94 protein-coding genes, 1 tRNA gene and 2 pseudogenes (1 of these 97 cut by a window edge) are annotated in these 111,098 nt (G+C 66.7%); 49 read left to right on the top strand and 48 right to left on the bottom strand.

Annotated features, from left to right (window positions below; genetic code table 11):
* Window positions 1-101: 101 nt before the first annotated feature.
* The 10 genes from ACW4E8_RS10420 to ACW4E8_RS10375 all read right to left on the bottom strand — a co-directional run bounded on the left by ACW4E8_RS10420 (window position 102) and on the right by ACW4E8_RS10375 (window position 15,050).
* Complete coding sequence (locus ACW4E8_RS10420) at window positions 102-1,067, bottom strand: ABC transporter ATP-binding protein (RefSeq protein WP_456804419.1); 966 nt, start codon at window positions 1,065-1,067, stop codon at window positions 102-104.
* Window positions 1,068-1,090: 23 nt separating this feature from the next.
* The gene (locus tag ACW4E8_RS10415; protein WP_456804418.1) at window positions 1,091-2,137 is read right to left on the bottom strand and encodes an ABC transporter ATP-binding protein; all 1,047 of its coding nucleotides are present in this window, start codon (window positions 2,135-2,137) and stop codon (window positions 1,091-1,093) included.
* Window positions 2,138-2,172: 35 nt separating this feature from the next.
* Window positions 2,173-3,036, bottom strand: coding sequence for an ABC transporter permease (locus ACW4E8_RS10410; RefSeq protein ID WP_456804417.1), 864 nt, complete (start codon window positions 3,034-3,036; stop codon window positions 2,173-2,175).
* Window positions 3,029-3,940: an ABC transporter permease gene (locus ACW4E8_RS10405; RefSeq protein WP_456804416.1), complete on the bottom strand. Its 912-nt coding sequence runs from the start codon at window positions 3,938-3,940 to the stop codon at window positions 3,029-3,031. The genes ACW4E8_RS10410 and ACW4E8_RS10405 overlap by 8 nt, the downstream gene beginning before the upstream one ends.
* A 70-nt stretch (window positions 3,941-4,010) precedes the next feature.
* A complete protein-coding gene (locus tag ACW4E8_RS10400) occupies window positions 4,011-5,612 on the bottom strand; it encodes an ABC transporter substrate-binding protein (protein ID WP_456804415.1) in 1,602 nt (533 codons plus the stop codon).
* Between the two features lie 59 nt (window positions 5,613-5,671).
* Window positions 5,672-6,463 (bottom strand): IclR family transcriptional regulator, encoded by a 792-nt coding sequence (locus tag ACW4E8_RS10395; protein WP_456804414.1) that lies wholly within the window; start codon window positions 6,461-6,463, stop codon window positions 5,672-5,674.
* A 121-nt stretch (window positions 6,464-6,584) separates the two neighbouring features.
* Window positions 6,585-8,318, bottom strand: a complete 1,734-nt coding sequence (locus ACW4E8_RS10390; protein ID WP_456804413.1) for an AMP-binding protein — start codon at window positions 8,316-8,318, stop codon at window positions 6,585-6,587.
* Window positions 8,319-8,364: 46 nt separating this feature from the next.
* The gene (locus ACW4E8_RS10385; RefSeq protein WP_456804412.1) at window positions 8,365-11,706 is read right to left on the bottom strand and encodes a carboxyl transferase domain-containing protein; all 3,342 of its coding nucleotides are present in this window, start codon (window positions 11,704-11,706) and stop codon (window positions 8,365-8,367) included.
* Between the two features lie 355 nt (window positions 11,707-12,061).
* Window positions 12,062-14,122, bottom strand: a complete 2,061-nt coding sequence (gene metG, locus ACW4E8_RS10380) for a methionine--tRNA ligase (RefSeq protein WP_456804411.1) — start codon at window positions 14,120-14,122, stop codon at window positions 12,062-12,064.
* A 289-nt stretch (window positions 14,123-14,411) separates the two neighbouring features.
* Window positions 14,412-15,050 carry an OmpA family protein gene (locus ACW4E8_RS10375; RefSeq protein WP_456804410.1) on the bottom strand — a complete coding sequence of 213 codons (639 nt, stop codon included), beginning with the start codon at window positions 15,048-15,050 and terminating at the stop codon, window positions 14,412-14,414.
* 338 nt (window positions 15,051-15,388) lie between these two features.
* Between ACW4E8_RS10375 and apbC the strand changes: the two genes are divergently transcribed.
* From apbC to ACW4E8_RS10305, 14 genes are all read left to right on the top strand, one after another.
* Complete coding sequence (gene apbC, locus ACW4E8_RS10370) at window positions 15,389-16,477, top strand: iron-sulfur cluster carrier protein ApbC (protein ID WP_456804409.1); 1,089 nt, start codon at window positions 15,389-15,391, stop codon at window positions 16,475-16,477.
* 27 nt (window positions 16,478-16,504) lie between these two features.
* Entirely contained in the window at window positions 16,505-17,038 is a 534-nt protein-coding gene (locus tag ACW4E8_RS10365; protein ID WP_456804408.1) for a DUF3305 domain-containing protein, read from the top strand.
* A 27-nt stretch (window positions 17,039-17,065) separates the two neighbouring features.
* Window positions 17,066-17,656 (top strand): DUF3306 domain-containing protein, encoded by a 591-nt coding sequence (locus tag ACW4E8_RS10360; protein ID WP_456804407.1) that lies wholly within the window; start codon window positions 17,066-17,068, stop codon window positions 17,654-17,656.
* Between the two features lie 101 nt (window positions 17,657-17,757).
* On the top strand, window positions 17,758-19,923 hold the full coding sequence (locus tag ACW4E8_RS10355; protein WP_456804406.1) for a 4Fe-4S binding protein: 2,166 nt from the start codon (window positions 17,758-17,760) through the stop codon (window positions 19,921-19,923).
* A 35-nt stretch (window positions 19,924-19,958) separates the two neighbouring features.
* Window positions 19,959-20,591 carry a TorD/DmsD family molecular chaperone gene (locus ACW4E8_RS10350; protein ID WP_456804405.1) on the top strand — a complete coding sequence of 211 codons (633 nt, stop codon included), beginning with the start codon at window positions 19,959-19,961 and terminating at the stop codon, window positions 20,589-20,591.
* A gap of 198 nt (window positions 20,592-20,789) precedes the next feature.
* Window positions 20,790-21,005, top strand: a complete 216-nt coding sequence (locus ACW4E8_RS10345) for a hypothetical protein (protein ID WP_013957773.1) — start codon at window positions 20,790-20,792, stop codon at window positions 21,003-21,005.
* A 71-nt stretch (window positions 21,006-21,076) separates the two neighbouring features.
* Window positions 21,077-24,109, top strand: a complete 3,033-nt coding sequence (locus tag ACW4E8_RS10340; protein WP_456804404.1) for a molybdopterin-dependent oxidoreductase — start codon at window positions 21,077-21,079, stop codon at window positions 24,107-24,109.
* Between the two features lie 15 nt (window positions 24,110-24,124).
* Complete coding sequence (gene fdh3B, locus ACW4E8_RS10335; RefSeq protein ID WP_456804403.1) at window positions 24,125-24,802, top strand: formate dehydrogenase FDH3 subunit beta; 678 nt, start codon at window positions 24,125-24,127, stop codon at window positions 24,800-24,802.
* On the top strand, window positions 24,799-25,035 hold the full coding sequence (locus ACW4E8_RS10330; protein ID WP_456804402.1) for a hypothetical protein: 237 nt from the start codon (window positions 24,799-24,801) through the stop codon (window positions 25,033-25,035). Before fdh3B ends, ACW4E8_RS10330 begins: the two co-directional genes overlap by 4 nt.
* Window positions 25,036-25,099: 64 nt before the next feature.
* A complete protein-coding gene (locus tag ACW4E8_RS10325) occupies window positions 25,100-26,314 on the top strand; it encodes a formate dehydrogenase subunit gamma (protein WP_456804401.1) in 1,215 nt (404 codons plus the stop codon).
* A gap of 33 nt (window positions 26,315-26,347) precedes the next feature.
* Window positions 26,348-26,737 carry a hypothetical protein gene (locus ACW4E8_RS10320; RefSeq protein WP_456804400.1) on the top strand — a complete coding sequence of 130 codons (390 nt, stop codon included), beginning with the start codon at window positions 26,348-26,350 and terminating at the stop codon, window positions 26,735-26,737.
* A 63-nt stretch (window positions 26,738-26,800) separates the two neighbouring features.
* A complete protein-coding gene (locus tag ACW4E8_RS10315) occupies window positions 26,801-27,631 on the top strand; it encodes a formate dehydrogenase accessory sulfurtransferase FdhD (RefSeq protein WP_456804399.1) in 831 nt (276 codons plus the stop codon).
* A gap of 97 nt (window positions 27,632-27,728) precedes the next feature.
* Window positions 27,729-28,295 carry a dCTP deaminase gene (gene dcd, locus ACW4E8_RS10310; RefSeq protein WP_340530419.1) on the top strand — a complete coding sequence of 189 codons (567 nt, stop codon included), beginning with the start codon at window positions 27,729-27,731 and terminating at the stop codon, window positions 28,293-28,295.
* A gap of 151 nt (window positions 28,296-28,446) precedes the next feature.
* Window positions 28,447-30,717 carry an Orn/Lys/Arg family decarboxylase gene (locus ACW4E8_RS10305; protein ID WP_456804398.1) on the top strand — a complete coding sequence of 757 codons (2,271 nt, stop codon included), beginning with the start codon at window positions 28,447-28,449 and terminating at the stop codon, window positions 30,715-30,717.
* 66 nt (window positions 30,718-30,783) lie between these two features.
* On the opposite strand, the gene ACW4E8_RS10300 is transcribed toward ACW4E8_RS10305, so the two are convergent.
* From ACW4E8_RS10300 to ACW4E8_RS10265, 8 genes and pseudogenes are all read right to left on the bottom strand, one after another.
* Window positions 30,784-31,200, bottom strand: coding sequence for a PIN domain-containing protein (locus ACW4E8_RS10300; RefSeq protein WP_456804397.1), 417 nt, complete (start codon window positions 31,198-31,200; stop codon window positions 30,784-30,786).
* Window positions 31,187-31,423 (bottom strand): FitA-like ribbon-helix-helix domain-containing protein, encoded by a 237-nt coding sequence (locus tag ACW4E8_RS10295; RefSeq protein ID WP_456804396.1) that lies wholly within the window; start codon window positions 31,421-31,423, stop codon window positions 31,187-31,189. The genes ACW4E8_RS10300 and ACW4E8_RS10295 overlap by 14 nt, the downstream gene beginning before the upstream one ends.
* Before the next feature lie 282 nt (window positions 31,424-31,705).
* Window positions 31,706-33,439 carry a TRAP transporter large permease gene (locus ACW4E8_RS10290; protein WP_456804395.1) on the bottom strand — a complete coding sequence of 578 codons (1,734 nt, stop codon included), beginning with the start codon at window positions 33,437-33,439 and terminating at the stop codon, window positions 31,706-31,708.
* Window positions 33,436-33,846: pseudogene (locus ACW4E8_RS10285) on the bottom strand (TRAP transporter small permease subunit); the annotation flags it as partial. The pseudogene ACW4E8_RS10285 and the gene ACW4E8_RS10290, both read right to left, overlap by 4 nt.
* Window positions 33,847-33,864: 18 nt before the next feature.
* Window positions 33,865-34,170 (bottom strand): annotated as a pseudogene (locus ACW4E8_RS10280) (TRAP transporter small permease subunit); the annotation flags it as partial.
* Between the two features lie 191 nt (window positions 34,171-34,361).
* Window positions 34,362-35,774: an argininosuccinate lyase gene (gene argH, locus ACW4E8_RS10275; RefSeq protein ID WP_456804394.1), complete on the bottom strand. Its 1,413-nt coding sequence runs from the start codon at window positions 35,772-35,774 to the stop codon at window positions 34,362-34,364.
* A gap of 133 nt (window positions 35,775-35,907) precedes the next feature.
* Window positions 35,908-36,660, bottom strand: coding sequence for an anti-sigma factor (locus ACW4E8_RS10270; protein WP_456804393.1), 753 nt, complete (start codon window positions 36,658-36,660; stop codon window positions 35,908-35,910).
* Window positions 36,657-37,253: a sigma-70 family RNA polymerase sigma factor gene (locus tag ACW4E8_RS10265; protein ID WP_114132928.1), complete on the bottom strand. Its 597-nt coding sequence runs from the start codon at window positions 37,251-37,253 to the stop codon at window positions 36,657-36,659. The genes ACW4E8_RS10270 and ACW4E8_RS10265 overlap by 4 nt, the downstream gene beginning before the upstream one ends.
* 160 nt (window positions 37,254-37,413) lie before the next feature.
* Between ACW4E8_RS10265 and ACW4E8_RS10260 the strand changes: the two genes are divergently transcribed.
* On the top strand, window positions 37,414-38,040 hold the full coding sequence (locus ACW4E8_RS10260; RefSeq protein ID WP_456804392.1) for a ferritin-like domain-containing protein: 627 nt from the start codon (window positions 37,414-37,416) through the stop codon (window positions 38,038-38,040).
* A 102-nt stretch (window positions 38,041-38,142) separates the two neighbouring features.
* Here ACW4E8_RS10260 and ppc read toward each other — a convergent pair whose 3' ends face one another.
* The gene (gene ppc / locus ACW4E8_RS10255; protein ID WP_456804391.1) at window positions 38,143-41,181 is read right to left on the bottom strand and encodes a phosphoenolpyruvate carboxylase; all 3,039 of its coding nucleotides are present in this window, start codon (window positions 41,179-41,181) and stop codon (window positions 38,143-38,145) included.
* Between the two features lie 77 nt (window positions 41,182-41,258).
* On the opposite strand from ppc, the gene hemC reads away from it, so the two are divergent.
* The 10 genes from hemC to ACW4E8_RS10205 all read left to right on the top strand — a co-directional run bounded on the left by hemC (window position 41,259) and on the right by ACW4E8_RS10205 (window position 51,457).
* On the top strand, window positions 41,259-42,272 hold the full coding sequence (hemC, locus tag ACW4E8_RS10250; RefSeq protein WP_456804390.1) for a hydroxymethylbilane synthase: 1,014 nt from the start codon (window positions 41,259-41,261) through the stop codon (window positions 42,270-42,272).
* A 9-nt stretch (window positions 42,273-42,281) separates the two neighbouring features.
* Window positions 42,282-44,411, top strand: a complete 2,130-nt coding sequence (gene hemDX, locus ACW4E8_RS10245) for a fused uroporphyrinogen-III synthase HemD/membrane protein HemX (protein ID WP_456804389.1) — start codon at window positions 42,282-42,284, stop codon at window positions 44,409-44,411.
* A gap of 4 nt (window positions 44,412-44,415) precedes the next feature.
* The gene (locus tag ACW4E8_RS10240) at window positions 44,416-45,606 is read left to right on the top strand and encodes a heme biosynthesis HemY N-terminal domain-containing protein (protein ID WP_456804388.1); all 1,191 of its coding nucleotides are present in this window, start codon (window positions 44,416-44,418) and stop codon (window positions 45,604-45,606) included.
* A gap of 247 nt (window positions 45,607-45,853) precedes the next feature.
* Window positions 45,854-46,561 (top strand): pseudouridine synthase, encoded by a 708-nt coding sequence (locus ACW4E8_RS10235; protein ID WP_456804387.1) that lies wholly within the window; start codon window positions 45,854-45,856, stop codon window positions 46,559-46,561.
* 102 nt (window positions 46,562-46,663) lie between these two features.
* Window positions 46,664-47,236 (top strand): YqgE/AlgH family protein, encoded by a 573-nt coding sequence (locus tag ACW4E8_RS10230; protein WP_035816620.1) that lies wholly within the window; start codon window positions 46,664-46,666, stop codon window positions 47,234-47,236.
* On the top strand, window positions 47,229-47,654 hold the full coding sequence (gene ruvX / locus ACW4E8_RS10225; protein ID WP_010813827.1) for a Holliday junction resolvase RuvX: 426 nt from the start codon (window positions 47,229-47,231) through the stop codon (window positions 47,652-47,654). The genes ACW4E8_RS10230 and ruvX overlap by 8 nt, the downstream gene beginning before the upstream one ends.
* A complete protein-coding gene (pyrR, locus tag ACW4E8_RS10220) occupies window positions 47,651-48,187 on the top strand; it encodes a bifunctional pyr operon transcriptional regulator/uracil phosphoribosyltransferase PyrR (protein ID WP_456804386.1) in 537 nt (178 codons plus the stop codon). Before ruvX ends, pyrR begins: the two co-directional genes overlap by 4 nt.
* A 91-nt stretch (window positions 48,188-48,278) precedes the next feature.
* Window positions 48,279-49,253: an aspartate carbamoyltransferase catalytic subunit gene (locus ACW4E8_RS10215; RefSeq protein WP_456804385.1), complete on the top strand. Its 975-nt coding sequence runs from the start codon at window positions 48,279-48,281 to the stop codon at window positions 49,251-49,253.
* A gap of 90 nt (window positions 49,254-49,343) precedes the next feature.
* Window positions 49,344-50,627 carry a dihydroorotase gene (locus ACW4E8_RS10210; protein ID WP_456804384.1) on the top strand — a complete coding sequence of 428 codons (1,284 nt, stop codon included), beginning with the start codon at window positions 49,344-49,346 and terminating at the stop codon, window positions 50,625-50,627.
* Complete coding sequence (locus tag ACW4E8_RS10205) at window positions 50,624-51,457, top strand: lysophospholipid acyltransferase family protein (RefSeq protein ID WP_456804383.1); 834 nt, start codon at window positions 50,624-50,626, stop codon at window positions 51,455-51,457. Before ACW4E8_RS10210 ends, ACW4E8_RS10205 begins: the two co-directional genes overlap by 4 nt.
* A 35-nt stretch (window positions 51,458-51,492) precedes the next feature.
* Here the strand turns inward: ACW4E8_RS10205 and ACW4E8_RS10200 are convergent, their stop codons facing one another.
* Window positions 51,493-52,341 carry a symmetrical bis(5'-nucleosyl)-tetraphosphatase gene (locus tag ACW4E8_RS10200; RefSeq protein WP_456804382.1) on the bottom strand — a complete coding sequence of 283 codons (849 nt, stop codon included), beginning with the start codon at window positions 52,339-52,341 and terminating at the stop codon, window positions 51,493-51,495.
* 231 nt (window positions 52,342-52,572) lie between these two features.
* On the opposite strand from ACW4E8_RS10200, the gene rfbB reads away from it, so the two are divergent.
* The 11 genes from rfbB (at window position 52,573) to rfbC (ending at window position 64,503) form a co-directional block, all read left to right on the top strand.
* Window positions 52,573-53,637 carry a dTDP-glucose 4,6-dehydratase gene (gene rfbB / locus ACW4E8_RS10195; RefSeq protein WP_456804381.1) on the top strand — a complete coding sequence of 355 codons (1,065 nt, stop codon included), beginning with the start codon at window positions 52,573-52,575 and terminating at the stop codon, window positions 53,635-53,637.
* Window positions 53,627-54,544 carry a dTDP-4-dehydrorhamnose reductase gene (gene rfbD / locus ACW4E8_RS10190; protein ID WP_456804380.1) on the top strand — a complete coding sequence of 306 codons (918 nt, stop codon included), beginning with the start codon at window positions 53,627-53,629 and terminating at the stop codon, window positions 54,542-54,544. The genes rfbB and rfbD overlap by 11 nt, the downstream gene beginning before the upstream one ends.
* A gap of 371 nt (window positions 54,545-54,915) precedes the next feature.
* Window positions 54,916-56,010, top strand: a complete 1,095-nt coding sequence (locus ACW4E8_RS10185; protein WP_456804379.1) for an MraY family glycosyltransferase — start codon at window positions 54,916-54,918, stop codon at window positions 56,008-56,010.
* A gap of 53 nt (window positions 56,011-56,063) precedes the next feature.
* Entirely contained in the window at window positions 56,064-56,885 is an 822-nt protein-coding gene (locus ACW4E8_RS10180) for a hypothetical protein (RefSeq protein WP_456804378.1), read from the top strand.
* Window positions 56,886-56,903: 18 nt separating this feature from the next.
* Window positions 56,904-58,037 carry a glycosyltransferase gene (locus ACW4E8_RS10175; protein ID WP_456804377.1) on the top strand — a complete coding sequence of 378 codons (1,134 nt, stop codon included), beginning with the start codon at window positions 56,904-56,906 and terminating at the stop codon, window positions 58,035-58,037.
* 92 nt (window positions 58,038-58,129) lie between these two features.
* The gene (locus ACW4E8_RS10170) at window positions 58,130-59,572 is read left to right on the top strand and encodes a mannose-1-phosphate guanylyltransferase/mannose-6-phosphate isomerase (RefSeq protein ID WP_456804376.1); all 1,443 of its coding nucleotides are present in this window, start codon (window positions 58,130-58,132) and stop codon (window positions 59,570-59,572) included.
* 148 nt (window positions 59,573-59,720) lie between these two features.
* On the top strand, window positions 59,721-60,521 hold the full coding sequence (locus ACW4E8_RS10165) for a hypothetical protein (protein WP_456804375.1): 801 nt from the start codon (window positions 59,721-59,723) through the stop codon (window positions 60,519-60,521).
* Entirely contained in the window at window positions 60,518-61,774 is a 1,257-nt protein-coding gene (locus tag ACW4E8_RS10160; RefSeq protein WP_456804374.1) for a glycosyltransferase, read from the top strand. Before ACW4E8_RS10165 ends, ACW4E8_RS10160 begins: the two co-directional genes overlap by 4 nt.
* A gap of 1 nt (window position 61,775) precedes the next feature.
* A complete protein-coding gene (locus ACW4E8_RS10155; RefSeq protein WP_456804373.1) occupies window positions 61,776-63,068 on the top strand; it encodes a hypothetical protein in 1,293 nt (430 codons plus the stop codon).
* 2 nt (window positions 63,069-63,070) lie between these two features.
* Window positions 63,071-63,940: a glucose-1-phosphate thymidylyltransferase RfbA gene (gene rfbA / locus ACW4E8_RS10150; RefSeq protein WP_456804372.1), complete on the top strand. Its 870-nt coding sequence runs from the start codon at window positions 63,071-63,073 to the stop codon at window positions 63,938-63,940.
* An 11-nt stretch (window positions 63,941-63,951) separates the two neighbouring features.
* Window positions 63,952-64,503, top strand: a complete 552-nt coding sequence (gene rfbC / locus ACW4E8_RS10145; protein ID WP_456804371.1) for a dTDP-4-dehydrorhamnose 3,5-epimerase — start codon at window positions 63,952-63,954, stop codon at window positions 64,501-64,503.
* 52 nt (window positions 64,504-64,555) lie between these two features.
* Here rfbC and ACW4E8_RS10140 read toward each other — a convergent pair whose 3' ends face one another.
* Together ACW4E8_RS10140 and ACW4E8_RS10135 are read right to left on the bottom strand one after the other, a co-directional pair.
* A complete protein-coding gene (locus ACW4E8_RS10140) occupies window positions 64,556-65,824 on the bottom strand; it encodes an oligosaccharide flippase family protein (RefSeq protein WP_456804370.1) in 1,269 nt (422 codons plus the stop codon).
* A gap of 98 nt (window positions 65,825-65,922) precedes the next feature.
* Window positions 65,923-66,270, bottom strand: a complete 348-nt coding sequence (locus ACW4E8_RS10135; protein ID WP_456804369.1) for a GtrA family protein — start codon at window positions 66,268-66,270, stop codon at window positions 65,923-65,925.
* Window positions 66,271-66,421: 151 nt separating this feature from the next.
* On the opposite strand from ACW4E8_RS10135, the gene ACW4E8_RS10130 reads away from it, so the two are divergent.
* Window positions 66,422-67,294 (top strand): class I SAM-dependent methyltransferase, encoded by an 873-nt coding sequence (locus ACW4E8_RS10130; protein WP_456804368.1) that lies wholly within the window; start codon window positions 66,422-66,424, stop codon window positions 67,292-67,294.
* 16 nt (window positions 67,295-67,310) lie between these two features.
* Here the strand turns inward: ACW4E8_RS10130 and ACW4E8_RS10125 are convergent, their stop codons facing one another.
* From ACW4E8_RS10125 to ACW4E8_RS10095, 7 genes are read right to left on the bottom strand one after another with little or no spacing between them, the layout of a single operon-like run.
* Window positions 67,311-68,309, bottom strand: coding sequence for a glycosyltransferase family 2 protein (locus ACW4E8_RS10125; protein ID WP_456804367.1), 999 nt, complete (start codon window positions 68,307-68,309; stop codon window positions 67,311-67,313).
* Between the two features lie 11 nt (window positions 68,310-68,320).
* A complete protein-coding gene (locus tag ACW4E8_RS10120) occupies window positions 68,321-70,792 on the bottom strand; it encodes a hypothetical protein (RefSeq protein WP_456804366.1) in 2,472 nt (823 codons plus the stop codon).
* Window positions 70,777-71,283 (bottom strand): hypothetical protein, encoded by a 507-nt coding sequence (locus tag ACW4E8_RS10115; RefSeq protein WP_456804365.1) that lies wholly within the window; start codon window positions 71,281-71,283, stop codon window positions 70,777-70,779. Before ACW4E8_RS10115 ends, ACW4E8_RS10120 begins: the two co-directional genes overlap by 16 nt.
* A complete protein-coding gene (locus ACW4E8_RS10110; protein ID WP_456804429.1) occupies window positions 71,280-72,539 on the bottom strand; it encodes a lipopolysaccharide biosynthesis protein in 1,260 nt (419 codons plus the stop codon). The genes ACW4E8_RS10115 and ACW4E8_RS10110 overlap by 4 nt, the downstream gene beginning before the upstream one ends.
* Window positions 72,536-73,678, bottom strand: coding sequence for a glycosyltransferase (locus tag ACW4E8_RS10105; protein WP_456804364.1), 1,143 nt, complete (start codon window positions 73,676-73,678; stop codon window positions 72,536-72,538). The genes ACW4E8_RS10110 and ACW4E8_RS10105 overlap by 4 nt, the downstream gene beginning before the upstream one ends.
* A 35-nt stretch (window positions 73,679-73,713) precedes the next feature.
* Entirely contained in the window at window positions 73,714-75,033 is a 1,320-nt protein-coding gene (locus ACW4E8_RS10100; RefSeq protein WP_456804428.1) for a sugar transferase, read from the bottom strand.
* Complete coding sequence (locus ACW4E8_RS10095; protein WP_456804363.1) at window positions 75,033-76,208, bottom strand: glycosyltransferase family 4 protein; 1,176 nt, start codon at window positions 76,206-76,208, stop codon at window positions 75,033-75,035. Before ACW4E8_RS10095 ends, ACW4E8_RS10100 begins: the two co-directional genes overlap by 1 nt.
* A 273-nt stretch (window positions 76,209-76,481) precedes the next feature.
* On the opposite strand from ACW4E8_RS10095, the gene ACW4E8_RS10090 reads away from it, so the two are divergent.
* The 3 genes from ACW4E8_RS10090 to waaA are packed head-to-tail and all read left to right on the top strand — an operon-like array spanning window position 76,482 to window position 80,243.
* Complete coding sequence (locus ACW4E8_RS10090; protein ID WP_456804362.1) at window positions 76,482-77,867, top strand: phosphomannomutase/phosphoglucomutase; 1,386 nt, start codon at window positions 76,482-76,484, stop codon at window positions 77,865-77,867.
* Window positions 77,848-78,954 carry a lipopolysaccharide heptosyltransferase I gene (gene waaC / locus ACW4E8_RS10085; protein ID WP_456804361.1) on the top strand — a complete coding sequence of 369 codons (1,107 nt, stop codon included), beginning with the start codon at window positions 77,848-77,850 and terminating at the stop codon, window positions 78,952-78,954. The genes ACW4E8_RS10090 and waaC overlap by 20 nt, the downstream gene beginning before the upstream one ends.
* Window positions 78,954-80,243 carry a lipid IV(A) 3-deoxy-D-manno-octulosonic acid transferase gene (waaA, locus tag ACW4E8_RS10080; protein ID WP_456804360.1) on the top strand — a complete coding sequence of 430 codons (1,290 nt, stop codon included), beginning with the start codon at window positions 78,954-78,956 and terminating at the stop codon, window positions 80,241-80,243. Before waaC ends, waaA begins: the two co-directional genes overlap by 1 nt.
* Window positions 80,244-80,251: 8 nt before the next feature.
* Here waaA and ACW4E8_RS10075 read toward each other — a convergent pair whose 3' ends face one another.
* Together ACW4E8_RS10075 and ACW4E8_RS10070 are read right to left on the bottom strand one after the other, a co-directional pair.
* A complete protein-coding gene (locus ACW4E8_RS10075; RefSeq protein ID WP_456804359.1) occupies window positions 80,252-81,343 on the bottom strand; it encodes a glycosyltransferase family 4 protein in 1,092 nt (363 codons plus the stop codon).
* Window positions 81,340-82,629 (bottom strand): O-antigen ligase family protein, encoded by a 1,290-nt coding sequence (locus ACW4E8_RS10070; protein ID WP_456804358.1) that lies wholly within the window; start codon window positions 82,627-82,629, stop codon window positions 81,340-81,342. Before ACW4E8_RS10070 ends, ACW4E8_RS10075 begins: the two co-directional genes overlap by 4 nt.
* A 358-nt stretch (window positions 82,630-82,987) precedes the next feature.
* Between ACW4E8_RS10070 and ACW4E8_RS10065 the strand changes: the two genes are divergently transcribed.
* Entirely contained in the window at window positions 82,988-83,812 is an 825-nt protein-coding gene (locus tag ACW4E8_RS10065) for an META and DUF4377 domain-containing protein (protein ID WP_456804357.1), read from the top strand.
* A 68-nt stretch (window positions 83,813-83,880) separates the two neighbouring features.
* On the opposite strand, the gene ACW4E8_RS10060 is transcribed toward ACW4E8_RS10065, so the two are convergent.
* From ACW4E8_RS10060 to ACW4E8_RS10035, 6 genes are all read right to left on the bottom strand, one after another.
* Window positions 83,881-85,398: a TolC family outer membrane protein gene (locus ACW4E8_RS10060; RefSeq protein WP_456804356.1), complete on the bottom strand. Its 1,518-nt coding sequence runs from the start codon at window positions 85,396-85,398 to the stop codon at window positions 83,881-83,883.
* A 75-nt stretch (window positions 85,399-85,473) separates the two neighbouring features.
* Entirely contained in the window at window positions 85,474-85,797 is a 324-nt protein-coding gene (locus ACW4E8_RS10055; RefSeq protein ID WP_340526062.1) for a rhodanese-like domain-containing protein, read from the bottom strand.
* Between the two features lie 13 nt (window positions 85,798-85,810).
* On the bottom strand, window positions 85,811-86,464 hold the full coding sequence (locus ACW4E8_RS10050; protein WP_018311229.1) for a protein-L-isoaspartate O-methyltransferase family protein: 654 nt from the start codon (window positions 86,462-86,464) through the stop codon (window positions 85,811-85,813).
* A 113-nt stretch (window positions 86,465-86,577) separates the two neighbouring features.
* The gene (locus tag ACW4E8_RS10045; protein ID WP_456804355.1) at window positions 86,578-89,814 is read right to left on the bottom strand and encodes an efflux RND transporter permease subunit; all 3,237 of its coding nucleotides are present in this window, start codon (window positions 89,812-89,814) and stop codon (window positions 86,578-86,580) included.
* 11 nt (window positions 89,815-89,825) lie between these two features.
* The gene (locus tag ACW4E8_RS10040; RefSeq protein ID WP_456804354.1) at window positions 89,826-90,935 is read right to left on the bottom strand and encodes an efflux RND transporter periplasmic adaptor subunit; all 1,110 of its coding nucleotides are present in this window, start codon (window positions 90,933-90,935) and stop codon (window positions 89,826-89,828) included.
* A gap of 2 nt (window positions 90,936-90,937) precedes the next feature.
* A complete protein-coding gene (locus ACW4E8_RS10035; protein WP_456804353.1) occupies window positions 90,938-91,753 on the bottom strand; it encodes a TetR/AcrR family transcriptional regulator in 816 nt (271 codons plus the stop codon).
* A gap of 268 nt (window positions 91,754-92,021) precedes the next feature.
* On the opposite strand from ACW4E8_RS10035, the gene ACW4E8_RS10030 reads away from it, so the two are divergent.
* From ACW4E8_RS10030 to ACW4E8_RS10020, 3 genes are all read left to right on the top strand, one after another.
* A complete protein-coding gene (locus ACW4E8_RS10030) occupies window positions 92,022-92,327 on the top strand; it encodes a YkgJ family cysteine cluster protein (RefSeq protein WP_456804352.1) in 306 nt (101 codons plus the stop codon).
* A 41-nt stretch (window positions 92,328-92,368) separates the two neighbouring features.
* On the top strand, window positions 92,369-92,929 hold the full coding sequence (locus ACW4E8_RS10025) for a DUF1439 domain-containing protein (protein ID WP_456804351.1): 561 nt from the start codon (window positions 92,369-92,371) through the stop codon (window positions 92,927-92,929).
* 78 nt (window positions 92,930-93,007) lie between these two features.
* Window positions 93,008-93,889 carry an undecaprenyl-diphosphate phosphatase gene (locus ACW4E8_RS10020; protein WP_456804427.1) on the top strand — a complete coding sequence of 294 codons (882 nt, stop codon included), beginning with the start codon at window positions 93,008-93,010 and terminating at the stop codon, window positions 93,887-93,889.
* A 69-nt stretch (window positions 93,890-93,958) separates the two neighbouring features.
* Here the strand turns inward: ACW4E8_RS10020 and trmB are convergent, their stop codons facing one another.
* From trmB to ACW4E8_RS09985, 7 genes are all read right to left on the bottom strand, one after another.
* Window positions 93,959-94,747 (bottom strand): tRNA (guanosine(46)-N7)-methyltransferase TrmB, encoded by a 789-nt coding sequence (gene trmB, locus ACW4E8_RS10015; protein ID WP_456804350.1) that lies wholly within the window; start codon window positions 94,745-94,747, stop codon window positions 93,959-93,961.
* 218 nt (window positions 94,748-94,965) lie between these two features.
* Entirely contained in the window at window positions 94,966-96,342 is a 1,377-nt protein-coding gene (locus ACW4E8_RS10010; protein ID WP_456804349.1) for a type II toxin-antitoxin system HipA family toxin, read from the bottom strand.
* 11 nt (window positions 96,343-96,353) lie between these two features.
* Window positions 96,354-96,695 (bottom strand): helix-turn-helix transcriptional regulator, encoded by a 342-nt coding sequence (locus tag ACW4E8_RS10005; protein WP_456804348.1) that lies wholly within the window; start codon window positions 96,693-96,695, stop codon window positions 96,354-96,356.
* A gap of 322 nt (window positions 96,696-97,017) precedes the next feature.
* Window positions 97,018-97,092: transfer RNA gene (locus ACW4E8_RS10000), tRNA-Gly, on the bottom strand.
* A 98-nt stretch (window positions 97,093-97,190) separates the two neighbouring features.
* A complete protein-coding gene (locus ACW4E8_RS09995) occupies window positions 97,191-98,051 on the bottom strand; it encodes a transglutaminase-like domain-containing protein (protein ID WP_456804347.1) in 861 nt (286 codons plus the stop codon).
* A gap of 128 nt (window positions 98,052-98,179) precedes the next feature.
* Window positions 98,180-99,574, bottom strand: a complete 1,395-nt coding sequence (locus ACW4E8_RS09990; protein WP_456804346.1) for a PhoPQ-activated protein PqaA family protein — start codon at window positions 99,572-99,574, stop codon at window positions 98,180-98,182.
* Between the two features lie 100 nt (window positions 99,575-99,674).
* Window positions 99,675-100,685, bottom strand: coding sequence for a LysR family transcriptional regulator (locus ACW4E8_RS09985; RefSeq protein ID WP_456804345.1), 1,011 nt, complete (start codon window positions 100,683-100,685; stop codon window positions 99,675-99,677).
* Between the two features lie 90 nt (window positions 100,686-100,775).
* Between ACW4E8_RS09985 and ACW4E8_RS09980 the strand changes: the two genes are divergently transcribed.
* The 3 genes from ACW4E8_RS09980 to ACW4E8_RS09970 all read left to right on the top strand — a co-directional run bounded on the left by ACW4E8_RS09980 (window position 100,776) and on the right by ACW4E8_RS09970 (window position 103,350).
* Window positions 100,776-101,765 (top strand): tripartite tricarboxylate transporter substrate-binding protein, encoded by a 990-nt coding sequence (locus tag ACW4E8_RS09980; protein ID WP_456804344.1) that lies wholly within the window; start codon window positions 100,776-100,778, stop codon window positions 101,763-101,765.
* A gap of 8 nt (window positions 101,766-101,773) precedes the next feature.
* A complete protein-coding gene (locus tag ACW4E8_RS09975) occupies window positions 101,774-102,886 on the top strand; it encodes a CoA transferase (RefSeq protein ID WP_456804343.1) in 1,113 nt (370 codons plus the stop codon).
* A gap of 86 nt (window positions 102,887-102,972) precedes the next feature.
* Complete coding sequence (locus ACW4E8_RS09970; RefSeq protein WP_456804342.1) at window positions 102,973-103,350, top strand: DUF5594 family protein; 378 nt, start codon at window positions 102,973-102,975, stop codon at window positions 103,348-103,350.
* Window positions 103,351-103,365: 15 nt separating this feature from the next.
* Here ACW4E8_RS09970 and ACW4E8_RS09965 read toward each other — a convergent pair whose 3' ends face one another.
* Entirely contained in the window at window positions 103,366-104,268 is a 903-nt protein-coding gene (locus tag ACW4E8_RS09965; protein WP_456804341.1) for an aldose epimerase family protein, read from the bottom strand.
* A gap of 79 nt (window positions 104,269-104,347) precedes the next feature.
* A complete protein-coding gene (locus tag ACW4E8_RS09960; RefSeq protein ID WP_456804340.1) occupies window positions 104,348-105,562 on the bottom strand; it encodes a polyhydroxyalkanoate depolymerase in 1,215 nt (404 codons plus the stop codon).
* 253 nt (window positions 105,563-105,815) lie between these two features.
* Between ACW4E8_RS09960 and ACW4E8_RS09955 the strand changes: the two genes are divergently transcribed.
* The gene (locus ACW4E8_RS09955) at window positions 105,816-106,469 is read left to right on the top strand and encodes a glutathione S-transferase family protein (protein WP_316151070.1); all 654 of its coding nucleotides are present in this window, start codon (window positions 105,816-105,818) and stop codon (window positions 106,467-106,469) included.
* Between the two features lie 33 nt (window positions 106,470-106,502).
* Here ACW4E8_RS09955 and ACW4E8_RS09950 read toward each other — a convergent pair whose 3' ends face one another.
* Window positions 106,503-108,527, bottom strand: coding sequence for an acetoacetate--CoA ligase (locus ACW4E8_RS09950; protein ID WP_456804339.1), 2,025 nt, complete (start codon window positions 108,525-108,527; stop codon window positions 106,503-106,505).
* A gap of 130 nt (window positions 108,528-108,657) precedes the next feature.
* Window positions 108,658-110,187, bottom strand: coding sequence for a 4-hydroxy-3-polyprenylbenzoate decarboxylase (gene ubiD / locus ACW4E8_RS09945; protein WP_456804338.1), 1,530 nt, complete (start codon window positions 110,185-110,187; stop codon window positions 108,658-108,660).
* A gap of 649 nt (window positions 110,188-110,836) precedes the next feature.
* On the opposite strand from ubiD, the gene ACW4E8_RS09940 reads away from it, so the two are divergent.
* A protein-coding gene (locus ACW4E8_RS09940; protein ID WP_456804337.1) for a transglycosylase SLT domain-containing protein crosses the window boundary here: on the top strand, window positions 110,837-111,098 show its start. The gene runs 794 nt beyond the window's last position; 262 of the gene's 1,056 nt are visible here — the first part of the coding sequence; it begins with the start codon at window positions 110,837-110,839; its stop codon lies beyond the right edge, outside the window.

Here is a 111,098-nt window from a genome sequence, read left to right as displayed (position 1 = left end):
TTGTGGCCTCCTTGCGTGGAATGACCACGCGGCGTCGGCCACGCCTAGCCCTGCGGCCCGGCAGCAGCCTTCGCGCCCCTTTTTCATTCTGAAACGGGTTCTTAGTGAAGCAGGTGGCAGGCGGCCACGTGCGCCGGCGCGGCTGAGCCGGCGGCCGGGTCCAGCCGCAGCATGCGGGGGATCTCGGTGGCGCAGGCCGGCACCGCCCGCGGGCAACGCGGATGGAACTTGCAGCCCGCTGGCGGGTTCAGCGCCGAGCCGATATCGCCCAGGATCAGCCCCTCGGTCGGCTGGTGGTCGGGGTCGGGCCGCGGCGCCGAGCCCAGCAGTGCCTGCGTGTAGGGGTGGCGCGGGGCGCTGAACACCGCGGCGCTGGGCCCGCTTTCGGCCATATTGCCCAGGTACATCACGCCCACGGCCGAGCTGAAGTGCTCCACCAGTGCCAGGTCATGGGCGATCACCACATAGGCCAGGCCGAAGCTGCGCTGGATATCCGACAACAGGTTGACGATCTGCGCCCGGATCGAGACATCCAGCGCCGAGGTGGGCTCGTCCAGCACGATCAGCCGCGGCTGCAGCGCCAGCGCGCGCGCCACGGCAATGCGCTGGCGCTGGCCGCCGCTGAACTCGTGCGGATACAGGTCGAGCGCGCCGGGCGGCAGGCCGACGATCTCCAGCAGCTCCAGCAGCCGCCGGCGCAGCGCGGCGCGGTCGCCGCCCTGGCCGTGCGCAAGCAGCGGCTCGGCCAGCAGCATGCCCACTTTCAGGCGCGGATTGAGCGACGAGGACGGATCCTGGAACACCGCCTGCACCTGGCGCCGGTAGGCCAGCACACCCTTGCGGTCCAGCGCCAGCACGTCCTGGCCGTCGAAGCGGATGGTGCCGGCGCTGGGGCGCTCAAGCAGCAGCAGCTGCCTGGCGATGGTGGTCTTGCCGCAGCCGGACTCGCCCACCAGCGCATAGGTCTGGCCGGCATCGACGGCAAAGCTGACGCCGTCGACGGCGCGCACCGTGCCGCCGCCGCGCGCGGGGAAATGCTTCTTCAGGTTTTCGACTTCGAGCAGCATGGCGCCTCCTGGGTTGTCCTGGCTCAGCCGGCCGAAGCCAGCCAGCAGCTGACCTTGTGGCCGGATTCAAGTTCGATCTCGGGGGGATAGGCGTCATCGCACAGCGGCTTGCGGTGCGGGCAGCGCGCCGCGAAACGGCAGCCGTGCGGCGGGTCGATCAGGCTGGGCGGGCTGCCCTGGATGGCGTAGAGCCGCTCGCGTTTTTCGCCGAAGTGGGGAATGGCCTGGAGCAGGGCCTGCGTGTAGGGATGGGCGGGGCGCTGGTACAGCGTGCGCACATCGCCGGTCTCGACAATGCGCCCGGCGTACATCACCGCCACCCGCTGGCAGATGCTGGCCGCCACGCCCAGGTCGTGCGTGATCAGGATGATGCCGACACCGGTCTGCGCCTGGATCTTGCGGAACAGCGCCATGATCTGCACCTGGATGGTCACGTCCAGTGCCGAAGTGGGTTCGTCCGCCACCAGCAGGCGCGGCGCGCTGGCAATGGCCATGCCGGTTACCACGCGCTGGCGCATGCCGCCGCTGAACTGGTGCGGATAGTCGTCCAACCGCGTCTCGGGCGAGGGGATGCGCACGCTGTCCAGCACCTGCACCACCTGGCGGCGGCGCGACTCGCGGCTGTCGGCGCGGCCGTGGTAGCGCAGCGGCGCGCCGACCTGGTCGCCCACCGTGAAGACCGGGTTCAGCGAGGTCAGCGGATCCTGCGAGATCATGGCGATCTTGCGGCCGCGGTACTGCGTGCTCATGGTCTTTTCGGGCAGCTGCAGCAGGTCCACGCCATCGAGCAGCACCTTGCCGCCCAGGTGCACGCCGCCCTGGCGCGGCAGCAGGCGCAGGATCGACAGGATGGTCATGGACTTGCCGGAACCGGATTCGCCCACCACGCCCAGGGTCTCGCCCTCATGCACGTGCAGGTCGACCCCGTCCACGGCGCGCACCGTGCCGCGGCGCAGTTCGAGGTGCGTGGTCAGGCCCTGCACCGACAGCATGGGCGCGCCACGGGGGGAGCCCCCGGCGGCGGGCGTTGGCGACGGGCGTTGCGTCACGTGCGGGTCGGGGCCGGTCATAGCTGCCTCCTTTTCGGGTCGAAGTGGTCGCGCAGCTAGTCGCCCAGCAGGTTGGACGCCAGGCAGGTGGCCATGATGGCCAGTCCGGGCATGGTGATGGCCCACCACGCGTTGGTGATGTAGTTGCGCGCATCGGCCAGCATCAGCCCCCACGACACATCGGGTTGCTGGATGCCCAGGCCGAGAAAGCTCAGCGAGGCCTCGAAGATGATCACCTGGCCCACTTGCAGCGTGGCCAGCACCAGCAGGGTGTTGAGCAGGTTCGGCAGCAGGTGGCGGCGGAAGATGGTAAGCGTGCCGCAGCCGGCCACGCGCGCCAGCGCCACGTAGTCGCGCTGCTTGAGCGACATCACCTCGCCGCGCACGATGCGCGCGTACCAGGTCCAGTAGGTCACCACGATCACCAGCACCACGGTATTGAAGCCCGGGCCCAGCACCGCGGCCAGCACCAGTGCCAGCGCCAGCGCGGGAATCGACATCTGGATATCGACCAGCCGCATGATGAGCGCGTCCAGGCGCCCGCCGAAGTAGCCGGCCAGCATGCCGGCGGCGGTGCCGATGCCGCCCGAGATCAGGATCGCGTACAGCGCGACCACCAGCGAGATGCGCGTGCCGGCCATGATGCGCGAGAGCAGGTCGCGCCCCATGTTGTCGGTGCCCAGCGGATAGGCCCAGCTGCCGCCCGCCAGCCAGGCCGGCGGCTGGAAGGCCAGGCCGAGGTCGAGGCCGTTGGGGTCGTGCGGCAGCAGCGCCTCGCCGCCGACGGCGCAGACCAGCAGCACCGGGAAGATTGCCAGCGCAAACCAGGGCAGGCCACTCAGCTCACGCAGATTGCGCCGCTGGCGCTTGCGGGCCGGCGCCGCCGGGGCGCTGGCAGGAGGAACGGCGATCTCAGGCATGGCGGATCCTCGGGTCGATCAGGCCGTAGCTCAGGTCGACCAGCAGGTTGGACAGCACAAACAGCACGGAGGTGAGCATCACGCCCGCCTGCACCACGGGAAAATCGCGCGCGAACACGGCCTCGACCACGGTGCGGCCGACACCTGGCCAGGCGAAGATGACTTCGACCACGAAGGCGCCGCCCAGCATCGCCGCGAAGTACACGCCGAGGATGGTCACCAGCGGAATGGCCGCGTTGCGCAGCGCGTATTTCCAGATCAGCACGCCCTCGGGCAGGCCCATGGCGCGGCCCATGCGGATGTAGTCGCTGTCCAGCACATCCAGCATGGCCGAGCGCACCACGCGGGTCTGCGCCGCCACCGGATACCAGCCCAGCGCAATCGCGGGCAGCACCAGGCTGTTCCACGAATCGCGCCCGAATGCCGGCAGCCAGTTCAGCTGCACCGCGAAGAACAGGATCAGCAGCAGCCCGACCCAGAAGTTGGGCATGGCCTGGCCAAGCATGGCGAACACCTTGGCAAAGCGGTCGAACCAGGAGCCGCGGTAGACCGCCGACAGCACGCCGAACGGCACCGCCATCGCAATCGAGAAGCCCAGCGCGGCCAGCGCCAGTTCCACCGTGGCCGGCAGCCGCTCCAGGATCAGCCCCAGTGCCGGTTCCTGCCAGCGGTAGGAGTTGCCGAAGTCGCCGGTGACGGCATGGCCGAGGAAGACCAGGTACTGCGCCACCAGGGGCTGGTCCAGGCCCAGGTGGCGTCGCGTTTCCTCGATCACCTGCGGCGGCGCGTCGGCCGGCAGCAACAGGGCAAGCGGGTCGCCGGACAGGCGCGAGATCAGGAAGATGATCACGCTCGCGCCAAGGATGCTGATCAGGCCGTGCAGCAGGCGTTTTGCAATAGGCATGACAGGCTCCGTCGGAGATTCGTCAGCGGGGATGCCGCGTCCGGCGCGCAGGGCCGGGCGCGGCGGCGGATCAGCGCTGCTTCCAGCTGACTTCCTGGAAGGAGCGCCAGTAGTCGCGGATGGGCCAGGGCACGTAGTTGATCTTGTCGTCGCGCCAGGCAAAGGTCACCAGCGGCCGGTAGGTCGGCAGGCCGCCCAGCACGCGCTCCTGCTTGAGCCGCGCGATCTGGCGCAGCAGCGCGGTGCGCGCCGCGGGGTCCATGGTCTGGCGCTGCTTCTCCAGCAGCGCGTCGACCTCGGGGTCGTTGGTGTAGGAATAGGTGCCCCAGCCGCCGCCGCCCTGGTAGCTGTGCACGTGGCCGGACCAGGCCAGGCCCGGGTCGCCGGGCAGGCCCTGCGACCACATCCAGCTCAGCACGCCATCCATCTCCGGCGGGCCTGAGCGGCCGCGCTTGCCCAGGCTGATCCAGGCGCCGTATTCCAGGTTGCGCACCTGGCAGCGGATGCCCACGGAACTCAGGTAGGCGTACATGGCTTCGCCCACTTCCTTCACGCCCGGTTCGCGCGGCGTGGTGAGGTTGTAGCAGGGGGTCTCGAAGCCATTGGGGTAGCCGGCCTGCCTGAGCAGCTCGCGCGCACGCTTCTGGTCGAAGGCGTAGGGCTTGAGCTCGGGGTCGTAGCCATTCGACTCCTTGCCCACCTGCGCATAGCGCTCGCCCTGGCCGAACAGCACGCGCTTGATGATGGCGTCGACATCGATGGCGTGCGCGGCCGCCTGCCGCACGCGCACATCGTTGAACGGCGACTTCGGCATCTGCGTGTTGAAATTGAGGAAGAGGTTGTTGCCGCTCACCAGCGTGACGGTCTTCACCCCCGGCATCTTCCTGAACTCTTCGACCATCGAAGGCGGCACGTTGTCGATGAAATCGACCTTGCCGGTCTTGAAGGCCGCCACCCGGGTCAGGTCCTCCGGGATCACCTTGATGGTCAGGTCCTTGATGCCAGGGCGCTTCTCCTTGTTCCAGTAGCCGTCAAAGGCTTCCAGCTTCAGGTCGTCCTTGACCGTGCGCGAGACAAACTTCCACGGCCCGGTGCCGACCGGCTTCCGGGCAAACTCTTCTTCGCCGACCTTCTGGATGTACTTCTTGGGCATGGCCCACAGCTGCATGTTGCCGACGATGAACTGCGCATCCGGCTCCTTGAAATGCAGCTTGAAGCGGTGCGCATCCACGATCTCGAAACGCTCGACCGACGAGACATAGTGCGAGAAGAAGCTGCTCTTGGGATCGCGCTGGCGTTGCCAGGAGAACTCGAGGTCCTCGGACGTCAGCGGGTCGCCGTTGTGGAAGCGCACACCCTTGCGCAACTGCACCTCGAGCACGGGCTTGCCGTCCTTGCCGGTTTCCAGCTTCCAGTTCTCCGCCAGCCAGTTCTCGTCCTTGAGCGCGGCATTGCGGCGCACCAGCATCTCGAAGATCTGGCCGACAAAGTAGTGGTCGACGCCGGCCGAGATCTTGACCGGATCGAGCGTGGTCGACTCCGCGCCGAAGGCGACGGTAAGGCTGCCGGTGGCCGGCGTGGGCGGGGCCGCATGGGCCATCGGCATGGTGGCGGCGGCCAGCATGCCGGCCAGCAGGCGGCGCCGGGCGGCGTCGGTCAACTTCACTTGCATGGTGCTCCTCCTGTTGCGCCGTCTCGTGGCGGCGCTGTTGGTGTGAATAACGGATGCGCTCAGCGCGGAAAGCTGCTTTCCAGCTGGCGTACCACCTCCAGCAGGCGCGGGCGCACCTCGTCGAGCAGGAATGACCGGGACAGGCGGAACGACGGCCCGCCCACGTTGATCGCCATGGGCGCCTTGCCATGGCCGGGTTCGAAGCCGCGCGCGATGCCGTTGACGTCCGGCTGCCACTCGCCCATCGAGCAGGTCACGCCCAGGGTGAGGTGGTCCGCCAGGCCCTGTTCGATGCCCTGGCGCAGGCGCGGCCACGCCATGTCGTCGACGTCGCGCACCTGTTCCATGAAGGCTTGCCGCTCCTGGTCCGGCACCACCGCCAGCCAGGCGCGGCCGATGGCCGAGGTGGCCACCGGAATGCGCGAGCCGGTATCGAGCGTCAGCGCAATTGCGGCGCAGCTGCGGCAGTGCTCGACATAGATCATCGAGAACCGGTCGCGCGTGCCCAGCGACACCGTGCCGCCGGAAAAGTCCGCCAGCTCCTGCATCAGCGGGCGCGCCACCTTGCGGATGTCCAGCCGCGACAGCATGGCGCTGCCCAGCCGCAGGCAGGCGGTGCCCAGGCTGTACTTGTGGCTGCCTTCGGCCTGCGCCAGGTAGCCCAGCCGCGTCAGGGTGGAGGTCAGGCGCGACACGGTCGACTTGGGCAGCCCGCAGCGCCGGGCGATTTCCTGGTTGCCCAGCACGCGGTCGCTGGTGCGGAAGCAGGCCAGCACTTCCAGCCCGCGCGCCAGCGCGGTGACGAAGTGGCGGTCCTCTTTGAAGGCATTGCCGGTGGATCGGTCCTGCATAACCGTTGGCTCCCTCGTTGTGCCGCTGCACGCCAGCCGCGCTTGTTCGACGCGCAGGCGTGCGGGACGCGCGCGCGGCGTCCTCGTCCGGTACTGCAGTACTACCTGACAGCGGTTCGGCTCAGCCGCCGGCTTCGGTGTCCAGCAAGGCCTGCAGCTCGACCTTGCGCACCTTGCCGGTGGCGGTCAGGGGGAACTCGGGCAAGATGCGGATCTCGGGCACCTTGTAGACCGCCATCTGCTCGCGGCACCATGCATGCAGCGTGTCGGCAGTGATGCCGTCGGCGTGCTCGGGGCGCAGGCGGATAAAGGCCACCGGCACCTGGCCCTTGTCCGGGTCGGGGCGGCCCACCACGGCCGAGCCCAGCACCGCCGGGTGGCGCGACAGCAACACCTCCAGTTCCGACGGGAACACGCTCATGCCGCGCACCTTCAGCATCTCCTTGCGCCGCCCCAGGAAATGCAGGTAGCCCGCCTCGTCATAGGCGCCGATATCGCCGGTGCGGAACCAGCCGTCGCGGAACACCTCGGCATCCACGTCGGGGCGGCCCCAGTAGCCCTTGAACAGCGACGGCGTGCTGACCACGATCTCGCCTTCCTCGCCGACCGGCAGCACCGCGCCGGTGTCGAAGTCGCAGATCTTGATGCGCGTGCCCGGCACCGGCAGGCCGACAAAGACCGGGCGGCCGCGCAGGTCCATGTCGTCGTCCTGCATGCCGGTGGTGAAGGTGTCGCTGGTATGGGTTTCGGTCATGCCCCAGGCGCCTTCGGCAATGATGCTGCCGGTCAGCGCGTGCCAGCGCTGGCGGATGTCCGGGGTGATCTTGCGGATGAACGAGGCCGCGCGCGTGTGCTGCAGCGAACGCAGGTCGTAGCGGCCGCATTCGGGGTGGTTCATCAGCTCGACCGCGTTGTCCACCACCACGAAGGTGCGGTTGACGCGATAGCGCTCGATCGCGGCCATCACCGCCACCGGGTCCCAGCGCGCCAGCAGCACCACCGTCGCGCCGCTGAAGATCGGATAGATCAGCCCGAGGTTCTCGCCCGCGATCCAGAACATCGGCAGGAAGTTCAGCATCACGTCGCCGGAGCCTTCTGCCAGCCGTTCCGCATCGACACCGCCGGTGAGCGCGTAGGAAGCCGCCGCGGTGTAGACCATGTCGCGCTGCGTGTGCATGCAGCCCTTGGGCAGGCCGGTGGTGCCGCCGGTGTAGTTCAGTGCGGCCAGCGCGTCCATGTCGACCGGGGGCAATGCGACCGGCTCGGTGTCACGCAGCGCCTGCAGCAGGTCGATGGTGCCTGCCACTGCCAGTGGGGGCGCGTTGAGGCCCGCTGGCAGCGGCAGGGTAGGCTGCGCCGGCAGCATTGCGCCGGCACTGGTGGTGTAGACGGTATGCAGCCGTGTCTGCGCACGCACCGACATCAGCAGCGGCGCAAGCTGGTCCTGCACGATGATGGTGGTGGCGCCGGCATCGTTCAGCTCATAGACCAGCTCCTGCTCCTTGAAGAGCGGGTTGACCGGCACATACACCGCGCCCAGCTTCAGGATGCCGTAGAAGACCACGTGGAACTGCGGGCAGTTGCCCATCATCACCGCCACCCGGTCGCCTGCGCCCACGCCGCGGCCCTTGAGCAGCGCGGCGCAGCGCTCGGACAGGTCGTCCAGCTCGGCGTAGGTCACCGTGGTGCCGTACCAGACCAGCGCGGCGTGGTCCGGGCGCTTGCGCGCCCACGCGCGCAGGTAGTCGCCCAGCGGGGCCTCGCCGTGGGGGTAGACCGGTGCATCGGGCAGGCCGGCGGGCCAGATCTTGCGATGCCGGGCTTCCAGGTCCTCGAAGAACGCCTGTTCGTTCATCTGCTGTCTCCTCTTGCTTTCGCTCTGGTTCTGTCTGCCGCCGTGCCTACCAGGCGTCGACGAAGCTGCGTACCGGACGCTGGGGACGCTGGGGATTGGCGGCACCGGCCTCGAGCCCGCTGACCACCCACTGGCGGGTGGCGGCGGGGTCGATCACGGCGTCCAGCTCCAGCGCCGCAGCGGCGTTGATGGCATGGCCGCGCTCGTACATCTGCGCCACCAGCTGCTGGTACAGCGCATCGCGCTGCGGGCCGGCCGGCAGGGCTTCCAGCTCCTTGCGGAAGCCCAGCCGCACCGCGCCCTCCAGGCCCATGCCGCCGAATTCGCCGGTGGGCCACGAGACCGTGAAGGTCGGCGCGCGGAAGCCGCCCGCGGCCATTGCCATCGCGCCCAGGCCATAGCCCTTGCGCAGCACCACCGCCAGGAACGGCACGCGCAGCTTGGCGCCGGTGACGAACATGCGCGACACATGGCGCACCTGGGCGCGGGCCTCGACCTCCGGGCCCACCATGAAGCCCGGGGTGTCGATCAGCGATACGATCGGCAGCCCGTGCGCATTGCACACCTGCATGAAGCGCGCGGCCTTGTCGGCGGCATCGGCATCGATGGCGCCGCCGAGGTGGCGCGGGTTGTTGGCGAGAATGCCCACGGGCCGGCCTTCGATGCGCGCCAGCGCGGTGTGGATGCCGGTGCCGAAGCCGGCGCGCAGTTCCAGCACGCTGCCCGCGTCGGCCAGGCCGGCGATGGCGGCGCGCGTGTCGTAGACGCGCAGGCGGTTCTCTGGCACCACCTGGCGCAGCGCCAGCGCGTCAGGCGCCTGCCAGTCGTCGACGCGGCCCTGGAACATCGACAGGTAATGCCTGGCCGCGGCCACGGCGTCGGCCTCATCGTCGACCAGCAGGTCAACCACGCCGTTGTGGTGCTGCACCGTGGCCGGGCCGATATCCTCGGGGCGGAACACGCCCAGGCCGCCGCCTTCGATCATGGCCGGGCCGGCCATGCCGATATTGGCGTTGCGCGTGGCGATGATCAGGTCGCAACAGCCCAGCAGCGCGGCATTGCCGGCAAAGCAGCGCCCGGAGGCAATGCCCACCACCGGCACTTCACCGCTCAACTCAGCGAACGCGGCGAACGAAGGCTGGTACAGGCCGGCCACGGTGGGGAAGTCGATGTCGCCCGGGCGGCCACCGCCGCCTTCGGCAAAGATCACCGTGGGCAGGCGGTTCTGCAGGGCCACCTCCAGGATGCGGTCGGTCTTGATATGGTTGCGCTTGCCCTGGGTGCCGGCCAGCACGGTGGCGTCGTAGGCCAGCACCGCGCAGCGCGCGCGCTCCGGGGCAAACAGGCTGCCGTTGACGGCGCCGGTGCCGGTGATCAGGCCGTCGGCAGGGGTGTTGGCGATCAGGTCGGCCTCGCTGCGCCGGCTGGCCTGTGCCGCCAGCGCCAGGCCGCCGTATTCGCGGAAGCTGCCGGCATCGCACAGGTCGTCGACGTTCTCGCGCGCGGTGCGCTGGCCGCGCGCATGGCGGCGTGCCACCGCCTCGGGGCGGGCCGCGTCGTACAGGAAGGCATGGCGGTCGAGCACGCGCTGCAGGTCGGCGCGGATCGCGGCCGGGTCGGCGTGCTCGGCTTCGCCGTCGGCATGGGCGCCGGCGTCGGCCGGCTCCAGCACCAGCATGACCTGGTCTTCGGCCACCTGCTCGCCGGAGGCGGTGCGCAGGTCGATCACGCGGCCCGCGTGCTCGGCCACGATGGCGTGCTCCATCTTCATCGCATCGAGCACGGCGACGGTCTGGCCGGCCTTGACCAGGTCGTTCTCGCGCGCCAGTTCGATTACGCGTCCGTTCATCGGCGCGCGCACCGCGCACAGGCCCTCGCCCAGCAGTTCCTCGAAGCTGGCCGTGCTGGCCGGCGCCGCCACCTTGTGGGCGCTGCCCGCCAGGGCCTGCCGCGCGGCGTCATGCGCTGCAATCTGCGCGGCGCGTTCCAGCAGTCCAGGCAGCGCGGCTTCGACATAGCGCGTATGCACGTGCTGGCTGGCAAAGTCCTCGCGCTCGGCCAGCGCCCGCAGCAGGTCGAGGTTGGTGGCGATGCCGCCGATATTGAATTCCCCCAGCGCGCGCTGCAGGCGCCGCACGGCGTCAGCGAAGTTGTCGCTGGCGGAGGTGACGATCAGCTTGGCCAGCAGCGTGTCGTAATGCGCGGACGGTGCATAGCCGGTATAGCCGTGGGTGTCGACGCGCACGTCCGGCCCGGTGGGCGGATCGAAGCGCTCCAGTCGCCCCTGTGCCGGCCGTGCCAGCCCTTGCGCATCGGTGGCCTCGGCATTCACGCGCACCTGGATGGCATAGCCGCGCACGCGCGGCGGGTGCTGCGGGTCCAGCCCCAGTTCCGCCAGGCGCCGCCCTTCGGCCAGCCCCAGCTGCACGGCCACCAGGTCCACGCCGGTGACCTGCTCGGTGACAGTGTGTTCGACCTGCAGGCGCGGGTTGGCTTCGATAAAGACAAAGGGCAGGGCCGCACCATCGCGGCGTGCGCGGTTCTCGCCATCCTCCGGTTCTTCGACCAGGAATTCAAATGTGCCCAGGCTGCGGTAGCGCGCTTCGCGCGCGAGCGTGCAGGCGGCATCGACAATGCGCTGGCGCAGCGCCGGATCCAGCGCCGGGCTGGGCGCGATCTCGACCACTTTCTGGAAACGGCGCTGCAGCGTGCAGTCACGCTCGCCCAGTGCGATCACGTGGTGGCCGTCGCCGGCGATCTGCACTTCAATATGGCGCGCGCGGGCCACCAGCCGCTCGGCGTAGATGGCATCGATGCCGAAAGCCGAGCGCGCTTCGGAGCGGCAGCGCGCATAGGCTTCGGGCAGGGCGTCGCGCTCGCGCACCACGCGCATGCCGCGCCCGCCGCCGCCGCCCACCGCCTTGAGCACCACGCCGGCGCCGTCCTGCTCGTCGAAGAAGGCGGTCACGGCATCGAGCGTGGCGCCGCCCGCGGTGGCGGGCATCACCGGTATGCCGCAGCGTGCGGCCAGCGCCAGCGCGCGGCCCTTGTCGCCGAACAGGGCCAGCTGCTCGGGCTCGGGGCCGACAAAGACGATCCCGGCAGCGGCACAGGCGCTGGCAAAGTCGGCGCGCTCGCTGAGAAAGCCATAGCCAGGGTGGATGGCGTCGCAGCCGGTGGCGCGCGCTGCGGCGATGATGGCGGGAATGTCGAGATAGGCGGCGGCCCCCTGGCCCTGCAGCGCGACGGCTTCGTCGGCCAGCAGGCGGTGCCGGCTGGCATCGTCGTCGGTGGCATAGACGGCCACGGTGGCGATGCCAAGGTCTCGTGCGGCGCGCTGCACGCGCAGCGCGATCTCGCCACGATTGGCGATCAGGAGCTTCTTCACAAATGTCCCCTTCCGTGCGAAGCGGCTTCGCGCAAGCAGCGTTGCGTGGCCGGCTTCTGTTTTTGTGGTTTGTGATTCTGCGAGGTGGAATCTACGCGGCTCGTCCAGGGGTCACAAGCGCGATGCGCCGGAACCATGTACGACATGCCGCGCTGCATAGCGCGGGAGCGAGGGGGAGGGGGAAGTGCTGCCCGTTCTGTTCTGCATTGCAGAATCTCGGGCGGTGTAGCGGGTCGATCCAGAGGCCTGGCTGGCCGTGGATCGCTACCGATGGGACGCGCGGAACATGGCGTTACCGCGGGTTTGCCGCCCTCTCCCGCCAGCGGGAGAGGGGAACGGTGAGGCGTGCTTTGCTTCAGCCGATGCGCATGCCCGGCACCGCGCCGCTGTGCGGTTCCAGGATATACAGGCCCGGCGCGGCCTTCTCATCCGCCGCCGAGGCTGCCAGCACCATGCCTTCGGAGACGCCGAACTTCATCTTGCGCGGGGCCAGGTTGGCCACCACCACGGTCAGCTTGCCTACCAGCTGCTCCGGCGTGTAGGCCGACTGGATGCCGGAGAACACGTTGCGGGTGCGGCCATCGCCCAGGTCCAGCGTCAGCTGCAGCAGCTTGTTCGAACCTTCCACCTTCTGGCATTCGACAATCTTCGCGACGCGCAGGTCAACCTTGGCGAAGTCGTCGATGGTGATGGTGTCGGCGATCGGCTCGATCGCCGAGCCCGCGGCGGCCGGCGCCGCGGTCGCCTGCAGCGATTCGCGGTTGGCAGCCAGCAGCGCATCGACTTGCTTGGCATCGACGCGCGTCATCAGGTGCTGATAGGCCTGCACCGGGCTGGCAGCCGACAGCTGCTTGTCGATGGCGCGCCAGTCCAGCGGCTCGACGTTCAGGAAGCGCTCCACGCCCGCGGCCATGTTCGGCACCACCGGCTTCAGGTACACCGTCAGCAGGCGGAAGGCTTCCAGCGAGACCGAGCACGCCGCATGCAGCGCCGCGCGCTTGTTTTCGTCCTTGGCCAGCTCCCACGGCTTCTCGGTGTCGACGAAGGCGTTGACGGCGTCGGTCAGCTCCATCACCAGGCGCAACGCCTTGCTGTACTCGCGGCCTTCATAGAAGTGGGCGACCTGCGGGGCGGCCTGGCGCAGCTGCTCGAGCAGCGGGTGGGCCAGCGCGGCCTCGTCGACCTTGCCTTCGAAGCGCTTGACCAGGAAGCCCGCGGCGCGGCTGGCGATATTGACGTACTTGCCGATCAGGTCGCTGTTCACGCGCGCGATGAAGTCATCGAGGTTCAGGTCGAGGTCTTCCATGCTCGCGTTGAGCTTGGCGGCGAAGTAGTAGCGCAGCCATTCCGGGTTCATGCCGGTGTCGATATAGCTCTGCGCGGTGATAAAGGTGCCGCGCGACTTGCTCATCTTGGCGCCGTCCACGGTCAGGAAGCCGTGGGCGAACACATTGGTCGGGGTGCGGTAGCCCGAGAAGCGCAGCATCGCCGGCCAGAACAGCGTGTGGAAGTACAGGATGTCCTTGCCGATGAAGTGGTACTGCTCGGCGGTGGAATGCGGGCCGACCCAGGCGTCGAAGTCGATGCCCTTCTTCGCAGCCAGGTTCTGGAAGCTGGCGTAGTAGCCGATCGGGGCGTCCAGCCACACGTAGAAATACTTGCCGGGTGCGCCGGGGATCTCGAAGCCGAAGTAGGGCGCATCGCGCGAGATGTCCCAGTCGGACAGGGTCGAGTCCTCGCCCTCGGCGCCCAGCCATTCCTGCATCTTGTTGGCGGCTTCGGGCTGGGCCAGGTCGGCCACCCATTCGCGCAGGAAGGTCTCGCAGCGCGGATCGGACAGCTTGAAGAAGTAATGGGCCGACGACTTGCGCACCGGCGTGGCGCCGGACACGACCGAGTACGGGTTCTTCAGGTCGGTCGGCACGTAGGTGGTGCCGCAGACCTCGCAGGAGTCGCCGTACTGGTCCTTGGCGCCGCACTTGGGGCACTCGCCCTTGATGAAGCGGTCCGGCAGGAACATGTTCTTGACCGGATCGAAGAACTGCTCGACCTCGCGCTCGGCGATCAGGTCCTCGGCCTTCAGGGCCAGGTAGATCTTCTCGCAGAGCTCGCGGTTTTCTTCCGCGTCGGTGCTGTAGTAGTTGTCGAACGACACCAGGAAACTGTCGAAGTCGCGCTTGTGCTCGGTCCAGACGCGGTCGATCAGCTCTTTAGGCGTGATGCCTTCCTTCTCGGCGCGCAGCATGACCGGCGTGCCGTGGGTGTCGTCGGCGCCGACGTAGTAGACCTCGTTGCCCATCATGCGCTGGAAACGCACCCAGATATCGGTCTGGATGTATTCCACCAGGTGGCCGATATGGATCTGGCCGTTGGCATAAGGCAGGGCGGATGTGACGAGGATGCGACGTGCGGTCATAAACAGGAGCCGGTCAGGAGCGGGGAAATATCAGGGGGACGGCGCCAGCCAGGAGGGGAGGGCGCGTGCCGGGAAGGGGCTATTTTAGCAACTGGCCAGCGCCTGCGCGCCGGTTCCGCATGGCGGAATGGCGGAACTCACGGATCCGTTCGGCCAAAAAAAAGCGCCGGTCAGAGCCGGCGCAGCTTTCCACAACGGAAAAGGAGGAGAAATCAGGTACCGCCCGGGAGGTCAGCCACCCATCGCGAGCCAGCAACGGTGGCAAGCGGCACCTATTTCTATGACAGGGTCATCCTTGAATTGGTTTCAAAAAAATTTCGACGCGGCGATTTTGTGCCCGTCCGGTCTCATTTCCGTTGTCCGCAACCGGCTGGGATTGCCCGCGCCCTTCGGCGGTCAGGCGGTTGCGTGCGACGCCGCGATCACCCAGGTAGCCGGCCACGCTCTGGGCGCGGCGCTGCGACAGCTGCATGTTGTAGTTGGGGTTGCCGGTGCTGTCGGTATGGCCCACCACGTTGGCGCTCACGTCCTGGTGCTGGCCCAGGGTCTGCGCGACCTGGTCGAGCACCGAGCGGAACGACGGCTTGATGGTGGCGCTGTCGGTATCGAAAGTCACCTGGCTGGGGATGTTGACCTTCAGCGTGCCATCCGGCTGCTCGGTGATCTGGGTGCCCGTGCCCGCGGTGTCCTTGTTCAGCTTGCCGCGGATGGCGTTCCAGTTGTAGCCGGTTGCGCCGCCGATGGCACCGCCCACTGCCGCGCCCACCAGCGTGCCGGTGGTATTGCCGCCGATCAGGTTGCCAAGCCCGGCGCCGACCGCGGCGCCCACGCCGGTGCCGACTGCCGTATGGGTCTGCTGTTCAGTGGCGCAACCTGCGGCCAGCAGCGTGGCAGCGGCGAGCGAGACGGTAACGAGCTTGATCTTCATGCTTTCTCCTTCTGATGTTCCCGTAAATGTTCTTGGTACCGCATCGCGATGGTAACGCCAAGGCTAGCGGCAGGTAACCCTTTGTACGCGTCGGGCCCGGCCGGTCCTGGCACCGCCTGCGGTGCCGACGTGCCGGGCCGTCCAACCGCACTACAATATGGATATGGCGGCGCGCGCACAAGTGCAAGCTTGTGAGATTTGTAAATGTCTGTAATCCCACACCCCATGCAGGGTATTGCGCGCGGATTTCCGGCCTTCATGGCCGGTGCTGCATACTTTGATACATTAGGCGTAGGCCATCATGCGCCAGTCCCCCAATCATCGAAGCGGAGTTTGTCTTGAGCGTCAGCACTGAGCAGGTCACCGAAGCCCTGCGCACCGTCATCGACCCCAATACGGGCAAGGACCTGGTGTCCACCCGCTCGGCCAGGAATATCCGCGTCGACGGCGGCGATGTCTCGCTGGAAGTCGAACTCGGCTACCCCGCGAAGAGCCAGTTTGATCCGATCCGCAAGCTGGTCGTTGCTGCAGTGCGGCAAGTGCCGGGCGTGAGCAATGTCAGCGTGGCCGTGACCATGAAGATCGTCGCGCACGCGGTGCAGCGCGGGGTCAAGCTGCTGCCGGGCGTGAAGAACGTGATCGCGGTGGCGTCGGGCAAGGGCGGGGTGGGCAAGTCCACCACGGCCGTGAACCTGGCGCTGGCGCTGGCGGCAGAAGGCGCGCGCGTCGGCATGCTCGACGCAGACATCTATGGCCCGAGCCTGCCGATGATGCTGGGCATCGACGGCCGCCCGGAATCCGCCGACGGCCAGACCATGGAGCCGCTGGAAGGCCACGGCCTGCAGGCCAACTCGATCGGCTTCCTGATCGAGCAGGACAACCCGATGGTATGGCGCGGCCCGATGGTGACCTCGGCGCTGGAGCAGCTGCTGCGCCAGACCAACTGGCACGACCTGGACTACCTGATCGTCGACATGCCGCCGGGCACCGGCGACGTTCAGCTGACGCTGTCGCAGAAGGTGCCGGTCACCGGCGCGGTGATTGTCACCACGCCACAGGACATCGCGCTGCTGGATGCCAAGAAGGGCCTGAAGATGTTCGAGAAGGTGGGCATTCCCATCCTGGGCATCGTCGAGAACATGGCGGTCTACTGCTGCCCGAACTGCGGCCATGTCGAGCATATCTTCGGCCACGGCGGCGGCGAGAAGATGTGCGCCGACTACGGCGTGGACCTGCTGGGCAGCCTGCCGCTGACCCTGCAGATCCGCGAGCAGGCCGACTCCGGCCGCCCGACCGTGGTGGCCGAGCCCGACAGCCCGGTGGCCGAGATGTACCGCGCCATCGCGCGCAAGGTGGCGATCAAGGTCGCCGACAAGGCGCGCGACATGACCAGCAAGTTTCCGAGTATCGTGGTGCAAAACACCTGAGGGCGCGGCGCGCCGCGCGCAGCAACCATGGAAAGCCAGCCTACCCCCGACCTGCCGGCACCCGGAGCCCGCCCCGCCGTCACCATGGCGGTGGTGATGCGCAAGGTCGCGCTGGCCAACCGATGGCAGCCGTGGAAGTGGGAGCTGGACGCGGTGCTGCCCGACCTTGGCGAGTTCGGCACGCACCCCGTGTGCCTGGAGCATGACGCCCACGGCGCGCATTGGCTCTACCCGGGCTTCGAGGTGACGCTGTTCCGCGACCAGGGCGAAGGCTACTACCTGAACCTGACCTCGACCACGCCGTGCTGGTTCGTGCTGTGGCGCATGCCAGAGGATGACAGCGATGGCGAAGAGGCCCATCCGGTGCCGATGACCGTGACGCTGTCGTACAACGAGGCCGGCCGCTGGCTCGACGCCGGCGAGACCGTCGAGAACGTGCCGCTGGCGCCCGAGCAGCGCGAGTGGCTACAGGCCTATGTCGACGAGCACTACCGGCCCGAGCCCAAGCAGCGGCGCCGGCCCGAATCCTTCAAGGCGCCGGAAGACCGCGCCCGCTACTGATCCTGACGACCTGAGCTTGCCCTGCCGATGAGCGATTCGTCCTTCCTGTCGCGCTGGTCGCACCGCAAGGCCGCGGTGCGGGAGGGCGTGGCCGTGCCGGCCGAGCCGGCACCACCGGCGGTTGCCGAAGCCGTCTCCGCGACCACCGGGGCCGCGCCCGAAGCGCCGCAGGTACCGGCCCCGACGCTGGAGGACGTGGCGGCGCTGCGCCCCGGCGACGAGATCGCCCGGTTCGTGGCCCGCGGCGTGGATGAGTCGGTCAAGCGCGCCGCGCTGAAGACGCTGTTCGCCGATCCGCACTTCAACGTGATGGACGGGCTCGACATCTATATCGACGACTACAGCAAGCCCGACCCGATCCCGCCGGAGATCCTGCGCCAGCTGCGCCAGGCCGAGACCCTGGGCCTGTTCGAGCCGACCGACGAGGAACGCGCGGCGGCACAGGCCGCGGCCGCCGCCGCGGGGCCTGTGGATGTACCGTCGGCGGCGCCCGCCGAGTTCGCGGAATCCGGCGAGACCGCCGACACTACGGACATACCCGCACCAGTCGAAACGCCGCAGCAAATGGTAAGTCAAAGCGCAGAACAGGGCCCGCAAGACCCGGATAAATGCGCGTAGCCCCACAGGTGCAGCGCAGCCTACAATAGGCATCCCCACAATCCGCCGGCCCGCAGACCCCTCGCCAAGAAGGACGTCCGGACCGGTCAGCCGCATTCGCCATGCCGACGCTGATCTGCAATTGCAACGACACCATGCCGCTTGACGGGGCGGCACTGTCGGAAGCCAACCGGGACGCCAACCAGGGCCCGCTCAAGGTCCACCGCTTGCTGTGCCGGCGCGAGATCGGCGACTTCACCGCCGCGCTCGACGGCACCGACGACGTCATCGTCGCCTGCACCCAGGAACGCCAGCTTTTTACTGAAGTCGCAGCGCAAGCCGCGCAGGGCAGCGATGGCCGCCCGGTGGTGACCGCGCCGGTGCGCTTCGTCAATATCCGCGAGACCGGCGGCTGGTCACAGGGCGCCCGGCGCGACCCCAAGACCGCCAATGCCAAGATCGCCGCGCTGCTGGCCGTGGCCGCGCTGCCCGAACCTGACCCGGTGCCGGTGGTGGATTACCGTTCCGACGGCGCGGTGCTGGTGCTGGGCCCGGCCCAGCGTGCGCTGCCGTGGGCCGAGCGGCTGGCCGCGATGCAGCTGGAGGTCACGGTGCTGCTGACCGGCAGCGACAAGCGTGAAGGCGCCGCGGCGCAGCCGGCGGCGCGCGCCTATCCGGTCCACAGCGGCCGGCTCGCCTCGCTGACGGGCTGGCTCGGCGCGTTCGAGGCCAGCTGGGAGACCGGCGCAGGCCGCAGCAACCCGATCGACCTGGACCTGTGCACCCGCTGCAACGCCTGCATCGACGCCTGCCCCGAGGACGCGATCGACTTCAGCTACCAGATCGACCTGTCGCGCTGCCGCTCGCACCGCGACTGCGTGCGCGCCTGCGGCGCCGCCGCGGCGATCGACTTCGACCGCCCGCAGGGCACTGTGCAGGGACGCTTCGACCTGGTCTTCGACCTGTGCGACACGCCCGCCTTCACCATGCACCAGCCGCCGCAGGGCTACCTGCACGCCGGCGCCGATGCCTCGCGCCAGCAGGCCCAGGCGCTGATGCTGGCGGCGCTGGTGGGCGAGTTCGAGAAGCCGAAATTCTTCCGCTACAAGGAAAGCCTGTGCGCGCATGGCCGCAACCAGACCACCGGCTGCACCGCCTGCATCGACATCTGCTCGACCGAGGCCATCGGCTCGCGCTGGCATGACGGCAAGGGGCGCATCGAGGTCACGCCCAACCTGTGCATGGGCTGCGGCGCCTGCACCACCGTCTGCCCGAGCGGGGCCATCAGCTATGGCTACCCGGGGCCGGAGGTGACGGGCGCGCGCCTGCGCACGCTGCTGTCAGCGTACCGCCAGGCCGGCGCGCGCGATCCGGTGGTGGTGCTGCATGGCGAGGAGTACGGCACGCCCGCGCTGCTGGCATTGGGCCGTGCCGCCCGCGGCGGCAAGGCCAAGGGCGTGCCCGCCAATGTGATGCCGTTGTCGCTGTTCCACCCGGCCTCGGCGGGGCTGGAGTTGTGGCTCGCCGCGCTGTGCTGGGGCGCCAGCCGCGTAGCGGTGCTGCTGACCGGCGACGAGGCACCGCAGTACCGCACCGCGCTGCTGGAGCAGATGGCGGTCGGGCGCGCCATGCTGGCGGGCCTGGGGTATGACGGCGAGGTGCTGTCGCTGGTCGAGGCCGCCGATACGCCGGCGCTGGATGCCGGCCTGGCGGCGCTGCGCCCGGGCCGCAACGCACTGCCGCCGGCGCCGTTCGGCCCCGTCGCGGCCAAGCGCGAGATGCTGGACTTTGTGCTGGACCACCTGGCGCGGCACGCGCCGGTGCCGGCGCAAAGCGTGCCGCTGCCGGCCGGCGCGCCGATCGGCGCAATCGCGGTGGATACGGGCAAGTGCACCATGTGCATGGCCTGCGTGGGCGCGTGCCCGTCGCAGGCGCTGCGCGACAATCCCGAGCGCCCGGTGCTCAGCTTTATCGAGCGCAACTGCGTGCAGTGCGGGCTGTGCGAGAAGACCTGCCCGGAAGACGCCATCAGCCTGGTGCCGCGCCTGCTGGCCGGCGACGCGGCGCGCCGCCCGGTGACCCTCAACGAGACCCAGCCGTTCCATTGCATCCGCTGCGCCAAGCCGTTCGGCACGGCGCAGATGGTGGAGTCGATGCTGGTGCGCCTGGCCGGCCATCCGGCCTTTGCCGGCGCCGCGGCCGAGCGCCTGAAGATGTGCCCTGACTGCCGCGTCATCGACATGATAGAGCGCGATACGGGCACCGCCACCGGCGCCACGCTGCGCTGACGGCGGCCAGGCCACCCAGGACAAATCATCACGACATGACAGACTTCCAGCCGATCCAGCTCACTGCCGCGCTGCCGCCCGACGATGCCGAAGACACCGCCCGCGCCGACCTCTACGGTCTGCTCGCCACGCTGTTCTACCACGCGCCCGACGGCGCGCTGCTGCATCACATCGCCGCCAACCGCGCCGTGGGCGAGGACGCGAACACCGTGCTCGGCAAGGCGTGGAACGCGTTGTGCGATGCAGCATCGGAGACCACCGCGGCCGAGGCCGAGGAGGAGTACCGGCAGCTGTTCGTGGGCGTGGGCCGCCAGGATGTGTTCCTGTACGGCTCCTTCTACATGGCCGGCTTCCTGAACGAGCGCCCGCTGGTGGCGCTGCGCGAAGACCTGGCCCGCTACGGCCTGGAGCGCCATGAAGATGTCAGCGAAACCGAGGACCATATCGCCACGCTGTGCGAGGTGATGCGCTTCCTGGTGGCGGGCGACGACCTGGCGGTGTCCAACCTGGGCGAGCAGCAGCGTTTCTATGCGCAGCACCTGCAGCCCTGGGTGGAGCGATTGTGCGATGCAGTGACGGCGCACCCGCAGGCGCGTTTCTATCGCGGCGTGGTCGGCCTGCTGGGCGCGTTTGCCGGCGTGGAGTCCGTGGCACTCGAGATGCATTGAGCGGGCGGCATTGAATATCGGCGCGCTTCGAGGCTTCTTTAGCGCCGCGGGCCCAAGGCAGCCACTTACTCGAAAATGGGTTGGAAAGTAGGGAAAAACCCGCGCATATCATGGTTTTCCTGCTAGTTGAATCTAGAATATGCATAACAACGCATAACGGCTAAATCCATCGGGCTTTGTCAGCCGAGGAGCCCCCACATGACAGAGAAGCAAACCAGGGTCGCGCGCCGCACGTTTCTCGCGGGCGCTGGAGTTGTGGCTGCCGCTACGGGCGCGGCAGCGCTGACCGCGCGCGGTCCGGCCATGCCGGGCCAGGCCGCAGCTCTGCCGGAACCCACCGATCCTCCGTCGGACAGCAAGGGTTACCGGGTCTCTGACCACATCCGCAAGTACTACCGGACCACGCTGGTGTAGCTGCCAGGGCGGTGTGGTCTGCCGCACCGCCTGCAACCGGACGCGACCTGCGTCCGCATCTGAGGTGAGACATGATCTTGACCCGCAAACGCGCGGCGCAGGGCGCATCCGCCCGCCTCGCTGACGGCCTGGCCAACCGGCCTGAACATGCCGGCGCAGCCTCCGGCCGACTCTCGCAGCGGCTCGCGGCCAGCCTGGCCGGCGCGATGCCGACCATGGACCGCCGCAGCTTCCTCAAGCGCTCTGGCATCGGCGTCGGTGCCGGGCTGGCGGCCTCGCAGCTGACGCTGATCCGCAAGGCGGACGCCGCCGACGACAAGAAGGCGGCAGCCGACGGCAAGACCGGCATCGTGGTCAAGCGCACCGTGTGCGGCCACTGCTCGGTCGGCTGCGCGGTCGACGCGGTGGTGCAGAACGGCGTGTGGATCCGCCAGGAGCCGGTGTTCGATTCGCCCATCAACCTGGGCGCGCACTGCGCCAAGGGCGCTGCGCTGCGCGAGCACGGCCATGGCGAATACCGGCTCAAGTACCCGATGAAGCTGGTCAACGGCAAGTACCAGCGCATCAGCTGGGACAAGGCGCTAGACGAGATCACCGCCAAGATGAAGGAGATCCGCCAGCAGACCGGCCCGGACTCGATGTTCTTCGTCGGCTCGTCCAAGCACAGCAACGAGCAGGCCTACCTGCTGCGCAAGTGGGTGTCGTTCTTCGGCACCAACAACACCGACCACCAGGCGCGCATCTGCCACTCCACCACGGTGGCGGGCGTGGCCAACACCTGGGGCTACGGTGCGATGACCAACTCGTACAACGATATGCAGAACTCGAAGGCAGCTCTGTATATCGGCTCCAATGCGGCCGAGGCGCACCCGGTGTCGATGCTGCACCTCCTGCATGCCAAGGAGAACGGCTGCAAGGTGATCGTGGTCGATCCGCGCTACACGCGCACCGCGGCCAAGGCGCAACACTACGTGCGCATCCGCTCGGGTACCGACATCGCCTTCCTGTTCGGCATGCTGTACCACATCTTCCAGAACGGCTGGGAAGACCAGAAGTACCTGCAGGACCGCGTCTACGGCATGGACAAGGTCAAGGAAGAGGTCATGGCCAAGTGGACGCCCGACAAGGTCGAGGAAGTCTGCGGCGTGCCCGAGGCGCAGGTGAAGATGGTGGCCGAGATCATGGCCAAGAACCGCCCCAGCACGCTGGTGTGGTGCATGGGCCAGACCCAGCACACCATCGGCAACGCGATCGTGCGCGCCTCGTGCATCGTGCAGCTGGCGCTGGGCAATATCGGCGTGGCGGGCGGCGGCGCCAACATTTTCCGCGGCCATGACAACGTGCAGGGCGCCACCGACGTGGGCCCCAACCCGGACTCGCTGCCGGGCTACTACGGCCTGGCCACCGGCGCGTGGAAGCATTACGCGGCGGTGTGGGGCGTGGACTATGAATGGATCAAGAAGCAGTTCGTCTCTCAGGCGATGATGGAGAAGTCCGGCACCACGGTGTCGCGCTGGATCGATATCGTCACCGAGAAGAATGAGCTGATCGACCAGGACAACAACGTGCGCGGCGTGTTCTTCTGGGGCCATGCCCCGAACTCGCAGACGCGCGGCCTGGAGATGAAGAAGGCGCTGGACAAGCTCGACCTGCTGGTGGTGGTCGACCCCTATCCGTCGGCGACCGCGGCCATGGCCAACATGCCGCCGGCCGAGGGCGACAAGGTCAACCCGAACCGCGCGGTGTACCTGCTGCCGGCCTGCACGCAGTTCGAGACCTCGGGCACGTGCACGGCGTCGAACCGCTCGCTGCAATGGCGCGAGAAGGTCATCGAGCCGCTGTTCGAATCGATGCCCGACCAGACGCTGATGCAGGCGTTCGCCGACAAGCTTGGCTTTGGCAAGGAGCTGTCGAAGAACATGAAGCTGATCGAGGTCAAGCGCGCCGGCCGCACCTGGATGGAGCCGGAGCCGGAATCGATCCTGCGCGAGATCAACGCCAGCAACTGGACCATCGGCTACACCGGCCAGTCGCCCGAACGGCTGAAGTCGCACATGCGCAATATGCAGATGTTCGACGTCAAGACGCTGCGCTGCAAGGCAGGCAAGGACCCGATCACGGGCTACGACCTGACCGGCGACTACTTCGGCCTGCCGTGGCCGTGCTACGGCACGCCGGAACTGAAGCACCCGGGCTCGCCTAACCTCTACGACACCAGCAAGCACGTGATGGACGGCGGCGGCAACTTCCGCGCCAACTTCGGCGTGGAGCGCGACGGCGTCAACCTGCTGGCCGAGGACGGCTCGTATTCGCTGGGCGCGGAGATCACCACCGGCTATCCGGAGTTTGACCACGTGCTGCTGAAGAAGCTGGGCTGGTGGGACGACCTGACCGATGCCGAGAAGGCCAAGGCCGAGGGCAAGAACTGGAAGACCGACCTCTCGGGCGGCATCCAGCGCGTGGTGCTGAAGAACCATGGCTGCCACCCGTTTGGCAATGCCAAGGCGCGCGCAGTGGTGTGGAACTTCCCCGACCCGATCCCGCAGCACCGCGAGCCGCTGTACTCCACGCGACCCGACATGGTCGCCAAGTACCCGACCCACGACGACAAGATGGCGTTCTGGCGGCTGCCGACGCTGTACAAGTCGGTCCAGCAGCGCAATATCGAGAACAAGGTCTATGAGAAGTTCCCGATCATCCTGACCTCCGGGCGGCTGGTCGAGTACGAGGGCGGCGGCGAGGAAACCCGCTCCAACCCGTGGCTGGCCGAACTGCAGCAGGAGAACTTCGTCGAGATCAACCCGCGCGCGGCATCCGACCGCGGCATCCGCAACGGTGACTTCTGCTGGGTGAAGACGCCCACCGGGGCCCGCCTCAAGGTGCGCGCGCTGGTGACCGAGCGGGTGGGGCCCGATACCGCGTTTATCCCGTTCCATTTCTCGGGCTGGTGGGAGGGCAAGGACCTGAAGGACTACTACCCCGAGGGCGCGATGCCGGTGGTGCGGGGCGAGGCAGTCAACACGGCCACCACCTACGGCTACGACGCGGTGACGATGATGCAGGAAACCAAGACCACCGTTTGCCAGATCGAGCGGTTTGCATAGGGGCAGAGGGACATCATGGCACGCATGAAATTTATCTGTGACGCCGAGCGCTGCATCGAGTGCAACAGCTGCGTCACTGCCTGCAAGAACGAGCACGAGGTGCCCTGGGGCGTGAACCGGCGCCGCGTGGTCACCGTCAACGACGGCATGGTCGGCGCCGAGAAATCGATCTCGGTGGCCTGCATGCACTGTTCGGACGCGCCCTGCATGGCGGTCTGCCCGGTCGACTGCTTCTACCGCACCGAGGACGGCGTGGTGCTGCACGACAAGGACGTCTGCATCGGCTGCGGCTACTGTTCCTACGCCTGCCCGTTCGGCGCGCCGCAGTTTCCGTCGACCGGCACCTTCGGTGTGCGCGGCAAGATGGACAAGTGCACCTTCTGCGCTGGCGGCCCGGAAAAGAACGGCTCGGAAGCGGAGTTCGAGAAGTACGGCCGCAACCGCCTGGCCGAAGGCAAGCTGCCGCTGTGCGCCGAGATGTGCTCGACCAAGGCGCTGCTGGGCGGCGACGGCGATGTGATCGCCGACATCCTGCGCAACCGCGTGATCAAGCGCGGCACCGGCGGCGACGTGTTCGGCTGGGGTACGGCCTACGGCACTGCCAAGGGCGGCACGGCCCAGCCGGCCCAACCGGCACAGCCGGCGCCCGCTGCACCGGCCGCACCCGCGGCCCCGGGAGGGCAAGCGTCATGAACCGCGTCCGCGTTGTTGCATTGCTGTCGCTGTGCGGCGTGCTGCTGGCAGCTTGCGGCGAGAAGCCGCAGACCATCGGCCCGTCGCACCGCAAGGCTGACGCCCAGGCCTATCAGGGCGCCCCGGGCGATCCGTTCGTGGCCAAGGGCTGGACCGCGGGCGACAAGACCAGCTGGGACAACCAGATCCGCCAGCGCAACCAGTTGCAGAATGAGTACAACCGCACGCAATGAAGGCGCTGCAGTTGGGCCGCCCCGGCAGCCGGGCGCTGGCCCTCGACGATCCGAAGGAGCGCACATGACGCCGTCGCAGAATGCATGCCGCGCAGGCTGGCGGCGCTGGCTGAGCGCCGGCGCCCTGGCGCTGCTGCTGCTGGCCATGGCCGGCACCGTCGCCGCACAGGCGCCGGCCTCGGCACCGCCGGCACCGGCCGCCGCCCAGGCCAATGCCGACACCAACAACCCGGCCACGCATCCGGTCCAGCCGCTGGCCGGCATCGCGTCGGAAAACATCTTCAACGTGCCACGCCGCGATATCGCCGCCGAGGCGCAGTCGCAGCAGCAGCGCACCATCACGCAGCCCGGCAACAACGCCCCGGTCTGGCGCGAGGTCAATTCCGACCAGCGCCACTACAGCAGCCTGCCCGACAAGGAAGCCGGCGTGCTGATCCAGCGCACCGGGCAGCAATGGCGCCTGTTCCGCAACGGCGTCATCACCGTCTGGGGCGGCTGGCTGCTGCTGGTGGTGCCGCTTGCCATCCTGGGCTTCTTCCTGTGGCGCGGCACCATCCCGCTGCGCACGCCGCGCACCGGCCGCATGATCGAGCGCTTCACCCCGCTTGAGCGCATTGCCCACTGGACCATGGCGATCTCGTTCGTGGTGCTGGCGGTGTCGGGCATCGTGCTGCTGCTGGGCAAGTATTTCCTGCTGCCGCTGATGGGCCACATGCTGTTCGGCTGGCTGACTTACGTGCTGAAGAACCTGCACAACGTGATCGGCCCGATCTTCACGCTGTCGGTGATCGTGGGCTTCGTGGTGTTCGTGCGCGACAACCTGCCCAACCGCGACGACGTGCGCTGGGTGACCAGCCTTGGCGGGCTGGCGTCCGGCAAGCATGTGCCGAGCGGGCGCTTCAATGCCGGCGAGAAGATGTGGTTCTGGATCGGCGTGTTCGTGTTCGGGCTGGTGCTGTCGGCGTCGGGCTGGGTGCTGGACATGATCGTGCCGGGCATGGACTACTACCGCTCGACCATGCAGATCGCCAACGTGATCCACGGGATCTCGGCCGTGCTGATGATCGCGATGGCGTGCGGCCATATTTACATGGGCACTGTCGGCATGGAAGGCGCCTACCGCGCCATGCGCGACGGCTGGGTGGACGAGGCCTGGGCCAAGGAGCACCACGAGCACTGGTACGACGACATCAAGTCCGGCAAGATCCCGGCCCAGCGTTCGGCCAGCCCGGAAGCCGCCGCGGGGCGCAACACCCGGCATACCCCGGGCGAAGCCTGAGGCCGGCGCCAACCAGACCATGCGGAACCCACCATGACGATGACACGCACCCTGACGCTGGTTGCCCTGTGCGCGGGCGCCACCCTTGCCACCGGCGCGCTGGCCAAGCTGCCGCCGCCGACCGAGGCCCAGCAGGCCAAGGCCGCCGAGACCAAGGCGCGCGCCGCCTGGGCCGACAAGGTCGCCGCCTACCAGTTGTGCCGCGCGCAGGACAAGACCGCGGCGCGTTACTTCGCCGAGCGCAAGGCCCACGGCCAGGAAGCCCGCGCGCCGTCGCAGACCGCCGCGTGTGCCGATCCGGGCCCGTTTGTGGCGCCGACTGCCGCTGCGCCTGCTGCCCCGGCGCCAGCCGTGGCAAGCACCGCGGCCGACGCCAAACCGGCCGCGGCCGGCGCGGTACAATCCCCTGCAAAGGCGCCGTAACCACAGCCCCATGCACGCCGCGCGCGGCGCGGGGCCCTCACCAGCAGTCCCGAGCCCCTCGTCATGACCCTGCGTCCCGAGCTTACCCAGGCAGCCGTTCCCCTGATCGAAGAGGTTGAAGTCGTCGACGAGCAGGGCCGCGTGCGCGCGGCCTACCTGCCGGGCGAGCGTCCGCTGACGGTCTACCTCGACAAGCGCGAGCTGGTCACGCTGATGACCCTGGGCGGCGCGCCCGAGCACCTGGTGCTGGGCTACCTGCGCAACCAGCGGCTGGTGGAATCGATCGAAGACATCGCCGCGGTGCAGGTCGACTGGGAAACCGAGTCGGCTGCCGTGACCACGCGCAATGGCGTGGACCGCATCGAGGAACGCACCGCGCGCCGCGTGGTGACCACCGGCTGCGGGCAAGGCACCGTGTTCGGCTCGCTGCTCGATGAGGTCGACAACATCCGCCTGCCGGTGGGCGCCACGCTGGACCAGGACACCCTGTACGGCATCATCGACACCATCCGGCTGCAGCAGTCGGTCTACAAGCAGGCTGGCTCCGTGCACGGCTGCGCGCTGTTCCAGGGCACCGAGCTGCTGATGTTCATCGAGGACGTGGGCCGCCACAACGCCGTGGACGCCATTGCCGGACGCATGTGGCTGGAAGGCATGACGGGCGCCGACAAGATCTTCTACACCACCGGGCGCCTGACCTCCGAGATGGTGATCAAGGGCGCGCAGATGGGCATCCCGTTCCTGCTGTCGCGCTCGGGCGTGACGCAGATGGGCTACCAGATGGCCCGGCGCGTCAACCTGACGCTGTTTGCGCGCTGCACCGGCAAGCACTTCCTGCTCTACACCGGGCGCGAGCGCTTCCGCCACCGGCTGCCTGAAGACGCGGTGGCGTAAGCGACACTTGGCTGCTTGCGTTTGCTTGCAGGGGTGGGCGCCGATTGGTTGTACAATGCGGCGCACTCCGAGCCAGTGTGTTTACCCTCCCAACCTTATGAGCATCAAATCCGACAAGTGGATCCGCCGCATGGCGGAGCAGCACGGCATGATCGAGCCGTTCGCGCCAGGCCAGGTCCGGGAGCAGGACGGGCGCAAGATCGTTTCGTACGGCACCTCGAGCTACGGCTACGACATCCGCTGCGCCGACGAATTCAAGATCTTCACCAATATCAACAGCACCATCGTCGATCCGAAGAATTTCGACGAGAAGTCGTTCGTGGATTTCAAGGGCGATGTCTGCATCATCCCGCCCAACTCGTTCGCGCTGGCGCGCACGATGGAGTACTTCCGGATCCCGCGCAGCGTGCTGACCATCTGCCTGGGCAAGAGCACCTATGCCCGCTGCGGCATCATCGTCAACGTGACGCCGTTCGAGCCGGAGTGGGAAGGCTATGTGACGCTGGAGTTCTCCAACACCACGCCGCTGCCCGCCAAGATCTACGCCGGCGAGGGTTGCGCCCAGGTGCTGTTCTTCGAGAGCGACGAAGTCTGCGAGACCTCGTACCGCGACCGGGGCGGAAAGTACCAGGGTCAGCACGGTGTCACACTGCCGAAGGCCTGAGCGCATTACAATGCCGGCGTTTGCCGGAACGGCTGGTCCCGAGAATGGCCGCCACACCTGACGTCAGAGCCACATGTCGCCGCTGCGGGGAACCTCCCGCCGGCCATGTGGCTCAAGTCCTTTATGTCCTGCTTTCCATCAAGGATGCCTGATGAAATTCCGCTTCCCCGTCATCATCATTGACGAAGACTTCCGCTCCGAGAACATCTCCGGTTCGGGCATCCGCGCGCTGGCCGAAGCAATCGAGAAAGAAGGCATGGAGGTGATGGGCCTGACCAGCTACGGCGACCTGACTTCGTTTGCCCAGCAGTCGAGCCGCGCCTCGAGCTTTATCGTGTCGATCGACGACGACGAGTTCGTGCGCGACGACGACCAGCCCGAAGCCGCCGCCATCGAGAAGCTGCGCGCCTTTGTCGCCGAAGTACGCCGCCGCAACTCCGACCTGCCGATCTTCCTGTACGGCGAGACCCGCACTTCGCGTCATATCCCCAACGATATCCTGCGCGAGCTGCACGGCTTCATCCACATGTTCGAGGACACGCCGGAATTCGTGGCGCGCCACATCATCCGCGAAGCCAAGGTCTACCTCGACACGCTGGCGCCGCCGTTCTTCAAGGCGCTGATCGAGTACGCGCAGGACAGCTCGTACTCGTGGCACTGCCCGGGGCACTCGGGCGGCGTGGCGTTTCTGAAGAGCCCGGTGGGCCAGGTGTTCCACCAGTTCTTCGGCGAGAACATGCTGCGCGCCGACGTCTGCAACGCGGTCGACGAGCTGGGCCAGCTGCTGGACCACACCGGTCCGGTGGCGGCGTCGGAGCGCAATGCCGCGCGCATCTTCAACTCCGACCACATGTATTTCGTCACCAACGGCACCTCCACCTCGAACAAGATGGTGTGGCATGCCAATGTGGCGCCGGGCGATATCGTGGTGGTGGACCGTAACTGCCACAAGTCGATCCTGCACGCGATCATGATGACGGGCGCGATCCCGGTCTTCCTGATGCCTACGCGCAACCACTACGGCATCATCGGCCCGATCCCGAAGAGCGAGTTCGATCCGGAGACGATCAGGAAGAAGATCGCCAACCACCCGTTCGCCAGCAAGGCCAAGAACCAGAAGCCGCGCATCCTGACCATCACCCAGGGTACGTACGACGGCGTGCTGTACAACGCCGAGCAGATCAAGGAAATGCTGGCAGCCGAGATCGATACGCTGCACTTCGATGAAGCCTGGCTGCCGCATGCGGCGTTCCACGACTTCTATCGCAATATGCACGCGATCGGCAAGGACCGCCCGCGCAGCAAGGACGCGCTGGTGTTCGCCACCCAGTCCACGCACAAGCTGCTGGCGGGCCTGTCGCAGGCCTCGCAGATCCTGGTGCAGGACTCCGAGACGCGCAAGCTGGACCGCTACCGCTTCAACGAGGCGTACCTGATGCACACCTCGACCAGCCCGCAGTACTCGATCATCGCCTCGTGCGACGTGGCCGCGGCGATGATGGAAGCGCCGGGCGGCACCGCGCTGGTGGAAGAAAGCATCCAGGAGGCGCTGGACTTCCGCCGCGCCATGCGCAAGGTCGAGGGCGACTACGAGGCCGGCAACAACGGCGACTGGTGGTTCAAGGTATGGGGCCCGGACGCGCTGATCGAAGACGGCATCGGCGACCGCGAAGAATGGATGCTCAAGGCCAACGAGCGCTGGCACGGCTTCGGCGACCTGGCCGACGGCTTCAACCTGCTCGACCCGATCAAGGCCACCATCATCACCCCGGGCCTGGACGTGGACGGCGAGTTCAGCGAACGCGGCATCCCGGCGGCCATCGTCACCAAGTACCTGGCCGAGCACGGCATCATCATCGAGAAGACCGGGCTGTACTCGTTCTTCATCATGTTCACCATCGGCATCACCAAGGGCCGCTGGAACTCGCTGGTGACCGAGCTGCAGCAGTTCAAGGACGACTACGACCAGAACCAGCCGCTGTGGCGCGTGCTGCCGGAATTCGTCGCCAAGCATCCGCAATACGAGCGCATGGGCCTGCGTGACCTGTGCGATGCGATCCACAGCGTGTACAAGGCCAACGACGTGGCGCGCGTGACGACGGAGATGTACCTGTCGGACATGGAGCCGGCGATGAAGCCGTCGGACGCCTGGGCCATGATGGCCCACCGCGAGATCGAGCGCGTGCCGGTGGACGACCTGGAAGGCCGCGTCACCGCCATCCTGCTGACGCCGTACCCGCCGGGCATTCCGCTGCTGATTCCGGGCGAGCGCTTCAACCGCACCATCGTGCAGTACCTGAAGTTCGCGCGCGAGTTCAACAAGCTGTTCCCTGGCTTCGAGACCGACATCCACGGCCTGGTCGAGGACGAGGTCGACGGCAAGAAGGCGTACTTTGTCGACTGCGTGAAGCAGGACGGCTGAGCGCCAGTCTGCGTCACACCGACGTGAGCAGGGCCCCGCTATGCGGGGCCCTTTCTTCTTTTTGGACTAGGTGAACGGATTCAGCAGCATCGCGCCCGTGCCGCGGAAGTCCTCCACATTGCGCGTAACAATGGTCAGGTCGTGGATCAGCGCGGTGGCGGCAATGAACTTGTCCAGTGCATGCTCAGGCCGCGGCGCGCGCAGCTGGCCCCAGACCTGGGCGACGTCGGCATCGACCGGCAACACCTGCCGGCCAAAGTCCTCCAGCACGGTCGCCAGCCATTGCTCCAGCACCGCGGCCTGCGCCGTATCGCCGCGATGGCGGATCAGCGCAACGCCGCGCTGGAGCTCGCCCACGGTCAGCGCCGACAGGTAGAGCGCGGCACCTTCCCGCGCCGCCTGCCGGAAGAACGAGCGCACGCCGGGGTTGGCGCGCTCGCGCTTGCGCGTCTCGCTGATGACGTTGGTGTCAATCAAATACACGCGGCGCCTCGCCCGGATCCTGGGTCCGCTCGAAGTCGGTGTCTTGCCCGACGTCCGGGATGCTGGCCAGCACCTCGGCAAAGCTGCGCCGGCGCGTGCCGCCCAGCGCCTGCGCCAGGATGGCGCGGTGCTCGGCCTCGGCGCTGCGGCCGTTGGCGACGGCCCGCTCGCGCAGGCGCTGGACCAGGGATTCATCGATGCCACGAACGAGTAGTGTTGCCATCTTGACCTCCTCACCATCGGATGGAGGGATGATAGCATTGTTATCAGTACGGCGGTCACGTATCGATGGCAGGCGGTGCATCGTTGCCGTGCCGGTCGGTCGAAGGGTGTGGTGATTTGCATGGTGGCTCTCCTGGGGTCGGTTCGCAGAACACAGGGCCAGTCTGGGCCGCGCAAGCGCGCCGGTCGATGAGCCGATTCGCAATCGCACGCCGGCGCAGGAGCGGACCCGCACCAATGAAAAGGCCCCGCATTGCTGCGGGGCCTTGGATCGACTATCCGATCAGTTCTTCTTTTCGAACTCGAACTGTGGTGCCGCGGGCTCAGGTGCCGGCGCCGCGCCCGGCAGTTCCAGCGAACCCGGCGCGGTGGCCGTTCCTGGCGCCGACGCCGGTTTCTCGGGTTCCCCGCCAAGCGGGATACTGACTTCCGCCGCGTTGCTATGGCGCAGCGAGCCCTTGTCGAGCAATCCGGTCACCATGCCGGGCCAGAATATCACCAGCAGCACCATCACCAGTTGCAGGCCCACCCAGGGCAGGGCGCCCCAGTAGATGTCGGAGCTTTTCACTTCCTTCGGGGCGATGCCGCGCAGGTAGAACAGCGCGAAGCCGAACGGCGGGTGCATGAACGAGGTCTGCATGTTCACGCACAGCATCACGCCGAACCACACCAACGCCGCCGTCGCCGCGGCCTCCGGGTTGCCGCCCATGGAGTCGGCCACCACCGGCGCCAGCACCTTGACCGCCACCGGCGCCAGCATCGGCACCACGATGAAGGCGATCTCGAAGAAGTCCAGGAAGAAGGCCAGGAAGAAGATGAACAGGTTCACCACGATCAGGAAGCCGATCCAGCCGCCCGGCAGCGAGGTGAACAGGTGTTCCACCCACGCACCGCCGTCCACGCCCTGGAACACCACCGAGAAGCAGGTGGAGCCGATCAGGATGAACACCACCATCGCGGTGAGGCGCGCGGTGGACTGGTAGGCTTCGACGATCAGCAGGCGCAGCTCGGTCATCTGGCCGGCGCGCAGCAGCAGCCAGAGGATGACCATGTACACCACCGCCAGCGGGATGCGGAACACGTGCGAGCCGAAGGCGAAGAAGCCCACCGCCGCGGCCACCAGCGTGGCGGCGATGCCGACGCGGTAGATCTGGCGGTCGATCCGGCTAAAGGCCTTGTCGCGGATCACGGCCAGCACCAGTGCGCCGACCGCGCCCATGGCGCCGGATTCCGTCGGCGTGGCAATGCCCAGCATGATGGTGCCCAGCACCAGGAAGATCAGCACCGCGCAGGGGATGATGCCGCGCAGGCATTTGCGCCACAGCGCCCAGCCGCGCAGGGTGCGCGCTTCGGCGGGAACCGGCGGCAGCCAGTCGGGCTTGAAGCGCGTCAGGAAGAAGGTGTAGAGCGCAAACAGCCCGATCTGGATCACCGACGGGCCCCAGGCGCCCAGGTACATGCTGCCCACGTCGGCGCTGCCCATCGGAGTCTTGAGTTGGTCGGCCAGCACCACCAGCACCAGCGATGGCGGCACCAGCTGCGTGATGGTGCCCGATGCGGCCAGCACGCCGGTGGCGTACTTCATGTTGTAGCGGTAGCGCATCATCACCGGCAGCGAGATCATCGCCATGGCGATTACCTGTGCGGCCACCGTGCCGGTGATCGCACCCAGGATAAAGCCGACCAGGATCACCGAGTAGCCCAGGCCGCCGCGCACCGGGCCGAACAGCTGGCCCATGGAGTCCAGCATGTCCTCGGCCAGCCCGCATTTCTCCAGGATGGCGCCCATGAAGGTAAAGAACGGGATCGCCAGCAGCAACTCGTTGGCCAGCACGCTGCCGAACACGCGGCTGGGTACGGCTTGCAGGAAGCTGGCCGGGAAGTAACCCCATTCAATCGCCAGGAAGCCGAAGGCCAGGCCCACCGCCGACAGCGAGAACGCGACCGGGAAGCCGATCAGCATGAACAGCACCAGGCCGCCGAACATCATCGGCGGCATATATTCCAACGGAATCATTGAACCGGCCTCTCGTACTTGGATTCGATGCGCACCAGGCCCTTGAGGGCGGCGAAGCGCTTGATCAGTTCGGACACGCCCTGCAGCGTCAGCAAGGCGAAGCCGACGGGCACCACCAGCTTGATCGGGTAACGCGGCAGCCCGCCGGAATTGCCCGATTGCTCGAGGATGCGCCACGAGGGCAGAAACAGCGATTCCCACGACAACCAGGTGAACAGGATGGTTGAAGGCAGCAGGAACACGACGATGCCGAAGATGTCGATCCAGTGCTGCGCGCGTTCCGAGACGTTGCCGTAGATCAGGTCTACGCGCACGTGCTCATTGCGCTGGAAGGTGTAGGAGGTGCCGAACATCACGGCGATGGCAAACATGTACCACTGCAGTTCGAGTGGCCAGTTATCGCTCAAGTNGATGGTTGAAGGCAGCAGGAACACGACGATGCCGAAGATGTCGATCCAGTGCTGCGCGCGTTCCGAGACGTTGCCGTAGATCAGGTCTACGCGCACGTGCTCATTGCGCTGGAAGGTGTAGGAGGTGCCGAACATCACGGCGATGGCAAACATGTACCACTGCAGTTCGAGTGGCCAGTTATCGCTCAAGTTGAAGCCATAGCGCAGAAGGGCGTTGCCTGCGCTGATCAGGCACGACAGCAGGATCATGATGTTTGCAAGCCTGCCAGTGTGCTGATTCAACCTGTCGATCTGTCGTGACAGACCAAGCAAGTAATACATGGGTTGTCTCCCCGGTTTTTGCGGCGATTAGTTTATCTGTAACAAAATTCGCAGGCGCTAGGGGCTACTACCTACGGGGGCGACGAGATTGCGCCAGAATGGGGAACACCAATAGAAAAAACCACCGGGCTCGCGCCACGGTGGCTTCTTCTTGCGTAAAACTTACGCGAAACTTACAGCGCTGCCCGGTATTACAGCGCCGCGCGTGCGGCCGCGATGGCGGCGCGCACTTGCGCCGGCGCCGTGCCGCCGATATGGTCGCGCGCGGCGACCGAGCCTTCCAGCGTCAGCACCGCGTGCACGTCGTCGCCGATCAGCGCGGCCTTGTCGCCCAGGCCGGAGACCTCGCGCAGCTCGGCCACGCTCAGGTCGGCCAGGTCACACTGGCGGCTGTCGCAGGCGCGCACCGCGTGGGCCACGGCTTCGTGGGCGTCGCGGAAGGGCAGGCCCTTCTTGACCAGGTAGTCGGCCAGGTCGGTGGCAGTGGCGTAGCCCTGCAGCGCGGCGGCGCGCATCGCTTCCGGCTTGACGGTGATGCCCGGCACCATGTCGGCAAAGATGCGCAGCGTGTCCACGACGGTATCGACCGTGTCGAACAGCGGCTCCTTGTCTTCCTGGTTGTCCTTGTTGTACGCCAGCGGCTGGCCCTTCATCAGCGTCAGCAGGCCGATCAGGTGGCCGTTGACGCGGCCGGTCTTGCCGCGCGCCAGCTCGGGCACGTCCGGGTTCTTCTTCTGCGGCATGATCGAGCTGCCGGTGCAGAAGCGGTCGGCGATATCGATAAAGCCCACGCGCGGGCTCATCCACAGCACCAGTTCTTCCGAGAAGCGCGACACGTGCGTCATCACCAGCGCGGCGGCGGCGCAGAATTCAATGGCGAAGTCGCGGTCCGACACGGCGTCCAGCGAATTGCGGCACACGCCGTCGAAGCCCAGCTGCTGCGCCACGAACTCACGGTCGATCGGGTAGCTGGTGCCGGCCAGCGCGGCGGCGCCCAGCGGCAGGCGGTTGACGCGCTTGCGGCAGTCGGCCATGCGCTCGGCATCGCGCGTGAACATCTCGTTGTAGGCCAGCAGGTGGTGACCGAAGGTCACCGGCTGCGCCACCTGCAGGTGGGTGAAGCCGGGCAGGATGGTGTCGGCGTTCTGTTCGGCCAGGTCCAGCAGCGCGGCGCGCAGCGCGCCCAGCAGCACGATGATGTTGTCGATCTCGCTGCGCAGCCACAGGCGGATGTCGGTGGCGACCTGGTCATTGCGCGAGCGGCCGGTGTGCAGGCGCTTGCCGGCATCACCCACCAGCGCGGTCAGGCGCGCTTCGATATTCAGGTGGACGTCTTCCAGGTCCAGCTTCCATTCAAAGCCGCCGGCCTCGATCTCGGCCTTGATCTGCGCCATGCCGCGCTCGATCTCGGCGCGGTCGGCCTCGGCGATGATGCCCTGCTTTGCCAGCATGGCCGCGTGGGCCAGCGAGCCCTGGATGTCGAACAGGGCCAGGCGCTTGTCGAAGAACACCGAGGCGGTGTAGCGCTTCACCAGGTCGGACATCGGTTCGGAGAAGCGGGCGGACCAGGCTTCGCCTTTCTTGGCAAGTTGGGAGGTGGACATGGACGTCAGCTGCAGTGGCTCGCGCGGGCAGGCGCCGGCGTGTGGGCGGCGGCGGGCGCGAGAAATTGGGAAACGGCGATTATATCGCCCGCCGGCCCGCTGGCGGCGCTGGCCGGCACGGCAGCGCCGTTCATCAGAGCCGGCTGTGGATCACAGGCCCCTTGAATACCACCGGGCCGCTTGGCCCATCGGCATTGGGCGAGCCGCCCGGCGGCTCGATGCTGACCGCCAGCGCGGGCACCGCCGCGGGCAGCTGCGCCAGCGCCAGCCGGGCTTCGGGTGCCCGGCCGATCACGCCCAGCGACTGCGGCTTGCCGCCCGCAGGCAGCGCCCACAACTGCAGTACCTGCTGGTCGCTCAGGGCCAGGTGATCCAGCCGGCGCACGATCAGGCTGCGTGCGCCGGCGTCCCACGACACCAGCATCGCAGGCTGGGCACGGTCGTCGTTCAGCACGGCGACGACCTCGGCCGGCGCTGTCTGATCCTGCCGGGCCAGCTGGATGCCGATGCCGACGCCCAGCACCGCCACCATGGCCATTGCCGCCGCGGCGCCACGCCAGAAGACCGGGGCCGACCACAGGCGCTGCCACCAGCCGTCAGTGGGGCGGGTGTCACGGGCCGGGCGGCCCGGCTGACTGGCCGGATCGGCCACCTTCCAGCCGAGGCGATCCTCGATCCCGCACCACACCTTGTCGACCGGCTCGGCGGCCGCCTGCAGCTCGGCCACGCCCGCCAGCCGCGCCTGCCAGCGGTGGATCGCGGCGCGCACCGCGGGTTCTTCGCGTGCGAGTTGTTCCAGGCGGCGCCGTGCGCCGCCGCGCAGCACCCCCAGCGCGTACTGCGCGGCGATGCGGTCGAGCAGGTCTGGATGGCTGGCCAGCTTCATGCCGCGCCCTCCATGCAGCTGCGCAGCCGCTCCAGGCCGCGCCGGATCCAGGACTTGACCGTCCCCAGCGGCGCGCGCAGCCGGGCGGCCAGCTCGGCGTGGCTCAGGTCCTGCAGGTAGGCCAGCATGATGGCCTGGCGCTGCGGCTGCTCCAGGCGCTGCAGGCAGCGGTTGAGCGCGCGTGCCTGCTGGCTGGCATCGGCCAGTTCCGCGGGCCCGGCCGTGTCGTCGGCCAGCCATTCGCCCAGGTCTTCGTCAAGCTCGACAGTCTGCCCGACGCGCGCCGCGGTTGCCCGGCGCAGGCAGTCCAGCGCGCGGTTGCGCACGATCGCGGTCATCCAGGTCATCGGCGCGGCCAGGTGCGGCCGGTAGTCGCCGGCGTGGTGCCAGATGCTGACAAAGCTTTCCTGCACGACATCCTCCGCCCAATCGCGCCTGCCAGTGATACGCAGCGCAAGGCCAAACAGTTTCGTCGCGGTGAGGTCATAGAGGCCGCGCAGCGCCTGCCGGTCGCCGATGGCCACGGCCTGGAGCAGGGCCGCAAGGCGCTCGGCGCCGGGCGGCGCGGCGTAGGTTTCGGCGGAAGGGGACACCGGAGAAGGGGGCACCGGGGCGTCTCGCGAAAGGGTGTTGCCGGATTATAGGCACGACCTTGCATCCGATTGGCGCCGGCGTGCGTATCAGGTGGCAGGCGCACGATGGCGGCCCCGGGCTGCGGGCCGCGGCGCCGTTGATCCCACACAGGAGAACATCATGGAACGAATGCGCACGACTGCCGGCACGACAGATCCGACCGATTCCCTTGACCGCATTGTGACCGCGCCCGATGCGCGCCGCCGCGGGCTGCTGAAGGTGCCGGGGCTGTTCGCGCTGGGCTCGCTGGCCGTCATCAGCCTTGGCGAGTCCATGCCAGCCTGGGCGCAGACCCAGTCGGGCAGCACCAGGGACGACATCAATATCCTGAACACCGCGCTGGGACTGGAATACCAGGCGATCGCCGCCTATCAGGTCGGCGCGGAAAGCGGCCTGCTGCAAAAGCCGGTGCTTGCCACCGCGGTCAAGTTCCAGGACCACCACAAGGCGCACGCGCAGGTGCTGGCTGGGACAGTGTCGAAGCTGGGCGGCACGCCGGTGGTGGCGAAGAAGGCGTCGGAATACACCTTCCCGACTGAAAAGCTGAAGACCCAGGCCGATGTGCTGCGCTTTGCAGCGGGGCTGGAGAAGGGCGCCACCGCCGCCTACCTGGGTGTGCTGCCGAACTTCTACAACCGCGAACTGACCCGCGCCGCCGGCAGCATCCTCGGGGACGAGGCGATGCACTGGGCGGTGCTGCTGCACGCGCTGGGTGAAGATCCGGTGCCGGGGGCGTTTGTGGGGTGAGGGGTCGGACTGGCGCCATTTGAAAAAGCTGCCGCCCGATGTGGACGCTCCTCTCTCCCGCATGCGGGAGAGAGGAGCAAACCGGCAGCACTCTGACGCCAATCAGCCCGTATTGCGCAGGCCCGCCGCGACCCCGTTGATGGTCAGGTGGATGCCGCGCCGCACCCGGATGTCATCCCCATCCTTGGCCGAGCGGAAGCGCTTGAGCAGCTCGACCTGCAAGTGGTTCAGCGGATCGAGATACGCAAAGCGGTTCTTGATCGAGCGCGCCAGCAGCGGGTTATCCGCCAGCCGTTCCTGGTGGCCGGTGACCAGTGTCAGCATCTCGCAGGTCAGGTGCCATTCCTTGCTGATGCGGTTGAACACGTTGCGGCGCAGCGCGGCGTCGTCGCACAGCTGCGCGTAGCGCGAGGCCACGGCCAGGTCGGTCTTGGCCAGCACCATGTCCATATTGGACAGCAGCGTCGAGAAGAACGGCCAGGTCTTGACCATGCGGCGCAGGGTGGTCACGGCCAGCTTGCGCGCCTTGTCGTCCGGCGCACTGTCCAGCAGCGACTTGACCGCGCTGCCGAAGCCGTACCAGCCCGGCAGCAGCAGCCGGCACTGGCCCCACGAGAAGCCCCACGGAATCGCGCGCAGGTCTTCGATGCGGCGGTGCTTCTTGTCCATCAGCTTGCGCGAGGCCGGGCGCGAACCCAGGTTCAGGTCGGCGATCTCGGTGATCGGCGTGGTGGCGAAGAAGTAGTCCTTGAAGCCCGGGGTCTCGTAGACCAGGTCGCGGTAGGCCGTGAAGGCGCGGTCCGACAGTTGCTGCATCACGGCCTCGAACATGTCGAGGTCCCTGGGCGCGTTCTGCTGCGGCAGCAGCGACGCTTCCAGCGTGGCGGCGACCACCGTTTCCAGGTTGCGCCGGCCGATCTCGGCGTTGGCGAACTTGCTGTTGATGATCTCGCCCTGTTCGGTGAGGCGGATCTGGCCGTTCACGGTGCCTGGCGGCTGCGACAGAATGGCATCGTAGGTCGGGCCGCCGCCGCGGCCGACGGTGCCGCCGCGGCCGTGGAACAGGCGCAGCTTGACCTGGCGCTGCTCAAACAGCTGCACCAGCGCCAGCTCGGCCTTGTACAGCTCCCAGGTGGAAGTCAGGAAGCCGCCGTCCTTGTTCGAGTCCGAGTAGCCGAGCATCACTTCCTGCTCGACGCCATGGTGCGCGATCACCGAGTCGAAGCCCGGCAGGTCCAGCAGCGACTGCATGATGCCGGCGGCGTTGCGCAAGTCCTCGATGGTCTCGAACAGCGGGATCACCATCAGCTCCATGCGCGCCGGGTCGGTCTTGCTGCCCAGCGTGCCCTGCAGCATGCCGGATTCCTTCTGCAGCAGCATCACTTCAACCAGGTCCGACAGCGTCTCGGTGTGCGAGATGATGTAGTTGCGCGCAATGCGCTTGCCATAGCGCGCGCGCAGCTCGCGCGCGGCGGCGAAGATCGCCAGTTCCTTGCGGGTCTGCTCAGAATACTCATGCCACGGCAGCGTCAGCAGGCGCGGCTGGCGCAGCTCGGCCAGCAGCAGTTCCAGCTTGCGCTGCTCGGGCAGCTTGGCGTAGTCGGCGGCGATGCCGGCGGCGGCGAACAGCTCGGCGATGACCGCCTCGTGCACGTCCGAGACCTGGCGCATGTCGACCGATGCCAGGTGGAAGCCGAACACGCCGATGGCGCGCGCCAGCGCGTCGACGCGGCCATTGGCCAGCGCCTGGCCATGGTTGGCGCGCAGCGAGTCGATTACCAGCTGCACGTCGGCGGCAAAGGCCTCGGCGCTGTCATAGGGCTCGGCCGGCGCCACCGGGCGGCGCGGCACGGCGTGGCCGGTCAGCGCCTTGCTGGTTGCGGCCAGGCGCGCGTAGATGCCGATCAGCGCGCGGCGGTAGGGTTCGTCGGCGCGATGCTCAGAGTGGTCGGGCGAGCGCTCGGCCAGCGCCAGCAGTTCCGGGCTGGCGTCGACCATCAGCGTGGACATCGACAGCTCCGCGCCCAGCGCATGGACTTCATCCAGGTACCAGTCGATGATCATCTGCCCCTGCTGGCTGGCGGCGTGCTCCAGCGTCTCGGCGGTGACGTTGGGGTTGCCGTCGCGGTCGCCGCCGATCCAGGAGCCCATCTGCAGGAACGGGGCCAGCGGCGCCGGCTGCGCCCCCGGGGTGCCCTTGCGCTTGCGCGTGGTCGGGAACACCGCGGCGATGTCTTCTTCCAGTTCGCTCATCAGCTGCGGGATGCCGCGCAGGAAGCAGGTGCGGTAGTACGACAGCGCATTTTCGATCTCGTCGGCCACCGTCAGGCGCGAATCGCGCAGCATGCGGGTCTGCCACAGCGTGGTGACCTTGGCGCGCAGCTGCGCGGTGTTGTGCTCGCGCTCGCGCGCGGTCATCGGCAGGTCGCGCTCGGCCAGCAGGCGGGCGATCTCGCGCTCGGCGTCGAGAATACTCTTGCGCTGGACTTCGGTCGGGTGCGCGGTCAGCACCGGCACGATCAGGGCCTCATCCAGGAACTTGCGCAGCTGCTTGCCGGTCACGCCGGCGGCGTCGATCGCCTCCAGTGCGTGGGCCAGGCTGCCCGCCTGCGGCGGCGAGCCGGCCAGCGCGTGCACGCGGCGGCGGCGGTTGTGGTGCTGGTCCTCGGCGATATTGGCCAGGTGCGAGAAATAGCTGAACGCGCGCACGACTTGGTTGGTCTGGTCGCGCGACAGGCGCTTGAGCAGGCGGTCCAGCTCCGCGCCGGCGGCGCGGTCGTTCTCGCGGCGGAAGCGCACCGCGGTCTGGCGGATGGTCTCGACCACCTCAAAGGCGGCGTCGCCTTCCTGTTCGCGCAGGCATTCGCCCAGCAGGCGGCCCAGGAAGCGGATGTCCTCGCGCAGCGGCACGTCCTTGTCGGCGGTGCGGCGGGCGGTGGGGGCGATGGTGGTTCCGTTGCTCGACACGATGGAAAGCTTGGGCTTGGGGGAACGTTTGGTCCCGCTGCGGGTGGCGGGGCGTTTCGATTCGGTGGCGGATGCGCCGTTTGCGTCACCTTGGCCGGCGCCGAGGGCAGGGCTTTGGTCTTTCGCAGCCGGGGCGGTCCGCCGGCCGTTGGGGCGCGCAGCATGCTGCGTCATGCAATCTCCTCGTTCTGCTTCTCTAAGCTTATCTATTGGTGCGGAGGGGCTATTGGGTCGCGTGCTACCATAGACGAATGTCGTCTGCCACCCTGTCTTCCTCTACCGCTGTCGTGTCTCGCAATCTTCCGCAAAAGCTCGTTATTGCCTCCCGAGAGAGCCGTCTGGCCCTGTGGCAGGCAGAACATGTGCGTGCTGCGTTGCAACAATACTATCCGGCGTGCGACGTGTCCATTCTTGGCATGACGACGCGCGGAGACCAGATTCTAGACCGTACGCTGTCCAAAGTCGGCGGCAAGGGTTTGTTTGTCAAAGAACTGGAGTTCGCGATGGACGAAGGCCGGGCGGACCTGGCGGTGCATTCGCTCAAGGATGTGCCGATGGAGTTGCCTGAAGGCTTCGCCCTGACCGCAGTGATGGAACGCGAAGATCCGCGCGACGCGCTGGTGTCTTCCGCCTACGCCTCGCTGGACGAGATGCCGGCCGGCACCGTGGTCGGCACCTCCAGCCTGCGCCGTGAAGCCGCGCTGCGCAGCCGCTATCCGCAACTGGTGATCAAGCCGCTGCGCGGCAACCTGGACACGCGGCTGGGCAAGCTGGATCGCGGCGAATACGGCGCCATCATCCTGGCCGCCGCCGGCCTCAAGCGCCTGGGCCTGGGCGAGCGCATCCGCGCGCTGATCCCGATCGACGTGTCGCTGCCGGCCGCAGGCCAGGGCGCCCTCGGCATCGAGATCCCGGCGAACCGCCCTGAGCTGGCGCAATGGCTGGCGTCCCTGAACCACCAGCCGACGGCGCTGGCCGTGACCGCCGAGCGCGCCGTGTCGCGCATGCTGGGCGGCTCGTGCCAGGTGCCGCTGGCCGCCCACGCGCGCTGGGAAGGCGATCAGCTGAAGCTGGACGCCTTTGTCGCCTTGCCTGATGGCACGCGCGCCATCCGCGCTGCCGCGTCCGGACCGGCTGCTGACCTGGCTGCCGCCGAAGCGCTGGGTCAGGCCTGCGCGCGCGACCTGCTGGCGCAGGGTGCCGAAGCCATCCTCGCGGCACTGGCCGATTCTGGCGATCCTGCCGGCTCCCAAGCTCCTGCCTGAGGCTGCCCCATGCCCAGCCCGACCGTCGTTGTCACACGACCCGCCGGGCAGTCCCGGCAACTGACCGAGGCGCTGCAGGCCGCGGGCCTGGACGTACTCAGCTTTCCCTTGCTGGCCATCTGCCCGGCCGCTGACGACGCGCCGCTGCGCGCGGCGCTGGCGCGGCTGGACACCTTTGCGCTGGTGGTCTTTGTCAGTCCCAATGCAGTTGCCTACGCGCTCGACGCGCTGGCCGGCGTGCAGGGCGCGGCCGTGGCCCAATGGCCGGCGCAGGTGCCGGTGGCGGTGGTCGGGCCGGCCAGCGTCGCGGCCCTGGCTGAGCGCGGCATCGCGCCGCCCGCGTGCCGGGTGATCGCGCCCGCGGGCGCTGCCGCGAACGGGCAGTGCGCCGATGACGCCGCACCGGAGGCCGAAGCGCTGCGCTTTGACTCCGAGGCCCTGTGGGCCCAGCTCGATCCCGCCGCGCTGGCAGGCAAGCCGGTCCTGATCATCCGCGGCAACGGCGGGCGCGACTGGCTGGGCGACCGCCTGCGCGAGGCCGGTGCCCAGGTCGAGGCCGTCGAGGCCTACCAGCGCACGCTGCCCGAACCCAGCGCCATGCAGTGGCAGGCCGTGCGCGACAACCTGCGTCCCGGCGCGGCGCCGCATGCGTGGCTCCTAACCAGTTCTGAAGCGGCGCGCAACCTTGACGCGCTGGCACGCCAGCATCTGTCGCCTGAGGAAGACGCTACCCTGCGGCAGGTGCAGTGCATCGCCCCGCATGCGAGAATCGCCGAACAGGCGCTGGCGCTGGGCTTCCCCCATATCCTGCGCGCCGCCCCGGGCGATGCCGGCCTGCTGGCGGCGTGCCTGCAGTGGGCCGATGCCCATGCCGGTCCGGCGCCGGCAAGCATGGCCAGCGCGGCAATCGAAGCCAGCCCGCCCAGCGCCAAAGCCGAAGCGCCGCCGGCCCCCGTGCCGGACGCAGCAGTTCCCGCAACGTCAACGAAGGTCGAACGCGTGACGCAAGAAACCACGTCCTCCTCCGCTACGCCGCCGCCCACGGCGGCCTCCGCAGCATCGGCGCAATCGGCGCAAGCAGCGCCCGCGCCGGGCCCCGCTACCCCCGCTGCTCCCATTGCAGCCACACGGCGGTCCGCTGCGTTGTGGGCGCTTGTCGCCGTGCTGGTGGTGGCGACTGCTGGCGGCTTCTGGTGGCTGCAGCAGCGCGTTGACCACCTCACCGGCGAGCTGGCGCGCCGCCAGCAAAGCAACGATGCGCTGGTGCAGGAGTCGCGCGTGCTGACCCGCAACGCGCAGGACACGGTCAAGGAACTGCAGGCCAAGGTCGGTGCACTGGAAAACCAGGTCGGCGAGACCCGCGACAAGCAGGTGGCGCTGGAGCAGGTCTACCAGGACCTGATGCGCAACCGCGACGACTGGGAAATCGCCGAGATCCAGCAGCTGCTGACCAGTGCCGGCCAGCAACTGCAGCTGACCGGCAACGTGCAGGTGGCGCTGGCCGCGCTGCAAAGCGCCGACGCCCGCCTGGCGCGCGCCGACAAGCCGCAATACAACCTGCTGCGCCGCGCGATCGCGCGCGACGTCGCGCGCATGAAGGCGGTGCCCGACACCGACCTGACCGGCGCCGCAATCAAGCTGGACGAGGCCATCAACCAGGTCGACGCACTGCCGCTGCTGTCCAGCGAACGCATGCTGGAGCGTAGCGAAGCCGACGCCCGCAAGGGTGCCGCCGCCAACGGCGCCAGCGCGCCGGCCGCCGCCAACGGCACGGGTCCGGGCTGGTTCACCCGCCTGTGGGACTACCTGCGCGAGGAACTGGCACAGGTAGTCCGCATCCGCAAGGTCGACGATGCCGAGGCGCTGCTGCTGTCTGGCGACCAGGGCTGGTTCCTGCGCGAGAACGTCAAGCTGCGCCTGCTCAACGCGCGCCTGGCACTGCTGTCGCGTAACGAACCCGTGTTCCGCAACGACCTGGCCGCCGCGCAGGCGATGATCAGCCGCTATTTCGATACCAAGTCGCGCCGGGTGCAGGGGGTGCTGACGCTGCTGCGGCAGGCGCAGGCCGGCGCGGTCACGGTGCAGCTGCCGACCATGGCCGAGAGCCTGGGCGCGCTGCATGCCCTGAAGAAGGAGTAAGCCCATGCGCCTTCTGTTCTGGGTTGCGGTCCTGTTTGGCGGCGCCGTCGGACTGGCCCTGTTCACGCAGTTCAACCACAGCAATGTGGTGCTGTTCTATCCGCCATATCGCGTCGAGCTGTCGCTGAACCTGGCGCTGGCCTTGCTGCTGCTGCTGTTCTTCGTGGTGTGGACGGTGATGTCCACCATTCGCCATCTGGCCGACATGCCGCGCCGCGCTTCCGCCTACCGTGAGCGCAGCCGCATGAGCAAGGCACAGGCGGCGCTGCGCGAGTCGATCGAAAACCTGTTTGCCGGCCGCTTCGCCCGCGCCGAGCGCGCCGCGCGCGAGGCGCAGTCCTGGGACGACCAGGCCCAGACCGCCGCGCTGATCGGCGCCCGCGCCGCGCACCGGATGCAGGAAACCGAGCGGCGCGACACCTGGATGGCGCAGGTCACCGACCCCGAGCGCGAACAGGCGCGGCTGGTGTCGATGGCCGAGTTGCTGGTCGATGCCCGCGATGCCGACGGCGCGCTGGAGACCATCGCCCAGTTGCAGTCGCAGGGTGCGCGCCAGATCCACGTGCAGCGCATCGCGTTGCGCGCGCACCAGCACCTGAAGAACTGGACCGAGGTGCTGCGCCTGGCGCGCTCGCTGGAAAAGCGCAACGCACTGCATCCGGTGCTGGCGCTGCGGCTCAAGCAGATGGCCGTCGAAGCCATGCTGGATGAGCGCCGCCACGACGCCGACGCGCTGACCGAGTTCTGGCGCTCGCTGTCCGCCGACGAGCGCCGCGCCACCCGCATCGCCGAGCCCGCGGCGCGTTACTTCGCGGCGCTGGGCCGGCAGAACGAGGCCCGCCGCATCATCGAAGACGCGCTCAAGGTCAACTGGGACAGCCGCCTGGTGCTGCGCTATGCCGATTGCGCCGTGCCCGGTCACGCGCTGCCGCAGATCCAGCAGGCCGAGAAATGGCTGGCGGCGCATCCCGCCGACGCCGACCTCTACTACACGCTGGGTGTGTTGTGCCTGGGCGAGAAGCTGTGGGGCAAGGCCCAGTCCAGCTTCGAGCGCGCGCTGAAATATGCCGAGCCCGACCAGCAGCGCCGCCTGCGCGTGCGCACGCACCTGGCGCTGGCGCGGCTCTTTGAGGAAACCGAGCGCTTCGACGACGCGCAGCGGCATTATCGCGAGAGCGCGATGCTGGCGGCCTGAGGATTTCAGGTCGCGCGTAAACTAACCGATTGTGTGCTCCCTCTCCCGCTTGCGGGAGAGGGTTGGGGTGAGGGCCGGCGTATCCACGGAGTCCAGGCCTGCGGTTAGCCACCGCCTGCCCTCACCCCCTGCCCCTCTCCCGCAAGCGGGAGAGGGGAGTAAAGCGACAGCAGGCAAACAGCGGCAGCAAGCAGGAGTGCCGCACGGCATCCCGAGCCACCATCCATCCTTACGTACTTTCCAATCCATGACACTCGACCGCATCCTCCAATCCCAGGGCTTTGGCACGCGCCGGTACTGCGGCGACCTGATCGCCGCCGGGCTGGTCGAGGTCAACGGCGAACTGTGCGAGAACCCGCGCGCGCAGTTTGAAGTCGATGGCCTGCGGCTCACCGTCGACGGCGAGGAATGGCTGGCCTGCACCAAGGCCTACCTGATGCTGAACAAGCCCACCGGCTATGAGTGCTCGCAGCGCCCGCGCCATCATCCCAGCGTCTACAACCTGCTGCCGGTGCCGCTGCGCCAGCGCGAGGTGCAGGCCGTGGGGCGGCTGGACCACGACACCACCGGGCTGCTGCTGCTGACCGACGATGGCCAGTTCATCCACGCCCAGACCTCGCCCAAGCGCAAGGTGCCCAAGATCTATGAAGTGACGACTGCCGAGCCGGTCACGCCGGAGCAGGCCGAAGCGCTGTGCAGTGGCGTGCAGCTGCTCGACGAACCGGCGCCGATCGCGGCAGAAGCGTGCGAGATCACCGGCGAACGCAGTCTGCGGCTGACCCTGGTGCAAGGCAAGTATCATCAGGTCAAGCGCATGGTGGCGGCTGCCGGCAACCATGTCAGCGCGCTGCATCGCAGCGCCATTGGCGGCCTGCAGCTCGATCCGGCCATGGCCGAAGGCGAGTGGCGCTGGCTGACGGCGCAAGAACTGGCGGCGCTGACCGGCAAGGACTGAGCCAAACGGCAGCCCCAGAGCGTGGCCGGGCGCTCATTGCTGCACTGCAACGCCCGCCAATCTTTTCCGGAAGACCCCCGGCGATTTGATAAAATGCAAGGCATGGCGAAGCCCGAAGCACCCATCAATCTGACCAATCAGTTCCTGATTGCCATGCCTGGCATGGCCGATCCGACCTTTTCGGGTTCCGTCGTCTATATCTGCGAACACAATGACCGTGGCGCGCTCGGGCTGGTGATCAACCGGCCCATCGACATCGACATGGCCACGCTGTTCGACAAGATCGACCTCAAGCTTGAAATCCAGCCAGTCGCGCACCAGCCGGTCTACTTCGGCGGCCCGGTGCAGACCGAGCGCGGTTTCGTGCTGCATGACCCGGTGGGCGTCTATGTGTCGTCGCTGGCCGTGCCCGGCGGGCTGGAAATGACCACCTCCAAGGACGTGCTGGAGGCCGTGGCCAACGGCAGCGGCCCACACCGCTTCCTGCTGACGCTGGGTTACTCCGGCTGGGGTGCCGGCCAGCTGGAGGAAGAACTCAGCCGCAATGGCTGGCTGACGGTCCAGGCCGACCCCGAAATCATCTTCAGCGTGCCGCCCGACGAGCGCTTTGCCGCCGCCATCCGGCTGCTGGGCATCGACTTCACCATGCTGTCCGGCGAGGCCGGGCATGCCTGATGCCGTGGGGCGTGAACTGCCCCGCGACGGCACGGTCCTGGCATTCGACTATGGCGAAAAAAAGATCGGTGTCGCGCTGGGCAACTTCATCACGCGCGAGGCGCGTGCGCTGACCATCCTCCCCAATATCACCGTGGAAGGCCGCTTTGAGGCGGTGGCGGCGCTCATCCAGGAGTGGAACCCGGTGCAGCTGATCGTCGGCATGCCGGTCAACCCCGAAGGCGGCGAGCAGCCCTCGATGAAGCTGGCACGGCGTTTCGGCAACCAGCTCAATGGCCGCTTCGGCCTGCCGGTGGAGTGGGTGGACGAGCGCTATACCTCGCGCGCCGCGTCGATGGCCGGTGCCCGCCGCGGCGAGCTCGATGCAGAGGCCGCCCGCATCATCCTGCAACAGTATTTCGACCAATTCCCGCTATGACGCAGATTTCCGTTCCCGACGCCGAGTCGCTATACCGCAAGCTGCTGGACCAGGCCCAGGCGTTGATCCCCGAGGCCGAGCGCGCGCGCTGGTCGGTGGCCGGCATCTACTCAGGCGGCGCGTGGATCGCCGCGCGGCTGGCCGCGGACCTGAAACTGCCCGAGCATGGCGTGATCAACGTTGCCTTCCATCGCGACGACTATGCCAAGAAAGGCCTGCACAGCCAGGCCCAGCCGACCACGCTGCCGTTTTCGGTGGATGACCGCAACATCCTGCTGATCGATGATGTGCTGGCCACGGGCCGCACCATCCGTGCCGCCGTCAATGAGCTGTTCGACTACGGCCGTCCCGCGCGCGTGGCGCTGGGCGTGTTGGTCGACCGCGGCGGGCGCCAGCTGCCCATTGCCGCCGACCTGACTGCCACCGAGATGGCGCTGCCGCCCGGCACCACGCTGGTGCTGTCGCGCCAGGGCGAGGGCGCCGGCGCGCAATTCGCCTTTGCGACCGAACCTACCGATTCCGCCACCGGCTGAACCCGCCCGAATGCCGCAGGCGCGCCGTGCGCGCCTGACCCCCAGCTCCGAGACCAGACCACCCCCGTTTTTTGCCCGCGCCCGACCAGCCATGACCAAGACGTTCCGCAACCCGCAGCTCACCAAGAACGGCGAACTGAAGCACCTGCTGTCGATCGAGGGGTTGTCGCGTGACATGATCACGCACATCCTCGACACCGCCAGCCAGTTCGTATCGCTGTCCGACTCAGACCGCGATGTCAAGAAGGTGCCGCTGCTGCGCGGCAAGAGCGTGTTCAACCTGTTCTTCGAGAACTCCACCCGCACCCGCACCACCTTCGAGATCGCCGCCAAGCGGCTGTCGGCGGACGTGCTGAACCTGAACATCAACGCCTCGTCGACCAGCAAGGGCGAGTCGCTGCTGGACACCATCAACAACCTGTCGGCCATGTCCGCCGACATGTTCGTGGTGCGCCATGCCAGCTCGGGCGCACCTTATTTGATCGCCGAGCACGTCGCGCCGCACGTGCACGTGATCAATGCCGGCGACGGCCGCCATGCGCACCCGACGCAAGGCCTGCTGGATATGTACACGATCCGGCACTTCAAGAAGGACTTCACCAACCTGAGGGTGGCCATCGTCGGCGACATCCTGCACTCGCGCGTGGCACGCTCCGACATCCACGCGCTGACCACGCTGGGCGTGCCCGAAGTGCGCGCCATCGGCCCGCGCACGCTGCTGCCGTCGGGGCTGGAGCAGATGGGCGTGCGCGTCTTCCACAACATGGAAGAGGGCCTGAAGGGCGTGGACGTGGTCATCATGCTGCGGCTGCAGAACGAGCGCATGAGCGGCGCGCTGCTGCCGTCGGCGCAGGAATACTTCAAGGCCTACGGCCTCACGCCGGAGCGCCTGGCACTGGCCAATCGCGACGCCATCGTGATGCACCCGGGCCCCATGAACCGCGGCGTCGAGATCGACTCCGCCGTGGCCGATGGCCCGCAGTCCGTGATCCTGAACCAGGTGACCTTCGGCATCGCCGTGCGCATGGCGGTGATGGGCATCGTGGCCGGGAATAGCGACGAATAAGCGGCGACGAATGAGCGTCGACGAATGACGCGGTCGAGCGACACGAGCCAGAACACACTGAACCAGCCAAGCGACACGACAAGCCAAGCTATGAAGATTCACATCAAGGGCGGCCGCCTGATCGATCCGGCCAGCAACACCGACGCCGCGCAGGGCCTCTACATCGCCGCCGGCAAGATCGTCGGCGTGGGCAGCGCCCCGGCGGACTTCACCGCCAACAAGACCATCGACGCCAGCGGCCTGATCGTGTGCCCCGGCCTGGTCGACCTCTCCGCGCGCCTGCGCGAGCCCGGCTACGAATACAAGGCCACGCTCGAATCCGAAGTGGCCGCCGCCACCGCCGGCGGCGTGACCAGCCTGGTCTGCCCGCCCGATACAGATCCGGTGCTCGACGAACCGGGCCTGGTCGAAATGCTGAAGTTCCGCGCCCGCACCCTGAACCAGACCCACGTGTACCCGCTGGGCGCGCTGACGCTGGGCCTGAAGGGCGAAACCCTGACCGAGATGAGCCAGCTGACCGAGGCCGGCTGCGTCGGCTTCAGCCAGGCCGAGGCCCCGGTGCACAACACCCAGGTGCTGCTGCGCTCCCTGCAATACGCCCAGACCTTCGGCTTCACCGTCTGGCTGCGCCCGGAAGACCCGTTCCTGGGCGGCGGCGTCGCCGCCAGCGGCGCGGTGGCGTCGCGCCTGGGCCTGTCCGGCGTGTCAGTGATCGCCGAGACCGTGCGCCTGCACACCATCTTCGAACTGATGCGCAGCACCGGCGCCCGCGTGCACCTGTGCCGGCTGTCGTCCGCCGCCGGGCTGGAACTGGTGCGCCAGGCCAAGCGCGAAGGCCTGAAAGTGACCTGCGACGTCAATATCCACCACGTCTCGCTGACCGACATGGATATCGGCTACTTCAACTCGCAGATGCGCTTCTCGCCGCCGCTGCGCAGCCCGCGCGACCGCGACGCCATCGTCGCCGCGCTGGTCGACGGCACCATCGACGCCCTGTGCTCCGACCACACGCCAGTGGACGACGACGAGAAACTGCTGCCGTTCGCCGAGGCATCGCCGGGCGCAACCGGCCTGGAACTGCTGCTGCCGCTGACCCTGCGCTGGGCCACCGAGCATAAGGTCCCGCTGGCCCAGGCACTGGCCCGCATCACCGCCGAGCCCGCCCGCGTGATCGGCCTGAAGGCCGGCACCCTCGCTGTCGGCAGCGCCGCCGACGTGTGCGTGTTCGATCCCAAGCAGGTCTGGAAGGTCGACCGCCGCTCCATCAAGAGCCAGGGCAAGAACTCGCCGTGGCTCGGCTACGAGATGGAAGGCAAGGTCCGCATGACCCTGGTCGGCGGGCAAGTCGTCTACGGAAACCACGCCCACGCATGATCTGGCTGCGCAAGACCGTGCTGGTGCTGCACCTGCTGCGCGGGCTGGTGACCTGCGCCTTGCTGTTCCCGTGGCTGGGCGTGCGCACGCGCGAGTGGCATATCCGCCGCTGGTCGCGGCGGTTGTTGCGGATTTGCGGGGTAGAGGTCGAGGTGGTAGACGCCACTGGCACGGCGTCGCACGGCGCCGGCCGCCAAGGCGCGATGGTGGTTTCCAACCACATTTCGTGGCTGGATATCTATGTCATCCACAGCTGGCAGCCCGCGCGCTTCGTCGCCAAGTCGGAGATACGCGACTGGCCGCTGATCGGCTGGCTGTGCGGCAAGACGGGAACGATCTTCATCGAACGGGCGCGCAAACGCGATGCCCACCGCGTGCTGCACGACATCACCGACGTGATGCTGCAGGGCGACCTCGTCGGCGTGTTCCCGGAAGGCACCACGACCGACGGCACCGAGGTGCTGCCATTCCACGCCAACCTGATGCAGGCGCCGATTTCTGGCGGGTTGCCCGTGCAGCCCCTGGGGCTGAACTACCTCGATGCCGCTACGGGTCAACCAACGCTTGCCGCCGCCTACATCGGCGAGACCACACTGCTGCAGTCGCTGGAAGCGGTCTTGCGCGCACCCCGGATCAAGGCCCGGCTGGTGATCGGGCCTGCGCTGGTGTCGGCCTCGGGTGACCGCCGCGAGCTTGCGAACTCCGCCAGGGAGGTGGTCGCCCACCTTAGCCAGGGCGCGCCGGAACACGCTGCCGCTGCGGCCCGACGGCTGAATCACCCCGTCGAGCCCGGCGGCGTGCCCCAGCCAACCTCCGCTGCCATCAGCTAGCCGTCCTGTCGTCCCCGCCAACGCGGGATTGCCAGTCAGGCCAGCGGGTCACAATATTGCGGGCAATCAACCTGAACGACGGTCCGCTCGGCAGGATCCTGTGCCAACCGGGCCGCCGTCAGCTTGCCACCCCAGACGCAGCCCGTATCCAGCGCCATCAGGTTCGGCCGCATGACCAGGCCCAGCGTCGACCAATGGCCGCATACCACCGTCACATCCTCGGTACGCCGCCCCGGCACGTCGAACCACGGCATGAACCCGTCCGGCGCCTTGCCCAGGCCTTCCTTGGTCTTGAAGTCCATCACGCCATCGACAGTGCAGTAGCGCAGCCGGGTGAGGGCATTGACCACCACCCGGTGGCGTTCGATGCCGCGCAGGCCGTCGTGCCAGCGGTTGGCGGCGTTGCCGAAGATGTCGGCGAGGAAGGCTTGCCAGTTGGGGCCTTGGAGTTGGTCTTCGACTTCGCGGGCGAGGTCGATGACTTGGGTGGCGGTCCACTGGGGGAGGACGCCGGCGTGGACCAGGAGGAAGTTGTTTTCTAGCAGGGCGAGGGGGCGGTGGCGGAGCCAGGTGAGTAGGTCCTCACAATCGGGGGCGGTGAGGATGTCGTCTAGGGTGTCGGATTTGCCTTTTTTGCGCACGCCTGCGGCGACGGCGAGGAGGTGGATGTCGTGGTTGCCGAGGACGGTTTCAGTGCGGCTGCCCATGGCGCGGATGGCGCGGAGGGTTTGGAGGGAGGCTGGGCCGCGGTTGACCAGGTCGCCGACGAAGCGGAGGGCTGGCTGTGCCGGCAATTCGCCCAGTAGGGTGTCCAGCGAGGCCGCACAACCTTGTAGGTCGCCGACGGCATGAGGTGTCGAAAGAGGCACTTTATTGTTGGGCATCAGAACCGGAGAAAAACTATTTCGCTTCTATTTGTAGTTTTGTGACCGATATACCGTGGCATGGTTACATGAGGCTACAAAAAGAGGGGGAGGGGATGTAGGTTAGGGCATTCCGTCGGATAGAATACCGCCACTTCTGCAGGCACTTAACGCCCCGCCGTCCAGGAAGAGGACAAGGTGGGCGCTCGGCTTTTGTCGGGCCATCGAAACATATCGAGGCAAGGAGCAGTTTTGTCGCATATTTTGGTCACAGGCGGCGCTGGGTTCATTGGCGCCAATTTCGTTCTGGCATGGTTGGGCGACAAGTCGGCGGATGGGGTCGTGAACGTCGACAAGCTCACCTATGCGGGCAATCGGAAGACGCTGGCGTTGGTCGAGGACGATCCACGGCATGTGTTCTCGCAAACGGATATTTGTGACCGTGATGCCCTGGACAAGCTCTTCAAATCCTACAAGCCGCGTGCAGTTGTGCACTTCGCGGCGGAAAGCCATGTAGACCGGTCCATCTATGGTCCGGGCGAATTCATCCGGACGAATATCGTTGGTACCTTCACGCTCCTGGAAGCGGCTCGCGCTTACTGGGGCAGCATCGAGGGGCAGGCCAAGTCGGACTTCCGCTTCCTGCATGTCTCGACCGACGAGGTGTTTGGCTCGCTGAGCGAGACCGATCCCCAGTTCTCGGAAACTACACCGTACGCGCCCAATAGCCCGTACTCGGCATCCAAGGCGGCCTCGGATCATCTGGTGCGCGCGTATCACCATACCTACGGCTTGCCGGTCATTACGACGAACTGCTCCAATAACTACGGTCCTTACCATTTCCCGGAAAAGCTGATCCCGCTGATCATCGCCAATGCACTGGCCGGCAAGCCGCTGCCGATCTATGGCGATGGCCTGAATGTGCGCGACTGGCTTTATGTGCGCGATCACTGCTCGGCGATACGTGAGGTGCTTGCCAAGGGGCGACTTGGTGAGACCTACAACGTTGGCGGTTGGAATGAGAAGACCAACCTCGATGTGGTGCACACGCTGTGCGACCTGCTGGATGAACTGTGTCCCAAAGCCTCTGGTTCGTATCGCGACCAGATTACCTTCGTGAAGGATCGTCCGGGGCATGACCGCCGCTATGCCATTGACGCTCGCAAGCTGGAGCGCGAGTTGGGGTGGAAGCCGGCAGAGACGTTTGAGTCAGGCCTGCGCAAGACCGTGCAGTGGTTCCTGGACAACCAGAGCTGGGTGCGGGACGTGATGTCCGGCGAGTATCGGAACTGGGTGGCGAAGCAATATGCAGCCTGAGGCGAAGTCCGTTCCCACCTTCCTGGTGACCGGCAGCAACGGCCAGGTCGGCTTCGAACTGCGGCGCAGCCTCGCGCCGCTGGGCCGCGTGGTCGCGCTGGACCGCGCCGGCTGTGATCTTGCCAGCCCGGACGCCGTTCGCCGCGTGGTGCGCGACCTGCGCCCGGACGTGATCGTCAATCCGGCCGCATATACGGCGGTGGACAAGGCGGAGACCGAGGCCGAGCTCGCGTTTGCCATCAACGGCGCCGCGGTGGGCATCCTGGCAGAGGAGGCGAAGGCGCTGGGCAGCCTGTTGGTCCATTACTCGACCGACTACGTCTTCGACGGCACCAAACATGGCGCCTACACGGAGAGCGATCCGGTCAATCCAGGCTCGGTTTACGGCAAGAGCAAGCTCGCTGGGGAACAGGCCATTGCGGCAAGTGGCGCGCAGGCGCTGGTGTTCCGGACCTGCTGGGTGGCCGGCGCCCACGGTGGCAACTTTGCCAAGACGATGCTGCGGCTTGGCCAGGAGCGCGACAGCCTGCGCGTGATAGCCGACCAGTTCGGCGCGCCGACGACAGCCGCGCTGATTGCCGACGTCACCGCGCAGATCGTGGCACGCCATTGGCTGACCCCGGCCCGCGATGTGCTGGCAGTGGGCATCTATCACCTCGCCGCGGCAGGCGAAACGACCTGGCATGCCTATGCGACGGAAGTGCTCCGGTACGCAAAGGCGCGCGGCGTGGCGCTGAAGGCCGATCCCGAAAACATCGAAGCGATCCCCGGCACGGCTTACCCGCTGCCCGCGCCGCGTCCGTCCAACTCACGGCTCGATACTACGCGCCTGCGGGAAACCTTCGGCATCCATCTTCCAGACTGGCAGCAGGGCATTCATTTACTGCTGGACCAGATTCTCTCCTGACAAATTTATGTGTAAGAGACTGTTCCCCCTCGAGAGGTCCGCGGACACAAACCGGTTTGCGATGATGCTCCATTATCACAGTCCATTGAAGAGCTGGGGTAACGCTGATTTGACGGGTCGCCAGGAATAGTTGTGAGCAGTCACTGGTGCCGGTTTTTGCGGAATGCGGGGCGGCGAGGTATTTGCGCCGAGCACGCAAGAACATTCCATACCCGTGTCCCGATAAATTGTGCCCGTATGCGATTCTGCGATGAGCCGTCCTAGTGTCGGTCACCACAGATTGAATTGCTAGCGATTCCTTATCAACCGAATGGGCCGGTGGCTGCCGGATGACCAATCTGACCGTTATGAGGTTGTAGTTACCAGTATCTATGATCACTATTACGATAGCATTTCTCGTCTCATCGTTGCTTACCTTTCTGGTGGTGCGATACTCGCGATTCCACGAGCATTTCACCGCGGATTGGGATCTCCGAGGCGTGCAGAAGCACCACGCGAAGCCCGTGCCACGTATCGGGGGATTCGGGATCGCGGTGAGCCTGCTTTTCGTATCGCTCATTACGTGGTATCGGGCGGATGCAGCGACGGGCACTGCAATGCTGAAGCTGGTGGCCTGCGCCGTGTTCGCGTTTGGCGCGGGCTTCTGGGAAGACCTGACGAAGCGGGTGTCGCCGCGGGAGAGACTGATCGCGACAATGATCTCGGCGCTGGCCGCCGCGTGGATTCTCGATGCGAGAATCGAGCGGGTCGACGTGGCGTTGATCGATCAGTTCCTTGCTATCACTGTCATTTCCGTTTCCATTACCGCGCTCGCGGTTTCCGGACTCGCGAATGCCATCAATATCATCGATGGCTTCAATGGCCTGGCGTCCATGGTTTCGATGATCATGTTCCTGTCGCTGGCCTATGTCGCATTCCAGGTTGGTGATGCATTCGTGCTGACAGTGGCCTTTGCGATGATCGGCGCCATTTTCGGTTTCTTCATCTGGAATTTCCCTGCAGGAGCGATTTTTCTCGGAGACGGCGGCGCATACCTGATTGGATTCGTGCTAGCGGAACTGGCCGTGCTGCTGATCTTGCGGCATCCGCAGGTTTCCGCCTGGTATCCGTTTCTGATGGTGATCTATCCGATTTTCGAGACCCTATTTAGCATTTATCGCCGCAAGGTGGTCCGGGGCGTACCGGCTGGCCACCCCGACGGCGTGCACTTGCACACGCTGATCTATAAGCGGCTGATGCGCTGGGCCGTCGGCAGCGCGGATCATCGTCACAAGCTGCGCCGCAACTCGATGACCTCCCCGTACCTGTGGCTGCTGAGCTTGTTTGCCGTGGTGCCCGCGACGCTGTTCTGGAACAAGGGGCTGGTCCTCGCGAGCTTCTCCGCGGTGTTCATGGTGTTTTACGTGTGGATTTACTGGCGCATCGTGCGCTTCCAGGTCCCGCGCTGGATGATTTTTCGGAAGTAAGTATGACGATACCCTACACAAATCCCGCGGCAACGACTGAGGAGCAAGACGCCATGCTGGGCCGGATGACGCTCGAGTTCCTGAACAAGGCCAAGTACTGGCTGGTGCTTGGCGCGTTCTTGGGCGGCTCGATCGGCTATGGTTCGGCGTTCCTCGTCCGCCCGCAGTGGGAGGCCACGCTGTTGCTGCAGGTCGGCCAGATCGCCGGGGACGAGGGGACGAACAGCATGGTGCTGGAGCCGCCCGGACGCGCGGTGGACAGGATGCGGTCCGGGCCGTTCCTGGAGGCGGTGATCGCCCGGCTCCAGCTTCCGAATGTGCCAGATCAGCCGAGTCCCGAAGCAGACCTGATCCTAAAGTCTGCCAACGTGGTCCAGATGCGGGGTTCCGATCTGCTGCAGCTTTCCGTCAGGGGCTATAGCGAGAAGCAGGCTGCCCAGTTCGCTCAGGGGTTCGAGAGCGAACTGACCCAGGTCCATTTGGCCATTGCCAATCCGGCCATCGAAAGGATGAAGGAGGAGCAGGCCTCGGTCGACCACTCACTGACCGCCGAGCAGGAGCGCCGGGCCGATCTGCTTAAGCTGGCGCAGGAGCAACTCCGCGGCGACCTGGGGCGAAAGTTCTCGGAAAGCGTAGTGGTGACGCAGATGCTTGCCCAGAACGACCTGGCCTTGCGGCAACTGGAGCGCAGGAAGCGTGTGGTGAAGGAGCAGCTCGATCCTGCGCGCACCTTCAATACGCATGCCCTGGGCGTGCCGGACGTCAGCCGGCGCCCGGTCTTCCCGCGGAAGTCCGCATTTGCCGCGGCAGGGTTGCTGGCGGGCGCGATCATTTCGCTGGTGCTGCTGTTGATCCGCTGGTCGAAGCGGAAGTAAGACTGGACTGCAGCTGATATGGCAAAGATCGTTCATTTTGGGAAGTACTATCCCCCCGACGCTGGCGGCATCGAGAGCGTGACGTCGAGTCTCGCGCAGGGCGCGGCCAATGCCGGCCACGACGTTTCCGTCGTCTGCTTCCGGAAGGCGCCGGCCGACGCGAACAGCGTGATGAGCGGTGTTCGGGTGGTTCGCCTGCCGATCGCCAGGCTGGTCGCCTCGCAGCCTCTGGGCTTCAGGTACCTGCTGGCGTGCCTGAAGGCGGCACGCCATGCCGATGTAGTTCATCTGCACGTGCCCAATATGCTCGGCGCGTTGTGCGCGCTGCTGATTGGCGGGAAGCCACGCCTGCTGGTGCACTGGCATGCCGACGTGATCAACAAGGGCGTGTTGGGCAAGCTGCTGAAGCCGCTGGAGGTAGGCCTGCTAAAGCGGGCCGATTGCATCGTCGGCACCTCGCAGGTCTACGCCGAGGCCTCGCCGCTGCTCAGCCGTTTCGGCGACAAGGTCGCCGTCGTGCCGATCGGCGTGACGGATGTAAGGGAAGCGAGTGCCGCGCATGGCGCATCGCCGCTGCCGTGGGAACTGGAAGACAGGCTCGCCGGCAGGAAGCTGATCCTCGCGGTCGGACGGCTCGTGCCGTACAAAGGTTTCGATGTGCTGATCGAAGCCGCCCGGCAGCTTCAGGACGATGCCGTAGTGGTGATCGTGGGCGGCGGCCCGCTGCGGGAATCGCTGCAGGCCGCGATCCGCGACGCCGGTGTGGAAGGCCGCGTTCATCTCGCCGGCCGGTTGAGCGACGATGCGCTGCACGCGCTCTTTGCGCGAGCCGCGCTGTACTGCCTGCCGTCAGTCACCCGGGCGGAGGCATTCGGCGTGGTGTTGCTGGAAGCGATGGCCTACGGCCTGCCGGTTGTGGCGACGAATATTCCCGGATCCGGCGTGCCGTGGGTCAACCAGCACGGCGTCAGCGGCATTAACGTCCCGGTCAACGATCCCGTGGCGTTGGCGCAGGCGTGCAACCGGATCCTGGATTCGGATGAGGAGCGCGCCCGTTTCTCCGAGGGAGCACGCCAGCGGTTTATGACCGAGTTCACCGAGGAGGTCTCGGTGAAGCGGATGATGGCAATGTATGATCGCCTGGTGGCATAGCCGGCAGCTTGTGCGAATTTAACGGCCTGGACCGATGTGCCGGGCCTGAGCCAGCCGATGACTTCGATGTCGGTCTGGTAAGGGAAAGAAAAATGATCTCAGTGACTCCAGTTATTCTTTGCGGCGGTTCTGGTACCCGGCTGTGGCCTCTGTCGCGGGCAGGGTTTCCAAAGCAGTTCCTTTGCCTGACGGGCAACGAGAGCCTGTTCCAGCAGGCCATCGCGAGGATCACCGCGGTGGGGGCGGACAGCATCGCCGTCGCCGCACCGGTCGTCGTCAGCAATGAGGAGCACCGCTTCCTAGCCCTCGAGCAACTGCGCGAGACCGGTGTCGCTCTCGGGGCAGCGCTACTGGAGCCTGTCGGGCGCGGCACAGCGCCGGCGCTGACTATTGCGGCGCTGGCGGCGATGGAAGCGGGCGGCGACCCCGTGCTTGCCGTGACCCCGGCCGACCAGGCGATCACCAACGAGGCGGCATACAAGGCGGCGCTGCAGGCGGCGATCGGCGAGGCGGCCAAGGGCGCGATCGTCATTCTCGGGGTTCCGACGCAAAGCCCGGAGACCGGCTACGGCTACATCCGGACCAGCAAGCGGTCAGATTCGGCGGCGGCCTTCGATGTCGAGGCGTTCGTCGAGAAGCCCGATCTCGCCACCGCGCAGCGTTATATCGCGGAGGGCGGCTATTGTTGGAACAGCGGCATGTTTGTGCTGCGGGCCTCGGTGTGGCTCGCCGCGCTCGAGCAGTTCCGCCCAGACATCCTGCAGATCACGCGGCGCGCATGGGAACAGCGCAGCCGGGATGGACAGAACACGCGCCCAGGCAAGGCCGAGTTCGCGGAGATTCCGTCCGATTCGATCGACTGCGCCGTGGCCGAACGCTGCCCGGGCAGCGGCTTCCCGATCCGGATGGTGCCGCTCGATGCCGGCTGGAGCGATCTGGGCGCGTGGGACGCGGTCTGGAATGTGCTGCCGAAGGACGACGACGGCAACGCCCACATGGGCGACGTGATCACCAGGGATAGCCGCAATACGCTGGTGCATGCCACCAGCCGGCTGGTCAGCCTGGTCGGCGTGGAAGACCTCGTCGTCGTCGAGACGCCCGATGCGGTGCTGGTCGCCGACAAGTCCCGCAGCCAGGACGTGAAGCATATCGTCAACGCGCTCGGCCAGCAGCAGCGTGGCGAGCAGACCCTGCATCGCAAGGTGCATCGCCCATGGGGTTGGTATGACAGTGTCGACGAAAGCGACCGCTTCAAGGTCAAGCGCATCCAGGTCAAGCCGAAGGCCAGCCTGAGCCTGCAGAAGCACTACCATCGGGCCGAGCACTGGATCGTGGTCAAGGGCACCGCGGAAATCACCTGCGGCGACAAGACCATCCTGCTTACCGAGAACCAGTCGACCTACATCCCACTGGGCGAGGTCCACCGCCTGGCAAATCCGGGCAGCATCCCGCTCGAGATCATCGAGGTGCAGTCCGGCAGCTATCTCAACGAGGACGACATCGTGCGCATCGAGGACAGCTACGGTCGCCACTAACAGGGCGTGTTCCGTGGGGGCGGGACGCCCGGCGTGTCTACCCGCCCGTGACTCTACGCCCGATTCATCGTCGTATGTCGAAATCCGTTCTCTGTCCTCAGCGTCAATGACCAGTCACCCGCAATCAGCATCTCGTCATCAGCAAGGCATGCGAGTTGCGATCATTGGGGCGTGTTACTACACGTCGCCGTCGCAGTTCTCGAAAGTGACGTCGGAATTCGTGGACAACCTACTGCTGGATCACGCCGCCGCCAGCAAGTGCTTCGTCAGTATGCGTCCGTCGGTCCCGTTGCCCGTAGAGCCGGGCGACAAGGCCTCGTGGATCCACAGCACGGGGAAGTATCTCGATATTTCCGCGTATGCGTCAGCGGCCTCGGTCGTCGGGGACCATGACCTGTATCTGATCTTGAACGATACCCTGTTCGCTAAGCATCCCTGGCGCATGATGGCGAGGCGGCTCGGGGCCCTGGTCCCGAGCCTAACGGCCATACGAGAGCCCGCCGCCGCTGGCGAGGTCCATCCTTCGACGGACTTGCTGCTGCTGGATGTGCGCAACCCGACCCGACGCCACCTGTCGACCTTCTGTTTCCTGCTGAACCGGGCGGGCTTCGACGTCTTCCAGCAACTCGCCCGGACGCTGCCGGGCGATGATTCGAACCTGTCCGTCCGCCGCTGGCTGGACGACCATGCCGACCAGCATGTCGCACTGAAGCACATGCTGCACGTACACCTGACCGGCCCCGTTAGCCCATGGTCCTGGAAGGGCAGGGTGAACGGCAACGTCGCGGAAGACCTGCTGCTGCGCAAGGCGGTGACGGTGGCGTTCGAGTACCTGTTCAGCGAGCAGGTACTGCGCCGTGGCGGCCTGGTCATGCCAATGAACATCGGGTTGAAATACCGCGTCTGCGCGAAGGCGGCTGCCTTGTATTCACGAATCGGACGTCCATGAAGCAGATTAAGATACTCGCCCTCGGGCCACAGGAAGTCATCCCCCCGGTTGACGGCGGCAAGGAGAGCATCCACGGCGCCCTGGCTTCCCTCGGCGAGCAGTTCGACGTCACCTACGCGTATCCGCGCGCGGAAAACAGCGCGGAGGCGGCCGCAGGCTACGCGGCTATCGGCGTTCGCCAGGTTGCTGTGCCGTTCAGGCCGGTGGAGTCCCTCGGCGTCATTCTCGGTGCCACGCTGCAGGGCAGGCCATACAAGTTCGAGAAATACTCGACGACGGCGGCCGCGCGTGCCTTTGCCGACGCCGTCGGTCCCATCCGGCCCGATGCCTTGATCTGCTTCCATCCGCACACGGTGGGGTTGGCGGAGAAGATCCGCCGTGCCGCTGGCTGGCGCGTGCCAATCCTGCTGCGTGAGCACAACGTCGAATACGAGCTGGTGCGCAGCTATCGCGATTCGCTGCGCGGACCGCTGCGGCTGGCGGCCAGCCTGTTCGCCAGCTTCACGCAGCGCGAGGAGATGCGGATCTGGACGCGCGTGGATGCCGTGGCATTCATCACCGACCAGGACCTCGCGATTGCACGCCGGCAGGATGGCCACAGCAACCTCTTCCTTGCGCCCGAAGGCATTCCGCTCCCCCCTCGTCGCGACCTGAGCGAAAGCGCCGCATCCTCGCAACTGCTCGTGTTGCTCAATCCCCGTGCTACGCAGAGTGTCGACAGCCTGAAGCGCTTCCTGCATACCGTGTGGGCGCAGGCGGCGCAGCACCCGCGCCTGCAGCCGCTGACGCTGGCCATCACCGGAGTGCAGCTCGAGCAGCTCGCAGGGCTCGTCGACATAAAGCCGGAGACGCTCACGGGCCTGCGGGTCAAGGCGCTCGGCTTTGTGCCGTCGTTGACGGCCGTCTTCGCCAGTTCCCTGGCCCTGATCTCCCCGACCTACGTCGGTGGGGGCATCCGCAAGAAGATCCTCGAAGGGATGGCCAACCAGTTGCCGGTGATTACTACGCGACTCGACGTGGAGAGCTGCGGATATTTCCAGGCAGGCCGGAACTTGATTGCATTCGAGTCCCCGGTCGACTTCATCGATGGCGCCGGGCGCCTGCGCGAAGATAAGGCTTACTGGGCGAGCATTTCAGAGGCCGGGCGCAGCACCGTCGAGACGCACGCGCACTGGAGGCTCTTTGCGGACAGGATTCGCGCGGAGATTCTCCGGCTGGTGGGCAACGAGACGGGGCGGCCGGGCCGGGACTAGCATGGTGATTTCCTGGCTACTGTCGATTGCTTTTTCGACAGCCATTGCATGCATGGCATTTGGTGCCGTTTACCGGCCCGAGGCGCTCGGCTACCTGGCGGCCTCGCCGGGCACGCTGCTGATTAGCTGCTGCCTGCCGCTGGTGTTGCTCGTGCGTCTGGTCGAAGGGCGCGCCCATTCGGCCACCAGCCTGAATGCCTGGTGGCTGGTGGCCTACGGCATCCTGGCCTCGGTGCTGTCCGCACTGTTCATCGGGCTCTCGCCGCTGTTCGCGGCGAAGTCGCTGACGTTGCTCGTGCTGTCGGCCGTCTGGCTGTCGCCGCTGCTGTTCTTCGATCACCTGCGCGTCCGGCACCTGCGCATGGGGCTGATTGCCGCGCTCGTCATTTGCGCGATAGGCTATGTCTTTCACGACCTCTTTCCCGGCAGCCTGCCGGGGGCGATCCGGGAGCTGGCGTTCGCGCCGGGCTACTTGGAGACTGGGGACCTGCGCACGCGCGGTTTCATGCAGGAGAACTCGCATTTCGCCACCCTGGTCGGGCGATACGCGATGATGGTCTACCTGCTCAGCGAGATGTCGCGCCGGTATTCGGCCAAGCGGCAGGCCGTGTTCATGCTGCTGATGATGGTGCTGCTGGGGGTCGTCGGGTCCAAGGGGGCGGCGATCAGCATCCTGGCGGCGTTCCTGTTCGTCAGCCTGACGCGCCGCCTGATTCCCTACCTGATAATCTTCGCGCCGGTCGTTATTGCCGTGGGCCTGCAGCAGGCGGAGGCCGTCGCCCACGACCTCAGCAATTTCACGTCGGGATCGACGCGAATGACGCTGTGGCTGGCCGGACTGGCCGGGCAGGTTGTCGATCCGCTCGGTTACGGCTACTACGGCTTCTATTGGGCCGTGCAGAACCACGGCGGGTGGGCCATGAACTGGCTCGGGGCACAGCTTCCCCTCAATTTTTCGGAGGTGGCCGAGATCGTCGAGAGTTTGAGCAACGTGTCGACCAAATCCACGCTGTTCGATTTCATGCTCGTGTACGGTGTATTCTTCCTGTGGATGATGGTCGCGCTGTGCCGGCGCCTCAACCTGGCCGATCCGCGCGCCAGGGCCGCCATTCTCTATTTTGTGCTGACTTCGCTGGCGAGCGCGGGTCACGAGTCGATCTCCTTCTTCCTTGGTTTCACCGTACTGCTCATTGCCTTTCCGCGCCTGGCACGGGAGCATGAACCAGCGGTCGCGGGTGGCTTGAACGTTGCAGTAGCAGGACGCCAAGCGGGGCGTCAGATGGAAGGAACATGATAATGACACGCAAAGGCATCATCCTCGCCGGCGGCTCCGGCACCCGGCTCTATCCGGTCACGCAGGCAGTTTCCAAGCAGCTCATGCCGGTGTACGACAAGCCGATGATCTACTACCCGCTCAGCACGCTGATGCTGGCGGGCATCCGGGACGTCCTGGTGATCTCCACGCCGTCCGATACGCCGCGTTTCTCCGATCTGCTCGGGGATGGCGGCCGGTGGGGCATGAATATCCGCTACGCGGTGCAGCCCTCGCCCGATGGCCTGGCCCAGGCGTTCCTGATCGGCCGGGACTTCCTGGACGGTGGCCCCAGCGCGCTGGTCCTGGGCGACAACATTTTCCACGGCCACGACTTGCCGAAGTTGCTGCGCAATGCCGACTCCCGCCAGGGCGGCGCCAGCGTCTTCGCCTATCACGTCCACGATCCCGAACGCTATGGCGTGGTGGAATTCGATGCCAAACAGAACGCGATCAGCATCGAGGAAAAGCCGCTGCAGCCCAAGAGCAGCTACGCCGTGACCGGCCTGTACTTCTACGACCAGCAGGTCTGCGACATCGCTGCGCAGATCCGGCCGTCAGCGCGCGGCGAGTTGGAGATCACGGATGTGAATCGCCACTATCTGGAGCGCAGCGAGCTCAATGTCGAGATCATGGGGCGGGGCTATGCCTGGCTCGATACCGGCACGCATGACAGCCTTCTCGATGCGTCGAGCTTCATTGCCACGCTGCAGAAGCGCCAGGGCCAGATGGTGGCCTGTCCGGAGGAGATCGCCTACGGCCAGGGCTGGATCGGCGCAGACAAAGTCCAGGCGCTTGCTGCGCCGTTGGCGAAGAGCGGCTATGGGAAATACTTGCTCAGCCTGTTGAAGTAGGGAGGAAAGCGATGCCTTTTGTTGCGACCCCGACGGCGCTGCCGGAGGTCATGATCCTGGAGCCGAAGGTGTTCGGCGATGACCGGGGTTTCTTTTTCGAGAGCTTCAACCAGCAGGACTTCCAGCAGGTCACAGGGGTGGATACGCCCTTCGTGCAGGACAACCACAGCCGCTCGTCCAAGGGCGTGCTGCGCGGCCTGCATTACCAAATCCGGCAGCCGCAGGGCAAGCTGGTGCGCGTGGCGCGTGGCGAGATCTTCGATGTGGCGGTCGACCTGCGCCGCAGCTCACCGAACTTCGGCAAGTGGGTGGGCGTGGTGCTCTCCGAGCATAACAAGCTCCAGCTCTGGGTGCCGCCCGGCTTCGCGCACGGTTTCCTGGCGACCACTGAACTTGCCGAGGTGCTCTACAAGACCACCGACTACTGGTATCCGGAGCATGAGCGCAGCCTGCTGTGGAACGACCCCACCGTGGGCATCCAATGGTCGCTCGAGGGCGAGCCGATGCTTGCCGCAAAGGACGCCGCAGGCAAGCCGTTCCACGACGCCGAAGTGTTCGACTGACGATCGGCCGGCCAATTTTGCCAGCGAGGCCCGCGGGCGGGCCGCCAGCCGTTCAGGCCGGCGCATCCTGCCCCGGCTGCGCGGCGAGGGTACGCTTCCTCTCGCGGAAGTAGAGCCATGCAAACGCCGCAGCGCCAAAGAGCTCCGTCAGGATGACGGAGACGATCGTGCCTTCCGCGCCCCAACGGAGGGTGAGCGGCACCACGTAGACCAGGTGGAGGGCCGTGGCGACGGCGTACACGTTCTTCAGCAGCCGCGTGTTGCCCATCGCCATCAGCCCGAGATTGCCATAGACCAGCGCGACGCCGATGATCGGCAACAGCACCGCCTCCAGTTTCAGTAGCCCGATCGACGAGTGGAACTGTTCGCCCAGCCAGAAGGTGACGGCCCAGTCCGCAAAAAGCTGAATCACGGCGAACATGCCGATGGCGGAGCCCGAGATCAGCAGCATCGCGGTGCGCAGCAGTTTGCGCGCCGCTGGCGGATCGATCGTGTTGTACTGGCTGATGCGCGGGTAGAACGCCTGCCCGACGACCACGAATACCGCTTGCGCCGCCAGGCGAATCTTATCCGCCATCGCGAACTGGCCGACGGCGACCGGGCCGTAGTAATGGTTCAGCAGGATCGAGTTGAAGTTCACGTAGAAGCTCACCAGCACGACCGACAGGAAGACCGGGAAGCCCTCGGTAAGCGTGTGATACACGTCGCGCGCCTTGACGGCGACGAGCGCCGCGAGTTTCTCCCGCGCCACGATCCACATGGCGGCTCCGGCCAGCACGACGTTGCCGATGCTGATGCCTAGCGCGGCGAGCGCCGCATCGCCTTCACCCCTGACCAAGACCACCACGCAGAGCACGCTGACCGCCTTGGAAACGAAGGTCGGCAGCACCAGCGATTTCATGCGCTCCAATCCTTGGAACAGCCACAGCGGCGTCAGCGCATTGGCGATCATGCCCAGGCTCAAGCCTGCAAAGACGGCCCAGTGCGAGCGAATATCCGGGACAAATGCAAAGCCGGCGAGCAGCAGCACCAGCGCACCGAGCATCAGCGCGAAGCGGCCGGCCGTCGTGCACGCGTACACGTCGTTCAGCTTGCTCGGATCGTCTCGGTGCAGCGACACCAGCCGGGTCGCTGTCAGATTGTAGCCGTAGTCGGTCAGGAGCATCAGGTACTGCATGATCGCCTGGCAATAGGCGAGCACGCCAAACTCCTTGACCCCGAGCACGCCGCCAAGATATGGCAGTAGCAGAAGCGGAAACAGGTAGTTGCCGCCTTGAATCAGGATCAGATACAGTACGGTCTTCTTGATCGAAGTGGTCATCGGTGTTCAGTGATGGTGTGCCCGGAACCCGAGTGCGGCTGTCGTCCTGTGCCGATTCGTTCCGCCGGGCACCGGCGCGCGTCGAGGGCCGGCGTCTGCTAAGCGGAGCGGAAAACCCAGTGCTTGCCGAGCAGGAAGCCGTTGAGCGTGACGATCGGATAGGACAAGATCTTGCCGATCATGGCGTTGTCTATAATGGCGTGTGCGGCCTGCACACAGGCGATCGTGATCACGTAGTTGAGGCCAACGATCACCAGAAACCTCAGAAATGAAGGCAGCGAAGACGGCGCGTCAAACGTGAGCTTTGCGTGTGCGGTGTAGTTGACCACCACGCAGACGATGAAAGCGACACTCGCCGCGACCCAGGCAACGGCGCCGTTCCACAGAAGGGCTTGCATGATTCCCAAGTCGAGCGCGGCGCAGACCACGCCGATGGCGACATACAAGAGAATCTGGGGCGATAGGGTGCGCAAAATAGGGCTGTCTGAGGGATCGGGCGGCTAGCATTTTACCATCCGGCCCTGATGCGAACCCAGCGCGCATGTGCCGCAGGCGCCGCCGACACGCGGCCGTTGGCATTTCCCAGCAAGGACTTTCATGACCGCAAGCAGCATCCAGTCGTTATGCGTAGTGTGTTCGAGTCTCACCCAGCCAGGCATCGCCCGGTGGCATTTTGTCTGCCCGGCGTGCGGCTACGAGGGCAGCTGGCTGGAACCCGTGATAAATGACCCGACGGCGCATCTCGCGCTGGACGAGGGCTTGCGCGAGGCAGGGCTGAAGGCCCTGCGGATGGAGAATTTCCGCGAGATCGTGAAGCTCATTCTCGACCTCACCAAGTCGGGGCGGCCATTGCTGCTCGATGTCGGGGCGGCGCACGGCTGGTTTCTCGATGTGGCCCAGGCACACTTCCGGTCGCTCGGCATCGAACCGGATATCGCGGTCGTGGAAAAGGCCGTGGCACGCGGCGTGCCTGTCCGGGCCGGCTATTTCCCGGATGCGCTGGAACAGCACGAAGCGTTCGATGTCATTGTCTTCAACGACGTCATCGAGCATCTTCCCGCAATCGGCGACGCGCTTGCGGCCTGCGCCGCCAGGCTCAATTCGGATGGCCTACTGGTGCTGAACCTGCCCAACAGCAACGGGCTGTTCTACCGCCTGTCGCGCGTGCTGGCGCGCGTCGGCTGGCAGGGGCCGTTCGCACGGCTCTGGCAGAAGGACCTGCCGTCGCCGCACGTGCATTATTTCAACCGCGAAAACCTAAACGGGCTGTTGTCGCGGTTCGGCTTCTCGCTGGTGCGCGATGCCGAACTGCCATCGGTGCGGCTCAAGGGCCTAGCCGCGCGGCTGCGCTGCGCCGATCCCAGCCTCGTGCGTTTCGTCGTCCTGTACTTGGGCACGCTCGCCGTCTTCCCGCTGACCCGGATGTTCCCGAGCGACGCAATCGTCTGCGTGTACCGCAAGGGCGCCTGACAGGGCAGGCGGCCGGTTACTTCCCGACCGGCGGCTTCAGCCTGCGGGCGGCGCGCTTGTGGATGGCCCGGCGCGGTACGGACGAGATGTCGTGTGCAATGAAGGCCAGTACGAACTGCAGGCCGATCAGCAGCAGGATGGCGGCCAGCATCACGGTGCCCGCTGGCGTGGTCACGCCCTTGCGCAGCGAATCTACCCAGTGATAGCCGCCGAAGATGAGCCCGGACACCATCATCAAGCCGCCGATTGGTAACTCGAGGGAGGCGAGCGACATGTCCCGCAGGTAGTAATTGTAGAAGATGCGCTTGCCAAAGTTGCGGACGTGCTTGAAGACGAATTCGCCGACGATCTTCCGGATCTTCAGGTTGCTCACTTCGTTTCCATACCTGGCATCCATCGGCACGTCGACGACCACCGCGCGCAGTGTGTTGAGGCGAAACAGCATGTCCGTCTCGAAGAAGTACCGGCGGCTGATCTTGTGGAACGGCAGTTGCCGGGCTACATCGCAATGGATCGCGGTGTAGCCGTTGGTCGGATCGAACAGGTCCCAGTAGCCGGAGGAAATCTTGGTCATGAAGGAGAGCGTGGCATTGCCGAAGAGCCGGGCTTTCGGCATCGCGCGGATCTCTTCCAAGTTGAAGAAGCGGTTGCCCTTCGTGTAGTCAGCCTCGCCGGCCAGGATCGGCGCCACGAAATCCGGGATCAGCGCGGGATCCATCTGACCGTCGCCATCGACCTTGACGATGACGTTCATCCCGTCCGCGATCGCGGCCTGGTAGCCGGTCATCACGGCACCGCCGACGCCCAAGTTCGCGCTGTTGTGCAGCACAACGACGCGCGGGTCACAGCAATGCTCCCGCACGTGGTTCCCGCTGCCATCGGGGCAGCAATCGTCGACGACGTAGATCCTCGCGCATTCCGGCCCGATATTCGCGATCAGGCCGAGGATATGCGCCTTCACCTTGTAGCAAGGGATGACCACGGCAACTGCCTGCTCCTGTTGCGTTGGGCCCATTGTCACCATTGTCAGTTCATCTCCAGTCGAATGTCTGTCAGCTCGGCCTCGGCGGTGTCTTGCCGGGTAAACTGCATCTGCGCGCGTGAGGCGCCGTCGGGCACGGGCAGCGATTCCGAGAACGAGAGCGGTGTCTCGCTGCAAGGCATGAGGCGGTAATACGGCGATCCGGTGCCCCACTGGATCAGGGCCACGAGGCGCCCCGTCGCTGACTGGCAGCGATAAGTCACGTGATACCGGAGCCTGGTCGCTCCGCTGGTCGGCACGGTCACCGGCATGGCGGCCGAGGGGTCATCTTTTGCGATCTTCACTTCGCCTGAAATCTGCTTGCGCAGGTCGAACGCCTCACGATAGGCCAAGTCGTGGCCGACGACCCGGTACAGCGTGAAGTTGCCGATGCGTAGTTCCGGATATCCGGCCTGGCTCAGGTATTCCCGCAGGAACCATTCCGGATGCTCGGGCGTGGGCGCGTCATACGTGCTCCAAATCACGAAGCCGACCTTCTCGTCTTTCACGAAGTTCGCCACGTGCGTGAGGCTCGTGGCCGCGGCAAAGCGCGCCTGGTGCGACGGGGAATACCAGTTGACGAGGACGGGATCGCCCTTGAGGTCCGCGCCGAACGGCGTGGAGGCAGGGTAGAGGACCGTGGCGCCAGGATAGCGTTCGTTGACGTAGGCGGTGAGCAGCTTCGCCGGATTGATCCGTTCCGCGATGGCGCGCCGTCCCGCCGCCGTGTAGGCCTGCTGTGGAGGGCCTTCAAAGACCCAGGAAACGCCGGGGAAGAAGTACAGATTGATGGCGACGCAGGCGAGGATCGCCACGCGCGCGACCGCCCGCTGCCATTCCTGGCCACCATGCTTTTCCCAAAGCAGCGCACTGATGATGACCGTTGCCAGCGGCAGTGCCGGAAACAGGTAGCGCCAGTACTGGATCATCGCGAACATTATGACGCCGAAGCCGGCGAGCGGAATCAGGACGATCCACAGCTTCCTGAGGTCCGTCCTGCCGACGGCGAGGAGGGCGATGAAAGGCAGGAACAGGTACTGGAAGCCCGCGACGAAGTCCTTCGACTCCTGGAAGCCGGAAGTCTTGAAGAACAGTCCCCAATAGCTCTCCAGGCTGAAGCCCTTGAGCCATCGGGTGTCCGCGAAGTTTGCCGCCTCGAAATAAGGGGACTTGAAGATGCCGTTGTAAAGGGGGAAGAACGGATTGCCGGTGATCCGCCAGGCGGTGACATACGCATGCAGCGCCATCGAGATCAACAGCAGGAGGAACAGGATCAGCAGAGCCGGGCTTCGCAGGCGCTGCGGGGGGTGCCCCAAACTGCGCGACAACGAGACCTGCAGCGCAGCCGCACCCACCAGCAGGATGCCGATCAACGCGCCGGGCAGCTTGGCCGCGACGCACATCGCGGCAATGGTGAGCACGACGAGCATCCGGCTGCCGAGCCAGCCGTCCCTGGCCTCCAGCGCAAAGCGGACGCCGCCCGCCATCATCAGCGCCAGGAACAACTCAGCCTGCAGCGCCCCGAGCAGGCTGCCGAGCATCGGAGTGCTGCCGAACAGCACGAGCATCAGCAGCCGGTCATGCCGCTTCAGCGAGAAGTGCGCGAGAATGGCCCAGATCTGCGCGCACAGCAGCAGTGTCAGCGCCAGGGTCAGCGCGCCGCGCGCGTCGTCGCCGGCGACTAGCGAGACGATGGCGTGCAGCAGCGCGACTGCGAACGGCGCCACCTCCCACACTTGCGTCACGACGTCGAACTCATAGACGTGACGATAGGTGAGCTGCGTCCACATTCGCAGATGCAGCGCGTTCTCGTCGTAGCCGACGGTCGGATAGAGCGCGTAGCGCGCGACGGCGCCCAGCAAAATCATCAGCAGTACGAAGTACCAGTACGGAATCTCGTCGAATGTACGCGTGCGGATCGCGACGCCGTTGACGAAGCCGCGCCAGCCGCGCTGCAGGCCTCCCGAGAGCAGGAGGGCCAGGATCGGTGCAGACAGGATCGCGACGTAGAACGCACGGAAATTGAGCGGGAAATGAATCAGCACCCCGAAGATGGCAAGCTGGACGGCCAGGCCCAGGAACACGCACAGCGACCAGTTGGCCGCGTCGCTCCCACCCTCAAAGATTAGGCGAAGCGAGCCGCGTCCCCACAGGAACGACGAGACAAGAAGCAGCGCGACCGCCGCGGTGGCGTCGAGGCCCACGCCGATGGCCAGATACACCGAAATAGCGACAGCAAAGAGCCGGTGCGCCTGCGTGGGCGCGTTCCGCCGCAGCAGCCACGCGATGCCCAGGCAGGCTGCGGTCCAGATTAGGAAATCATGCAGGACGCCGGCCGTCCAGTAGACCGGGAATTCCGGGGCGTAGTAGCGCAGGCCCGCGAGAACCCCCAGCACGGGTGCGATGGCGAGGACGACCGTTAGATGATTTCTTGTTTCCCGCAATCGGAGCATTGTCTTGTTCAGTAGAAGCAACATGATAGTGTCTGGTGCGCTACCAGCCGGGCGATTTCCCCCGCCGCCAGGCCATTCCAGCGCGCGGTGATCTTCTCGGCGGCAAACGCACTTGCGTCGTGTCGGGCCGCCGTTGCCATCCTGGCCGATGCCTCCCCGGCTTGATCCCAGGCAATCTGCTCGACGCCAAGGCCTGCCGTCGACGGCAGCGTGAACAGCAATAGCATGATGTCGACCTGCATCAGCACATCGCCCTGCCGGCTCCTGCAGCAGCTGCGGATGCCGGCCACGGTCGCGACGTGGGCGTGCTTGAGCCACGGCCACTGCGCGACCAGGGCTTCGTGATGCACCCGCGGATGCAGTGGGAAGCAGCTCGCCGGACCGAACAGGCTGAGGATGCTGACCGTGCGCTCCTGTTCCGCCAGAGCGTTGGCCACTATGGCGGTCATGTGCTCGGCGCCGCCCATGGCGTTCAGGGTCTCGCTCAGGAAGCAGAGATGGCGGCCCGTTTTCATGCGTTGGCCTCGCGGGCGGTGGGCAGGCGGCGGCCCTCGCGCAGCCAGATGCCGAGACCGAACAGCGCGGCCAGTAGGTTGGCGATCGCGTACCCCAGGATCGCGCCACGCGCCCCGAACGCCGGGATGGCGACGACATCGATGCCGACGGTGACGGCAAACACCAGCGCCCACTTGATCGCCACCAGTCGCGGACGGCGCATGTGGATGGGTAGCAGCGTCAGCGCCACGTCTGCGAAGATCAGTGTCGAGGCGATGGCCGAGAGCTGCAGCAGGTCCGCTGCGGAGGCATACGCCGAACCGTAGAGCAGCTGGACAATCCAGGGTGCACAGGCCGTGATCGTTAGGCCGCCCGCCAGCCCGACGGCCAGCATGCCGCCCGCGATCCTGAGGACGTTGCGCCGCGCCTGGGCGAGCGTCGGCTGGGCATAGACATAGATTGGGGCGATGCCCGCAGCAAGGATCGTGGCGAGCAGCACGAAGTTGTCGAGCACCTGCATCGACGCTGCATAGGCGCCGAACTCGGTCAGCGGCACAAGCGGCTTTAGCAGTAGCTGGTCGATGCGCCGCGCGCTCATCATCAAAATGAAGCTCAGCCAGAAGAGGGCGCCGTCGGCGATCAACTCGCGGATCAGCGCCGGCTCTGCGGCCACGCGGACGCGCGGCGCGCGCGCCAAGTAGAAGTGGGTCCACAGCACGGCCGCAACGGCCGCTTCGAGCACGAAGACCAGCGCGTAGGCCGGCACGCTGCGGACGCTGAACCAGAATAGCAGCGTCACACAGATCGCCTTCACGGCGAGCGCGGACACATTGATCACTGTATTGGGTCGGGTACGCGTACAGGCCTGCATCCACGCCGTGACGATGCCGAACGGCTCGCGCAACAGCACGGGCACACCGAGCACCAGCGCCGGCACCCAGTACTCCGGCCCCTGGCGCGTGACCAGCAGGAATCCGCACATCAGCAGATAAGCGAGCACGCCGGCCGACAGGCGCAGGCCGAATGCGTGGGCCAGCAGCCGGTGCTGGGCCGCCGGATCGCCGTTGGCGACCAGCCGAGGGATGATGACCTCGCTGCCACAGATCAGCGCGATCGACGCGGTCACGTAGACGACGGCCTGCGCATACTGGAAAAGGGCGAAGCCTTCGGGCCCGAGTCCGCGCGCCAGCATCGCCAGGATGCCGATGCCGCAGCCCATCTGCAGGCCGCGCTCGATCAGCATCCATGCTAGGTTGCTGGCGACCCTGCGTCTCATCGGGCGGGCTCCGCGCGGGTGCGGCGGCCGGCGGCGCCAGCCAGTAGGGCGTAGCAGGCGATCCATTGGCGAGCCACAGCCTGCAGGCTGAACGCCGCCAGCACGCGGTCGCGGCGCACAGCCTGGTCAGCTGTGGCCCCGATGCCGCGCGCCAACGCCCGCGCCATCGCGTGCGACAGCGCGGCCACGTCGCCCCGAGGAACGATCTCGCCCGCGTTGCCCAACAGCTCCGCTACGCCCGCCGCATCCGTTGCCACCACCGGGCATCCGCTCGCCAGCGCCTCTCCGACGACCAGCGGCATGCCCTCGATCTCCGAGGACAGCACGAACAGGTCGGCGGCGTTGAGCAGCGCTGGCACGTCGCGGCGCATGCCGAGAAGCGTGACGAGGCCATCGAGCCCGTTGCGGCGGACGGACGCCTCCAGCTCGCCGCGCAGCGGCCCGTCGCCGGCCAGCATCAGTCGGATCTCCGCTTGCGCAGCCGCAGGGGGCGTCCGCACGAGCGCGGCGAAGGCATCGATCAGCGTCTGCTGCGCCTTCTCCGGAACGAGCCGGCCGACGTTGACGATCAGCCGGGTATCGGGCGTGACTCCCAGCGCGGCGCGGGTCTGCAGCCGCCGTGCCGGGTCGGGACTGAAGCGGCTAGTGTCGATGCCATTCGGCATCACGCGGATACGCTCGGCCGGGACCGCGCCGGCGTCGATCATCGCCTGCCTGCCCGTGGCGCTGACGTGCGTGGTCAGTGCCGCCCAGCGGTCGGTCAACCGATAGGCGAGCATGCGCAAGCGGCCGCCCTCGCGCGCACTGTGGGCGGTGCACAGCACCGGCGGCGCGGCGGTCAGCGCGGCGAGCACCCGCGCCAGCAGATTCGCATGCACCATGTGCGCGTGGATGACATCCGGATGCCATTGCCTGACGAACGCGTGTAGCTGCCACAGCGCCCGCGCGAACGATGCCGGCGCCTTACGCATCTCGAGCGGGAGAACCGTGACGCTTGCGGGCAGCGTCACGTCGCAGCCCGGCGCCAGGCTCACCACGGCGACGGCATGACCGTTATCGGCGAACTGGCGCGCGAGCCCGGCCACCTGCTGCTCGGCGCCGCCCATTCTGAGGCCAGTGCAAAGCAGCAGGATCCGCATCGGCGGCGAGGCTCGCGTCAGCGTTGGGACCGTCGTCACCGGGCACCGTAGCCGGTCAGGATCGTCTGCAACGTCTTGACTGAGATCAGCAGGTCCAGCGCCAGCGAGCAGTGCTTGACGTAGTACAGGTCATAGCTGAGCTTGGTCACGGTCTCTTCGTGGCTGCCGGCATACCCCTGCTGCACCTGAGCCCAGCCCGACAGTCCGGGCCGCACCAGATGCCGGTACGGATAGTAGGCAATGGTCTCCGAGAACTCCTCGACCATAGGCGCCTGCTCCGGTCGCGGGCCAATCAGGCTCATGTGGCCTAGCAGCACATTCCACAGTTGCGGTATCTCATCCAGGCGGTACTTGCGGATAATGCGCCCGACGCCGGTAACGCGCGGGTCGCGGCGTGCGGCGAATATGGCAGGCGCGCTGCCATCGACGCCCATGCTGCGGAACTTGAGCATTACGAAAGGCCTGCCGAACAGGCCTACGCGTTGCTGCCGGAACATGGCACCGCCGGGCGTTTCGAGGCGGATCGCGAGCGCGACCGCGAGCCCCAAAGGCACGGCAAGTGGAGTCAGGCACAAGACGGTCCCGATATCCACCGCGCGCTTAAGGTAGCCGTAGAGGAAGTGGGCGGCGTAGTCGTCCAGGAAATTCTCATCGATGTGCGCCAGGCCAACGCGACCCGTCAGCATTTCCCCGACGCGTTCCACCGAATACATCCGGACATGGCTCATCTTGTAGTGTGCGAGCAGCCGCGTGCGTTCCGGGTCGCCGGTGGCGCTGCGCTCGACCATCAGGCCGTCGAAATGCCTGGCGTCCTCCAGTGATCCCACCGGCTCGAAGCGGATACGCGCCGGCGGTGCGGCGCCCGGCATGGCGAGGATGGATTCGAGTTGCGCCAGGGTATTCGGATCGGTATAGCCGAACAGCGGCACGTAGTTCTGCACGAAGCGCCGGTAGCCGGCCCAGATCCACGCCAGCGTGATGCCGTAAGCCAACAGCAGTGCGCCGCGTGAATACTCGATATGGAAGGCGGCAAAAACAAAGAGCAGGCCGCAGAAGGGCAGCGTCGCTGCCAGGCCCGCGAGGCTGTTGCCCTCCATGGCTGGCAGGTGCAACGAGCGGTGAAGCAGCATGAACGCGAACAAGTATGGCACCACTGACCATAGCAGCGTGCGCGTGAACACGTGGGTAACAATGCCGGCGCGATGTGCCATCTCGGCGCACACCGCGCTGAGCGCGAATAGCGCCAGGCCGATCACCGCCCAGGCCACCATCCTGCTGACCCGTCGCATGGTCTCGGATCCGCCGGTACGGCTGCGCAAGGCGCCGTGGCGCACGCTGTCGGTCTTGATGTTCATCATGTTGGCACCCGCGCAGCGCGGGGCTTTTGCGCCCGAGCGTCGCAATAGACGGACCACGTCGCTTCGGTCATGCGTTCCAGTCCATAGAGTTGCTCCCACCGGCGGCGCGCTTGGCTGCCAAGCGCAGCGCGCAGCGCACCGTCGCTGGCAAGGCGCCGCAGCGCGGCTGAGAACGCTCGCTCGTCGCCATGATCCACCAGTTGCCCGCGCCGGTTGTATTCCAGCTGTTCGCGGATGCCTGGCAGATCCGACGCGACGACCGGCAGGCCGGCTCGCATCGCTTCAAGCACCGACAGCGGAAATCCCTCATGGTCCGAGGCCAGCACAAAGGCCTGGGCCGATGCCAGCAGGGCTGGGATGTCGGTCACGTTGCCGGGAAACGTCACGCGCCCGGGCGCAAGCTGTTGCGCCAGCTGTTGCATGGCAGACCGCTGCGGACCGTCACCGGCCAGTACGAGTTCGCACTCTCCCAGACCAGCGCGCGCAAAGGCGCGAATGACCGCATCCGGGCGTTTGGGCGCGGCGAAGCGCGCGACCATCACGATTTTCCGCAGGGGTGCTTGCGGTGCGGCGCGTTGGCTGGTGTCGGCGATGCCGTTCGGGATCACCGTGATACGCGCTTCCGGGATGGGCAGTGCCTGTGCCAGCCGCCGCTCCGCTTCCGCCACGCAGATGACGCGTGCGGTCAGCGGCGCCAACATCCATTCCGCCACGCGCGCAGCGAAGCGCTGGCGTGCCGGAGCCTCGGGCTTGAACGCGAACCCATGGACTGTGTAGATGACAGGTATGCCGAGCAGGAATCCGGCGATGCGGCCCAGCGCGCCGGCCTTGGCGCTATGCGCGTGGATCAGGTCGGGCGCGGCCTGTTTCAGCGCCTTGACCAGCTCGCGCAGGGCAGCGATTGCTCGCCACGGAGACAGCGCATTGTCTAGCCGTGCCAGCCGGATGGCCTGGGCGCCCGCTTGTTTCGCGATATCGAACAGGGGGCCGTCGCCGCCGGCCAGCAGGACGGTATCGGCCTTGCCCGCCATCGACTGCAACAGGTCAGCGACATGCGACTGCGCGCCGCCGATCTCCGAATTGGTGATCAGATAGGCGATGCGAGGGCGTGGCGAAGGCTGGGCAGTTGGTCTCAAGGGTCTGTACGTCTGTAGCCGGGTCGCGGCCGCCATATGTCACAGGGCAATGCAAGCTGAGAGGGAGGTTGCCAGGTGCCCAGGCAGATTGCTGCCGGCTACCATGGCGCCCCAAAAGGGGAGCGGCCCAGGAGCGGCGGACAGGGCACCGCTCGATGTAGGACAGACTCCGAAAATTGTGTCCATCCGTGATAATGCGGCGATTATACCGCCCGGGGCTGCCGCAATCCGGCAAAATAGCACCCTTTGGTGCGTCGCATTTTCTGTTTCGAAAGTGCGGTGCGGCTGTAAAGCGATACAGGAAGCCACATGCAAATCGATCCCACCATTTTTAAAGCCTACGACATCCGCGGAATCGTGGGCAAGACTCTCACGCGCGAAGTTGCGCGCCAGATCGGGCTGTCGTTCGGTTCGGCGGCGACTGAGCTGGGCGAAAAAACCATCGCAGTAGGCCGCGACGGCCGTCTCTCCGGCCCCGACCTCATCTCCGGCCTGGTAGAGGGCCTGCGCGCCGCCGGCCTGGACGTGATCGACATCGGCCTGGTCGCCACCCCGATGGTCTACTTTGCCACCAACATCGAGATCGACGGCGTCCGCCCGACCTCCGGCATCATGGTCACCGGCAGCCACAACCCGCCGGACTATAACGGTTTCAAGATGGTGCTGGCCGGCAAGGCGATCTATGGCGAGCAGATCCAGGCGCTGCGCCAGCGGATTGAAGCCGGCAATTTCACCAACGGTGCCGGCACCTACAAGCAAGTCGATGTGCGCCAAAAGTACCTCGACCGCATCATCAGCGACGTTAAGCTGGCCCGTCCGATGAAGGTTGCCCTGGATGCCGGCAACGGCGTGGCCGGTGCCTTCGTGGGTGACCTGTTCCGTGGCCTGGGCTGCGAGGTGACGGAGCTGTTCTGCGACGTGGACGGCAACTTCCCGAACCACCACCCTGATCCCGCACATATCGAGAATCTGCAGGATCTGATGAAGGCCCTGCGCGAGACTGACTGCGAGCTCGGCCTGGCCTTCGACGGCGATGGCGACCGCCTTGGCGTGGTGACCAAGGACGGTCAGGTGATTTTCCCGGACAGGCAACTGATGCTGTTCGCTGAAGAGATCCTGTCGCGCAATCCGGGCGCCCAGGTTATTTACGACGTGAAATGCACCGGCAAACTGGCCCCCTGGATCCGCGAGCATGGCGGCGAGCCGCTGATGTGGAAGACCGGCCATTCGCTGGTCAAGGCCAAGCTGAAGGAAACGGGCGCGCCGATCGCGGGCGAGATGAGCGGTCACGTGTTCTTCAAGGACCGCTGGTACGGCTTTGACGATGGCCTGTACACCGGGGCGCGCCTGTTGGAGATCCTGTCGCGCCACGCGGATCCGAGCGCGGTGCTGAATGCGCTGCCGAATGCCAACAACACGCCGGAACTGCAGCTCAAGTGTGCCGAGGGCGAGCCGTTCACGCTGCTGGACCAGATCAAGGCGAACGCGAAGTTCGAAGGCGCGCGCGAGGTGATCACCATCGATGGCGTGCGCGTGGAGTATGCCGATGGCTTTGGCCTGGCGCGCCCGTCCAACACCACCCCGGTGGTGGTGATGCGTTTCGAGGCGGACAACGACGCCGCACTGGCGCGTATCCAGGCGGAGTTCAAGCGCGTGATCCTGGCAGAGAAGCCGGATGCTCAGCTCCCGTTCTGAGCGCGCGACGGTGCCGACGGCATCGTCGGACGCGGCCGGTGTGGCGCAGCCCACGCCGGCCGCGGTGCCGTTCACACTGCCGGAACGGCCGCGCATCCTGCTGGTCAAGGTGTCGTCGCTCGGTGACGTGGTGCACAACATGCCGCTGGTGCATGATCTGCGCGCGCGCTGGCCGGGTGCCGAGATCGACTGGGTGGTGGAAGAGGGCTATGTCGAACTCGTCCGGCTGTTGCCGGAGGTGCGCCGGGTAATTCCGTTTGCGCTGCGGCGCTGGCGCAAGCGCATCCTGCAGGGCGGCACCTGGCGCGAGGTGGGCGAGGTGCGTGACGCGTTGCGCCAGGAGCGCTATGACGCGGTGATCGAGAGCCAGGGTTTGCTCAAGACCGCGGTGGTCGCGCGCGTGGCCGCGCGGGCGCCCGGTGCGCCGATTATCGGGCTGGGTAATGCCACCCAGGGCTCCGGCTATGAGCCGGCGGCGCGGCTGCTATACACCGATCCGGTGCGGGTGCCGCGCCAGACGCATTCGGTGCGGCGCTCGCGCTTGCTGGGTGCTGCGCTGACCGGGCTTGCGCCGGCGGAGCCGCCGCAGTTTTTCGGGCCTGCTGCGCAATCGCTGCATGTTGACGATCCGCTCTGGGGCGACTTGCCTGCGCGCTATGCCGTGTGCTTCCATGCGACTGCTGGCGCGCGCAAGAAATGGGCGGTGCAGAACTGGCATGCGCTGGGCAAGCGGCTGGCTGATGAGGGTCTGGTGATGTTTCTGCCGTGGGGCAATGACAAGGAACGCCAGGCTGCCGAAGAGATCGCTGCCGGTGTGCCGCAGGCGAGGGTGTTGCCGCGTTTCTCGGTGATGCAGGGCTTCGGGCTGATCAACCGGGCCGAGGTGGTGATCGGGGTCGATACGGGCCTGGTCCATATCGCCGCGGCGCTGTGCCGGCCGACGGTGGAGATTTATACGGCCACGTGGCGCTGGAAAACTGAGGGCTACTGGTCCGGGCGCATCGCCAATGTCGGTGACGACGGCGTGGTGCCGTCGGTCGATGAGGTCTACGACGCGGCTTGCCGCGTGCGCGGAGTGGCTGCCTGATGCTGCGTTTGCTCTATAGCTTGCTGTGGGTGGTGGTGCTGCCGCTGGCGCTGCTGCGCCTGGCCTGGCGTGCGCGCAAGGAGCCGGGTTACGTGCAGCATGTCGGCGAACGCCTGGGTGTCTATGGCAGCCTGCCCCGGAAAGGTCCGTGGCTATGGGTCCACGCCGTGTCAGTAGGCGAGACCCGCGCCGCGCAGCCGCTGATCGACGCGCTGCTCGGCGCGTATCCGCACCACCGCCTGCTGCTGACGCATATGACGCCTACTGGCCGCCAGACCGGTGCGCAGCTGTTCGGCAAGGAGCCGCGCATCCTGCAGTGCTACCTGCCGTATGACCTGCCATGGCTGGTGGGGTGTTTCATGCGGTATTTCCGGCCGCAGGCGGGCATGCTGATGGAGACGGAGGTGTGGCCCAATCTGGTGCGCGGCGCGCGCAAGGCCGGAGTGCCGCTGTTCCTGGTCAATGCGCGCCTGTCGCCGCGCAGCTTCCGGCGCACGGCGCGGTTTGGGCGCGCTGCGGCGGTCATGTATGGGGATTTTGCGGGCGTGCTGGCGCAGACGGTGGGTGATGCCGAGCGCTTTCAAGCGTTGGGCGTGCCGGCGGTGCAGATCACCGGCAACCTGAAGTTCGATATGCAGCCGGCGCCGGCAGGCGTTGCGCTGGGTGAGCGGCTGCGCAAGGTCTTTGGTACGCGTGCGGTGCTGGCAGCCGCCAGCACGCGCGAGGGAGAGGAGCCGATGTTGCTTGACGCCTTCTCCCGTTGGCGATCACTGGCGGGCGATGTCCCGCGTCCCGCTCTGCTGCTGATCCCCCGTCACCCGCAGCGTTTCGATGAAGTCGCCGCGATGGCGGCGCGTGCGGGGTTCTCGGTCGAGCGCCGGAGTGCACTGGATCTTGACGGCATCCAGTCGCCGCTGACTGCCGATATCGTGCTGGGCGATTCGATGGGCGAGATGGCGATGTACTTTGCTGCGTCGGATCTTGCCTTTATCGGTGGCAGCCTGTTGCCGCTCGGGGGGCAGAACCTGATCGAGGCCTGCGCGGTTGGCACGCCGGTACTGGTTGGCCCGCATACCTTCAATTTTGCGCAAGCGACGGAAGACGCGATCGCCGCGGGCGCTTGTCTGCGCGTCGACAATGCCGATGCGCTGATGCGCACCGCGGCAAGCGTGCTGGCCGATCCAGCGCGGCTGGCGGATATGCGCGCGCATGCGCAGACCTTTGCGGGCCTGCATCGCGGCGCCACCGTGCGCACCCTCGCTGCGCTGGCCCCGGCGCTGGAGGGCTGATCCGGTGCTTACCCTGGTGCCTTGACCAGGGCGTCCCACTGCAGGGCAAGCCGCTCCAGCGTGAAATGGCTTGCCTTGTGGCGGCCACCGGCGCCAAGGTGGTTCGCCAGTTCCGGTTGGCGGATCACCGTCAGCAGCGCCTTGGCCAGCGCATCGGCATCATCCGCGGCAACCATCAGCGCATCCTGCCCCGGGGTGAGCAGTTCGCGGGGTCCGGTCTCGCAATCGGTCGATACGATCGGCAGGCCAAAAGCCATCGCTTCGATCAGCACCAGCCCGAATCCCTCATAGCGCGAACTCAGGCAGAAGACCGATGCATGCCCGTAGGCCTGCGCCGGATCCTGGCAGATACCCGGCAGGCTGGCCCGGTCTTGCAGTTGCAGCTGGCCGATCAGTGCAGTGAGGGCAGGGCGCTCTTCGCCTTCGCCGTGGATGACCAGTTGCCATTCCGGTTCCGCTTCCGCCACCTTCTGCCAGGCGCGCAGCAAGACATCAAAGCCTTTCGCCGGAACCAGCCGGCCCATGGCCAGCACGGTCTTCTGCATGCGTGGCGCGGGTTCGGCCGGCATCGGAAACGGCAGCGGATTCGGCAGGCAGACGACCTCGCTGCGCGGCCGCAGTGCCTCAAGCCAGCGGCGGCGGTCCCGCTCTGTCAGCACGACTACCTGCCGGCAGAACTGCGCGGCCAGTCGGCGTGCCACCTTGCGCGCCGGCTTGCCGAGATCCTCGTCGAAATGGCAATGCTCCCACGCGATATGGTGCAGGCCCAGGCCGAGGGTGGCAGGTAGTACGAAGAGTTCGAGCATGGTGTCGACCTGTACCAGCACATCGATGCGATGCGCGGTGCAGTGCCTGCGGATGCCGGAAACCGTGGCGAAATAGGCGCGTTTGAAGGAGGGCCGTTGCGCGTACAGCGCTTCATGGCGCACGCGCGGATGCAACGGAAACTGGCTGGCAGTGTCCCAGAGGCTCAGGATGGTGACATGATGGCCAAGGTCGGCCAGCGCATTGGCGATCGTTGCGGTCATCCGTTCCGCGCCGGCCATCGCATTCAAGGTACCGGTCAGGAAGCAGATGTGCCGTCGTGAGTCCTGGCTCAACTGGCCGCCTGCGCGGGCGAGGCGTCCTTGCGCGCAACCACGTAGGCGAAGCACACGGCCATGATCAGGCTGTAGAAGGCATTGACCAGGGTCGTGCTGAACATGACCTCGGTCAGGCCGAACACCATGAAGCCGCAGCACAGGGCCAGGCCCATGGCGCTGGCAACCTGCGTGCCCCGGTCTGCATTGCCAAGGTGGCGCAGGAAGAAGGCGGCCGGTACCAGATACAGGGCAAGGATTGCCAGTAGGCCCGGGATGCCGAGCGTGGCCGTAGCATGCAGGAGTTCATTGTGTGAATGCGGCATGGTGGCTGCCATTGGGGTGATTACATGCTGCGCCGCAAGCGTTTGCAGGGTCCACTCGAACTTCTCCGGCCCTACGCCGGTCCAGGGGTGAGCCTGTATCATTTCCAGTGAGGCCCGCCAGAGCTGTAGCCGTATCCCGGTTGGGGTGTCCAGGGTTACATGCTGAGAGAATTGAGACACTTCGGATACAACGTCTGCCGTGCGCTGCTGCACGCGGGCGCTGCCGAGCCACGCGAGGCTCATGAGGCCAGCCAGCCCAACCATGGCCGCCGCCTTGTGCATCCGCGTCAGCCTGTGTGATGCAGCTAGCGCAATGAGTGCCAGCACGGGGATGGCGAGCCAGCCGCCACGCGTGCCGCTCATGTATGAGGCGTACAGGCCGGCAAAGCCAGCCAGCAGCTTCAGGCCCGATTGCAGATAGCCCCTGGGGCGATCCCATCCAATTGAAATCAGGGCGAGTATTCCCATCAGCATGGAAAGATTGCTAAGGGGAATGATATTGGAGAACCCTACGTGAGCTGGGCGACCGGCAGCAGTCGCCTCGTGGATCCAAGCGGCGGAAAGGAGTGCGCAGGCCACGAAACCCCACTGAACACTCCGCATCCCACCCCTGCCAAGCCGTACCATCCCAAAAACCAACGGAATGAACAGTGCAAAGCGCAGGTACAGGTAAGAAACATGCGGCTCCTCCGCCCCGGCCAGCAGTTGCTGCAGCAGCACCGCAAGCGGCAGTGCCGCCATGGCCAGCATGAACAGCCAGTATCGGCGCAGCAGCGCGCCACATTCCGCCAAGCCCGCACGCCCGCCGGCAACGAGGGTGCAGGCGCTCCAGCCGAGCAGGAGTCCGTAGCAGATATTGCTGAGCGTCGGCTTGACAAACATCAGCGCGGGGAACGCCGCCAGGATGGCGCAGGCGGCCAGGTAGAAGGCTTTTTCGATCCCATGAGATTGGGATCTCTGCAATCTCATCATCAAGAGCATGGAGGAGCATTCCGATGGAAGGGTTTGTGCACCCGGGGGTGTGCCGTTCCATCCTTCATTGTTGTCACCGCCTTTTGAGCAGCGGAGCCCTTCGGTCGCATTGCTGCGCCAGGCGGGGCGATTATATCGGATGGCCGTGGTCGTATTTCTGAATCTCCCGCATCCTAGCCGCCTGGCGTCGTATTGGCGTTACAGGATGTATGTGCCTTATTCGCTCCTTGAGTGGCGGCGGTGTGCAGGTCGCTTGCTAAACTGATGGTCTGGAGGCAGGGTGCACCGTTCGGCATTCGCGATGGCATACCCGCCGACTGCACAAGCCATGCGGCCGTTATTACGCGGCCTATCACAGGAGTTCTTCATGCACAGCCGTACCTGCCTGCTTCCCTTTGCTCTGCCTGCCCGCGGCGCGGCCGCTTTGCTGGTGGCAGCCATGCTCGGGGCCTGCACGACCGCGACAGCACCGGACCTTCCCTCCGCCGGCACCAACCTCAACCAGACCCAACCCTCCGGCCCCAGCCGCTGGGAACTGGTGCGCTGGCAGCAGCCCGACGGCGCGCTGCGCGATATCCCGCACGGCGACAACGGCCAGCCCATCATATTTGAGTTCAATGAGGGCATCGATGCCGCGCAGGGCACGGTCAGCGGCACCAGTGGCTGCAACCGCTTTGCCGGCAGCTATGGCAAGACCGATACCGGCATCCGCTTCGACCGCATCGCCGGCACGCGCATGGCTTGCCCGCCGCCGCACATGGAACTGGAGTCGACCCTGCTCAAGGCGATGCAGACGCCGTTTGCCACGGTCGGCACGCAGCCGTCGGCGGGCAGCACGGGTCGGCAGATCATCTGGAAGACTGCCGGCGGTGACCTGCTGCAGTTTGTCGAGCGCGAAGGCCTGGGCAAGCGCGGTGCGAGCGTGGAAGCCGGTGGTGTGGAGAAGGTGGTCTATATCGATTCGCAGCGCGTGGAGTGCTCGGGCGTGGGCAAGATGACGTGCTACCGCTGGCGCGAATTGCCGGAGGCGCCGTGGCAGCTCTGGTATGGCCCGATCGAGGGCCTGGACTTTGAGCCGGGCGTGGCCTACAAGCTGCGCGTGCGTGAGTACCAGGTGCCGAACCCGCCGGCGGATGCGTCGTCGATCCGCTGGCAGCTGCTTAAGGTGGAGTCGCGTACGCGGGCGAAGTAGGGCGCGACGCCGTTCATGCAAATGGGCCGCAGTTGCGGCCCATTTGCATTGCGGCGTTCTCCGGAGGGTCAGGTGCGCGGTGCGCCCGCGGGCGTGGCTTCGCGCCGCGTGCCGCGGCGCTCGACCGAGGCGCGCGGGTTTGCCGGGGCCCTGGCGCCGGCCTGGGCGGGCGCGGGCAGCTTGTACAGCGCGCCCGGCGACGAGGTCAGCAGGGTGTTGATCTGCACCACGTCGGCTTCCTGCAGCACGCCAGTGGAGGCCTTCAGCCTCAGGCCGTTCATGATGGTGTCGTAGCGGGCCTTGGCCAGGTCGCGCCGGGTGGAGAACAGTTGCGCTTCGGCGTTCAGCACGTCGATATTGATGCGCACGCCCACTTCATAGCCGAGCTGGTTGGATTCCACCGCGCTGGTGGCCGAGCGTTCGGCCGCTTCCAGGGCCTTGACCTGCGCCAGGCCGTTGGACACGCCGGAGTAGGTCTGCCGGGCCGTCTGCGCGGCGGTGCGGCGCGCGAATTCCAGGTCGCTGGCGGCCTTGTCGGCAAGGGCCAGGGTCTCGCGCACACGCGACTGGATCTGGCCGCCCGCGAAGATCGGCATGGTCAGCTGCACGCCGATCTGCGAGGCGTTGTAATGGGTGGAGATCGCCTGCGTGGCGCTGCCGGTCTGGTTGGTGAAGCCGTATGAGGCCACCAGGTCGACTGAGGGCAGGTGGCCGGCCTTGGCCTTGTTGGTCTCGCGCTGCGCGGTTTCCAGGTTGTAGCTGGCCAGGTTCACCTGCAGGTTGCTGGTCTCTGCCTGCGCGGCCCAGGCGTTGACGTCGGGCGGCTGCGGGCCGGGGATGGGTGCCTCGGGGCGCAGGCCCAGCACTTCGTCGACCGGCTTGCCGGTGATCTGCTGCAGCGTGGCGCGCTTGATCTCCAGGTCGCTCTGCGAGGCGATCTCGGTCGAGGTGGCGAGGTCGTAGCGGGCCTGGGCGTCGTTGGTGTCGGTGATGGTGGCGGTGCCGACTTCAAAATTGCGCTTGGCCTGCTCCAGTTGCTCGGAGATGGCCTTCTTCTGCGCGCGTGCCAGGTAGAGGTTGTCCTGCGCCGCCAGCACGTCAAAATAGGCCTGCGAGCTGCGCGTGATCAGGTCGAGCTCGGCCTGGTGGAAGCTGACTTCACCGGCCAGCGACGCCAGTTCGCCCTGCTTGTAGGTTTCCCAGCGGTCCCAGCGGAACAGCGGCTGGCTCAGTTGCAGCTGCCAGTTGTTGTTGTTGAAGAAGCGCGTGCCGGAGGCGCTGGCCCCGGCGCCGACCGGCAGCGAAGCCGTCTGGTCGAGCTTGGTGCGGTTGGCGCCCGCGGTGCCAACCACCTGCGGCAGCAGCCCGGCACGGCCCTGGGGCAGCCGTTCGCGCGTGGCCAGCAGCTGCGAGCGCGCGCTGGCAAACTGCGCGTCATTGGCTTGCGCATCGCGATAGACCTGCAGCAGGTCGGCCGCGCTTGCCGGTGCCGCCGGCAGCATGGCCAGCAGCGGGGCAAGCAGGGAAACCGCGATCGCCAGGCGTGTCCGGATCACTCCGGGCAGGGCGTTGGGCGCAAACGTCATGAAAGCTCCAGGTTGCCGGGCGCGGGCCGCGGCTACAGTCGTTTCTTCTTGGTGTTGCTGCGCTGGACTGCCGCTTCAGTACTTCGGCATGGCCGGGTCGACATCGCTGGCCCAGGCGTCGACGCCGCCGGTCAGGTTGTAGACCTTGGCGTAGCCCTGGCGCTCCAGGTAGGCCGCCACCTGCATGCTGCGTGCGCCGTGGTGGCAGATGCAGACGATGTCGGCGTCTTCGTCCAGTTCGGCCGCGCGCGCGGGGATGTCCCGCATCGGGATGTGGGTGATGCCGGGCATGGCGCAGGTCTGCACCTCCCAGCCTTCACGCACGTCGAGCAGGACCGGTTTGGCACGGCTGGCATCGGCCAGCCACTGGGCCAGTTCGGTCGCTTTGATGACCTGCATGGTGGTTCCGTCCTCAGAACTGGAATTGCGACGGCCGGGCCGCGCCCTGCAGGGGCTTGACCGCGGTTTCGAACAGGTTGACGACCTGGTATTCGGTCTCGGACACGCGCGTGACCAGGCGCGCTTCCATCACCGGCAGCTCGCCGATGAAGGCGGCGATGCGGCCGCCCACCTTGACCTGCGACAGGATCGACTGCGGAATCGCCGGCAGCGAGCCCGAGATACAGATCACGTCGTAGGGCGCGGCGGCGCTCCAGCCGTCGGCGGCGTTGCCTTCGGCCACGTCGACGTTGGTGACGCCGGCGTTGGCCAGGTTGGTGCGGGCCAGCTCGACCAGCCCGGGCACGATGTCCACGGTCAGCACGTGGCGCGCGCGGTTGGCCAGCAGGGCGGCCATGTAGCCGGAGCCGGCGCCGATTTCCAGCACGTTCTCATGCTTGCGCACGGCCAGGTCCTGCAGGATGCGGGCTTCCACGCGCGGCGCCAGCATGTTCTGCCCCGCGGGCAGCGGAATCTCCATGTCGACGAACGCCAGCGAGGCGTACGCGGCCGGGACGAACTGCTCCCGCTTGACCACCGCCAGCAGGTCCAGGATTTCCTGGTCCAGCACGTCCCACGGGCGGATTTGCTGTTCGATCATGTTGAATCGGGCTTTTTCGAGATCCATCTTGCCATTCCTTACCAATGCCAACCGCTGTCGGTCTGTGCGCCGGCCGCGCGGTGCCACGGCCGGACAGTCTTATCAAACCCTTTATTTTAACCTTGCAGACGCCGCCAGGCTCATTCCGCGCTGGCCTCCGCCGGGGCCGGCCGATCCGGTGCCGCTTGCCGGTCGGGCGCGGGCTGCGCGTGCGCTGCGGGCTCGCTGGCGGGCTTGCCTTGCCACAGCCGGCGCAGCCAGGCTCCGAAATCATCAAGATACGTATAGATCACCGGCACCACCACCAGCGTCAGGATCGACGAGGTAATGATCCCGCCGATCACGGTCTGGCCCATCGGCGCGCGCTGCTCGGCGCCTTCGCCCAGGCTGAAGGCCAGCGGCACCATGCCGAAGATCATGGCCAGCGTGGTCATCAGGATCGGGCGCAGCCGCACGCGCGCGGCCTCCACCAGCGCCGCCTCGCGCGACAGCGGCTGGCGGCCGTCGGCGCCGTCCACATGGCCCTGGCGCGCCTGGTTGGCGAAGTCCACCAGCAGGATCGCGTTCTTGGTCACCAGCCCCATCAGCATGATGAAGCCGATGATCGAGAACATGTTCAGCGTCGAGCGGAACAGCAGCAGCGCCGCGAACACGCCGACCAGCGTCAGCGGCAGCGAGGTCATGATCGCGATCGGCTGGAAGAAGCTGGCGAACTGCGAGGCCAGGATCATGTAGATGAAGATCACCGCCAGCGCCAGTGCCGACACGGCGTAGCCGAAGGACTCGTTCATCGACTTGGTCGAGCCGCCAAAGCGGTACTTGTAGCCGGCCGGCCAGCTCATGCCGTCCAGCGCGGCCTTGACGTCGCGTGCGACTTCGCCCGCCGAGCGCCCGGCCACGTTGGCGGTCAGCTCGACCTCGCGGTTCAGGTCGCGCCGGCTGATCTGGTTGGCGCCGGTGGTGGGCACCAGCTCGGCGATCTGGCGCAGCGGCACCATCCTGGGCGAGCCGTCGGCGTTGGTCTGGCTGCTGGCGATCATCAGCGCGCTCAGGTCGGCCATGCCGGTGCGCGCGTCCTTGGGCAGGCGCACGCGCACGTCGTAGTTCTCGTCATCGGGCGCGCGCCATGAGCTGATGGCGTCGCCGGCCAGCAGCGGGCGCAGGGCATTGCCGATCTGCGCCACGCCCACGCCCAGGTCCGATGCCAGCTCGCGCCGGATGCGCACCTCGATGGTGGGGCGGTCGTCCTTCATGCTCGAATCCAGGTCGGCCAGGCCGCGGATCGCTTTCATGCGCGTGCGCGCTTCCTTGGACAGGCGCCGCAGTTCGTCCAGGTCATCGCCCTGGATCGATACCTGGATCGCCTTCTGGCCGCCGGCGCCGTCGGGCATGCCCACCATGGTCAGCGTGATGCCGGCAATGCCCGCCAGGCGCTGCCGGATCAGCGGGTTGAGCTGCGCGGTGGACAGCTGGCGCGAGCGCCGCTCGGTCAGGCGCACCGACACCAGCGCATTGTTGCGGCCCGAGGCATTGCCCGAGTTGATGGTGGCGTAGGTGTAGGCCACTTCGGGGAAGGACTTCAGCGCGGCTTCCACCTGCCGCACCTTGGCTTCGGTGACTTCGATCGAGGTGCCGACCGGCGTGGTGAAGCCCACCTGGGTCTCGCCCAGGTCGGCATTGGGCACGAATTCCGTGCCGATCAGCGGCACCAGCGCAAAGCTGCCGAAGAAGGTCACCGCGGCGATGATGGCGGTGGCCAGCCGGTGCTTCAGCGCCCAGCCCAGCATGCCGGCATAGCCGTTGCCAAGCTTGTCCATTTTTGCCGAGAACCAGTCCAGCAACCGCCCCACCGTGCGCCCGTACCAGCTCTTCTTGTTGCCGGTGCCGTGCAGGTCCGGGTCATGCCAGACCGACGACAGCATCGGGTCCAGCGTGAACGAGACGAACATCGAGATCAGCACCGCCGCGACAACGGTGATGCCGAACTGGTGGAAGAAGCGCCCGATGATCCCGCCCATGAAGCCCACCGGCAGGAACACCGCCACAATCGAGAAGGTGGTGGCCAGCACCGCCAGCCCGATCTCATTGGTGCCGTCCAGCGCCGCGCTGCGGTGGTCCTTGCCCATCAGGTTGTGGCGCACGATGTTCTCGCGCACCACGATGGCATCGTCGATCAGCAGGCCCACGCACAGCGACAGCGCCATCAGCGTGATCACGTTGAGCGTGAAGCCGCACATATACATCACGCCGAAGGTGCCGATCAGCGCAATCGGCAGCGTCAGCCCGGTGATCACGGTGCTGCGCCAGGAGCCGAGGAACAGGAACACGATCGCCACCGTCAGGAAGGCCCCTTCCAGCAGCGTTGATCGTACTTCCTTGACGCTGCTGCGGATGCCGCGCGCGGTGTCGTTGACCACGTTCAGCTGCACCCCGGCCGGCACCAGCTTGCGTGTTTCTTCGGTCATGCGCACCAGGCCGTCCACGGTGTCGACGGTGTTCTGGCCCTGCGCCTTCACCACCGACAGGAACAGGGCGCGCTTGCCGTCCAGCAGCGCCAGGCTTTCCTGTTCTTCCTGGCCGTCGCGCACATCGGCAATCTCGCCCAGCGTGACCGGCTGGCCGGCGCGGCGCGCCACGATGATCTGGCGGAACGCGTCCGGCGTGGGCACGCGGCCCTTGATCTGCACCACCGTTTCCGTGGCCGAGGAACGCAGCTCGCCCGCGGGCAGTTCCTGGTTCTCGTTGCGGATGGCGTTCATCACCTGGTCCACGCCGATGCCCAGCGCCTCGAGCTGCGCGGGCCGGATGCGGATCTCGACCTCGCGCTTGGTGCCGCCCACGATATTGATGGCGCCCACGCCGCGCACCGTCTCCAGCCGCTTGCGCACGATCTGGTCGGCGATGGTGGTCAGCTCGCGCTGGCTGCGGGTGGCGCCCGGCGCGTTGGAGACCGAGAGATAGAAGATCGGCGCGTCGGACGGGTCATAGCGCAGCACGCGCGGCTCTTTCACTTCGTCGCGGAACTGCGGGCGGATCAGCGCGATCTTGTCGCGCACGTCCTGCGCGGCCTGGCCGACATCGACGCTCAGGTCGAACTTGATGACGACGACCGAAGTGCCCTGGTAGGAGTGCGAGAAGATCTCGTCGATGCCGGAGATGGTGTTGACGATCTCCTCGACCTTGCGCGTGACGTCGGACTCCACCGACTCCGGCGCGGCGCCCGGGTATTCGGTCTGCACCACCACCACCGGGAAGGTGATGTCGGGGAACTGGTCGACCGGCAGCCGCTGGTAAGAGAACAGCCCCACCACGATGAAGGCCATCATCATCATGGTGGCCAGCACCGGGTTGCGGATCGACAGGCGGGTGAACCACATGGCGCGGGCCCTTACGCCTTGACGCGCTTGACCTGGCTGCCGCTGCGCAGCGTGCCAAGGTTGTTGCGGACGATCTCGGTGCCGGCGTCCAGCCCGGAGACGATTTCCACCATGCCGCTGGCCTCGTCGCGGATGCCAAGCTGCACCGGGCGCTCGGCCAGCGTGTCCTTGTCGATGGCATAGACGAAGGCGCGCTCGCCTTCCGTGCGCACCGCCGAGGACGGCACCGCCACTACGCCGGCACGCTCGCCCAGCACCAGCGCGCCGCGCGCGAACATGCCGGCGCGCAGCTTCTGGTCTGCATTCTCGACGCGGATATAGACCATGATGCTGCGCGTGCCCTGGCTGACGGCCGGGTTGATGCGTACCAGCTTGCCGGTAAAGCGGCCGGCGCCTTCCACGTCCAGCGCCACCGGCTGGCCGACCGCGGCGCGCGCCACGTCCGCCATCGGGATCGGCGCTTCCAGTTCCAGCACGCGCAGGTCGACCACGTCGACCAGGCGCGTATCGGGCGAGACTTTTTCGCCCGGCTGCACCGCGCGCGCGGCCACCATGCCATCGAGCGGCGCCTTGACCACGGTGTCGGCCAGTGCCTTTTGCGCCACCGCCAGGCCGCCCTGGGCCGCGTCAAGGTTGGCGCGGGCGACGTCCAGGTCGGCCTGGTACTTGTCGAAGGCGGTCTTGGAGATAAAGCCCTTGCCGACCAGCTCGCGGTTGCGCTCCCAGGTCTGGCGCGAGTTTTCGAACTGCCCGCGCGTGGCCAGCATCTGGCCGCGCGCCTGCGCCACCTTGGCCTCGTACTCGGTGGGATCGATGCGCACGATGACCTGCCCGGCGCGCACCGGCTCGCCTTCGCGCACCAGCACCGCCTTGACCTCGCCCGAGACCTTGGCCTTGACCGAGGCCTGGTTCAGCGCACGCAGGCCGCCCGACAGCGGCAATGAGACCTGCAGGTCCTGGCGCGCCACGCTGACCAGGTCAGACTGCAGGAATTCCACCACGTTGAGCGTCTGGGCCGGCGCCTGCGGCTGGCGCGCGCTGCCGGCCTTGCGCACGGCGACCGTGGCGGTCAGCGCGATGGCGATGCAGGCGGCGGTGATCAGCAGGGTCTTTCGCTTCATGTTCAGGGGCTGGGTTGCGGCGCAGGGGGATCGGACTCAGTGTCGGCTTCCATGGCGGCGGCGCGTTGCGCCAGCATGTCGTCGCGGATGCGTTCCCAGATATAGGGGCCGGTCTGCGGCGGCAGCGGGCGATTGCGGGCGTCGCCGGTGGTGAGCCCGAACAGCAGCGTGTCCAGCAGGCCGTCCAGGAAGGCCTCGGGGTCGATGTCTTTCTCCGCGGTGGCGCGCAGCGCGCGCTGCCACAGCATCAGGAACACCAGTGGCGCACAGACCAGCGTCGTGGTGGGGTTGGCCGGCATCGCGCGGAATTCGCCGCGCGCCACACCACGGGCCAGCACCCTGGCGAACAACTCGTCGCCCGGCATCATCACTTCCTCGTTATAGAAACGGGCGATGTCCGGGAAGTTGGCCGACTCGGCCATGATCAGCTTGGTCAGGCCCGCCACCGGCGTGGCGCCGATCAGGCCCCACCAGCCGCGCAGCAACTCGCGCAGCAGCTCGGGCGTGCTGCCGGCATAGTTGTCGACCAGGTCGGTGCCGCGTGCCAGCGCCGGCACCAGGTTCTCGCGCACCACTGACTTGAACAGCTCTTCCTTGTTGGCGAAGTACAGGTAGACCGTACCCTTGGACACGCCGGCCGCAGCGGCCACGTCTTCCAGCCGCGTGGCCGCATACCCGCGCTCCACGAAGAGGTCGAGCGCCGCGGCCACCAGCTCTTGCGGGCGGGCGGCCTTGCGCCGGCTCCAGCGCGGGGTGTCGGCGTCCTTGTGCGGATCGGCGGGCGTTTTCACGGATGTCTTGCGGGTACTGCGGGGCACGGGGGGCGGGTCAGAAAGTTAATAACTTGTGGGTCAGTAATGTAGATGAGCGCCATGAGGGGGTCAAGCACAGGCCGGCGACCCTCGGGAACACACCGAGGCGGCACTGAGGCTAAATTAAGACGTGTGGCTTCTTGTGCGCTTTTTCCGGCGATGCCCGGGCGCGGCTTACCGCGTTTTCCTTTTCTTACTGGACGGCAGCGGCCCTTCGGGCACAATGTCCCCTTTGTGCTGGCCGCCTGGCGGCCGCCCATCCTGAACCATCGTCATGAGTTGCCGGTCAGACCTTTCCTGCCGCGCAGGCTGCGGCGCCTGCTGCATCGCCCCGTCGATCGCCTCGCCGCTGCCCGGCATGCCTGCCGGCAAGCCGGCGGGCATGGCGTGCGCGCAGCTGTTGCCGGACATGCGCTGCGCGGTGTTCGGCAGGCCGGACCGGCCTGCGTTCTGCGGCGGCCTGAAGCCGTCGGCCGAGATGTGCGGCGATTCGCGCGAAGCCGCGCTGCACTGGCTGACCCGGCTGGAAATCCTGACCGCGCCGCAGGCCACGCCCGGGCGGCCCGGTCGGCGCGCATGACGCTTGGTACGCGACCCGACTATCCCGCAATCGGAGGCAATATGATCCGGACTTCCCGACGGCGCTGGTTTGCCGCGGCTGCCGCGGCCACGCTGGCCGTGGGCCTGGCCGCCTGCGGCGCCTTCCGCAACGAATACACCTTCTCGCAAAGCCAGCTGCAGGCGGCGCTGGAGCGCAAGTTTCCGTTCAACAAGCGTTATATGGAGCTGTTCGACATCCAGCTGGCCAACCCGCAGTTGACGCTGGACCCGGCGCGCAACCGCGTCAACGTGCAGTTTGACGCCATGATCGACAACAAGCTGTTCTTCAGCCGGGCCTTGTCAGGGCGTTTTGCGCTGGACAGCGGCCTGCGCTATGACGAGCCCACGCGCTCGGTGGTGCTGCAGGACCTCGAGGTGCAGCGCTTCGACGTGCAGGGCATGCCCGCGCAGTTCTCGCGCCAGCTCAACGCGCTGGGCGGCATCCTGGCCGAGCAGCTGCTGCAGGACTATCCGCTCTATACCTTCCGCGAAGACCAGCTGCGGGTTGCCGGCATGCATGTGGCACCCGGTACAATCACGGTTTTGCCTGACGGCATCAACGTCAAGATCAACCGCCCCTGACCGGGGCGCTCAAACAACAATCCAGGCGGTCCGGCGCGCATGCCGGGCAACGCCCATGACCACGTTTCTCCGTTCCGCATGGAAATCGCACTTGCCCTGAAAGCCGTGTTACTCGGCATCGTCGAAGGACTGACCGAGTTTCTCCCCATCTCCAGCACCGGCCACCTGATCCTGGCCGGCCAGCTGCTCGATTTCAACGACGAGAAGGGCAAGATCTTCGAGATCGTGATCCAGTTCGGCGCGATCCTGGCGGTCTGCTGGGAATTCCGCGCGCGCATCGGCAACGTGGTGCGCGGCCTGCGCGCCGAGCCGCTGGCGCAACGCTTTGCCGCCAACGTGGTGATCGCCTCGGTGCCGGCCATCGTGCTGGCCTTTATCTTCGGCAAATGGATCAAGGCCCACCTGTTCAACCCGATCTCGGTGGCGCTGGCCTTTATCGTTGGCGGCGTGGTGATCCTGCTGGCCGAATGGCGCGACGCGCGCCGCGGCACGGTCTCGCATCCGCAGGGCAATGCGCTGCTGGAGGCCGCCAAGGCTGGCGCGCCGCGGATTGAATCGGTCGATGACCTGAGCTGGCGCGACGCCCTCAAGGTCGGCCTGGCGCAATGCTTCGCGCTGGTGCCGGGCACCTCGCGCTCCGGCGCCACCATCATCGGCGGCATGCTGTTCGGGCTGTCGCGGCAGGTGGCCACCGAGTTCTCGTTCTTCCTGGCGATCCCGGTGATCTTCGGCGCCACCGTCTACGAGCTGTACAAGGCGCGCGCGCTGCTCAACGCCGACGACCTCGGCATCTTCGCGGTGGGCTTCGTCTTTGCCTTCCTGTCCGCCTTCCTGTGCGTGCGCTGGCTGCTGCGTTTCGTCGCCACGCATGATTTCAAGCCGTTTGCCTGGTACCGCATCGCCTTCGGCATCGTGGTGCTGGTCACCGCGTACTCCGGCCTGGTGTCCTGGCACGCCTGAGCGGGTTTGCCGCAGGCAACAAAAAAGCGTGGCAGCTGCCACGCTTTTTTGTTTGTCGGCTGCCAGCGCTCAGGCGCGCTTGCGGAAGACCACGTCCCACACGCCGTGCCCGAGGCGCACGCCGCGCCGCTCGAACTTGGTCACGGGCCGGTAATCCGGCCGCTCGGCAAATCCGTCCGCAGCGGTCGAGGTGTTCTCCAGCAACGGCTCGCCCGACAGCACTTCCAGCATCTGGTGCGCATACTCTTCCCAGTCGGTCGCGCAGTGGATATAGCCGCCCGGCTTCAGGCGCGCGGCCAGCACCTTCACCAGCGGCGGCTGCACCAGCCGGCGCTTGTTGTGGCGCTTCTTGTGCCAGGGGTCGGGGAAGTAGATATGCACGCCGTCCAGGCAGTCATCGGTCAGCATATGCGCGATCACTTCCACCGCATCGTGCTGGAGGATCCGCACATTGCCCAGGCCGCGCTCGTCGATCAGCTTGAGCAGCGCGCCCACGCCGGGTTCATGCACCTCGCAGCCCAGGAAGTTGTCTTGCGGCCGCAGACCGGCGATATGCGCGGTGGTCTCGCCCATGCCGAAGCCGATCTCCAGGATCGACGGCGCTTTGCGGCCAAATGCCGCCTCCCAGTCCAGTGGCTGGGGCGCGTACGGCACCATCATGCGCGGCCCGACCTCGTCGATGGCACGCTGCTGCCCGGTCGAGGTCCGCCCCGCGCGGCGCACGAATGAACGGATCCGGCGCGGATGCGCAACGCCTTCAGGATCGGCAGGAGAGGGTGCGGACGCTTGTCCGGCGCTGTCTACCGGCGGCGCGTCGTCAGCCGGCGTCGGTTCGGTGCTGGGGTCTTGGGGAAGCATGGCAACAAAAAAGCCGCCGGGCAGATCACCGTAATGGTGGCAAAGGCGGCTTGTCTCGACTGGAAGTGGAGCGGGCGACGGGGGCGTCAGCTGACCCATAACCCATTGAAAAAAATGCGTTTTCCCAGGCTCTAGACCGGGGAAGGCCAGATTATGGCCTTGTTCCGCCCGGCTTGCAAGATAACGCACCAGGGGAGGTTGGCAACCCGGCACATCCACTATGCGCGGCGCAATTCACGCTCAAGCTCCGGGCTGGCGATGTCGGGCAGGAGGCGAATGGCTTGTTCGAGGATCTTGATGAGTGCCGGGTCCGCCCCCTGGGCCTCGAAGACGGTCTTCCATTGCCGCACGGCGCTCCAGACCCGGCGGATCACCGCAAGGGCGGCGGGCCGGTCCGGCACGAATGCCGCAAACTCGCTCATCGCGTTGTCCAGCGTGGCGAGTTTGCCCTGGCTGCCGATGCTCAGATGCAGGCGCCGCTCCTGCGATACCGACGGCCGGGGCACGACGTCGTACAGGGGGCTCAACCGCCAGCCCCGCAGTCGCGCGTCATAAGAGAAGGCGTGATTCCTCAGGTGGTCGTCGTCATTGTTCACGAAGATATTGAGCACCATCCTGGCGAAAAGCTCCGCGTTGTCGGCCGCAATGCAATCCGGATGGACCTGCTCCCGGATGGCTTGCGCCAGGTCCTTGTAGCCCTTGGCAATCGATTCCATTTCCGGGCAGGCCATCAGGGTCAATGCGCTGACCTGTGGGATTCGTCCTTCGGTGAAACCCGCTTGCGGTTCTGAGTCATAGCCGCGTGCCATTGCCGGTGGCGGTTCGCCGGCGGGCGCCCAGTAGCGGTCAAACCGGCGGATCAGCAGGACCGGGCTGTCGCCCACGCCCATCACCTGCACCGGGGGGACTGTCAGGCCAGCCGCACGCGCAAGTTCCAGGGTGCCGGCCTCGACGATGGCCATGTTGTAGGTGTCATTCCTGGCGGGGAACTTGGCCAGCCAAAGGATCCCCTTGTCGTCACGCACGGACGCCTTGGGGCGCGCACCGCCAGCCGACGGTGCTCCACCCAGGTATGGCAGGAGATTTGCCGGTATCGGCTCTCCCGCTTCAACAGCCGCCGCGGCCTGAATCATGTAGGGCAGGTTCAGCAGATTGCCCGCGGCCGCCCGGGGCGGTGCATCCAGGCCTTCGCGCACGTCGAGCGCGCCGACCCGGTCGCTGCCAGCCTCCAGCAGATAGGTGAATTCATCCAGGCTGTTGGGCGCTGCGTTCAGCCGGGCCTCGATGACGCGCCGCCCCCATGCGTCGGGCGCAGCGTCGCGAATACCGCCAAATTCCCCGACTCCGGGCAGCGGGTACCAGCGCGTGCCCGGATTCTCGCGAGCCCGGGCCAGGCTCAGCGCGCGCGGGTCCACCTCGAACGCCTCCGGGCGCTTGGCGTAGCGTGTGCCGTAAGCAAAGCTCACGGTCTGCCGGTCGGCCGCCGCCTTCTCGCGGTCCAGCAGCCCGGCCGGAACGAAATGATGCTGGCCCTCGGCCGGGTCGGGGACATGGGCAAAAACGGCGACCCGATCAGGGATGCGGCGGGATGCCAAGGGTGGCCTCCTTAAAAGTCGAGATCGCGCAGTTCGGCCTTGCTCACCGTACGCACACGCTGCGGCAACTTGCGCGCATGCAAGGCGACCATGGCCGGCACGTCGCCGGCCAGCAAGGCTTGCAGGGAAACATCCGGCGCCATGGCATGCACATAGCGCAGTACCTGTGTCAGTGTGCGTCCAGAGTCGCCTTTTTCGATCAGGATCGCGGTGGAACGAGAAAGTCCCGCCCGCGCAGCCACATCTGACTGGCGCAGCTTCAGGCCCTGCCGTAGCTGCGTAATGCGTTCGCCCAGCATTTGCGCTTCGGCAAGGCGGGCGGGTGGCAGCAGAGGAAGTTCATTCCGCTTCATGATGTCTGCAATCGAAGTCCTAAATGGACTTAGAGATTGTGATTGCAGACATGCTATGCCGGCTGGATTTTGCAGTCAAGGCCGCAATCTCAGACTTTAAGTCGATTAAGGTCTGAGATTGAGGTCAATTGAGTTTTGGGTCACGCAATCTGGGGCTGAGGACAGACTGGCGCATCCGGAGTCACAAGCGCAAGACGGCTGCGAAGGGATTTTCCGTTGGCGGTGGGGGCGAATCAGAGGGGTGGCTCAGGGCGCAGGCCTTGCGCCGTTGTGGAAGGCGCGATCCGAGAGAGGCATCTTGTCCACGGTATCACGTGGAAAGTGGAGCGGGCGATGGGAATCGAACCCACGTCTTTAGCTTGGGAAGCTAAGGTAATGGCCATTATACGACGCCCGCGAACCCGCGATTTTATGCGGATTTCTGGCGAGGACGCAAGCCGCCAGCTGCGGTGCGGGCAAAATAAGTGCCTGTACCAGCACTAACGTCCTTATCCGCTACCACGTCGAAATCGCCTGCGGCGTAAACTCCGGCATCCCGATACCAGCCGCCGCATCCGTCAACGGCTCGATCTCCACCGCGGGCCGCTCCGACCTTACCTGGCCGAAGATGGCCGCAAACGGTATGTCCGCGGCATCCCGGCCGGTGCCGATGCGAAGCAGGCCGGTGGGGATCGAGATGCCCGAAGGGTCCAGCAAGTACCAACGGTGCGACAGGTAGACCTCCACCACCGCGTGGAAATCCGGCGCGCCCATGCCTGCGTCCGCGCCATAGTCGAGGCTGCTGGACATGCGTGCCGGGATGCTCAGCGCGCGGCACAGGGCGATCATCAGGTGGGCAAAATCCCTGCAGACGCCGGTGCGCTCCACGATGGTGTCGGCAGCCGAGGTGCGTTCGTTGGTGGACCGCGACAGGAAGCGCACGTGATTGCGCACCCATTCGCGGATGGCGTAGACGCGCACATAGCCCCGCAGCATGCCGCCGAACTCGCGGCTGGCGAATTCCATCAGGCGGTCGGATTCGCAGTACCGGCTTGGTGCCAGGTAGGGCAGGACATCGAAGGGCAGCTCGGCAACGGGCACTTCTGACAGCCTGTCGCCGTCTTCCAGGTAGTGATCGATGTCGATGATCGCCTCATAGCGGATGCCGAGGCGGCCCTGGGGAGCGCGCAGCCTGAGCAGCCGGTTGGCCAGCACGGGATCGGTGTAGCGGGTGGTCTCGAGGCCGGGCGGCAGCGTCAACTGCTCCGAGACGACGGACTGCCGGGGCGTGCGGGCGACTTCGATATTGAGCAGGAAGTCCGCCATGGGATCCATGACCTCATAGGACAGGCTTACTGCGTACCTGAGGCGGTTCATCGGGTGGTCAGCGCTGGCTGGGGCCGGGGAAAGGCGGCCGGTTCCCTGGGGCCGGAAATGGCGGTGCATCCATTTCCAGTGTAGTGCGGGCCGCCGGCCTTGCCTGCGCCACGGATGCCCGCGGCAGGTCAGTTCGCAAAGTTCACCAGCGAACTGACAAATCCCGTCCCGCCTGTGCCTTCGTCCTCCACTTCCACGTAGTACGCCAGCCGATACCCATCGCGCAGCGGCAGTCCGGCGGCATATATCTCGCCATCGGTGCGCATCGGCACCGACTCCCACCTGGCCTTGCGCCAGTCGGCGGTGACCGGATTGTAGGCGTAATAGAGCCGCACGCCGGCAGGCGCCGCCTCGGCCCTGACTTTCGCCTGCACCGCGAACTGCCTGCCCTGCGCCACCCCGCTGGCTTCGATCGCGGGCAGCTTCCGGCCCAGGAAGGTATGCGCCAGCCACATGCGCCATGCAGCCAGGTGCTTGGCCGAGACCCAGGAGTGGGGCAGATTGTCCACCGCCAGGAAGGCCTTGTCGCCGGACATCTCGGTCAGCATGCTGTTGGGCGTGCCCAGCGCGAAGAACTCGTCGTTGGTGCCGAGCGCGACCAGGAAGCTGGATCGCATCTGCTTGCGCCACATATACGGGTCGAAGTGCGTCAGCATGCGCAAGCCCGTGGGGTTGTTGATCGTGCGCAGCACGGCGTCGGCGGGCTGGAAGCCGGGGCCGGTGCGCTGCTGCGCGGGGCCGCCGACGCCGGGGCCGAACTCGGCATACTTGCGCGCAAGGAAGTACAGGCTGTTGCCGCCGTAATAGCAGGTGGCCATCACCCCCGCGACGCGGTCAGGGTCGACGCCGGTGGCGATGCTGACGGCGAAGCCGCGCTTGGAGCAGCCCATCAGCACCGCGCGCTCGGTGCGCACGCCGGGCAGGTTGTGCATCAGGGTGATCGCGCGCAGGTAGGCCATCGCGATCGGGTAATAGCCGTTCCAGGTCAGGTCGCCGGTCTCCATCACCTGCTTCAGCGCATATCCGGTCAGGTCGGATTCGTCCATGCCCCAGTAGTCTTCGGCCGGGTTGGCGAACAGCATGACGGGCATGCCCAGGTCGATGGCGGTGCCTTCGGCGTATTCGGCTTCGGTGTTCAGGCCGGTGCCGGGGATGGTGTGGCGCGGCCAGGCGGGCTCGTCGAAGAACTGCCGTTCGGTGCCGATGATGCCGGCGTTGCCGCCGCCCTGGTAGCCGTCGGGCACGTAGATGCGCGCCGGGTGCGTCCATGGCAGGCCCTTCCAGTCCTGGCTGGTGAAGCGCAGTTCGATCACGCGTACGCGCTTGCCGGGGCGCGCGCGGCTGGGCACCACGGCATCGCGGGAAATCACCGGCGCCAGCGTGCTTTCGTCACGTACGGCCTGCATGTCGAAGAACGCCGCCGGCCCGACCGGCTGCGCTTGCGCCGCGGCGATGCCGGGCAGCAGCAGCGACGCAAGCAGCCAGGCCGCTTGCCGCGCAATGCCCATGATCCGTGTTCTCACGATGTCTCCTTCCTGTGATGGGAAGGGGCATTGTCGTGAGCGTGGCCATCACCGGCAATTCGCCAGTTTGCATGGCGCCATCACGAATCGATATGACCCGTCAGCGGCGCCGCGCGCGTGCCGGCGGTGCGCCGGTGTCCTGCCTTGTCACCGCTTCGAGGGCTTCGCGCAACCGGATCACGGCGGGCGGCGCCTCGATTTCCGCCGCGGTGATGAAGACCAGCCGGCCCGAGGCAAACGGGGTGCGCAGCCGCACTTCCCGCACCATCGACATGGCCTGGTAGTGGGCCAGCGCCGTGGCCGGCGCCACCGTCAGGAAGCCGCCGGCGGCGGTCATGGCCAGGTTGCTGTGGAACGAGGCCGATTCGATATGCGGCACGGGCGGCAACTGGCCGGCGTCAAGGAATGGCTGCTCGAACACGTCGCGCGTGTGGGTGCCGCGCGGCGGCAGGATCCAGGGGCCTTCATGCAGGTCCGCCAGCGCAACCTCGCGGCGCTGCGCCAGCGCGTGGCCGGGGGCGCAGACCACGGCCAGGTATTCATCGCGCAGCGGGGTGATGTGGACCCTGGCCTTGAGCTGGTCGGTGTCGTCTTTCTGCAGCCGGCCCACGATGCAGTCGAGTTCGCCTTCGCAGAGCATTGCGGTCAGGCCGCCGACGGTATGTTCGCGCACTGCCAGCCGCGGCAGCGCGTCCTGGGCCAGCAGCAGCGCAACCGCCTGCGGCAGCACGTCCACGCCCACCAGCGGCAGCATGCCGAGCCGGACCAGCGGCACTTCCGGGCGCGCCTGCAGCGCTTCGCCGGCGGCGTCGATCGCGCCCAGCACCACGCGCAGCCGCTCCAGCGCGCGTTCGCCCGCGGGGCTCAGCCGCCCGCCGCGCGTGCTGCGTTCGATCAGCTTGCAGCCGAAGGCGTGCTCCAGCTCCTGCAGCATCTTGGTGACGGCGGGCTGGCTGATATGCAGCGCTTCGCCGGCCGCGGTCAGCGAGCCGCTGCGCGCCACCAGGTCGAGCAGGCGCAGGTGGCGGATGCGCAGCCGGTCGATCCGGTTGGGAGAAGGGGCGGCGGCGGGGGTGGCGGCGCTCGCGCGCGTGGGGGAGGCGGGACTCATAACAAATCGTGATGACTCCATCAAAACTGGATAATTGTTTCGAATGGCCGGGCGCCGGACAATCGGGGCAAACCATGGAGGAGACATGCGATGCATGCCAACGTCGGGCGCCGCCTGCTGCTGAAGTCCCTGCTGGCGCTGCCGGCCGCTGCCGCGCTGGGCAGGGCCGGTGCGGCCAGTCCCTATCCCAACCGGCCGATCCGGCTGGTGGTGCCCTACGCCGCCGGCGGCGGTCCGGATATCCAGACCCGCAAGCTGGCTGAGCTGCTGGCACGCGAGCTTGGCCAGCCGGTGGTGGTCGAGAACAAGGTCGGTGCAGGCGGCATCCTGGCCGCGGAGTTTGTCGCGCAGCAACCGGCGGATGGCTACACGCTGATGCTGGGTGCCTCGACCCATGTCACGCAGAAGCTGCTGCAGCCCGGCGCAAAGTTCGACCCGATGGCATTCACCCACATCATCCGCGTCGGCGTCAGCCCGGTGGTGCTGGTGGTCAGCGCCAGCTCGCCGTACCGGAACGTGGCCGACCTGGTCGCCGCGGCGCGCCGCGCGCCCGGCACGCTGAACTACGCCTCAGGGGGGATCGGCTCGGCCGCGCATGTGTCGGGTGCGGCGTTTGCGTCGGCCACCGGCATCGACGTGGTGCATGTGCCGTACAAGGGCTCGGTCGAGATCGTGCCATCGCTGATCAAGGGCGACACGCAGTTCGGCTTCCCGGTGGCGGCGACGGCGATTCCGCAGATCGCCAGCGGCAAGGTGCGGGCCCTGGCGGTGACCTCGGCCAGCCGCGCCGCGGTGCTGCCGCAGGTGCCCACGCTGAATGAGGCGTTGGGCCGCAAGGATCTCGATCTCGATGCATGGAGCGGCATCTGGGCGCCACCCCATCTGCCCGCGCCGATCGTGGCGCGCCTGCATGCCGCGGTGATGCAGGCGCTGGGCGATCCCGGCCTGCGCCGGCTCTATGCCGAGATGGGCGCGGTGCTTGCGCCGACGCCCACGCCTGAAGTCTTCTCGCGGCTGGTGGCCGATGAGACCACCCGCATCCGCCAGGTTATCGACAAGAACCGCATCACCATCGAATAGGCCATCCCATGACCATCACTCCACAACCGGACTTTGCCCCGCTGGCCGGCATCAGCGTGCTGGATTTCTCGCACGTGATCGCCGGGCCGTTTGCCACCTTCCTGCTGGCGCAGCTGGGGGCGCAGGTCACCAAGGTAGAGAGCGCCGGCGGTGGCGACGTGATGCGCCGCGCGGGCAAGGGGCATGCCGCCTTTGTCGCGCTCAATGCGGGCAAGTCGTCGCTGGCGCTCGACCTGTCGGATGAGGCCGGGCGCGAACATGCGCTGGAACTGGCCAGCCGCTGCGACGTCTTCGTCGACAACCTGCGGCCGGGCGTGCTCGAGCGCTTCGGGCTGGGCTACGAGGCAGTGCGCGCGCGCAATCCGCGCGTGGTCTATTGCAGCATCTCGGGCTTTGGCCGCGGCGCGGCGCAGTGGCATGGCCGGCCTGCCTACGACCACGTGGTGCAGGCCGCCACCGGCATGGCCTGGATGGGCGGCACCGAGGGCGATCCGCCGATGAAGACCGGCTTCCCGGTGATCGACTCGGCCACCGGCATGCTGGCCGCCTTTGCCATCCTGGCCGGCGTGCGCGAGAGCGAACGCACGGGGCGGGGCATGCTGCTCGACGTCTCGATGGCCACCGCCGGTCTGCAGCTGATGTATCCGATGACATGCGATGCCATGACCACCGGCGGCGTGCCGGCGCGGCAGGGCAACCAGGGGTATTCGGGCAGCCCGTCGGCCGATTTCTTCCGCACGCAGGATGGCTGGCTGGCGATCGGCGCGAATACGCCGAAGCAGTTGCTGGCGCTGCTCAAGGCGCTCGGGCTGGGCGAGCTTGCGCAAGATCCGGCCTTGTTCGAGGCGCCGCTGGATGCCGGCGCCTTGCCTGCCTTCGTGCGCTCGCTCGATCCGGCCGCGCTCAAGCGGGCGATTGCGGGCGCGGTGGCGGCGAGCACCGCAGAGGACCTGGAATTGCGCCTCAGCGCGCTGGGGATCCCGGCGGCCCGCCTGCGCAACATCGCTGAGTTTGCGGGGGAGTCGATGGCCAATGGCAGCCTGCGGCCGGTGGCGCTGCAGGAAGGGGAGACCGCGGTGCTGTCGCCGGGGCTGGGCTTCCAGGTCTACCGCCCGGTATGACACCCGGCGGCGTATAGTTGCTGGCACGATGGCGCACGGCTGTGTGCCGCCATCGTCCCCACTCGCAACGTCAGGACGCCGCCACCTTGACCACCGATTTCTTCGCCCGCTTTGAAGCGGAATGCCTGCCGCGCATCGCCGCCGCGATTGGCCAGCATGACCGGCGCGTGCAACTCCACACCCTGCCCGCCGAAGCCCCCGGCCGGCCGCCGCGCCTGCGCGTGACCGGGGATGGTCCGACGGACCTGCGGCGCCACCCCTATGCGCTGGATATCACGCTGGCGTGGGACGGGCTGGAAGTGCAACGGCTGTTCGCGGCAGGCGGCGATACGCGCTTTGCCGGTTACCTGGCGGCGCTGCCGGCCAAGCTGCGGGCCTGGCAGGAGCCGCGCGGGATCGACTTCCGCTCGCTATCGCAGGCCGATCCGGCGATCCTGATCGGCGGGCTGGATTTCGAGCACTGAGCCTGGTGCACTGACTCAGCCAGCCACCCGCAGCCGGCATACCGCGTTTTCCGTTTGCCCCGGCTCGATCCAGCGCAGCCCCTGGCCGTGGTGGATTGCGTCGGGCAGGCCTACCCACGGTTCCACGCAATAGAAGTCAGAGGTTTCGTTTTCGGACCAGGTCGTCACGGCATGCCATGGCGCGGTGCCGGCGAGGTCGAGTTCGAACGTGACGCGGCGGTCCGGCATCGCCAGCGTGGCGGACGGGCTGGCGCGGAAGACGTGGAAGGTGTCCTGCAGGCGTGGATCGTCCAGCTGGTAAGTCGTCTCGCCCGGCTCTGCAGGCCCGGGGCTGCCATCGGGGCGCTGGCGCATGCGGTCCGTGCTCGGCAAGGCCAGCGACGCGGCGGCACGTTGCGCGTGCGGCAGCGCGAAATAGAAATGGTGGCCGGGATAGCAGGGCAGGCGCTGCGTGCCGGTATTGGTGGTGCGCAGCGTGACTTCGAGGCCGTCGGGCAGCAAGCGGTAGATGGCGTCGAAGACGAATGCAAAGGGGTAGCCGGCGCGCGTTGCATCGCTGTCGCGCAGCGTCATCGTGATCGCGGCTTGCGCGTCGATGGCGCTGACGTCGAAGGGCAGGTCGCGCGCAAAGCCGTGCTGCGCCAGCGTGTGCACCGTCCCTTGTCCGTCGCGCCACTGCCCGGGATTGCCCCCGGCAAAATGCCGGCCGATAAACGGAAACAGCAGCGGGTTGCCGCCGCGGACCTTGGCCGGCCGGGACCAGTCGGCAGCGTCCGGCCAGTAGAGGATGTCCTGTCCGCGGTGCACCCAGCGGACCAGCCGCCCGCCGTGTTGCGGGGCGAGCAGCAGGAACGTGTCGGCATCGCCGACCCGGACCAGTGGCTGGCCCTGGAAGTCTTGTGTCTGAAGCAATGGCATGTTGATCGTTGGTGCCGCTCCGTTCGCGTGCCGCCCGGCGCAGCTGCCATGATAAGCCAGTGCGCTGGTGGCAGCGGTCTCAGCTGGTGGTGTAGATGGTGTTGCGCACCAGCGGGTACACCTGCGTCTCCCACCGCCTGCCGTTGAAAACCCCATAGTGCCCGACGCCGGTCTGCACGTGATGCATGCGCAGGTAGGGAGGCAGGTCGGTGCACAGCTCCTGCGCGGCCACGGTCTGGCCGATCGCGCAGATGTCGTCGCGCTCGCCCTCGACGGTGAGCAGCGCGGTGCGGTGGATGGCGCGCGTACAGACACGGCGCCCGCCCACGTCGAGCAGGCCCTGCGCCAGCAGGAAGCGCTGGAAGATCAGGCTGACGGTTTCCAGGTAGAACTCCGCCGTCAGGTCCATGGTGGCGAAGTACTCGATGTAGAAGTCGCGGATGGCGTCGGCCTTGTCGTGCTCGCCGCGCTCGCGCAGCGCGTAGAGTTCGCGCAGCGCCTGTTCGTGCCGCTCCAGGTTCATGCTCATGAAGGCCAGCAGCTGCACGTGGCCCGGGTAGACGCGCCGCGCCGCGCCGGCAAAGCGCAGCGGCACCATGCCGATCAGCGTGCGCTCGAACCAGTCGAGGGACCGGCTGGTGGCCAGCTCGTTGACCTTGGTCGGGTTGACGCGCGCGTCGATGGGGCCGGCCATCAGCGTCAGGCTGGGCGGCTGGGCGGGGTCCCCGTCCTCGGCCATGAGTGCCGCCGCCGCCAGCGCCGCCACGGCAGGCTGGCAAATCGCCACCAGATGCGTGCCGCCGCCCAGCGTCTGCAGGAAGCCGATCAGGTGCTGCACGAATTCATCGAAGCCGAAGCGCCCGGCCAGCAACGGAATGTCGCGGGGGTTGTGCCAGTCGGTGATATAGACGTCGTGGTCGGCCAGCATGGTCTGGACCGTGCCGCGCAGCAGCGTGGCGAAGTGGCCGGACATCGGCGCCACCAGCAGCACGCGCGGCTGGCCGACGATGCCGTGGCGGCGGAAGTGCAGCAGCGAGCAGAACGGCGTGCGCGCGACGACTTCCTCGGTGACCGGCACCGGCTGGCCGCCGACGGTTGCGTGGTCGATGCCGAAGGCCGGCCGGTGGTGCGTGAGCCGCACCAGTGCGATGAGCTCGCAGGCGGCGCGCAGGCGGTGCACGGCGTCGAAACCGCCGGACCTGGGATTCGCCGCCAGCGTCGCGGCAGCCAGCTCTGCCAGCGTGCAGGCCGGCAGTATCATGTCCGCGTAGATCTGGTAGGCGTGGTACAGCATGGCTCGGCCCCCCCGCTATTCTGGTTCTTGCAAGCCGCAATATGTATGCCATCAGTTTAGGCCTGGCACGCGCCTTGCGCTTTGTGCGGTGAGCGGGGCGGACGATGCCGCGCAAGTAGCGAGGCATGCGCCTGGCGCATGGGCGTCGCGCCGCTTCGCGGCGCATTGCGCGCAGCGGCTTCAGACTGGTGCCTGCCGGATGCACTGTATAGGTGCGCGGCCACGAGCGGCAACAAGCAGTAAAGGAGGCGCGATGTCCAAGACCACACTCACCATCAGCAGCAAGACCTATTCCTCATGGTCGCTGCGCGGCTGGCTGCTGGCGCGCTTTGCCGGCCTGGAATTCGAAGAAGTGCTGGTGCCGCCGGACGACGCCGCGGCGCGTGCGGAAATCCTGCTGCTGTCCCCGTCGATCCTGGTGCCGTGCCTGCGCCACCACGGCGTGACGGTGTGGGACACACTGGCGATCGCCGAATACCTGAACGAAATCCGCCCCAAGGCCGGCCTGCTGCCGGAAGACCGCGCCGCGCGTGCCCACTGCCGCGCCATCTGCGGCGAGATGCATTCCGGGTTTGCCGCGATGCGTTCGGCGCTGCCGATGAACCTGAAGGGTCATTTCCCCGGGATGAAGGTGTGGTCGCGTGCGCAGGCAGACATCGATCGCATCACGGCGATCTGGACCGAATGCCTGACACGCTACGGCGGGCCGTACCTGTTTGGCACGCGCACCATGGCCGACGCCATGTACGCGCCGGTGGTGACGCGCTTTGTCACCTATGGCGTGATGCTCGATCCCGTGCCGGTTGCCTACTGCAAGCAGATCCTGTCGATGCCGGAACTGCAGGAGTGGATCGCGGCGGCGCGCGAGGAACCCGACGAAATCAGCGAACTGGATGTGGAGTTCTGATGCCCTCGCTGGCAACCGCCGCGGCCGCCGGCGCTACGCCGTGGCGGAGTCGGCCTGCCGTGCCTTCAGGAAGCGCTCGGCGTAGTCGAAGTACCAGTCGAGCGTGTCCGGGTTGGCCATCGCATCGCGGTTGGCGATGCCCTGCGGCGCATGGCCGAGCAGCAGCTTCTTGATCGGCACTTCCATCTTCTTGCCCGACAGCGTGCGCGGCACGCCGGGTGCCTGCACGATCTCGTTGGGCACGTGGCGCGAGGACAGCGCTTCGCGGATGCGCGCGCGCAGGGTGTCGCGCAGCGCATCATCCAGCACCAGGCCTTCGCGCAGCACCACGAACAGCGGCATATAGGACTCGCGGCCCAGGTATTCCAGGTCGACCACCATGCTGTCGAGCACTTCCGGCAGGTCTTCCACCACGCGGTACAGCTCGCTGGTGCCCATGCGGATGCCGTGGCGGTTGATGGTGGCGTCCGAGCGCCCGTAGATCACTGCGCCGCCGCGTTTTGTGATTCTGATCCAGTCGCCATGCCGCCAGACGCCGGGATAGGTGTCGAAATAGCTGTCGCGGTAGCGCTTGCCGTCGGCGTCGCCCCACAGGTAGAGCGGCATCGACGGCATCGGCTCGGTGCAGACCAGTTCGCCCACCGCGTCGAGCAGCGGCTGGCCGTTGTCGTCGAAGGCCTCCACCTTGGCGCCCAGGCAGCGGCATTGCATCTCGCCGGAATAGACCGGCAGCAGCGGACAGCCGGCGACGAATGAGCCGGCAAAGTCGGTGCCGCCCGACATCGGCACCAGCCAGATGTCTTCGCGCACATGACGGTAGATCCAGTCGTAGGCCTCCACCGGCAGCGGCGAGCCGGTCGAGCCGAGCCCGCGCAGGCGCGACACGTCGGCGATGCGTGCCGGTTCGATGCCGGCCTTCATGCAGTTGGTGAAGAAGGCCGCACCGGCGCCGAACAGCGTCACGCCGGCATCGTCGACAAAGCGCCACAGCACGCCCGCGTCGGGCCAGGCCGGGTTGCCGTCGTAGAGCGCGATGGTGGTGCCCAGCAGCAGCCCGGCCACCTGCGCGTTCCACATGATCCAGCCGCTGCTGCTGTACCAGTGGAAGACATCGTCCGGGCCCAGGTTGTTATGGAAGGCCATCAGCTTGAGCTGCTCGATGACGATGCCGCCATGGCCATGCACGATCGGCTTGGGCATGCCGGTGGTGCCGGACGAATAGACGATCCAGAGCGGATGGTCGAACGGCACCGGCTCGATCGCCAGCGGCACGTCGTGCGCCAGCACGTCCTGCCAGGCTTGCGCGCGCACGCCGGTGGGCGGCGCTGCGGGGCTGCCGATCTGCGGCACCAGCACCAGGTCGGTCAGCGAGGGCAGGGCGGCGACCAGGTCGGCAAGCACCGGGGCGCGGTCGTAGACCTTGCCGCCATAGCGGTAGCCGTCGACAGCGATCAGCACCTTGGGCCCGATCTGGCGGAAGCGGTCGATCACTGCCACCTGGCCCATGTCCGGCGCGCAGCCAGACCAGACCGCGCCCAGGCTGGCCGTGGCCAGGAAGGCGACGATGGTGGCGGGGATGTTGGGCAGGTAGCCGGCAACGCGGTCGCCGCGCTGCACGCCCATCTGGCGCAGCGCATGCGCCAAAGACGCCACCTGGGCCTGCAGCGTGTCCCAGCTGACATCGGCCAGCGGCTGCGCCTCGCCGGCATGGCGGATCGCGGTGCGCTGGCGGGCGCTGCCCGTACCGGCGTGGCGGAATACCTGCTGCACGTAGTTCAGCGTGGCACCCTCGAACCAGCGCGCGCCCGGCATGGTGCGGCGGTCCAGCACCTGCGTGGCGGGCGTGTCGAAGCGCACGTCGAAATAGGCGCGCACGGCGTCCCAGAAGGCTTCCAGCTCGGTGACCGACCACTGCCAGAGGCTGTCGTAGTCGTCAAAGGCCAGGCCGCGCTCGGCCCGCAGCCAGTGCATGAAGTGCTTGACCTGGCTGCTGTCGCGGAACGCCTCGGAAGGCGTCCACATCAGGTTGCCTTCGGTGAGCGGGGCGGCGGTCGTCATGTCTCCTCCTTGGGCCCGTCTGTCGCGGGCATGGGTTGGTGCGATGGTCGTTCCGGTGCGCCTGTGGCGACACCCGGCATCAGCCTGAGATGATAACGGGGGACGGGGCCGGTTGCCCGTCAGCGGCTCATCAGCGGTTGGCGGGGCGCTCGAACAGCGTTTCCCACATGGTGTCGACCTTTGCCTTGACGGCCGCATCCATGGAGATCGGCGTGCCCCATTCCCGCGTGGTCTCGCCCGGCCACTTGTCGGTGGCGTCGATGCCCATCTTGGAGCCCAGGCCCGACACCGGCGAGGCGAAGTCCAGGTAATCGATCGGGGTGTTGTCGACCAGTACCGTATCGCGGCTGGGATCGACCCGGGTCGTGATGGCCCAGATCACTTCCTTCCAGTCGCGCACGTCGACATCGTCATCGACCACCACGATGAACTTCGTATACATGAACTGCCGCAGAAAGCTCCACACGCCGAACATCACGCGCTTGGCATGGCCGGCGTACTGCTTCTTCATGCGCACCAGCGCCATGCGGTAGCTGCAGCCTTCGGGCGGCAGGTAGAAGTCGGTGATCTCCGGGAACTGCTTCTGCAGCAGCGGCACGAACACCTCGTTCAGCGCCACGCCCAGCACCGCCGGTTCGTCGGGCGGCTTGCCGGTGTAGGTGGAGTGGTAGATCGGGTCGCGCCGCATGGTGATGCGGTCGATGGTGAACACCGGGAACCAGTCCTGCTCGTTGTAGTAGCCGGTGTGGTCGCCGAACGGGCCTTCCAGCGCATGCTGGTAGCCGGAGGGGTGGTTCGGGTCGGGCTGGATATGGCCTTCCAGCACGATTTCGGCAGAGGCCGGCACGCTCAGCTCGGACAGCGTCGGCGTGAGGCAGCCGGCCAGCGCCGTGCGGCTGCCGCGCAGCAGGCCGGCAAACTGGTACTCGGACAGCGTATCGGGCACCGGCGTCACCGCGCCCAGGATGGTGGCGGGGTCGGCGCCCAGCGCCACTGCGATCGGGAACGGCTTGCCCGGGTTGGCCAGCGCATGCTCGCGGAAGTCGAGCGCGCCGCCGCGGTGCGCCAGCCAGCGCATGATGACCTGGTTGCGGCCGATCACCTGCTGGCGGTAGATGCCCAGGTTCTGGCGCTTCTTGTGCGGGCCCTTGGTCACCACCAGGCCCCAGGTGATCAGCGGCGCGGCGTCGCCGGGCCAGCAGGTCTGGATCGGCAGGCGCGCCAGGTCGACGTCGTTGCCTTCCCAGACCACCTCCTGGCAGGCCGGGCTGCTGACGCGCTTTGGTGCCATATCCCACACAGATTTGGCCAGCGTGAACAGCTTGCCGGCCTCGCGCAGGCCGCGCGGCGGCTCCGGTTCCTTCAGTGCTGACAAGACCCGGCCGATGTCGCGCAGGTCTTCCATCGATTCGGCGCCCATGCCAAGTGCGACTCTGTGTGTCGTACCGAACAGATTGGCCAGTACGGGGACGCTATAGATACCTCCATCGGTGCTGGCTCCGGAAGGTTTCTCAAAAAGGACCGCGGGGCCTCCAGCGCGCAGCAGCCGGTCGCAGACTTCGGTCATTTCCAGGTTGGGCGCGACCGGCCGGGCGATGCGCCGCAGCTCGCCCATGCCTTCAAGTTGGCCGATGAAATCGCGCAAGTCTTTGTATTGCATAGTGAATTCTGTTGTGATGCGGGGCCGGGGGAAAGCGTCCGCAAGGCGGCGTCCAAGTCGGTGACGATACACATTCACCGGCGCTGCGGCAAAATAATCATCAAAGCCAAGCCGCGCAAATTGTAAGTTTTTTGTCGCTGACAGCGTACTTTTCCGAGCGACCAGCCAAGGCCAGGCCTGCGTTTGCGGGCAATCGGGTGATCCGATGTCGACATGGCAACCATTGTTACAAATAACTAAAAGTAGTAGAAATAGAAGTTATTATTCTTGACGAGATATAACACCGTTCCTACAATCCGGTCTTGCTCAATGGAGTGTTGCGTCGCAACATGGATTTTCCCCCTGTGTCAAGGGGTGCACATAAAGAAAATGTGCCGGAAAATCCCTCCAGCAAGGACCGATGGTCGGGCCCGAATGCATAGCGGGCCGACCGGTCGCCTCCGGCGACTTGCCGGAGCGTAGTGAGTTTAGTCGTGGCAGGGTGCGCTCCCCCAGAGCGTAGCCTGTTTCCAGTTGGGCGCACGGGGAGCGCCTGCCAACAGATGCTTGGTCGTCACTGCTAGACGGCGCGGCATCCTTACTTGAGTACGTTGAGATCGGGCGCGTGCCGCAGTCGGGCGCGCGAAGCGGGCAACGGATGGAGGTAAGCATGAGCGGTTGGAAAACCCTTCATCTTCCCGGCATCGGGCGGGCCTTGCAGGTCCGCCTCCGACAGCCGGTACCCGGAGTGAGACGGGCATTGCAAGTCCGTCTCGCGCATCCGGTCGCGGGCCGCGCGTTGCGCGGTGGCCGCACAACGCTGAAGTACGCGCTGAACAGTCTTGGCGTGGTGGCGGTCGTTTCGGCGATCTCGCTGTCGCTGAGCCAGGAATGGCGCACCACGCTGGCCGTGCTGCTGGCTGGCGACGAAG

The sequence above is a fragment of the Cupriavidus sp. CP313 genome, assembly GCF_054072015.1.
The sequence above is the reverse complement of the archived record's forward strand: the minus strand, read 5'-3'. Positions and strand labels throughout refer to the sequence as shown.

Bases quoted from the DNA above. Each gene is read 5' to 3' on its own strand.
- waaC (WP_456804361.1), top strand. From the start codon at position 77,848: ATGCTCAGCTCCCGTTCTGAGCGCGCGACGGTGCCGACGGCATCGTCG.
- ACW4E8_RS10105 (WP_456804364.1), bottom strand. From the start codon at position 73,678: ATGCGGATCCTGCTGCTTTGCACTGGCCTCAGAATGGGCGGCGCCGAG.
- ACW4E8_RS10095 (WP_456804363.1), bottom strand. From the start codon at position 76,208: ATGGCGGCCGCGACCCGGCTACAGACGTACAGACCCTTGAGACCAACT.
- rfbA (WP_456804372.1), top strand. From the start codon at position 63,071: ATGACACGCAAAGGCATCATCCTCGCCGGCGGCTCCGGCACCCGGCTC.
- ACW4E8_RS10140 (WP_456804370.1), bottom strand. From the start codon at position 65,824: ATGACCACTTCGATCAAGAAGACCGTACTGTATCTGATCCTGATTCAA.
- trmB (WP_456804350.1), bottom strand. From the start codon at position 94,747: ATGCTTCCCCAAGACCCCAGCACCGAACCGACGCCGGCTGACGACGCG.
- ACW4E8_RS10355 (WP_456804406.1), top strand. From the start codon at position 17,758: ATGCCGACGCTGATCTGCAATTGCAACGACACCATGCCGCTTGACGGG.
- ACW4E8_RS10020 (WP_456804427.1), top strand. From the start codon at position 93,008: ATGGAAATCGCACTTGCCCTGAAAGCCGTGTTACTCGGCATCGTCGAA.
- ubiD (WP_456804338.1), bottom strand. From the start codon at position 110,187: ATGCAATACAAAGACTTGCGCGATTTCATCGGCCAACTTGAAGGCATG.
- ACW4E8_RS10100 (WP_456804428.1), bottom strand. From the start codon at position 75,033: ATGAACATCAAGACCGACAGCGTGCGCCACGGCGCCTTGCGCAGCCGT.
- ACW4E8_RS10175 (WP_456804377.1), top strand. From the start codon at position 56,904: ATGGCAAAGATCGTTCATTTTGGGAAGTACTATCCCCCCGACGCTGGC.
- ACW4E8_RS10090 (WP_456804362.1), top strand. From the start codon at position 76,482: ATGCAAATCGATCCCACCATTTTTAAAGCCTACGACATCCGCGGAATC.
- ACW4E8_RS10305 (WP_456804398.1), top strand. From the start codon at position 28,447: ATGAAATTCCGCTTCCCCGTCATCATCATTGACGAAGACTTCCGCTCC.
- ACW4E8_RS10230 (WP_035816620.1), top strand. From the start codon at position 46,664: ATGGCGAAGCCCGAAGCACCCATCAATCTGACCAATCAGTTCCTGATT.
- ACW4E8_RS10410 (WP_456804417.1), bottom strand. From the start codon at position 3,036: ATGCCTGAGATCGCCGTTCCTCCTGCCAGCGCCCCGGCGGCGCCGGCC.
- rfbD (WP_456804380.1), top strand. From the start codon at position 53,627: ATGCAGCCTGAGGCGAAGTCCGTTCCCACCTTCCTGGTGACCGGCAGC.
- ACW4E8_RS10215 (WP_456804385.1), top strand. From the start codon at position 48,279: ATGACCAAGACGTTCCGCAACCCGCAGCTCACCAAGAACGGCGAACTG.
- ACW4E8_RS09985 (WP_456804345.1), bottom strand. From the start codon at position 100,685: ATGAGTCCCGCCTCCCCCACGCGCGCGAGCGCCGCCACCCCCGCCGCC.
- ACW4E8_RS10130 (WP_456804368.1), top strand. From the start codon at position 66,422: ATGACCGCAAGCAGCATCCAGTCGTTATGCGTAGTGTGTTCGAGTCTC.
- ACW4E8_RS09965 (WP_456804341.1), bottom strand. From the start codon at position 104,268: ATGCCATTGCTTCAGACACAAGACTTCCAGGGCCAGCCACTGGTCCGG.
- ACW4E8_RS10200 (WP_456804382.1), bottom strand. From the start codon at position 52,341: ATGCCCAACAATAAAGTGCCTCTTTCGACACCTCATGCCGTCGGCGAC.
- ACW4E8_RS10165 (WP_456804375.1), top strand. From the start codon at position 59,721: ATGCGAGTTGCGATCATTGGGGCGTGTTACTACACGTCGCCGTCGCAG.
- ACW4E8_RS10350 (WP_456804405.1), top strand. From the start codon at position 19,959: ATGACAGACTTCCAGCCGATCCAGCTCACTGCCGCGCTGCCGCCCGAC.
- ACW4E8_RS10040 (WP_456804354.1), bottom strand. From the start codon at position 90,935: ATGAAGCGAAAGACCCTGCTGATCACCGCCGCCTGCATCGCCATCGCG.
- ACW4E8_RS10405 (WP_456804416.1), bottom strand. From the start codon at position 3,940: ATGCCTATTGCAAAACGCCTGCTGCACGGCCTGATCAGCATCCTTGGC.
- ACW4E8_RS10170 (WP_456804376.1), top strand. From the start codon at position 58,130: ATGATCTCAGTGACTCCAGTTATTCTTTGCGGCGGTTCTGGTACCCGG.
- ACW4E8_RS10125 (WP_456804367.1), bottom strand. From the start codon at position 68,309: ATGGGCCCAACGCAACAGGAGCAGGCAGTTGCCGTGGTCATCCCTTGC.
- ACW4E8_RS10320 (WP_456804400.1), top strand. From the start codon at position 26,348: ATGACGATGACACGCACCCTGACGCTGGTTGCCCTGTGCGCGGGCGCC.
- ruvX (WP_010813827.1), top strand. From the start codon at position 47,229: ATGCCTGATGCCGTGGGGCGTGAACTGCCCCGCGACGGCACGGTCCTG.
- ACW4E8_RS09960 (WP_456804340.1), bottom strand. From the start codon at position 105,562: ATGCTGTACCACGCCTACCAGATCTACGCGGACATGATACTGCCGGCC.
- waaA (WP_456804360.1), top strand. From the start codon at position 78,954: ATGCTGCGTTTGCTCTATAGCTTGCTGTGGGTGGTGGTGCTGCCGCTG.
- ACW4E8_RS10045 (WP_456804355.1), bottom strand. From the start codon at position 89,814: ATGTGGTTCACCCGCCTGTCGATCCGCAACCCGGTGCTGGCCACCATG.
- rfbC (WP_456804371.1), top strand. From the start codon at position 63,952: ATGCCTTTTGTTGCGACCCCGACGGCGCTGCCGGAGGTCATGATCCTG.
- ppc (WP_456804391.1), bottom strand. From the start codon at position 41,181: ATGACGCAGCATGCTGCGCGCCCCAACGGCCGGCGGACCGCCCCGGCT.
- hemDX (WP_456804389.1), top strand. From the start codon at position 42,282: ATGCCCAGCCCGACCGTCGTTGTCACACGACCCGCCGGGCAGTCCCGG.
- ACW4E8_RS10120 (WP_456804366.1), bottom strand. From the start codon at position 70,792: ATGTTGCTTCTACTGAACAAGACAATGCTCCGATTGCGGGAAACAAGA.
- ACW4E8_RS10180 (WP_456804378.1), top strand. From the start codon at position 56,064: ATGCTGGGCCGGATGACGCTCGAGTTCCTGAACAAGGCCAAGTACTGG.
- ACW4E8_RS10365 (WP_456804408.1), top strand. From the start codon at position 16,505: ATGGAAAGCCAGCCTACCCCCGACCTGCCGGCACCCGGAGCCCGCCCC.
- ACW4E8_RS10395 (WP_456804414.1), bottom strand. From the start codon at position 6,463: ATGCAGGACCGATCCACCGGCAATGCCTTCAAAGAGGACCGCCACTTC.
- ACW4E8_RS09980 (WP_456804344.1), top strand. From the start codon at position 100,776: ATGCATGCCAACGTCGGGCGCCGCCTGCTGCTGAAGTCCCTGCTGGCG.
- ACW4E8_RS09995 (WP_456804347.1), bottom strand. From the start codon at position 98,051: ATGAACCGCCTCAGGTACGCAGTAAGCCTGTCCTATGAGGTCATGGAT.
- ACW4E8_RS10160 (WP_456804374.1), top strand. From the start codon at position 60,518: ATGAAGCAGATTAAGATACTCGCCCTCGGGCCACAGGAAGTCATCCCC.
- ACW4E8_RS10315 (WP_456804399.1), top strand. From the start codon at position 26,801: ATGACCCTGCGTCCCGAGCTTACCCAGGCAGCCGTTCCCCTGATCGAA.
- ACW4E8_RS10390 (WP_456804413.1), bottom strand. From the start codon at position 8,318: ATGAACGAACAGGCGTTCTTCGAGGACCTGGAAGCCCGGCATCGCAAG.
- ACW4E8_RS10005 (WP_456804348.1), bottom strand. From the start codon at position 96,695: ATGAAGCGGAATGAACTTCCTCTGCTGCCACCCGCCCGCCTTGCCGAA.
- ACW4E8_RS10185 (WP_456804379.1), top strand. From the start codon at position 54,916: ATGATCACTATTACGATAGCATTTCTCGTCTCATCGTTGCTTACCTTT.
- ACW4E8_RS10260 (WP_456804392.1), top strand. From the start codon at position 37,414: ATGGAACGAATGCGCACGACTGCCGGCACGACAGATCCGACCGATTCC.
- ACW4E8_RS10070 (WP_456804358.1), bottom strand. From the start codon at position 82,629: ATGCTCTTGATGATGAGATTGCAGAGATCCCAATCTCATGGGATCGAA.
- ACW4E8_RS10155 (WP_456804373.1), top strand. From the start codon at position 61,776: ATGGTGATTTCCTGGCTACTGTCGATTGCTTTTTCGACAGCCATTGCA.
- ACW4E8_RS10360 (WP_456804407.1), top strand. From the start codon at position 17,066: ATGAGCGATTCGTCCTTCCTGTCGCGCTGGTCGCACCGCAAGGCCGCG.
- hemC (WP_456804390.1), top strand. From the start codon at position 41,259: ATGTCGTCTGCCACCCTGTCTTCCTCTACCGCTGTCGTGTCTCGCAAT.
- ACW4E8_RS09955 (WP_316151070.1), top strand. From the start codon at position 105,816: ATGTCCAAGACCACACTCACCATCAGCAGCAAGACCTATTCCTCATGG.
- ACW4E8_RS10330 (WP_456804402.1), top strand. From the start codon at position 24,799: ATGAACCGCGTCCGCGTTGTTGCATTGCTGTCGCTGTGCGGCGTGCTG.
- ACW4E8_RS10050 (WP_018311229.1), bottom strand. From the start codon at position 86,464: ATGGATCTCGAAAAAGCCCGATTCAACATGATCGAACAGCAAATCCGC.
- ACW4E8_RS10110 (WP_456804429.1), bottom strand. From the start codon at position 72,539: ATGAGACGCAGGGTCGCCAGCAACCTAGCATGGATGCTGATCGAGCGC.
- ACW4E8_RS10115 (WP_456804365.1), bottom strand. From the start codon at position 71,283: ATGAAAACGGGCCGCCATCTCTGCTTCCTGAGCGAGACCCTGAACGCC.
- ACW4E8_RS10290 (WP_456804395.1), bottom strand. From the start codon at position 33,439: ATGATTCCGTTGGAATATATGCCGCCGATGATGTTCGGCGGCCTGGTG.
- metG (WP_456804411.1), bottom strand. From the start codon at position 14,122: ATGACCGCACGTCGCATCCTCGTCACATCCGCCCTGCCTTATGCCAAC.
- ACW4E8_RS10270 (WP_456804393.1), bottom strand. From the start codon at position 36,660: ATGAAGCTGGCCAGCCATCCAGACCTGCTCGACCGCATCGCCGCGCAG.
- ACW4E8_RS09975 (WP_456804343.1), top strand. From the start codon at position 101,774: ATGACCATCACTCCACAACCGGACTTTGCCCCGCTGGCCGGCATCAGC.
- ACW4E8_RS10340 (WP_456804404.1), top strand. From the start codon at position 21,077: ATGATCTTGACCCGCAAACGCGCGGCGCAGGGCGCATCCGCCCGCCTC.
- fdh3B (WP_456804403.1), top strand. From the start codon at position 24,125: ATGGCACGCATGAAATTTATCTGTGACGCCGAGCGCTGCATCGAGTGC.
- ACW4E8_RS10235 (WP_456804387.1), top strand. From the start codon at position 45,854: ATGACACTCGACCGCATCCTCCAATCCCAGGGCTTTGGCACGCGCCGG.
- ACW4E8_RS10030 (WP_456804352.1), top strand. From the start codon at position 92,022: ATGAGTTGCCGGTCAGACCTTTCCTGCCGCGCAGGCTGCGGCGCCTGC.
- ACW4E8_RS10240 (WP_456804388.1), top strand. From the start codon at position 44,416: ATGCGCCTTCTGTTCTGGGTTGCGGTCCTGTTTGGCGGCGCCGTCGGA.
- ACW4E8_RS10205 (WP_456804383.1), top strand. From the start codon at position 50,624: ATGATCTGGCTGCGCAAGACCGTGCTGGTGCTGCACCTGCTGCGCGGG.
- ACW4E8_RS10295 (WP_456804396.1), bottom strand. From the start codon at position 31,423: ATGGCAACACTACTCGTTCGTGGCATCGATGAATCCCTGGTCCAGCGC.
- ACW4E8_RS10060 (WP_456804356.1), bottom strand. From the start codon at position 85,398: ATGACGTTTGCGCCCAACGCCCTGCCCGGAGTGATCCGGACACGCCTG.
- pyrR (WP_456804386.1), top strand. From the start codon at position 47,651: ATGACGCAGATTTCCGTTCCCGACGCCGAGTCGCTATACCGCAAGCTG.
- ACW4E8_RS10055 (WP_340526062.1), bottom strand. From the start codon at position 85,797: ATGCAGGTCATCAAAGCGACCGAACTGGCCCAGTGGCTGGCCGATGCC.
- ACW4E8_RS10325 (WP_456804401.1), top strand. From the start codon at position 25,100: ATGACGCCGTCGCAGAATGCATGCCGCGCAGGCTGGCGGCGCTGGCTG.
- ACW4E8_RS10415 (WP_456804418.1), bottom strand. From the start codon at position 2,137: ATGACCGGCCCCGACCCGCACGTGACGCAACGCCCGTCGCCAACGCCC.
- ACW4E8_RS10375 (WP_456804410.1), bottom strand. From the start codon at position 15,050: ATGAAGATCAAGCTCGTTACCGTCTCGCTCGCCGCTGCCACGCTGCTG.
- ACW4E8_RS10065 (WP_456804357.1), top strand. From the start codon at position 82,988: ATGCACAGCCGTACCTGCCTGCTTCCCTTTGCTCTGCCTGCCCGCGGC.
- ACW4E8_RS10025 (WP_456804351.1), top strand. From the start codon at position 92,369: ATGATCCGGACTTCCCGACGGCGCTGGTTTGCCGCGGCTGCCGCGGCC.
- dcd (WP_340530419.1), top strand. From the start codon at position 27,729: ATGAGCATCAAATCCGACAAGTGGATCCGCCGCATGGCGGAGCAGCAC.
- ACW4E8_RS10400 (WP_456804415.1), bottom strand. From the start codon at position 5,612: ATGCAAGTGAAGTTGACCGACGCCGCCCGGCGCCGCCTGCTGGCCGGC.
- ACW4E8_RS10420 (WP_456804419.1), bottom strand. From the start codon at position 1,067: ATGCTGCTCGAAGTCGAAAACCTGAAGAAGCATTTCCCCGCGCGCGGC.
- argH (WP_456804394.1), bottom strand. From the start codon at position 35,774: ATGTCCACCTCCCAACTTGCCAAGAAAGGCGAAGCCTGGTCCGCCCGC.
- ACW4E8_RS10210 (WP_456804384.1), top strand. From the start codon at position 49,344: ATGAAGATTCACATCAAGGGCGGCCGCCTGATCGATCCGGCCAGCAAC.
- ACW4E8_RS09950 (WP_456804339.1), bottom strand. From the start codon at position 108,527: ATGACGACCGCCGCCCCGCTCACCGAAGGCAACCTGATGTGGACGCCT.
- ACW4E8_RS10345 (WP_013957773.1), top strand. From the start codon at position 20,790: ATGACAGAGAAGCAAACCAGGGTCGCGCGCCGCACGTTTCTCGCGGGC.